Genomic DNA, 110,729 nt, shown 5'->3' with positions numbered 1-110,729 from the left:
AGCTAGACGCGCGGCGCGTTGCCGTATCCGGGTGCCGCGGGTCCATTCGCGACGACGTGGTCGTTACGCCGTTTCAGCCCAAGCAATCCGAGAAGACCGAGGAGGCCGGCCAGGCCCCACAGGCCGGTGTTGTCACCGTCATCTTTATGCTCTGCTTGGGCCACAGTGGTGGTCGTCGTAGGAGCGGGACCGGCGTAGGTCGTGGCCTGAGCGAGGCCTGCTCCACCGAACGTCAGGGCGCCGGTCATACCGAGAATTGCGAGTGCTTTACGCATTGTGTGTACTTCTCCATCATTGAGTTCGGTTCGCAACCGAATACAGACGGGACCAGTGGGCTGTAGTCCCCCTATCGCGCGACTTGTGAATCGTCCCCCGACGCCGTCCGTCATCGCGTGCAGTCTGTACCCGGCCGAAAAGTCATCAAACCGACATATTTGTGTTGGGACGGAGTTCGACCTTCGAACAAGAGCAGTCGAGGGACCGAACCACTGGTCACTGACGCAGGTACCCACTAAGCGTGATCCCCGTCTCGAACACTTTTCAGGAACTCACGGCGTCCTTTGGTCGTGACTTCGCGACGAGCAACCGTGTGAACGCGTTGGGCTCTAACCCGCGGGTCCGCCCAGCGGTGTCTCGCGAGATGCACACCGCCGGTGATGACCATGGCGCACAGGCGACTTCGGCGGGCGCCGCGTCGGTGTTGCTCACCAGACCAGGGTAGGCCTCACCCCGTGCCGGTCATCGCGGAACGGAGCACCGCGAGATCGTGATCGTCGATCTTGAACACGCCGAAGCGGAACTTATAGCCCCACCGGCTCGTGTCCTCGATGAAGTCCAGCTTCTCGAGCAGCGGCCGGATGGGCGTCTCGGCACAGTCCAGGAAGTCGACATTGCGGCGCCACGGCTGGAAATCGGGCGTCACCTCGGTTTGGTAGGGCTCGTCGTCGGCGATCTGCCCGATCGCGGTGAAGGCCTGCAGCGGCTCACCGTCGGGGTAGTCGGTCTTCGGCGAATAGAAGATGATCCAGTCGCCCCGTGCCATCTTGTGCAACATTTGCGGCTTGCCGTGGTTGGCCTGCGTGAAGCGTCCCCGCACCCCGCGCTCGACGTGGCCACGGCTGACCGTGTTTATCCAGTTCGTCATGACTTGCACGCTAAATGTGGACCCCGACAAAATCGGCAGACCAGCGGCGAGGCTGGGGATAACTTTTCACGGCTCGGTAGATATGGCGAAAACTGAGTTAAGCTGGAGGGTAGCGGCGGATTCAGAGTTGGTTGCATTCGTGGTCCACCGCTAGATGGCCGTTGGTGCAACTGTGGTGTTAAGCAGTCAGCGTCAGACTGGCCGCCGTCGACCTGACTGTGTGTAGAGACGCGGCAACCGCTCCGGCATCCCGAAATCGATCGGTTCTCCGACCTTCGATAACGATTCGAAACCTGTTGTGTTGCAACATGAGACCCTGGGTTTAGCGGCTCGACAGCAAACATTATCGTCACAAGGTGCATCGGAGAACCGCCCTCAAGCTCCCGTTGTACCTGGCAGCGGCAGCGGCACTGAGCAAAGTTCCCGCCGCCCGCGCTGAGGCGACCAGATGGTCGGCTGATCGCGCGCATGCCTGGTACGACGCGCAGGGCTGGCTGCTCGGTGCGAACTACGTCACCTCGACCGCCGTGAACCAGCTGGAGATGTTTCAGGCGGGTACCTACGACGCGCGTCGCATCGCCGGCGAGCTGAGCGTTGCCCGACGGATCGGAATGAACACCATGCGGGTGTTCCTGCACGATCAGTTGTGGGCGACCGACCGGGCGGGCTTCAGCAGTCGGCTGTCCGAGTTCGTCGCCATCGCGGCGAGCCACCAGATCAAACCGCTCTTCGTCCTGTTCGACTCGTGCTGGGATCCGATGCCGAGAGCGGGCCGTCAACGCCCGCCCATCAAGGGCGTGCACAACTCCGGCTGGGTACAGAGTCCTGGCGCCCATCGTCTGCAGGATCCGGGGTACACCCGCGTACTGCAGAGCTATGTCACCGGAGTGGTGGGCCAGTTCGCCAACGATCCGCGCGTCCTCGGTTGGGATGTGTGGAATGAGCCGGACAATCCGGCGCGCGATTACAGCAACGTCGAAAGCGCAGACAAGCTGCAGCTCGTCGAGGCGTTCCTCCCACACGTCTTCAGTTGGGTGCGCGCCGTCAATCCGGTTCAGCCGTTGACCAGCGGTGTGTGGCAGGGCCACTGGAAGGACCCCGGAAGCCGTAGTGCGATTGCCAGCCTGCAGCTGGAGCTCTCGGATGTGATCAGTTTTCACAGTTACGGCGATCCCTCCGAGTTCGACGCGCGCATCGACGAGCTCACTCCGCTGGGGCGGCCGATCATCTGCACCGAGTATCTGGCCCGGAGTTTGGGCAGCACCGTGGAAGGCATCCTCCCGGTCGCCAAGAGGCGCAATGTCGGCGCCTACAACTGGGGGTTCGTTGCGGGGCGGACGCAGACGTACCTGCCGTGGGACTCCTGGCAGCAGCCCTACGCCACGCTCCCGGACGAGTGGTTCAGCGATCTCATCCATCCCGACGGGCGTGCCCACAACGACGACGAGATTCGGTTCATCCAGAAGCTGACGGGAGTCGGCCGCCCCGCCTGAGATTAGCCAGGCCGCCGGCCAAGTGTCCGTGCTGAAATTTGACCCAACCGTCAAATAGCAAGTCCCCGTTGGGATCCTCACGGAATCGCCGATTCTCTCGCGTACCGGCGACGCGGCTGCGACTATTTGCCCTATGAATTCAAGAATGACAACGATGGCGGCCGCAGCAGCATTTGTCGGAACCGCGGCGATCGGTGCGATTGTGGGGGCGAACCCGGCAACCGCGCCGGCGCCTTCGATACAGGCCGATCCGGGCTGCGACGCATTCGGGTGGCGGCATCCGCTCTGCGGTGGCGGGGCGTGGGACCAATCGGCGAGCAGCGAATGGGGTCCGTCGGCGAGCACCGAGGCAGGCTTGGATGCGGCTCAGGAGCCGTCGATGGTGCCCAATATCGACGGCTCGATGAGCACCCCGGGGTCGCCCGGAGCGATCTAGCTCAAGCCATCGCGTAGCGGCTGACCTTCGTCGGGTGGATGACGAACCGCACCCAGTTCTCGGTCAGCATGCCGGCGAGGTCGTCGGCCCGGATTGGGTCGTCGAGATCCCAGTAACGAGCGGCGAGGCGCTTGCAAAGGTCGTGGGCCCCGTCGGGTACGACCGCGGCGTCACCGGCGACCGAGACCCAACGCTCGCGTTCTCCCACCGGAGCTGCGACGACGATCGACGCGCGGGGGTCGCTGCGCAACCGCCGCACCTTCAATGCGTCTGGGGCCGTGAACAATTGAATCGTTCCCTCAGGCGTCACCTCGAACCACACGGGCCGCGGCTGCGGCGGAATCGGTCCCGCGGCCACTGACAGGAATCCGTACAGCGGTCGCCGGAGAAATTCGAGATCCTGTGCGGTCAGGGTGTCGGCATCGGCCTTCGTCACGCCGGGATCACTCTTCGGAGGGCTTCTCGACTGCGTCGTCCGGCAGCGGAAGGGCCTCGGCGCCAGGTGTGGCGGGAGCCAGGACTTCTTCGTCCTCGGCAGGCTCGGATGTGGCGTCTTCATCGGGTGCAGTCATGTCGGGTCCGTACCCCGACTCGTGTTCTTGTAATCGGATCGGCAGTGGATGTCGAGAACGACGTGACGGCTCCGTCCCAGGGATGAGCGACCAACTAGGGTCGCCACACTGGAGGGAGAAATCATGGCCAAGTACCTGTTCCTCAAGCACTACCGGGGTGCGCCGGCGTCGGTCAACGACGTGCCGATGGACAAGTGGACGCCCGCCGAGATCGAGGCGCACATTCAGTACATGCAGGACTTCGCCGACCGGCTGCGCGACAGCGGTGAGTACGTCGACAGCCAGGCGTTGATGCCCGAGGGCGCTTGGGTTCGCTACGACGGTGAGGGTAAGCCGCCGGTCACCGACGGCCCGTTCGCCGAGACGAAGGACTTGATCGCGGGCTACATGATCATCGACGTCGACTCCTATGAACGCGCCGTCGAACTGGCCGGTGAGTTATCCGCGGCTCCCGGCGCGGATGGCAAGCCGATTCACGAATGGCTCGAGGTGCGTCCGTTCATGGGTGGCGCCCACCTTCCTGCTACCGAGTGATGTCGGCCGATGCGGTCGACGAGGCCGCGCTGCGGGATCTGATTCCCGCTGTGCTGATGGTCCTCGTCCACCGCGGGGCGGACTTCGCGACTGCCGAGGACGCCGTCCAGGAGGCCCTGATCCGGGCTTGGGAGACATGGGTAACCGGGTCCGGTCAAGCCCCCGACGATCCCAAAGGGTGGCTCATCACCGCCGCGTGGCGGCGGTTCGTCGACCTCGCGCGATCAGAGGCAGCGCGGCACCAGCGCGAACAACGGGCGTCCGACGAGCCAACGTCGGGACCGACGGAATCGGCGGACGACACACTGCAGCTCTACTTCCTTTGTGCACACCCGAGCCTCACGCCGTCGTCGGCCGTCGCACTGACGCTGCGGGCCGTCGGCGGTCTCACCACCCGCCAGATCGCGCAGGCTTATCTCGTGCCGGAAGCGACGATGGCGCAACGGATCAGCAGGGCCAAGCGCACCGTGAACGATGTCGGCCTCGACAGTCCCGGCGACCTTCGCACCGTGCTGAAGGTGCTGTACCTCGTGTTCAACGAGGGCTACGGCGGCGACGTCGACCTCGCCGCCGAAGCCATCCGGCTGGCCCGGCAGTTGGCCGCGATGACGGACGATCCCGAAGTGGCGGGCCTGCTCGCGTTGTTCCTGCTGCACCACGCACGACGCCCATCGCGCACCCGCGTCGATGGCAGTTTGGTTCCGCTGGCCGAGCAGGACCGCGGCCTGTGGCGACGCGACCTGATTGAAGAAGGCGTGATGGTTCTGCAGACCGCACTGGCCCGCGGCCGGCTCGGTGAGTATCAGGCCCAAGCCGCAATCGCCGCGCTGCACGCCGACGCCCAGAGCGCCGACGAGACCGACTGGGTGCAGATCGTCGAGTGGTACGACGAGCTCGTCGCGATCACCGAAAGCCCCGTCGCGCGGCTGAACCGCGCGGTCGCCGTCGGCGAGGCCGACGGGGCGCAGGCGGGGCTCACCGCCCTCGCCGGTCTCGATCCGGCGCTGCCGCGATACACCGCATCGGCGGCCTACCTCCACGAGCGGGCCGGCGAGCTCACCACGGCGGCAGACCTTTATGTGCGGGCCGCCGCGCAGGCGCAATCGGTCGCCGAGCGCAACCACCTCACACTGAAAGCCGCCACCCTGCACCAACACCTCTCCGGAAAAGGGGGCTGAGCCAATCGCCGCACGAATCGGCGCGCGCGAGATGCCCATTCGCGCCGTACATTCGAGACGCCATCACTCGAGTCGAGGAGCGCGCCGTGACAGTCCCCTATGTCCTCTTCGTCGCCACCAATGCCGCCGTGATCGGGCCGAACAATCGGGCGACGGGCTTCTTCTTCCCTGAGATCGCCCACCCGTTCGGGGTGCTCGACCGGGCGGGCATCGCCGTCGAGTTCGCATCGCCGTTGGGTGGCAAACCACCCGAAGACGGGTTCGACGCCGACGACGAAGGTGAGTCCAGCTTTCTGAAGAGCAAGGCCTATCGGCGCCTGTCTCGCAGTCGCAAGCTGTCCGAGGTCGACGTGCTGGACTACGACGCGGTTTTCTTTCCCGGGGGACTCGGGCCGATGGTCGACATCACCGGTAACCCCGAGGTCCAGGAGACCGTCATCCGCGCCTGGAACGAGGGACTGATCGTCTCCGCCGTCTGCCATGGCCCTTCGGCGTTTCTCGGTGTCACGCTGGACGACGGTGCGCCGCTGGTGCGTGGCCGTAAACTCACCGCCTTCTCGGACGCGGAGGAGAACGGATACGCCGAGAAGGACGTGCCCTTCGACTTGGAGGCCGCGCTGCGGGAGGAAGGCGCACTCTTCGAAGCGGCCGAACCGTGGCATCCCAAGGCCGTCGTCGACGGTCGCCTGATCACGGGCCAGAACCCCCAATCGGGGACTCTGGTCGGGGAGGCGCTGGCCGAGGCGCTCGGCCGATGAGCGCCTCCGACCCGGTGACCGTCGTCGCGCATTGGCAGACCACCGCCGAGAACCTCGACACGGTGCTGAGTCACCTCGCGGCACTTCGCCCGCAGTCCCTGGCTGAACCGGGATGTCTTGGATACGAAACACTTCAGAGTGCCGACGACGCCAACACCCTCGTGCTCATCGAGCGCTACCGCGACAAAGCCGCACTCGATTCGCACTTGGATTCGCCGCACTATCAGGACCTGGTGGTGAATCGCGTCCGCCCGTTGCTTGTGGACAGGCGGGTGGAGTTCCTGCGACCGGTGGGGCGCTAACCCAACACCGTCGCGCGGCCCACGGCGAGAGGGCGGACGATCGTCGGCATGCCGTGCCACACCTCGGCTTCGGCATCGACAGTGAAGCCGCAGGCGCGCATCAGGTCCACGGTCGAGCGGTTGCACTCACATCCGCCGGCGAAGCCTCGCCACGCGACGAGCATCTTGTCCTGAATTGCCGCGACCCATCGCGAACTCGCGCGGACGTGTTCGATGAACAGCAGTTGCCCACCGGGACGCAGCACGCGGGCGATTTCGCGCAGTGAGCGTTCGGGATCGTCGACGGTGCACAGCACGAGGGTCGACACGACGGTGTCGACAGACGCATCGGCCACCGGCAGGCGTTGCGCAGGCGCGTCGTAGATCTGCGCGGCGAGCCCATTGCGCTGCAGGCGGCGTTCCAGTTTGTGCCGCATCGCCGGCTCGGGTTCAGTGAGGACGAGTTCGTCGACCGCGTCCGTATACAGCGCGATGTTGAGCCCGGTGCCGGAACCGATCTCGACGACACGGCCGTATGCCTTGGCGAGCAATCTGCGTCGCCTGCGCCGCATTCCGACGATCTCGCCGAGCCACAGGAACGGGTCGTACAAGAGCGCGAAGATCCGTAACCACATCGCATACGAGGACGATGCTGTCAGTTCGGCGGGAGCTTGATCCCGGGCGATATCGGTCATGCAGTGAAACTAGGACCGCACCGCCGGTGGCCGCATCGCGCAGACCGGCCATCTTGCGACGATGGCCCGTTCCGGCCAGCTCACAGCAGCCCGAGACGGGCCGCCTCGGCGACAGCGGCAGTGCGGGAAGCGCTGCCGAGCTTATGGCGGATGTTCGCGACGTGGCGGTGCACGGTGTGCGGGCTGAGCGAGAGTTGTTCTGCTATCTCGCGATCGCCGAGACCGCGCGCAACGCATGCGAGGATCTCGCGCTCGCGATCGGAAAGCGGAACCGGACCGGCGTCGTCTGCTTCTGCCGTCGACAGCTCCTGCGATACCAGTGCCTGGCGGCACGCGCGCGCGACGGAGTCGACGTCGCCATGCCACGGGAAGTGCGAACTCCCTTGTAGCGGAACGAATGTCGCACCTGGAATCGCAGCGGCAACCTCGCGTCCGAGCGCGTATGGCACGGCGCTGTCGTCGCGGCGGTGCACGACTGTCGTCGGCACGCGGACGATCCCAAGATATTCGCGGATGTCGAGGCGATAGACGAGGCGCAGCACATCGGCGGCGACCTCCGCGGTGGCCGACTCACGCTGCAACCGTCCGAAGCGTTCCTGTTCCGCGGCGTCGGCGCCGCCGAGAAAGATGTCGCTGAGCAGCCGCGCGCCGAGCCCCCAGTGGGCGTGCACCGCCGCCACGATCGCGTCCGCCACTCCGGGAGGCGTGAGCACGTCACCGTGGGAATAGGCGCCGTAGAGCACCAGCTGTTCGACGCGCTCCGGGTACTGCGCGGCGAACGCGACGGCGGTGCAGCTCCCCGACGAACCGCCGATGAGTGACACTCGGTCCAGGCCGAGTTCGTCGAGCAGCGCACCCAGCGTCGCCACCTCGCCGTCGAGCGTCAGATCGGCGTCCTGCACCGTGCGATCCGACATGCCGACGCCGAGCCGGTCGTAACGGATCAGGGTATGGCCGTGCGCGACGACATCCCAGAACCGGCGCACACCCGGGTTCTGCCAGTCGAGTTCGAGGTGGCTCACCCACCACGCCGGAGCGACGAGCGGCGGACCGTCGCCCCTCACCTCGTACGCCAGTCGCCTGGCGCCGAGGGGGAGGAAACGAATCTCCGCCGCCATGGGGTAGCTCCTAGCGGAAGCGGACGTTCATGGTCGCCATGCCGAAGATCTTCTGGCCACTGGATTTCGCGGCGACGATGACGACACCGCTGCGGGTCTCTGCGTCCAGCGATTTGATTCGGCCACTGAACTCGATGTCAGCGCCCTCGGCGGCCGACACGATGGCGGGTGCGGACAGCCGCACCGTGTAGCGGGAAACCGCACCGGGGTCGCCCGACCAATCGGAGTGGAATCCGGCGCCCAGCCCCATGGTGAGCATTCCGTGGGCGATCACGTCGGGCAGGCCGGCCAACTTGGCGAGGTTCTCGTCCCAGTGAATCGGGTTGGCGTCACCGGCCACGCCGGCGTAGTTCACCAGATCGCCGCGCGACAGCCGGGTGTGGTGCACCGGTAGCTGGTCGCCGACGTTCACGTCGTTGAAGGACGGCGTCCCGGGCGTGCGGGTGGTACCGCCCTGCGCGATTCGAACCTCGCCCTCGGGGCGCACCGTCTTCTCGTAAGCGGCTTGACCGACGTCGAGGATGTTGACGTCGTGCATCATCGCCTTCTGCACAGCAACCTTGACCCCTTCATCGATGTCCTCGGACGTCAGACCGACGACAGTGGTGTGCAGGGTGTGCACCCGCTCCCCGGCCGTATCGGTGAAGGTGTTGGTGACGGTGATGAAATCTCTGCCGCCGGTCCTGCGCACCGACGCCAGTTCGACATCGACGAGCAGTTCGTCGCCGGCGACGATCGGGCGGTGCTGCTCGAAGACCTCCTCGGTCTGCAGGTACGTGTCATAACCGACGACGATCTGCTCGAACATGCGGCGATTGCAGGCCATGCCGGGGGTCGACGTGAACGTCACCGGCGCGATGACGTCCGAATAGCCCAGCTTCTGGGCGGCGGCGACGTCCCAGTGGGCGGGGTGGTAGTCCTGCACTGCGCGGGCGTATTCGCGGATCTTCTCGCGGCCGACCAGATAGGTGCCGTCCATCTGGTAGTAGTGGCCGACCCGCGCTTCAGCTGTTGACGCTTCTGTTGTTGCAGTCATCAAGTGCTCAACTTTTCTGCCGGCTTGTTGACTGGGGCCGACCAAAGGACAGTAACGCGCCAGCCCCCCAGCCCCACATCGCGGACGCCGAGGTGAGCGGCATGCGGCCTGGTGTCAACCCGAAAGTGCCGAGTCGAAGAACTGCACTTCGAGGTGCATCGCCCGCCGGTAGGCCCGCCTGATGGGCGGACTGTCCGTCCCGTGTCGGTCGAGCAGGCCTTCGAGTGTGGATGCCAAATCGTCGAAGCCGGGGTCGGCGTAGGTCTGCACCCATTCCGCGTAGGGTCCCGCCGCCCCCGTGTCCAACGATGCCCCGAGCCACGCGTACAGGCGCATGCACGGAGTCATCGCCGCGAGCACCACGTCCAGGCCGGACGTCGCGGCAGTGGCGAGGAGGAAGTCGGTGTAGGCCAGCGTTGCGGGCGACGGTTCGACGCCCGCCATGTCGATTCCCGAGCGCGCGGCATAGGAGTTGTGCAAACCCAACTCGTTCCCGACCCCGGCGATCAACTCGGCCAGTGCGACCAGCGTCGGTGTGTCGGAGCTGCGAACCAGCGCCAGCGCGTAGGCGCGTGCGAAGGATTCGAGGAAGAACGCGTCCTGCGCTACGTATCCCGCGAAGATCTCACGATCGAGTGAGCCGTCACCGAGTCCCCGGATGAACGGATGCGCCAGCGCTTCGGCGGCCAGGTCGGCATTGGCGGACCACAGTCGGGCGGACAGGCTCATGCCAGCGCCATATCCCAGAACGCGACCTCATGTGTCAGCACCTCGGCGATCAGGTCGCCATGCCCATCGGGGCTCGCCTGTGCACCGAGTCCGTCGACATAGGCCGCGAACCCCGGTGCTGTCCAGTGCTCGACGAACTCGCCGAACGGCGATGTAGTCGAGATCGCCGACGACCACGCGTCCAGGTAGACCTTCTCGATGACCCAGAGCGCCGTCACAGCCGCATCGGCCGGCATGCCGTCGAGCCGCTGCAACAGCTCGCGGTAGGCGATCGTCGCCCCCAGCGCCGGCTGGGCCGGCCCGATGCCACGCCGGGCGGCCTGGACCTCGAACCAGTCCAGCTCCTCGACCAGTGCGACGCATCCGCCGGCGAGTACCCCCTGAGCCGGGCGTGGGGCGCGCGCGAGCAGCCGCGCCTGGAACGTCAGCAGGTCGGCGACGAACAGCGCGTCCCGGCACAACCACCGGTCGAAGGCGTCGTCAGCGATCGTGCCGTCACGCACCGCATCGAGAAACGGATGCCGGGCCGCGGCGGTCCATAGGGCATCGACCACACCCGAAACACTAGTCACATCAACAAACCTCGAACGCGGCGGATCGTGACAGCGATGTGTGAACGTGCCGGCCTCCGGGTAGCCGGTGTACATGTGTTCACTGAATAAAACGTTTCCACTCACAGGAGGCCGTGACGAATGCCTCTAATAGGACGCGGGGTTGCGCGATGGGCGATCAAACCGGCGAAGAACGTCGAAACAGCGGTCACCCCGAAGGTCAATGTGCTGCGCGGTCTCGCCGCCCGCGCCACCACCCCGTTGCTACCGGACGACTACCTCAAGTTGCTGAATCCGCTGTGGACAGCTCGCGAGCTTCGAGGCGAGATCGTCGACGTGCGCAGAGAAACCGAGGACTCCGCAACCGTGACGATCAAGCCGGGGTGGGGGTTTTCCGGCGAGTACCAACCGGGGCAGTACGTGGGTATCGGCTTGCGCGTTGACGGGCGGTGGCACTGGCGCTCGTACTCGTTGACATCCGTTCCGCTGCGGGATTCCAAGCACATCACGATCACGGTGAAGGCCACCCCGGAGGGATTTCTGTCCTCGCACCTGGTCAACGGCGTCGAACCCGGCACGATCGTCCGGCTGGCGACACCCAAGGGTGACTTCGCACTCCCCGACCCCCCGCCGGACAAGGTCCTCTTCATCAGTGCAGGCAGCGGCATCACGCCGGTGATCGCGATGTTGCGAACCCTGACGGCGCGTGGCCAGTCACCGGACATCGTGCACGTGCACTCCGCACCCACGACGGGTGACGTGATCTTCCACGACGAGCTACGCGCGCTGGAGGACGACCATCCGAGCTACCGACTGCATCTACAGCTGACCGAATCCGACGGCCACCTCGACCTCGCGGATCTCGGTGGTGTGGTCCCTGACTGGGCGGATCGGCCGACCTGGGCCTGCGGGCCGACCCAGATGCTGGACGACGTCGAGAAGGTCTGGAACGAGGCCGACCGCGGTGAGCACCTCCACATCGAGCGATTCACGATCGCGCGGACCGACAAGGGGGGCGAGGGTGGCACCGTCACATTCGCTATCTCGGACAAGAGTCTCGAGATCGACGGCGCCACATCACTTCTGGAGGCCGGCGAAAAGGTGGGCATTCAAATGCCCTTCGGCTGCCGGATGGGCATCTGTCAAACCTGTGTCCTGCCTTTGGAATCCGGATATGTCCGCGATTTCCGCTCCGGCGATGAGCATGGCGCCGGCGACCGAATCAACACGTGCGTCTCCACCGCGTCCGGCGACTGCACGCTCAAGATCTAAAGACAGGGAGAGAGACGCATGGCTATCACTGACATCAAGGAATACGCCCACCTCACCCCCAATGACGTCGAGGCCCTCGCCGACGAACTCGACGCCATCCGGGCAGACATCGAGGACTCCAGGGGTGAGCGCGACGCCCGGTACATTCGGCGCGCTATCCAGCTGCAACGTGGCCTGGCGGCCGGCGGACGTGCCGCGCTGTTCGCAAGTCACAACAGGGTTGCCCGCACCGCCGGGATCGCGATGCTGGGGGCCGCGAAGATCATCGAGAACATGGAACTGGGGCACAACATCATCCACGGACAGTGGGACTGGATGAACGACCCCGAGATTCATTCAACCGAGTGGGAGTGGGACACCACCTCACCGAGTGTCCATTGGAAGAAGTCGCACAACTTCATCCACCACAAATACACGAACGTCGTCGGGTTGGATGACGACATCGGCTACGGGATCATGCGCCTCACTCGCGATCAACGGTGGGAGCGGTGGATGATCGGCAACCCGGTCTACAACCTGCTGCTGGGCACCCTGTTCGAGTGGGGCGTGGCCGCCCACGGGTTGGAAACCACGAAATATCGCAAGGGTGAGAAGTCGATCGCCGAGGTGCGAAAGGACCTGAAGGTGATCGGCAAGAAGGTCGGCAAGCAGGTCGGCAAGGACTACGTGGTCTTTCCCGCGTTGGCGGGCCGCAATTGGAAGTCGACGCTCAAGGCCAACGCAATTGCCAATCTGATCCGAAACTACTGGTCCTACATGGTCATCTTCTGCGGCCACTTCCCCGACGGCGCAGAGAAGTTCACTCAAGAGGAGTTCGACAACGAGACCCCAGGGGAGTGGTATCTGCGCCAGATGCTGGCGTCGGCGAACTTCCACGCCGGCCCCGTCATGGCGTTCATGAGCGGGAATCTCTGCTACCAGATCGAGCACCATCTGTTCCCCGACCTTCCGAGTAACCGGTACGCCGAGATCTCCGAACGGGTGCGGGCCCTCTGCGAGAAATACGACCTGCCCTACACCACGGGATCGCTTCCCCGCCAATACTTTCAGTCGTTCTGGACGATTCTGAAACTGGCGCTTCCCGACAAGTTGCTGAAGGCATCATCGGACAACGCACCCGAGACGAACTCCGAAGTCAAGTTCCGGATCCGCAAAGGGATGCGCGAGAGCTTCGGCGTGGACCCGGCCACCGGAAGGCGCCGTGGTCTGCGTACCGCGGTACGTGAGCTCGAGACCGGCGCGATGGCCACGGGCTAGCTCACTGCGGCGGGAGCGGTACGAACCTCTTGAGCTTGCCGCTGGCCTGGTTGCGGCCAAGGGTTTCGACAGCTTGTAGCCGAATCGACGGGTGAGCAATGCCGTAGCGCTGCATCGCCGAGACCAACGTAGGGGTCAGAGACTGCACATCGGCGGTGGCGACGACCAGCACGTCCGCGCCGCCCTCGGTCTGCACCACCTGGTATTCGACGATGCGTGGATCGGTGCCGAGTACATGCCGAAAAGCGCTGGCGGGCACCGAGTGCGATCCGTAGGCGAAGTCGTCGTCGCGACGGCCGCTGATGTCGACGACGCGAGCGAACGCGCTGCCGCACGGACACGGTTCGGACAGCATCGTGATCTCGTCGCCGAGGTCGTATCGCACGAAGGGGAACGTACGGTTCGACAGACCGGTGGCCAGTGTGCGTACCGCCGGTTCGTCGGGCGCCACGGGTGCGCCGGCGGCGTCGACGCGTTCGAGGATCACTTCGTCTTCGCAGATGTGCAGACCGGCGCCCTTACCGCAGCCCACGGCCTGTACGCCGATTTCGGTTGAGCCCCAAAGGTTGTACAGGCCGGGGTTCCAGGCGTTGACGATCGCGTCGCGATCCTCGGGCAACAGCGGCTCTGAATTCGTGCTCACCCGGGACGGGCGGATTTGCAGATCGCCCGCTAGCGAAGCGCGTGCAAGCCGGCCGATGACGCTGGCGTAGCCCACGAGGTGGGTGGGAGCGTATTCGTCGACTGCGGCGAGAACCTCGTCGAACGGGGCGCCGGCCTCGATGACGACGGTCTGCATACCGGCGACGGTGGGTACATCGAAAAGCGGTGTGCTGGCGTGCGGTGGCACACCTGCGGTCAGTACCGCGAGTCGCGGATGCGGCACCGATGGACCGCGACGTTCGTCATGCGCCTGCATGCGCCATGCGAGACACGCGGTGGTGATGAAGAACTGCCAATCCCAGACATACACTCCGCGCACGCCGCTGGATCCACCGGAACTGAACACCTGATCGTCGTGACGTGTGTAGGAGAACCAGGTCTGGTCGTTCAGAATCCGTTCTGCAGCTTCACGATCGAGATCGGGTGTCGTCACGATCGCATCCCATTCGCTCTGCGCTTCGGCTTTCGTCAGCATCGGGATCGACGCCAGACCGGCCGTCGTCGCGTTCTCGACGTCGAGACCGCGCAGCCGGTCGGCGTAGAACGGCGAACGTTCGCGGGCGTATGCGAGCAGTGCGCGCAAGCCGTGATCGCGGTGGAGCCGAATCTGTTCTGCCGACCAGCCCAGGCGGCCGACTTGATCGTCGAGCGTCGCCTGCACGGCATAGAGGTGGGCGGCGCGGAGCCGTTCGTATTCGCGCCGACCCATCGTCAGCGCCCCCTCCATTGGGGCTTCCGCTTCTCCTGCCACGCTCGGATTCCCTCGCCCACATCCTCTGTCGCCGAGACGACTTTGCGCATCGTCTCGCCGAAGCGGACGGACTCGATCCATCCCATGTTCGCGGTGCGCCACGCGACTTCCTTGGTCGCGCGTTGCGCCAGCGGAGCCGCCTTCGTCAGCGTCTGCGCCCATGACCGCGCCTGCGCTTGCAGATCATCGGGTTCGACGAGCTTCCACACCAAGCCGACTTCCTTGGCGCGCTGCGCCGTCATCGGGGCCCCGGTCAGCAGCAGTTCCATGGCGTCGGCCCAGCGCAGCCGCTCGGGCAGCCGGATCGCGCCGACGATCGTGGGTGTCCCGAGCGACACCTCCGGGAACGCGAAGCTGGCTTCCGTCGAGGCGATGACGAAGTCGCAGAACAGGATTCCGGTCACGCCGTATCCGATGCACGGCCCGTGCACGGCCGCGATCGTCGGCTTGAACAGCTCCATCCCGCTCTCGAACGAGTTGATGGTCGGCTTCTCCCAGAACGTGCCACCGAAGGTGCCCACCGAGCCCTCGCCGTCTTTGAGGTCTCCGCCGGCGCAGAACACGCTGCCGTTGGCGGTCAGGATCCCGACCCACGCGTCCTCGTCGTCACGGAACCGCTCCCAGGCCGCGTTCAGTTCCTGGCGCAGCGCGCCGTTGATGGCGTTGCGCGCTTCGGGGCGGTTGAGCGTGATCGTGGCGACGTGATCGTCGCGCTCGTAGGTGACGAGGCTCATGGCTGCACGATAGCCACGTCGAGCACATACGGTCAGGCAATGAACTTCGACGAGTACCGGACGTACGACGCCACCGGGCTGGCCAAACTGGTCGCGGACAAGGAGGTCTCCGCGGATGAACTGCTGACCCTGGCGCGGCAGCGCGCGGCCGTGGTGAATCCGCGAATCAACGCGATCGTGCGCGATATCCCAGCGGCGCCACCGGCCGAACTCAGCGGCCCCTTCGCAGGCGTCCCGTTCCTGATCAAGGATCTGGGTCAGGACTACGCAGGCCTGCCGACGTCGGCGGGATCACGCGCGCTGGCCTCGCTACCCGCGGCCGCGCACGCCACCATCGTCCAACGATGGATCGATGCGGGCCTGGTCATCTTCGGAAAGACCAATACACCCGAGTTCGGGGCGAAGGGCATCACCGAGCCCGTCCTGTGGGGGCCCGCACGCAACCCGTGGGACCTCTCCCGCACACCGGGCGGCTCGTCGGGCGGGTCCGCGTCCGCGGTCGCGGCGGGAATCGTGCCGTGTGCCGGTGCGAACGACGGTGGTGGATCGATACGCATCCCCGCGGCGACCTGCGGGCTGGTCGGCCTCAAACCCGGCCGCGGGCTGACGCCGATGGGGCCGGCGTCGGGCGAGGGTATGCACGGGGCCGGTGTACAGGGCGTTGTGTCGAGAACCGTGCGCGATACGGCCGCGATGCTCGACGTCATCAGCGGTGGCGAACCGTTCGGGCCATACGTGCCCGGCCTTCCGGATGCGCCGTTCGCAGCGTGCGTCGGAGCCGACCCGGGCACGCTGCGGATCGGCGTGCGGGTGCCGTCGGCGATCACACCGTCGCCGCATCCCGAGGCCGTTGCGGCCGTCGAGGCGGCCGTCGCGGCGCTCACGGAGCTCGGCCATCACGTCGAGGAACTGCCAGAGGCGCCGTTCGACGATGCCGCGCTCGCCCGTGAGTTCCTGCTCTGCTGGTTCGTCTACACCGCGTGGCAGGTCGCCGAGACCAAGCGGTTGACGGGCGCGGGCAACGAGTCCTTCGAGCGCGACACCCTTGTCCTCGCGGCGCTCGGCCGCGCGACGAACGCCGTCGACTATGTCGATGCCGTCCAGCGGCGCCATGAGCACACCCGCCGCTTGACCACGTTCTTCGAGTCCTACGACCTCCTGTTGACGCCCACACTGGCGACTCCACCACCGAAGATCGGCGAATTCGATCTGCCGGTCCCGCTACAGATCGGCGCTGACGTCTTGATCAAGACCCGCACGGCCCGTGCGCTGCGCTACACCAAGATCGTCGACGACATGGTGGACAAGAACCTCGGCTGGGTGCCCTACACGCAGCTGGCCAATCTCACCGGGCGACCCGCGATCACGCTGCCGCTGCACTGGACCGCCGCCGGGCTGCCGTTGGGAGTCCAGTTCGTCGCCCCGCTTGCAGGTGAGTCGCTGCTGCTGAAGCTGGCGGCCCAACTCGAGCAGGCACTCCCGTGGGTCGATCGCGTCGCGCCCGTGAGGTGACAGAGTTCACGCGGTTGCCGACGGAGACGGGTTTGATCGGCGCTGCAGGTGGAAATGAAATCGCTATGCAATCGCCCAGCAGGTGCCGGTTCGGGGCGTGCGCCTCGATCCTTGCGGTCGGCGTCGCTTTGACCGGATGTTCGGCCTTCGCAAACAAGGCTGCCACTGAATCCAGCACCGAGGCCACCAAGCCCTCGGTGACGGCGCCCCGAACCGAAGCGACCGCCACGCCCACCCCGATCCCCTCGACCAACGAGATTCCGCCCATCGGAGACGTCTCGTTGGCCACCGACGACCGCGGCGACCTGGGCGAAATAATCGTCGACGGGTCGGGCCGCACCGTGTACGTGTTCACGACGGATCCGCTGAACGACCCCACCTGCTACGACATCTGTGCCGACACGTGGCTGCCGCTGCTGGCCAAGGGCAACCCCGCGGGCGGAGTAGGCATCGATACGGCTGCGGGAGGGATCACTCCGCGTCGCGACGGCGGCAATCAGGTGACCTATAAGGGACACCCGCTGTACCGGTACGCCGGCGACAAGACCGACAAGGACTTCGGCGGGCAGGGGCTGGACCTCTTCGGCGGCGAGTGGCATGTGCTGACCAAAGACGGGCAGCCGCTCGCGTAGCCGGGCTCCTCGGATCGCATAGGTAACGTCGAATGCGATGACAGACACCCCGGCAGAGGTAGTGGAATCCGTCGACCCCCCTCGGCGGTCGCGGCGGCACTGGCGACGCATGGCCGTCGTGTTCGTCATTCTGCTGGTGCTGTTCGGAGTGCCGTGGTGGACGCTGCTGTTCGCGGGTGCGGCATGGCCGTCGGCCGTCGTCATCGTCGGCACCCTGCTCTTCGTCTGTGTCGCCGCCGCACTGCCGTTGCTGATGATGCTGGGCCACGGGCGCAGACACCTCGACTGGGCCGCGGCCGCAGGAGACGCACTTCTCGGCGCGGCCTGGGTGCTTTTCGTGTGGTCCGTGGTGGGCCAGGTGCTGGGGCTGGCGCTACTCGTTGCGGGGGTCGACGACCCCGTGCGGTCGCGCGTGGTCGCCGCAGCCGTCGTGGCCCTGGCCGCGGCGCTTCTTGCGTGGGGGCACTTCGAAGCGATGCGGGTGCCCCGCGTCAGGGCCTTCGATGTGACGCTCGCCCGGCTCGGACCCGCCCTGGACGGACTACGCGTCGCCATCATCACCGATACGCATTACGGGCCGATCAACCGCGCGCGGTGGTCGGCCGGCGTGGTGGCCCGGGTCAACGAACTCGACGCCGACGTCGTATGCCATGTCGGCGATATCGCCGACGGGACGGTCGACGTACGCCGCGAGCAGGCCAGCCCGCTGGCATCGGTGCGGGCCGGGTCGGTGCGTGCGTACGTCACGGGAAACCACGAGTACTTCAGCGAGGCCCAGGGCTGGCTGGACTACATGGAGGCCATCGGCTGGGACGCGCTGCACAATCGGCACGTCGTCGTCGAGCGTGGGGGTGACAAGCTCGTCGTCGCCGGGATCGACGACGCCACCGCCGCGTCGTCGGGCGCACGCGGGCACGGGGCGAATCTGGAGGCCGCGCTGGAGGGAGCCGACCGCACACTGCCGGTGCTGCTGCTTGCGCATCAGCCGAAACAGGTCGCGCATGCGGTGCGCGCCGGTGTTGATCTACAGATCTCCGGTCACACCCACGGTGGCCAGATCTGGCCGTTCAATTTTCTTGTCCGACTGGATCAGCCGGTGGTGCAGGGCCTCAGCCGACACGGTGATGCGACGCAGCTCTACACGAGTCGCGGCACCGGCTTCTGGGGACCGCCGTTTCGGGTGTTCGCGCCCAGCGAGATCACCCTGCTGACGCTTCGTCGCGGGTGAGACCGGCATGATGCCCACGTGACATATCGCTCGCCGACCCTCGCCGAGATTATCGCCACCCTTCAAGTCGAACGCGTCGACGAACACCAGTTCCACGCGACCCAACTCGACAATCCGGCGCACCACATCGTCGGCGGACACATCGCCGGCCAGGCGCTCATGGCGGCCAGCCTGACCGCGCCCGGCCGCACACCCCACAGCGTGCACGTGTACTACGTCCGGGCCGGCGACGCCCGCGAGCCCGTCGACATTCACGTCGATGTCGCGCGCGACGGCGGCACACTGTCGACCCGCCAGATCACGGCGCGCCAGAACGGCCAGATACTGCTCGAGGCGCTCGCGTCGTTCAGCGCGCCGATCGAATCGCTCGATTACTACCAGCCGATGCCCGATGTCGCCGGCCCGGAAACGCTCCCGCCGATCCAGGAACAGTTGGCGGACTACGCCGACGAGCTCGACGGCCATTGGGTTCGCCCGCAACCGTTCGATCTGCGCTACGTCGACGCGCCACCGCGTCTGGCCGTCGACCTGCCCGAGCCGACTGCGCGAATGCGAATGTGGTGGCGGCCCAACGGTTCCGTTGGCGCCGACGAGGTACTGCACAGCTGCCTGCTGACCTATCTGTCGGGCACGACGATGGTCGAGGTGGCACTCGCCCGGCGGCGACAGACACCTATGGGTTCCTTCAACGCACTGATCGACCATGCGCTGTGGTTCCACCGGCCCGTCGACCTGTCGGATTGGGTGTTGTCGGACCAGGTGTCGCCCAGTGGCACCGGGGGGCGAGGACTGACAACGTCGACGATGTACAACCGGGCAGGCCAAGTGGTCTGCATCGCAACGCAGGAGCTGTACTTCGGCCGCGGCCGCACAACTGGATGAGGAGAACAGTGTCTGATCTGATCGAGAACTTGATGCGGGCGAACCTGCTCGACGTCTTCAACGAACGCGACAACGCCAAGCGGCGTGCCGCGATCGAGCGCACCTACGCACCGGACGTCCGGTGGACCGATGCCGAGGGCGTGTCCACTGGCCATGATGCGCTCGAAGCGAAATGCATTGCGCTACAACAGCAACTGGGGAGTCTGCAATTCGTCGCAGCCGACGCTGTGCACCAGCTGCCGAACTTCGGTTATCTAGCCTGGCATCTCGCCGGTGCCGACGGGCAGCCCGTCACGTCCGGTTTTGATGTCGTGCTGATCAAGGACGGCGTGATCACCGAGCTCTACACGGTGCTGTTGCCGCCGCAGCAGTGAGTCCTTAGGAGTGGGATACCTGCGGCCGGGTACCCAAGCGTGACGCTTCTACGAGGAAGGCTCATATGACCGCACCACATCCGCGGCTTGACCAGCAGGATCTGGCCGAAGCCGAGCGCGTGGTGGCCGCGGTCTCCTCGGCCTTCTCGGCCAAAGTGGTCGGCCAGGATCAGCTACGCGAATCGCTGCTGGTCACCCTCCTCGCCGGCGGGCATCTGTTGATCGAGAGTGTTCCCGGGCTGGCGAAGACCACGGCCGCGCGCGTCGTCGCCGAGTCGATCCGGGGCGTGTTCCGCCGCATTCAGTGCACGCCTGACCTGTTGCCCAGCGACATCATCGGCACCCAGATCTATGAGGCCGCCTCCAACTCCTTCGCCACTCAGCTGGGGCCGGTACACGCCAACATCGTGCTGCTCGACGAAATCAACCGATCCAGCGCGAAGACCCAGAGTGCGATGCTCGAGGCGATGGAGGAACGCCAGACCACCATCGCCGGCGTGGAATACCCGATCCCCGAACCCTTCTTGGTCATCGCCACCCAGAACCCGGTCGAACAGGAGGGCACCTATCCGCTGTCGGAGGCCCAAACCGACCGCTTCATGCTCAAGGACCTCGTTCAGTACCCCACCGTCGACGACGAGGTCGAGGTCATCATGCGGATGGATGCCGGTCTCTACGAGAAGAACAACCGAACGCCGCCGGCGGTCGGGCTCGACGAGATCCGGCGTGTGCAGAATCTTGTCCAGACCGTGCACATGGACCGCCATCTGATCGAGTACGCGAGTCGATTGGTCAATGTGACGCGGGCACCGGAACGGCATCTGCCCGCGAACATCGCCCGCTTGATCGAATACGGCGCAAGTCCGCGAGCGACGATCGCGTTCTGCCGGACAGCGCGCGGGCTGGCGGTCATCCGCGGTCGAAACCACGTGGTGCCTGATGACATCGCCCGCCTCGCGCACCGCGTCTTGCGGCATCGGCTGATCCTCGGCTTCGAGGCAGCCAGTCTGCAGATCACGCCCGACGTGGTGATCGACGCGGTGCTTGACGCGGTGCGGGTGCCGTGAGGTCATGGGCAAGCATCTCGACAGCGCCAAGCAGTTTTTCGGCCGCGACACGACCGGGCTGCTTGACGGTGGCCGGTACGCGCTGGTGCACACCCGCAGCCTCGAGTTCGACGACCTGCGTCCGTACGTGCCAGGCGACGATGTCCGCGATATCGACTGGAAGGCCACTGCACGGTCAGGGCACGTCCTGATCAAACGCTTCACCTCGGAGAAGCACCACAAGATCCTCCTGATCGCCGATGCCGGCCGGAACACCATCGCGCAGGCGCCATCGGGTGAGCGCAAGCGCGACGTCGCATCGAACATCATGGGTGCGATCGGCCTGGTCACATTGCGCCGGTCCGACGAGATCGGCATGGTGTTCGGCGACGTGCGCGGCTGCGTCGACATCCGGCTGCGGCGGGGTGAGACGCATATCGAGAGTATGTTGCACCGGTTTCATCACCACACGACGACCGCGCCCGCGCCCAGCAGAGTGGTGACCCAACTGAATTGGGTGGCAAGGCATTACCGGCGCCCGTTGCTGATCTTCGTGGTATCCGACGAGCCAGAGGTCGACGAGGGGCTCAGCGAGGTGCTGACCCGGCTGACCGGCAAGCACGACGTGATGTGGGCGATGGTTGCAGACATGGCCGCAGTCGGAACCGTTGATGACGAAGACGACGGCTATGACGTCGCCGGAGGCCGTGTCGTGATGGGTGGCGCGAAGCTCGGCACGCGGGTGGTCGAGGCGTACCGCCGGGCTGAATTCGAACGGCGGGAACACCTTTCGACCTTCCTGACCACGCAGGGCGTGCCGCATGCGAGGTTCACCGGCAGCAGGCGCATCCGGGCGGGGCTGACTGCGATGACCGGAACGTACGCCCGTGTCCGATGAGCTGATTAGCTTCGTCAGTGGCCCCACCCCGTACTCGTCGTGGTGGCTGTGGCTCGCGGGCCTGCTGTCGATACTCCTGATCGCCTGGTATGCAGCGGTGTTCGTGTTCACGATGACCGGGCGAGGGATCCGGGGTCTGCCTGTCATCGGAGCCGCCCGCAGCGAGCTCGTCAAACGGCGGTCCGCCCGAACGGTGCGCGCCATAGGTGAGAGGTACCGCTCCGGAGAGCTGGCCGCAGGACCCGCTGCTGCGGCAGTCAGCCATGAGTTGCGGGTATTTCTGCACGCAGCCACCGGCGCTCGTGCCGAATACATGCAACTGGATGCCATCGCCGCGGGCGAGCTGGCGTCGGCCGCACCGGTGTTGACGGCACTGACCGACGCGCAGTTCAACGCCGACTCGATCGTCGACGTCGGGGCCGCCGCCGACTCCGCCGAGGAGCTGATCCACACGTGGAGCTGACATGGTGGATCGTGGCGATAGCGGGCTGTCTCGGTCTGGCGATATGTATCGGCGCGGCGCTGCTGCAGCCGAGGACGACCCAGCAGCGTCGAGTGCGTCTGCTGGCCAATGTCGAGCGGCTGACCAGGCTGCCCGAGTATCGCCGCGCCGCCCGGCTGCGCACGTTGTCGACCATGATCGCGATCGCCTTGTTGACCGTGACCTTCGGCGCTTCGGTGATCGCCGCCGCTCGCCCGACCGGTTTACCCACGACCGCAAGGCAATCCGAGGGCATCGAGCCTGAGGACATCATGCTGTGCATGGGCGGCCAACCCAGCGATCCGACCGTCCGTGCGACGCTGCGGTACTTCGCCGAGCAGGTGACCGGCTTCACCACCCAGCGCATCGGGATGACCTCCGCCAATCGGCGGATAGTTCCCCTGACGCGTGACTATCAATATGCCGCAGCCCGATTCAATGCGTATGCGGGCGGGTTGGGCAATGCCGCTGCATGGGCACCCGCGCTGGACTACGTCAACTACGCCGCCGGCGTCGAAGACGTCATGGCATTGTGCTTGACGGGATTTCCGTCCTTCGATCAGAAAGCGGCGCAGCGCCGTTCGCTCATCTACGTGGGCCCCGGATCCATTCGAGCCCCCGGTGACACCCGGCCGGCCCTGTTCACCCCCGGTGCGGTCTTCGACCTGGCGGAGGAGGCCGGTGTGCAGGTCAACCTACTGTTCACCGAAACGGACAACGGAGCACTGGACGCATTGGCCCGCGCGAGCGGAGGTCACGCGTTCCCGGTGAACTCCAATACGGCGGCCGACCTCTTCGAGATCAGGGACAACCCGCCACCACAGACAGCTTCTATAGAGACCGCGGTCAGAGCCGTCGAAACACCCGATTTACCACTGGCATTGGCTCTGGTGGCGCTGGCCGGTCTGGCGCTGTGGCCACTGGTGGTCCGGCGATGACGCTGCATCCGGTGTTGCCGCCGCTACTCCTTGCCGCGGCGGCCGTGCTCGTCGGGGCGCAGGTTCTCGCGCTGCGTCGCTGGCGAATGTCTGGACGCAGCCGGGCCGCGCTATGGCGCTGGCTCCTCGTGACGTGCGCGGCGCTGTTGCTCGTCGTCGCAGCCGCACGCGTGGTGATCACCGGCGACGATGAGTCCGCGCCGCGCAGCGCGGGCGACACCGAGCCGAACGTGTTCCTGGTCGTCGACCGCTCACCGGATATGGCGGTGAACGACATCGACGGCCGTACCCGGATGGAGGCGGCCCGCGACGACCTCCAGGCGCTGATCGACCGATATCCGCGCGCACGGTTTGCCGTCATCGGATTCGCGTCGGCCCCATCGCTGGAGTGGCCGCTGTCTGCGGATACCTGGAGCCTGCGACCGGTTCTGGACACCATCACCCCCTACGCCTACAGCCCTGACGCCGTTACGCAGACCAATGCCGGTGCCGCGAGCACGGTGCTGCGCTACCAGTTGATCAGTGCGGTACAGCAGTATCCGCGGGCCACCACGCTGGTCTTCTACCTCGGCGCGGGCGCGCCTGAGTCACGGCTGCCTGCAAGGGAATTCGTTCCGCCGGAGGGGTCGGTCGACGGTGGCGCGGTGCTCGGCTACGGCTCGGCGGTGGGAGGCCCGATTCCGGGCACCGACATCGAACGGTCTCCGGTCGAGGACACCACGCTGCGGGCGGTCGCCGATCAGTTGGGCGTGCCGTTCATCGCCCGGCCCGGCGGCGCACTTCCCACCGCAGAGCTGCCGGACGACGGCGGGGACAACGGACGCGGTACGGATGTTGCCTCGGCCCGCGGGCAGACCGAAACGTACTGGTTGCCGGCGCTGGGCGCGGCCGTGCTCATCCTGATTGAGCTCTACCTAGTGCTGCGCGACTTCCGGCGCAGCAGGTATGTGAGCGCGGAGATGGTGTCGTGAGCATCATGACGTGGTGGCGGAGCGGTCCCGCGCGGCTGCGGCTGCGCCGTCGCTTGCTGGTGTTCTCCGCGCCCGTCGCATTGGTGCTCATCGTGGTGATCGTCAAGTCGCTGTCGGTCGTCATCGCAGGAGATTCCGCCGTGTCGGCGTATGCCGAACGGGACAACGATGCTTTACGCCGGGCTGTCGACACGCTCACCGTGCTCAATGTGATCCAACCGGACAAAGCCGGTTTCGCCGCAGGAAGCCTCGCAGTGCTCGACAACCGTCTCGACGCCGCGGATCGCAGATTCAGCGAAAGCCTGGCACGCAGGGAATCCTGCGCGACACGCGTCAATCTCGAGCTCGTCCGGGAGACGTTGGGCGACCGCGCGGCGGCAGTGTTTGATGGGCCAACCGCGGTCGGCCATTACCTCGGAGCGCGCACTGTCGTCGAACAAGCCGGGCAGGGCTGCTTTGCGGGGAACACCGATCAGGACCCGCAGCGGCAGGTGCTTCGCAACGACGCGCTTGCTCGCCTCAACCAGAAGATCGCAGCCGCACAGGTTGCGCCTCCGCCGCCCCCGCCAGTGCCCGAGGCACCCGCCGCGCCACCACCGCCGGCGCAGGCCGGTGGCACATCGACGGATACGAATCTGCTAATTCTCGAACCCGGTACACCTATGGAGCGCTTGCAGCAGATACTTCGCGACGCCGCGGCGCGAGACGGCAGGTAGAAAGCGTTACCCGCGCGGCCGCCTCGTCGTGTCGACCCGTGGAACCCCCGGGGTTACAGCGCGAGACGTGGCTTAGCCGCCGCCGGTGTTGATGTTCGACGACAGCGTGAGCATCTGGCCGTTCTTGCACACGCCCCAGCGGCCGCCCCAGCCCGACGTCCACACCACGGGCTCTCCAAGCCAGAACTCGACCGTCTTCGGCGGTGCATTGGGGGGAGGCACTTCGCCCTGGGGAAGGGAACACGGTGGCGGCTGGGCGATGGCGACCTGTGTCCCCAGGCCGAGCGTTGCTGCAGCGAGACCGCCGGTGACCGCGAACGCGGCGAAAATGGTCTTGATCGAAGGCATCGGCATCACTCCAAGCGTCGGGACCCATCCGGCTACTTAGTCGGAATAACCACCCTACGTGATGGCGAAACGCAAGGACGACTCTGATACACCGGACCCACGAAATGTAACGTCGGCCCTCGCCGTATACCGTCCAGATATGAATCGAGTGGCGGTAATCACCGGCGGTGCCGGCGGCATGGGTCTGGCCACGGCGAAGGTCGTCGGGCAGGACCGCACGCTCGTCCTATGCGACGTCAGGCAGGACCGCCTCGATTCCGCCGCCGCGGCACTGAAGGACCTCGGAGTCGCGGCCACCGCGGTGAATTGCGACGTCACCGATCGGGAGGCGGTCTCCCGACTGTTCGAAACCGCATCTGGCCTCGGCACGCTCGCATCGGTGATCCACACGGCGGGGGTCAGCCCCAGCATGGGTGACGCCGACTACGTGATGAGGACCAATGCGCTGGGCACGCTCAACGTCAACGAGGTCTTCTTTGCCGCCGCCGCCGAGGGCTCGGCGATCGTCAACGTGGCATCGATGGCGGCCCACATCATGCCGGAGGAGCTGATCCCGACCGCGCAGTTCCCGACGGCACTGACCGACGAAGGCGCTTTCATGACGGCGATGCTGGCGGCCTGCGACATCGCCGGTGACGAGGCGCGATCCGGTATCGCCTACGCCGTGAGCAAGAGCTTCGTCCGGTGGTATTCCACCTCGCAGTGCGAGAGGTTCAACGGTCGAGGACTGCGGATCGTGTCGGTCTCGCCCGGGTCGATCGACACCGAGATGGGCAGGCTCGAGGAGCAGGCCGGCGCCGGTGCCATGGTCACCGACGCCGCGGTCCCGCGGTGGGGCAAGCCCGAAGAGATGGGTGATCTGCTCGCGTTCTGCGCCAGCGACAAGGCCGGCTATCTGACGGGCACCGACATCCTCAACGACGGCGGAGTGGTCGCCTCGATGAAGGAACGTGCCAGAACCGCAGCCCAGAATGCTTGAGCCGCAAGAGATTTAGCCGCGGTACTCGCTGACGTGCGCGGCGTACTCGTCGAGTATGCGCAGCGATTCGTCGAGCGGTTTGGTGGGCAGCAACAGAGCCACCTGCCCGAACCCCAGGTCTTCGACGGCGCGCCAGTAGTCGGGATCGTCGGGTGTGCCGAACTGAGCCAGCGGGACGTCATGGCCCGCGCCGTCGCGGAGCTGACCGATGCGTTTGGCCAGATGGTCCACGGGAAGCGGGTTGGAGATCCACCCCGCCTCATGCCGGATCACCCGTTTGACGGTGGCATTGGAATCGCCGCCGATGTAGATGGGCGGATGCGGTTTCCGGACCGGCTTCGGACGTAGGTAGGACGAATCGAAGTCGACGTACTTGCCGTGGTACTCGGCGGGCTCGGTGGTCCACAGTGTGCGAATCGCCTCGATGCGCTCGTCGAGCAGCGCACCGCGTGTCTTCGGGTCCGTGCCGTGGTGGCGCAACTCTTCGATGTTCCAGCCGGCGCCCACACCGAACACGAACCGGCCTCCGGAGATCAGGTCGATGCTCGCGGCTTCCTTCGCGGTGATGATCGGATCGCGCTGAATGAGCAGGGCGATTCCGGTGAACAATTCGATTCTGGAGGTCACGGCCGCGGCGGCGGCGAGGGTGACGAACGGGTCCAGCGTTCGGTAGTAGATCGACGGCAGCTCGCCGCCCATCGGGTATGCCGACTCGCGACTTGTCGGTATGTGCGTGTGTTCGGCGATGACGAGCGAGTCGAAACCACGCTCCTCGATCGCCCGTGCCAGCGATACGGGGTCGATGCCGTCGTCGGTCACGAATGTGGAGATCCCGAACTTCATGAGCCGCTCCCTATCGATTGGATACGTAGTGCTTAAGCCAGCGTCGGCGAGAAGTATTCCCCCGTCGAACACCGGGCAAGCGTTTTGTTCAAGACCGGATGCGATACGGCCGTTGACACTGTGACCATGAGTGAGCACGCCTTCACCCCGGCCGCCGGGCGATTTGCCCCGATGCGGTTCTACGATTCCGCGGTCGCGCTGACGCGTGAACGACTGTGGCGCTCGCTGGCCGTCATGTGGGTCGCGCCAAGGCCTGACGACGTGATCGCCGACGTAGGCTGCGGCACCGGATCGTTGGCCGTGCTCCTGGGTCGCGTGGAACCCCGCGCCACCATCGTCGGGTTGGACCCCGATCCCGAAGTGCTTGCCGTGGCGCGGCGTAAGGCCGACGCGGCCGAGGTCACCGTCGATTGGCGCGTGAGCATGGGCGATGCGCTGGTGGACGCGCTGGGTGCGAATTCGGTGGACACCGTCATGTCCAGCCTGGTGCTGCACCAGTGCCCGCTGCCGATGAAGAGAGCAATACTCGGCTCGATGCACGAGGTGCTGAAGCCCTGCGGGAAGGTGGTGATCGCCGACTTCGGGCTGCAGCGCACGGTGTTGATGCGTCTGGCGTTCCGCATCGTGCAGTTGGCCGACGGCAAGGCCGATACCCAACCCAACGCTGACGGAGTGCTACCAAAAATGTTGTCGGAGTGTGGATTCCACGAAGTGCGTGAGGCCGAGGTGGTGTCGACGGTGAACGGTTCGATATCCGTCTACGTCGCGCGCAAGGAGTGAGGCCGCACGATCGGCAGCAGTGCTGCGGGCGTGAGCCCCATCATCTCGCGCATCTGGCGGGTGAGGTGGGCCTGGTCGGCGAAGCCCGCCGCGATCGCCGCGTCGGCCAACGATCTACCGCCTTGGAGCGCCTCGGCGGCACGCCGCAGTCGCGTCCACACCCGCCAGCGTGCCAGCGGCATTCCCAACTGCTGCCGCGCCAGCGCTCGCAGACGCTGCGGTGAGAGCCCGACCTCAGCTGCCACACTCGGTAACGGAATGTCGCTGTCTCCCAAAGCATTCAGTGCGGACACCAATCGCGGATCGAGTGCTTCGGATCCGCGATCGCCCACCGGCCGCAGATCGTCCTCGCTCAGATCGCACAGGTCGGGCACCGCGGCGATGCCGTCGCCGCAGCGCTCACGGAGCCGGTCGGCGAATACGCAGTGTGGTTCGACGAAATAGGTGAGCACGTCCGCCGCGGGCAGCAGGCAGTGCCGCTGCATAGGCGGCACGACGAGCGCCTCGGCCCGGTGCGCGGTGTCCGTTGCGTCCACGACGCCGACGGTGTCGCCCATCCCGATCATGACCTGAAAGGCCGCATGACGGTGCAGCGTCCCGGGCGTCGTCGGACCGCGGTACACCGCGTAACCCTCGCCGATGGCGAATCGGGGCGTCCTACCAGACACGAACCCAGTCGACGAGCATGTCCGCGGGGTAGGTGCCGCCGCTTGGGTCGCCGCCGCCGGACCCGGCGACCGCGAGACCCAGGATCGGGAACAGCGTGAAGCCGGGGTTGCTGAATTGGTAGTTGGGCAGCATGTCGGGCGTGACGGTGAAGTACGGTGACGCACCCTCGGAGTGGTCCAGCCAGAAGCTGATGCCCGCGTCCGTCCACTGTGCGCGCCATCGGTGCCACGCACTATCCGGCGCGATGGTGTGGCTGACGTGTTCGCCGCCGTTGAGGTTGGCGTGGACGGTGGTTCCGGGAGCCCAACTGCCGTTGCCGTACCACTCGATGATGTCGACCTCGCCGCCATGGGCGGGATCGTTGTTGGCCAGATACCAGGCCGGCCACGCGCCCGGGGTGAGGCAGTTCAGCTTGATCCGGGCTTCCCACGTGGTGTTGATGGGTCCCCGGTACTTGCCGAAGAGTTTGCCGCTGTAGTAGGTGTCGCCGTCCTTCGCGGCTCGGATCACCAGGTTGGACTTGCCGTCGAGGAAGAGGTTGCGCCGGTCGTCGCGGTACTGGCCGACATTCTCGGGCAACTCCCAGAATGTCGGGTCCTCCATGCTCTCGCGCTCGTACGCGGGCTCCCATTTCGAGTAATCGGGGGCCGAACCGGCCGGTCCGTCGAAGTTGTCCTCGAAGAGGTAGTCGCTGGTCGAAGGCTCGGCGTGGGCGCTGGGCAGGGACACACTGGCCGCAAGCGCGCCGAGACCGGCAATCTGCATCACGCGGCGGCGATTCATTTCAGGCATCCACACAGGTAAGCGGTTCTGCCCGCCGATCGCAAACCCTTGCCGGCGCTCAGGCGTTGCGGCGACGCCTGTGGAACGGATCTGTCAGCGCCGGCGGCACGTAGCCGACGTCGCCTCGAGAAAGCGTCGATCCGGGCGGCACGATCTCGTCGATCTTGTCGAGGACGTCGACCGAAAGCTCGACCTCGGCGGCGCCGAGCTGGGATTTCAGGTGGTCGAGGGTGCGCGGGCCGATGATCGGCGCGGTGACCGCCGGATGCTGCATGACGAATGCCAGCGCCAGATGAATCAGCGACAGCCCGGCATCGTCGGCCAGCTGACCGAGCGCGTCCGCGGCGTCGAGCTTGCGCTGATTCTCCGGGCGCGTCATGTCGAAGCGGCCGGGCATCAGCTTGCTTCGCCTCGACTCGGGGAGATCCTTGTCCTTGCGGTAGCCGCCGCTGAGCCAGCCGCCGGCCAGCGGGCTCCACGGCAGCACGCCCATGCCGTATTCCTGCGCCACCGGCAGCACGTCGGCCTCGATCCCGCGGACCAGCAGTGAGTACGGCGGCTGTTCCGTCACGAACCGCCCGAGACCGCGCGTCTCGCTGACCCACTGCGCACGAACCATCTGGTGTGCGGGGAACGTCGACGAACCGAAGGCGCGGATCTTGCCGGCCCGCTGCAGATCGGTGAGCGCGCCGAGCGTTTCCTCGATGTCGGTGTCGGGATCGGGGCGGTGAATTTGATACAGGTCGATCCAGTCGGTGTTCAGACGGCGAAGGCTGTCCTCGACCTCGCGGACGATCCAGCGCCGGGAGTTTCCGCGCTTGTTGGGATCAGCTTTGGTGCCGGGTGGAGCCCCGAACGGGACACCCATCTGGATGTTGACCTTCGTCGCCAGCACCACATCGTCGCGCTTGCCGCCTGCGAGCGCCTTCCCGACGATGATCTCCGATTCGCCCTGCGAGTAGACGTCGGCGGTATCGATGAAATTGATGCCTGCATCGAGTGCGGCGTGGATCGTCGCGATCGATTTGTCGTGGTCGGGCTCGCCGAAACTGCCGAACATCATCGCGCCCAGACACAGCGGGCTCACTTGAATTCCGGTTCGTCCGAGGCTGCGGTACTCCATGCCTGCGACTGTACGCCCGCGTTAGGTGAGCTAATGATCGCCGTTGACGGGGCCCGAAAGTGCACTGCGACTATCCCGTTGGGGATGCGTGGTCCAAGCACCCCCGAATGAGGTGGCAGTCCGTTACCGTCGCGTGAATGAGTGATGGGACGCCGACGTCCAAACTGCCGTCCACCCAGTCCGGTCCGACCCGCGCGCCGACGAGTACCCAACGGGCGGTGCTCAACACCATCAAGGGCTCAGCGGGCAACCTCGTCGAGTGGTACGACGTCTACGTCTACACGGTGTTCGCGTCCTATTTCGAAGCGCAGTTCTTCGATAAGTCCGATACGAACTCGACGGTCTACATCTACGCGATCTTCGCGGTGACGTTCTTGATGCGACCGGTCGGATCGTGGTTCTTCGGTCGCTTCGCGGACCGGCGCGGGCGCAAGGCCGCCCTGATGTTCAGCATCACCGTCATGTCGACGTGCTCATTCGTCGTCGCCGTCATGCCCACGCGCGAGAGCATCGGATATTGGGCCGCGGTGATCCTGGTGATCGCCCGGCTCGTACAGGGATTCGCCACCGGCGGCGAGTACGGCACGTCGGCGACGTACATGTCGGAGGCGGCGACGGCGAATCGGCGCGGCTTCCTGTCGTCGTTCCAGTACGTCACCCTCGTCGGTGGCCACGTGCTGGCACAGGTGACCCTGCTCGTCGCGCTGCACTTCCTCGACGACGACGCGATGCACGAATGGGGTTGGCGGATTGGCTTCTTCATCGGCGGCATCGCCGCGCTTGTGGTGCTGTGGATCCGCCGCTCGATGGACGAGTCGCTCAGCGAGGCGCATCTGGAGGCGATTCGCGAGGGCAAGGACAACGAGGCAGGATCGCTGAAGACCTTGTTCACCGCACATTGGCGGCCGCTGCTGCTCGTCTTCCTGATCACGGCGGGCGGCACGGTGGCGTTCTACACCTACAGCGTCAATGCGCCCGCAATCGTCAAGTCGACCTTCGGGTCCGACCGTGCGCTGACGGCTACGTGGGTGAACCTTTTGGGTCTGATCTTCCTGATGCTGCTGCAGCCAGTGGGTGGACTCCTCAGCGACCGCATCGGACGCAAGCCGCTTCTCGTCTTCTTCGGGGTGGCCGGGGTTTTCTACACCTACGTCCTTCTGACATACCTCCCCAAGACGACGTCCGCGGTGATGGCGTTCCTCATCCTGGCCGGCGGCTACATCATCATCACCGGCTACACGTCCGTGAACGCCATTGTGAAGGCGGAGCTGTTCCCGGCTGAGATCCGTGCTCTGGGAGTGGGTTTGGGCTACGCGCTCGCGAACTCCGCGTTCGGGGGCACCGCCCCGTTGCTGTACCAGGCCTCCAAGCCCGATCACGTCACCCTGTTCATCGTCTACGTCACCGTGATCATCGGTGTCAGCCTGCTCGTCTACATCTTCGGGCTGAAGAACAAGGGAGAGACCGTGCTCGACCGAGAGCAGGGCAGCGCCTGGACTGTCCCCGTTTCCTCGACCACTAGATGATCCCGTCAAACGAAAGAGGAACAGCTATGGCCCGCAACGGATATGTTCTGGCACCCGCGCTGTTGGCCGTCGGGCTGCTCACTGCAGCCTGCGGCAGTTCCGATGATTCCGGCTCCAAGACTGTTACCGAGACCGTCTCGGCAAGCACGACCACAACATCGGCGGCGCCCGCGATGACAGGCCCCGCGATGACGGGCCCCGCGATGACGGGCGCCGCGACCGCGGATCTGCAGTCGCTGATACCCACGCCGGCGAGCAGTCAGCGCACCGACGGTCCGGAGGGGATTCAGGAGAACGGTATCCATAAGCACTTCTTGGTCACCGGATCCCCGACCGAGGTCATGGACGCGTACAAGACGGCGCTGGAGGGCTCGGGCTGGACGCTGGTCGTCGAGAATTCCGGTGGGGGTAATGGAGGCGGCGGCGCCACGTACACCGGGACCAACGGTGACGCCTACGGTGTTTTCGTCGGGGGTGGCTATGCAAACACGACCGATGTCAACTCCTGCGCCTGGCCTGCGAAACCGTCGAATACCAACTGCGGCAGCAATAACTGACGAATTAGCTACCGTCTGGGCTTAGTGTTCGGATCAATCCGGAAAGCATTTCCCCACGGAAATTGATTGTGTATCCCGTTGGGGCACAGGACAAGTAATTGGCCGACAGATCCGTCAATTTCGGTGGTCAGACCCTTGCGTCGGCGTACAGTCAGTCGGGCCAACAGAAGTCGTCGTTCCAGACGAAGGGGGTTCTGTCATGTTGCATCTCACCCGGAAAATCGTCCTCGCGTTTATGTTCGCCATAATCGTCACGACGACGTCGGGATGCGTGATTCCGGTAACGATCGACTGCACGCCATTCGCCTGCACGCCGTGACAACGCGCTGACCCGACGGGCCCGGCGCCACCGGGCGCGTAACCCGTTGCGCACCAACGCCGGAACTTGTCGGACCCGGGTGCTTTGATGGGGTATGTCGTCGATCGCACCCAAAGAGCGTGTTGACGTGTTGTTCGATGAGTTGGCGGAGTTGACCGGTCAGCGCAACGCCATCGACGGACGGATCGTGGAGATCGCCGCCGAGATGGAGCGCGACTCGCTGATCGGCATGACCGGAGCACGGTCGGTCGCGGCGTTGGTGGCGTGGAAGACCGGCTGCTCCCCGGCCAACGCTTCTGTCATCGCCGCCGTGGCACGCCGGCTGGAAGAGTTTCCGCGCTGCGCGGCCGGTCTGCGCGAAGGCCGACTGTCACTGGATCAGCTCGGCGTCCTCGCGACGCGGGCCAGCCACGGATCCGACGAGCACTACGTCGAATTGGCCACAGTCGCCACCGTCACCCAGCTGCGTACCGCGGTCAAACTCGAACCCCGCCCCGAACCCGAACCACGGTCTGAGCCGGCGCGGTCGATCACCAAACACTCTGACGAGGAATCCACCACGTGGAAGATCACCCTTCCGCACGTGGACGCCGCCGTATTCGACGCCGCACTGCAGTCCCATTTGGACGCGTTGGTCGCCGACTGGAAACACGACCACAACAACGATGCCCGCTCCGATCAGGCGCCGCCGCTTCCCGCCACGATCGATGCGTTCCTGCGTCTCGTGGAGTGCGGCTGGGATGCCGACGTGGCCCGCCGGCCCCACGGGCAGCGCACCACCGTCGTCGTGCACCTCGACGTCAAGGAGCACGCCGGTTCGCTGCATCTAGGGCCGCTGCTCACCGACGCCGAACGCCAATACCTGTCCTGTGATGCCACGTGCGAAGTGTGGTTTCACCGCGACGGCCAGCTCATCGGCTCCGGCCGCACCACCCGCACCATCAACCGCCGACTCCGCCGCGCACTCGAACACCGCCACCGCACCTGCGCAGTGCCCGGCTGCGACGCCACCCGCGGCCTGCACGCTCACCACATCCAGCACTGGGAAAACGGCGGACCCACCGAACTGGACAACCTGGTACTGCTCTGCGCCTACCACCACCGTTTGCATCACCGCGGTGTCATCACCATCACCGGACCCGCCACCGTTGTGAAGGTCACCGACAGCAGCGATCGACCACTCAGCGCGGCATCGTTGGCGCGCCCACCAACACGACCCCCACCCGCCGTAGCGCCCTGCCGCGGCCCGCTCGGCGAACGCGCCGACTGGTGGTGGTACCAGCCCTTCGAACCCCAACCACCACCAACCAACAACTAGCCCGCGCGTTTGGCTTCGCCACCCTTGGTGGGGCTGTCGTCGCCGTCGGACTCCGGTGGCCAGGGTCATCTGGATCCGAAGAACCCGAAGAGGTAGTCAGTCGGTCGCTAGCTTCCGTTGGCGATGCGCAGCAAGACGTCGGCCAACGCGGACGGTCGCGACAGGAACGGTGAGTGACTTCCGGGGAGTGCGACGATCTCGGCCCCGATATCGTGAGCTATCCGCCTGGACCAGACGGGATTGACCACCAGATCGTCATCGCACACCACGGAGGTGCAACTCACCGAAGGGTGCTCGGTCAGCGAGCACGGCAATGTCCACGCATTGCCCGACTGGACCCGAAGATGATCGACGGCCGTGGCAGCGGTGGCCTCGTCGCAGTCGGCGTAGAACACCTTGCGGGCGAAGTCGAGATCAACCCACTGCGTTCGGAATTGCTCGTCGGGCTCACTCAGGCCCTGGAGCCATCCCTCGGCGAACTCCGTACTGACCATGTCGGGCTGGGCCTGCCATTGGCCGACGAGGCTGCTTCCCGCCTCCGGAACCGACGCGCACAAATACACCAGATGACGCACTGGGCGACGGACCGGGACCAGCGCGCCGGTGGCACCGGCCAATGAGTGGGCCACCACGACCACGTCGTCGCCACACCCCTGAAGGGAGCCGGTCACCACATCCGCGTAGGCATCGAAGTCCGCAGAGCCGTCCTCAGTCGGTAGGTCAGGCGCCACCACGTCATGCCCGGCCTGTTCCAGAAGGGGCGTCACGCGTTCCCAGCACCATGCGTCGTGCCATGCGCCGTGTATCAACGCGAACGTCGTCATGCGCCGAGCGTATGGGCTCAGCGGCCGGACGGAGGCGGAATCAGTCGAGGCGTCCCACGTCAACGACGCGCAGGACCGCAATGCCCTCCTCGTCGGACTCCTCCAGATCCACCTCGACGTCGAAGCCCCAATCATGGTCTCCGGCGGGATCATCGAGGATCTGCCGCACCCGCCATATGCCGGGTTCCCGGTTGACGATCAGCAGCGCGGGACCGCGTGCATCGGCGCCCGTGAACACCTCGTCGTGCTCGGCGAAGTAGCCATCGCCGACCTCTTCCCAGCGCTCGGCGGTCCACCCCGACGCGGCGTCCAGATCGCCGAGTTCGAACCAGCGCCGCCGCGCGAACAGCTCCACCCGCCGGAACAACGCATTGCGGACCATCGCGGTAAACGCCCGCTCGTTCCCCGTCAGCGGGCGCGGCCGGGCGGGTACCGCTCGAATTTCTTGGAGGGGCGCACCCCCATGTTCGTCCGGGTTGGTGAGCTGCTCCCACTCGTCGAGCAGACTCGAATCGACCTGGCGGACAAGCTCACCGAGCCACTCGACGATGTCGGTGAGCTCCTCGGTCCGCGCCGCGGTGGGTACACCCGAGCGTAATGCCTTGAAGGCATCGGAGAGGTAGCGCAGCACCGCACCCTCCGACCGCGTGAGTCCGTAGACGCTGACGTATTCGCGGAATGTGAACGCCCGCTCCCACATCTCGCGCACGACCGACTTCGGCGACAGCGCCCCGTCCGCGGCCCAGGGATTGCTTTGTAAGTACACCTCAAAGGTGTGCGTCAGCAGCTCGTCGAGCGGCCGCGGATAGGTGACCTCGTCGAGAAGTTCCATCCGCTCGTCATATTCGATACCTTCGGCCTTCATCGCCGCGATCGCCTCGCCCCTGGCCTTCTTCAGCTGTGCGGCCATGATCTGGCGGGGATCCTCGAGCGTCGCCTCGATCACCGAAACAACGTCCAGCGCATAGGTTTCCGAGCCCGCGTCGAGTACATCGACGGCGGCAAGGGCAAACGTCGACAGCGGCTGATTCAGCGCGAAATCGGGTGGCAGGTCGACGGTGAGTCGGTAACGACGCCCGTCAGCCTCGGGTTGGTCGAGCCGCTCCAGCACGCCGGCCTGCAGTAGCGAGCGGGCGATACCTACCGCTTCGCGGATGTGCCGCAGTTGTCGTTTACGGGGCTCGTGGTTCTCGGTGAGGAGTCGGCGCATCGCGGCGAACGGGTCACCGGGCCGGTCGACGACGTCGAGAATCATCGCGGTCGACACCCGCATGTTGCTCGTCAACGGCTCGGGCGGCGCGGCGACCAGGCGAGTCTGCGTGGACTCGCTCCACGGAACCATGCCCTCGGGCACCTTGCGGCGCACCAGCTTTCGACGTTTCTTCGGATCGTCGGCGACCTTGGCGAACTGTTTGAGATTCTCCACCTCATGGTCGGGGGCCTCGACGACGACGGTGCCCGCGGTGTCGTAGCCCGCTCGCCCGGCCCGTCCTGCGATCTGGTGGAATTCGCGCGCGCTGAGCAGTCGGGTGCGCGTGCCGTCGTACTTCGACAGCGCCGAGAAGACGACGGTCCGGATCGGCACGTTGATGCCGACGCCGAGAGTGTCGGTGCCGCAGATGACCTTGAGCAGGCCCGCCTGGGACAGCTGTTCCACCAGTCGCCGGTATTTCGGCAGCATCCCGGCGTGGTGGACGCCGATCCCGTGCCGGACCAACCGCGACAGCGTCGTTCCGAACGCCGACGAGAACCGGAATCCGCCGATCAGGTCGGCGATCGCCTTCTTCTCCTCCTTGGTGCACACGTTGACGCTCATGAGCGCCTGTGCGCGCTCGAGCGCCGAGGCTTGGGTGAAGTGCACGACGTAGACCGGTGCCTGCTTCGTCTCCAGCAGGTCGGCGATCGTCTCGTGCATGGGCGTCGTCGCGTAGTAGTGGTGCAATGGGACCGGGCGTTCGGCGTTGGCGACCAGCGCCGTCGGCCTTCCGGTGCGGCGCGCCAGATCTTCCCGCAGGAAGGTGACATCGCCGAGAGTGGCTGACATCAACAGGAATTGGGCCTTCGGCAGCTCCAGCAACGGCACCTGCCACGCCCAGCCGCGGTCGGGGTCTCCGTAGAAGTGGAACTCGTCCATGACCACCACACCGATGTCCGCGGCGCTGCCCTCGCGCAGTGCGATGTTGGCCAGTACCTCTGCGGTGCAGGTGATGATCGGTGCGCTCGCGTTGACTGCGGCGTCGCCGGTGAGCATGCCGACGTTGGCCGCACCGAACACGTCGCACAGGTTGAAGAACTTCTCGCTGACCAACGCCTTGATCGGGGCGGTGTAGTAACTGCGCCGTCCCGCCGCCAGCGCGGCGTACAGCGCGCCGGTGGCCACCAGCGACTTACCCGAGCCCGTCGGCGTGGCCAGGACCACGTTCGCACCGCTGACCAACTCGATCAGCGCTTCCTCCTGGGCGGGGTAGAGCACGGTGCCTTGCGCCTCGGCCCACGCGGCGAACGAGGCGAACAGTTCATCGGGATCGGAGCCCTTTGCGCGCAGAGCGGATAGGTCGCTTGGGTCCTCGAGCAGAGCGGTCATGTTGGGGACCAGCGTGCCTGATGTCCGTCTTTGACTCAGCCGAATTCCAGCAGCGTGTAGGCGCCGCGGATCTGCTTGGTGAGCCGCCACTGCCAGAAAGCCGGGAACACCTTCTCGAAGATGAAGCCCCGTCCTGCAGGCATGGGCAGGTCGTGCACGGCACGGATGCCGGGGACCGTGTTGGCCAGGTCGGCCAGTTGATTCGCGGACAGGCTGAACGGCATCGGCGGAACGCGATACTGCTTGGAGGATTTGAGGCCCTTGGGAGCGAACTTCTTCACCAGCACCGGCGGCAGGTCGAAGATCATCTGACCACCCGGAAAGCGCTTGGCGCACTCGGTGATCAGTCCCGTCGCATCGTCGGGCTGCAGATACATCAGTAGGCCTTCGGCCGTGATGAAGACGCCGTTGCTCGCGTCCACGGCGTCCATCCAGGAATAGTCCAGTGCTGACTGCGCGAGGTTGGTGATCCGCGCAGATGAGGGCAGCAGCTGACGGCGCAGGTCGATGATGGGCTGGAAGTCGACGGTGAGCCAGCGGAATTCGGCGTCCGGCAGCGCGCTGCTGATGCGCCAGAAACTGGTCTGCAGGCCCTCGGCGAGTGCGACCACGGTGGCGGCCGGGTGTGCCGAGAGGTACTGAGTCGCGGCCCGATCAAAAGCGAGCGAACGCAGAGCCATCTCCTGACCCTTGCGGCGGCCGAACTTGTCGAAATCGAAGTGGATGGCATCGACGAGCCGGATGGCCATCGGGTCTTCGATGATGGCCTCTGGGTGGCGGGCCTGGTGCGCCCGGCCGTTGAGTGTCAGCAGCGCGGTCTCCGAGACCCCGGTGAGCATGCGGGCGTCGGCTCTTTCGCCGTTGGTGTGCGTCATCGGTGTCAGATCCTTGCAGGCAGCGGCCCGACCAGATTCGACGGTCGACACCACAGCGCCACGACGGCGGTCAGCACCGCGGCAACCCCGAACGCCGCTTGCACGCTGAACAGATCTGCGGTCCCGCCGAGCAGCACCGCGGCAATCGGCCGGGAGCCGACGAAGCCGACCAACCACAGCGCCATGATCCGGCCGCGCAACTCCTCCGGTGCGCGCTCCTGCACCACGGTGCTGAGCCCCGTCATGGCCCAGCCGAAACCCAGACCGGACAACACGAACCCGGCCATCGCGGCGGTCGCCGTCGTGCCGAGGGTCAGCAGTGCGCACCCCGCGGCCAGACCTGCCAAACCGATCGACGACACCCGATCGGAGGCCATCCGGCCGCCCATCACCGCGAGCACCGCCATACCGACCGCGGCGCCGATGCCGAAGCTCGCCGACAGCATGCCGACCAGATGGGTGCCGCCGCCGAGTGCATCGGCCATCGACGGGGTCAGCGTGATCGACGGGTCCGATGCGATACCCACCGTCGTCACCGCGACCAGTGCGAGAAACAGTGGGCGGTCCCGCCACACGTACCTGACGGCGGCGCGGACGCGGTAGTCGGTGCCGGAGCGACGTTCCGGGGGAGAGGGGAACCGCACCACGACGAGGAAGATCGCGAAGATGAGGTGCAGGACGGCGCTGGCTGCGAAGCCCGCGGCCGAACCGAGATGTGCGGCCAGGTAGGCGCCCGCGGCCGGGCCGACGATGCGACCGACCGTCATCGGCATGCTGTTGAGCGCCATCGCCGTCGAGAGTTCGCCGTCGCGAATCAGATTCGGCACGATCGACTGCATCGCGGGGCCGCCGACGACGAAACCGAACCCGACGAGCAGCGATCCGATGAGGATCGGAATCGCCACCGCCATCCCCTGCAGATCGTGGTCGGCGAACAGCCACACCGCCGCGAAACCCGAACCGGCGACACACAACACCCTGCCGAGCAGGATCTGCCGTGCGGGGTTGCCGGTGTCGGCCCACTTGCCGCTGGTCGGACTAAGCAGGAGCTGCGGTCCGAACTGCACGACGCCGACCATGCCGACCATCAGTGCGGACTGCGTCGCGTCGTACATCACGATCGCCGCGACGATTCCGTGCGTCCACACGGCCACGACGGCGAACATCTTGCCCCAGAACAACGCCCCGAAGACGGGGTCGAACATCAGCCCGAGCGCGCTGCGGGGCCGCGGCGGGGCGGTGGCCTCAGCGGTCATCGGCCCGCCGTGGATTCGAATCGTTGGGTCAGTCGCTCCAACAACGTGACCAATGTGTCGACGTCGGTGTCGGGCCAGTCGGCGATCGTCTCGGCGACCAGCTCGCGTCGCCGGTCCGTCACGGTCGCGAGCGCTTTTCGTCCGACGTCGGTCAGCACCAGCACGCACCGGCGTTGGTCGTCGGTGGCATTCGCCTTTGTCAAAAGACCCGCGGCGACGACGGAGGCCACGGTCCGGCTGGCGGTCGAGTGCTCGACGGCCAGGTAATCGGCGACGTCGCTGATGGATGCGCCACCGCCGGATTGCTCCACCGCGCGCAGCACGCGCAGGGTCGAGACGCTGGTGACGGGGTCCCCGCCATGGAGGAGCCGGCGCCGCCAACTCGGCCGCTGGCGCGCGACATGGAGGCGCGTCAGCAGTTCGTCGAGGTGGTCGTAGCGCGATTGCGGCACGTATATATGCATAGCACATACATATTTACGGCCGAGCGGAGGGTGTGCGCGCTGCTGCACGGTATCGCCTGCATATGGTCGAAACCGTGACGCTCACCTACGACGACGCGCTCCGTGACCGGATCCGCGGCCATCTCGCGGGTCATGATCGCCGTGCCGTGATCGACCCGACGAAACGGCACGCCGCCGTCGCGGTGGTCCTCGTCGATTCGGTACTCGGCGACGACCGGGTGGATCCCGCGCCCGTCGACGACTGGATCGACGGCCGGCCGATGCCGGAGGACCTCGACGGCCGCATGGTCGATGTCGCGGGAGGCGCGGCGTTTCTCCTGTGCCGCAGGGCATCGCGGCTGTCGTCGCATGCCGCCCAGTGGGCGTTGCCCGGTGGGCGGCTGGACCCCGGCGAAGACGCCGTCACCGCGGCGCTGCGCGAACTGGACGAGGAAGTGGGCGTCACGTTGAGCGACTCGGCCGTCCTCGGACTCCTCGACGACTACCCGACGCGATCGGGCTACGTGATCACGCCGGTCGTCATCTGGGGCGGCGGGCGGCTCGATCTGCGTCCCGCCCCCGACGAAGTGGTCGCCGTCTACCGGGTCGGGCTGCATCAACTACAGCGCGACGATTCGCCGCGATTCATCACCATCCCCGAGAGCCCGCGGCCCGTCGTTCAGATCCCGCTGGGCAACGACTTGATCCACGCCCCAACGGGTGCGGTGCTGCTGCAAACGCGATGGCTGTGCCTCGAGGGCCGGCACGATCCGGTCGACGAGCTCGAACAACCCGTCTTCGCCTGGAAATAGTCGTCTCAGGCGAGACCACTAAGCGCAGCGGGCAGCGGACCGCGGTGCAGAACGCCGAGCCGTTGAGTCGCGCGGGTCAACGCGACGTACAACTCCGCCGCGCCGCGCGGTCCGGCGGCGAGGATCCGGTCCGGGTCGACCACCAGAACGGCGTCGAACTCCAGGCCCTTCGTCTCCGCAGGCGGTACCGCGCCGGGTACGCCCGGTGGCCCGATCACCACACTCGTGCCCTCCCGCTGCGCTTCCTCGCGAGCGAATTCTTCGATGGCTTCGGGCAATTCGTCGTCGGTGACCTCGCGCGACCACGGCATCACCCCGCACGCGCGCACCGAGTCCGGCGGCCGGATATCGGGCGCGAACTCCGCGAGCAGTGCGGCGGCGACCGTCATGATCTCCGCGGGCGTGCGGTAGTTGACCGACAGTGAGCGGTACACCCAGCGGCCGGGCACATACGGTTCGAGCATCGGGTCCCATGAGGTCGCCCCCGCCGCCGATCGACGCTGGGCCAGATCGCCTACCACGGTGAAGGACCGGTTCGGACAGCGACGCATCAGCACCCGCCAGTCCATCTCGGACAATTCCTGGGCCTCGTCGACCACCACGTGCCGGTACGTCCAATCCCGGTCGGCGGCAGCGCGTTCGACGAGTTCACGGGTGTCGCGTTCGGTGAAGCGCTCGGCCAGATCCTCGGCGTAGAGCATGTCCTGGGCGAGCAGATGGTCTTCGTCGTCCATCAGATCTTCGCGGCTGATCAGGTTGTCCAGCACCCCGGCCGCGAAAGCGGCCTCCGCCTTACGTTCCCGCTCGGCGGTATCGTCTGCCGGCTTGTCGCGGCCCAGCAGGTCGACGAGTTCGTCGAGCAACGGCACATCCGAGACGGTCCATGCGTCGCCGTCGACGCGGTACAGCACCTGGTCGGCGTGCGCGGCGCGCAGCCGTTCGGGCGATGCGTACAACTCGCCCAGAAGCGTCTGCGGCGTCATGATCGGCCAGAGTTCGTCGAGCGCTGCGGTGAACGCGGAGTTGTCGGAGAGTTCGTCGATCAGGTTGGTCCGCAGTTGTTCCCATGCGGCGCGATCGTCGCGGGTCAACCAACCCTTGCCGATCCGCGCGATCGCCCGCTCGGTGAGGACATACGTGATGATCTCGGTAAAGACGGTGCGGGCATCGTTGTGCGGCTTGCCGCTCGAGCGCGCCTCCTCGCGGGCCCACTCCGCGGTCTCGGCGTCGATGCGCACCGTGACGTCAGCCAGCTCGATCGACACCGGATCCTTCGGCAGCCGTTGCCGGTCGGCGATCGCGGCCGCGAGCACGTCGAGCATTCGGAGCGAGCCCTTGACGCGCGCCGCCTCGTCGCCGTCCTCGTCGGTGACGCGCAGTCCGGGCACCAGGTCGCCGACGGTCATGAACACGACGTCGGATTCGCCGAGCGACGGGAGCACGCGCCCGATGTGATCCAGGAACGCCGGATTGGGGCCGACGACGAGGACACCGTGGCGTTCGATCTGCTTGCGCTGCGTGTAGAGCAGGTACGCGACGCGGTGCAGTGCCACCACCGTCTTGCCGGTGCCGGGGCCGCCCTCGATTACCAGCACCCCGGGATGGTCGAGCCGGATGATCTCGTCCTGCTCGGCCTGAATCGTGGCGACGATGTCGCGCATGCCCTCGCCGCGGGGCGCGTTGACGGCGGCCAGGAGCGCGTCATCCCCGCGTTCATCACCAGTGGGTCGGCCGAACACCTCGTCGGTGAAGTCGACGATCTGCCGTCCGCGGGTATGGAACTGGCGCCGGCGGCGCATGTTCTCCGGGGTCGCGGCGGTCGCGATGTAGAACGCGCGCGCCGCGGGCGCCCGCCAGTCGAGCAGCAGCGGCTCGTATTCGTTGTCCTTGTCGAGTATGCCGATGCGGCCGACATAGGAAGGCTGGCCGGTGATGCTGTCCAGCCGGCCGAAACAGAGTCCGCCGTCGGCGACGTCGAGGCGCGCGACCTGTTTGGCCAGCGCACGCACCTCGACGTCGCGCGCCACGAGTGTTCCGCCGTCCATCCGGTCGACGGGCGATCCGAGCGCGGCGCGGTATCGGTCCTTCACGCGCGCGCGTTCAGAGTCCAGACGCGCGTACAGCCCGTCCACATAGCTCTGTTCGGATTGAAGTTCGTCGTCGTAGTCCTGAGTTGACACATGCCCCCAAAATCGTCGTTTAAGACCTAGGCCTGGGATTGTGCGGCATGACCGGGGCCTTGCCGCAAGCCCCCATGTGCGTTATATGTTGTAGGTGGAAGGGATCCGAGGGCCCTTCCATTCTTGCTTTCCGGGCCGCGTCTGCGCCGTGCATAAGCTGGCGTGAGTGTTCATCGTCCTGCTGGCCGTGGCCCTGACGCTGATGAACGCCTACGTGTGGAAACGTCTGGTCAAGGACACCACCCGCCGGGGCATTGTGCGATGGATCCTCACGGCCGTGCTCGTCGCGCTCACGCTGTTGCTGGTCGCGGCCCTCGTGGTGCCCCGCTTCGTCGGTGTGTCCAAGGCGGGCTGGTACGCGTGGCCGGGCTATCTGTGGTTCGGCCTCATCGCCTATCTGTTCCTGACGCTGCTCGTCCTCGAACCGCTGCGGCTCGTGCTGCGCGGTTGGGTCAGGCGTCAGCCGGCAGCAGAACCTGTCGAGAACGAGCCGCTACCCGCGACGGCGTTGAATCGCCGACTGTTCATCGCGCGGGCGAGTGCGGTGGCAGCCGGGGCCGCGTCGGTCGGCTTCGTCGGCGTCGGCGCCGCCACCGCGCTCGGACCGCCCGACCTTCTTCAGGTTCCAGTGCGGCTGCGTCGGCTGGACCAGGCCTTTCGCGGGTTCCGCATCGCCGTGGTGTCCGATATCCATCTGGGTCCGCTGGCGGGCCGGGCGCATACCGAGCGCATCGTCGGGGTCATCAACGCGGCGGAGCCGGACCTGGTGGCGATCGTGGGCGACCTGGTGGACGGGACGGTCGAGGAACTCGGCGCCGCGGCCGAACCGCTGCAAGATCTGTCCGCACCCGAGGGAGCGTTCTTCGTCACCGGAAACCACGAGTACTTCGTCGAGGACACCGCGTCCTGGCTGACCGAACTCGAGCGGCTCGGCGTGCAGCCGCTGCGCAACGAGAACATCGCGATCCGGCGCGGGGGCGCCGCGTTCGACCTCGTCGGCGTCAACGACATCGGCGGTGAGAGGAGCGGCGACCCGGCCGACTTCGACCGGGCCCTTGCCGGCGTCGATCCCTCACGTCCGTCGATCCTGCTCGCGCACCAGCCGGTGATGGTGTCCCAAGCCGCCGAACGGGGACTGGACCTGCAGCTGTCGGGGCACACCCACGGCGGGCAGATGTGGCCGTTCCACTACGTCGTCCGCATGGTGCAGCCGTCGCTGGCAGGTCTGTCGACCGTGGACGGCACCCAGTTGTATGTGACAAGGGGTGCGGGGTTCTGGGGTCCACCGGTGCGCATCGGCGCGCAGCCGGACGTCACGGTGCTGACGTTGGAGTCGTGAGCGCCCGTCGATCGTTGACATGTTGACACAAATAGATAGTCTTTGTGTCAAGCCACACATCGGAGGGCCACATGGTCGCAACTGCCGAGACTTCGCCCACGCACGACGCCGAATTCGTACGACCGAGGGTTCTGGCCGAATTCCGCAAGCACAGCGGCAGCACCTTCGGCGGGTTCTTCGGCGCGGCGGCCTTCGACGAGGTCGCCCTCGTTCCGGTGGCGGCGGCGGTGGACAAGACCGGCCGCTTCGCCGCCAACTTCGCCGACCGCGGTGTGCGCAGCGGGTTTTCGGCCTTCCTGGCCATCTGGGGCGACCCGGCGGATCGGGCTGCAGAGGCTGAACGCCTGAAGATGATGCACCGAGAGGTCCGCGGCAAGGGGACCGGTGATTTCGCCGACGTGCGATACAGCGCACTCGATCCGCGGCTGTGGAACTGGATCGCGGTCAGCGGAATGTTCTTGGTGCTCAACTCCTTCACGCCGTGTACGGGTATCGAGCTGTCCGACGCCGAACGCGAACTCGCGTATGCGCAACTCCTCGACGCCTTCCGAGGGCTCGAACTGCCGGGGAAGAACGCGAAGTTACCCGCGACCTATGCCGAGGCGGCGGACTACTACGAGACGATGGTGCGGGATGAACTGCAGGCGAACACGTTCCTGCAACGCGTCACCGTCGACCTGACTCGGCTGCCACTGCCGACGATCGTGCTGCCCGAGCCGTTGCGCCGGCTCTTGACGCCGCCGTGGATGGTGCTGCGACCGGTGGCGGGCCATGTCGTCAAGGTGTGCTCCTTCGGCATCCTGCACCCAGGTATCCGGGAGCTGACCGGGTTCCGGTGGGAGTCGCGCCATGACCGCGAGTTCGCACTGTACTGCCGGGTGCTGCAGCTGGCCTGGCGCGTTCTTCCCGACAAGCTGTTGCTGATCCCGTTGGCGCGCAATCGGATCGAATACGAGAAGCTGGTGCGTGTGCACCGATCGGTTGCGCTCGATTCGTTCGCTCCTCCGCCCGGCTGCCCCGCGGGCTGACCCAGGCTGCCCGGATGCGACGCACCAACGCCAGCCCCACCCAACAGGAGGCGGCGATTCTCAAGGCCGCCGCCGAGGAGGTGGCGCTCGTCGGCGTCGGCCGGTTGAGCATGGAGGTCATCGCCCGGCAGGCCGGGGTCAGCCGAAGCACGCTGTACCGCCGCTTTCCCAGCCGCGATGCGCTGGTCACCGAACTGGGCAGGCAGACCTTCGATTTCGCGATGGCGCGGCTGCAGACGGTCGCGATCGACAACGGCCCGCAGGAGGCCGCCGTAGCCGCATTCCGCGAAGGCGTGCGGCTGCTCACCGGTGAGCCGGTGATGCGTAGATTTCTGCAGTTGGACGGCGACTTCACCGCGACGACGGGAATGTTCGACGAGGCCAGGATATTTCTGGTCAGCGCTTCCACGGCGATGGCCAAGGCGCTGCGCTCGGCGGGCGCGACGATGTCGGACGGCGACCTCCTCGCGGTGGCGGAGTTGCACATCCGCCTGGCCGCCTCACTGGTGCAGGTCAGCTCCCCGGTGCTGGATGTCACCGACGACAGCGCGGTGGCCGCCTACGCCCGGACCCATCTGGCACCTCTCGTGCGCTGATCGCCCGGCTGTCACAAAACCGCCGCCTGTCCGGTCCTACCTCATGAAGGAACGACCAACAGGAAGGCGCATCATGAGAATCGTCGTCATCGGGGGCACCGGGATGGTGGGCAGCAAGCTCGTGCACACATTGGACGAACACGGCCACGACGTGGTGGCCGCCGCACCGTCAACCGGTGTGAACACGTTCACCGGCGAGGGACTGGGAGAAGTCCTCGCGGGCGCCTCGGTTGTCGTCGACGTGTCCAACTCGCCGACGCTCGACGATGCGGCGGTGGACTTCTTCCGCACCGCGACCACCAACCTGCTCGCCGCCGAGAAAGAGGCCGGGGTGAGCCATCACGTTGCGCTGTCCGTCGTGGGCACCGACCAGCTCGCGCTACAGAGCGGCTATTTCCAGGGAAAGCTGTTGCAGGAGCAGCTCATCAGCGGGGGCCCCGTCCCGTTCACCATCGTGCACGCGACGCAGTTCTTCGAGTTCATCAACACCCTCGCCGACTCCGCCACAGAAGGAGACACGGTGCGGATGCCACCGGCGCTCTTCCAGCCGATGGCCGGCGTCGACGTCGCAGAGGGTGTCGCCATCGCCGCGGTCAACGCACCGGTGAACGGCATCGTCGAAATCGGCGGCCCGGAGACGTTCTCACTCCCCGACGCCATCAGGATCGCGCTGACCGCACGCGGGGACACCCGCACGGTGGTCGCCGATCCCGCAGCTCGGTACTGGGGCATCGAGCTCGACGAGCGCACCCTGGTCCCCGGTAGCGGTGCGAACCTGTTCGACACCCGCTTCGAGGAGTGGATCCTCGAGGCGGCCGCGAAGACCTAACGGGAAGGAACGACGAGGCGATGGACGTCCACGAGGCGGTCGCGTCACGACGGGCGGTACGCGGATTCACCGACGAACCCGTGCCACGGGAGGTGATCGAGCGCGTACTGTCGGCCGCGGCGAATTCGCCGTCCGGATCGAACCTGCAGCCCTGGAACATCTACGTGGTGACGGGCGAGCCACTGGCGCAGCTCAAGAAGGTCGCCACCGAACGCGTCGCCGCGGGCGATCCCTGGGACGAGCGGGAGTACGTCATGTACCCGCGCGATCTGAAGTCGCCGTACGGCGAACGCCGAGCGGCGTTCGGCAGGGACCGCTACACCGCACTGGGCGTCGCGCGGGAGGACTGGGAGGCGCGCACCAGGGCCGCCATCGCGAACTGGGACTGCTTCGGCGCGCCCGTCGCCCTGTTCTGCTACATCGACCGCGACCTCGGCATGCCGCAGTGGTCCGACCTCGGCATGTATCTGCAGACCGTGATGTTGCTGCTGCGCGCCGAAGGGCTGCACAGCTGTCCGCAGATGGCGTGGTCGCAGGTCCGCAAGTCGGTCGATGCGGTGACGTCGCCGCCGCCGGAACTGATGCTGTTCTGCGGGATGTCGATCGGGTACGAAGATCCGGACGTCGGTTTCGTCCGCAACGCAAGAGCGCCGCTCGATGAGACGGTGACGTTCATCGACGGCTGACACCGGAGGTTTCATTGCATGACTGAGCGAATCGACTACAACGAGGTCGCTTCCGTGGCATGAAAGTGCTTGCAGGCGTGCACGTTTACGTCAGCCAATCGGGAACGAGCATCTTCGATGCGCGCGAGAAGGCCGCCCTCGCGTGGGCGGAGACGGTGACCCGGGTATCGACCACGGGTGTCCCCGACAGCGCGTACGAAGCCGCGTCGGAGCACTTCGACGACAAGGAACTCGTGGACCTGACGATCGCGATCGGCCTGATGAACGCCTACAACCGGATGGCGATCAGCTTCCGTTCGGTGCCCGCCGCAACGGGCTGAACCCCGGGCTGCGCGCGCACTACGGACTACGGATTCTCGACTACGGATTTGCAAGGGTTCGGTTCGGACGCCAAGCCGCAAGGCTCAAGACAAGAGCGAACGCCGAGTACCTGGAGGTCCATCGTGAACGTTGTCACCAGCCCACCCGAGTCCGACGCGGATCTCGCCGCCCGCTTCACGTGCGAGGTAGAGCCCCTGCACGATCTGCTGTCGCGCGGCGCCCGGCGACTGACCCGTTCGGACGCCGACGCCGAAGACCTGTTGCAGGACGCCTTGATGCACGCATACACGGGATTCCACACCTTCACCGACGGCACCAACGTCAAGGCGTGGCTCTTCCGGATCCTCCACAACCGGTGGGTGAGTGGTTACCGGGCGAAGCAGCGCCGACCGGCGGAGGTCTCGCTCGACGAGATCGCCGACTGGGATCCGTCCCTACGGCTGTCCGAAGCCCCACGCTCCGCCGAGGCGGAGTTCCTGGATGCGTTGCCGAACAACGAGATCACGTCGGCCATGGCGACGCTGCCCGAAGGATTCCGGACGGCGATGTACTACGCCGACGTCCTGGAATACACATACGCCGAGACCGCGGCGCTGATGGACGTGCCGATGGGAACCGTGATGTCCAGGGTGGCCCGCGGCAGGAAGCGACTGCGCTTCGCGCTGGCTCACCTGGCCGAGCGCAGCGGCGACGTCGCGGCGCTCGAACCGGACATCGCCTAGGGCAATATGGCGCCATGACGTTCGACAAAGACATCACCGGACTCGTGGTGATCGATCCGTACAACGACTTCATCTCCGAAGGCGGCAAGGTCTGGGATCGGCTGAAAGATGTTGCAGAGCGCAACAACTGCATCCCGCATATGGCGGAGGTCCTCGACGCCGCGCGAGACGCCGGTATCCGCGTCTTCTACGCACTGCACCACCGGTTGCGGCCGGGCGACTACGAGACGTGGAAGTACATCGCCCCGATCCAGCGGGCGGCCTGGCAACGCAGAACGTTCGAATTCGGAACGTGGGGCGGTGCGTTGCGGACCGAATTCGAGCCGCGTGACGGCGACATCGTCGCCCAAGAGCATTGGTGTTCAAGCGGTTTCGCCAACACCGACCTGGATCTGCTGCTGAAGAAGCACGGCATCCACAGACTCATCATGGTCGGCCTGATCACCCATACCTGCGTGGAGGCGACGGTGCGCCATGGCGCCGAACTCGGTTACGACGTCACGGTGGTCAGGGATGCGACCGCAAGCTACTCGGACGCCGAGATGCACGCCGCCCTGGACGTGAACATGCCCAATTACGCCGCGGTGGTGACAACCCGGGAGGTCGTCGAGGCGATCAGGGCCTAGTCACGTTCCGCAGAAGGTCCGGTACTTGCCGAAGTCCTCGGGTGCCGGATCGGCGTACCGCTCAAGGCCAGGCCGTTCGTCGTACGGGGCGGTCACGGCTTCCAGCAGCCCACCCAGCGGATCCAGATCGCCTGCGGTAGCCGCCTCCAGCGCTTCCTCGACGAGATGGTTGCGCGGGATGTACACCGGATTGATCCGGTCCATGACCTCGGCGTCCGGACTCAGCGCGCGCCAGCGGGTGAGCCACTCGTCGAACCCCGCGAGGTCGATGAACATCCCGCGAGCCGGTTCGGTATCGCCTCGGGCGGCCCGGCCGAGGTGACGGAAGAACGACGTGAAGTCGACGTGGCTGGCGGCGAGCAGACCCAGCCCGTCGTTCATCAACGCCGTCGCCGCCTCCTCGTCGACGTCCCCGGCCAGCCCGAACTTGGCGCGCATCCCCGTCGCCAGCATCGACTGGACCTGCGTGCCGATTCCGGTGAGGCTCTCCTGGGCGAGGGCCACCGCGCGGTCCAGGTCGTCGTCGATCAGCGGCACCAGCGTCTCGGCGAAGCGGGCGAGATTCCATCCGGCGATCGACGGCTGGTTCGCGTACGCGTAGCGCCCCCACGAGTCGATCGAGCTGAAGACCGTCTCGGGGTCGTAGGCCTCCATGAAGGCGCACGGCCCGTAGTCGATCGTCTCGCCGGAGATCGTCATGTTGTCCGTGTTCATCACGCCGTGCACAAACCCGACGAGCATCCACTGCGCGATCAGCGCCGCCTGCGCGGAGCCAACGGCGTCGAACAACGCGAGGTAGCGATTGTCGGCGTCGGCCACATCCGGGTAGTGGCGCGCGATGGCGTGATCGGCCAGCCTCCGCAGCAGGTCGACGTCACCGCTGGCCGCCACGTATTGGAAAGTGCCGACCCGCAGGTGGCTGCTTGCGACGCGGGTGAGCACGGCCCCCGGCTGCGGCGTCTCGCGTTGTACTGGGCGCCCCGTGGCGACGACGGCCAGCGACCGCGTGGTCGGGATCCCGAGCGCGTGCATGGCCTCGCTGATGATGTACTCGCGAAGCATCGGCCCGATCGCGGCGAATCCGTCACCGCCGCGAGAGAACGGGGTGGCGCCCGACCCCTTGAGATGGAGGTCGCGAAGTTCGCCGTCGGTGGCGGCAAGTTCACCCAGCAACAGTGCCCGGCCATCGCCGAGGCGCGGAACATAGCCACCGAACTGGTGCCCGGAGTAGGCCTGCGCGACCGGGACCGCGCCGTCGGGGACGAGGTTGCCGATGAGGAAGCGCACCCCGTCCTGGCCGCGCAGCCAGCCGGAGTCGATGCCGAGTCGATTGGCCAGGGGCTCGTTGAGAACGAGCAGGCGCGGTGCGGGGGCGGGTTCGGCCTGCCAGCGGACCGCCAGCTCGGGTAACTCGCGTGCAAAGCGGTCGTCCAGGGCGACCCCGGTATCGGAGCCCGTATCGGGTGCAACGCTCACGCCACCCAGCCTACGGAGGGGTACAGGTCGGGTCTGTAAGGTGAGGCTCCCGGCAAATGCGTCAGCGGTCATCGTCGACCCGTCCATGCCGAGGTAAGTTTTGCCTGATCAGGAGCAGTAGGAGCAATCCGGTGACTCTCAACACCATCGCGCTTGAGCTCGTGGCGCCGAATGTGGAAAGAGGCCGTGAGCAGGCGCTCGAGGAAGCGCAAAAAGTGCTGCGCTGCTCCGCAGAAGCCGGTCTCGAGGGCCGGATCCGGCACGTGATGATCCCCGGAATGATCGAAGAGGACGACGACCGGCCGATCGAGATGAAGCCGAAGATGGACGTCCTGGAGTTCTGGACGACCATCAAACCCGAGCTGTCCGGCGTGCACGGGCTGTGCACCCAGGTGACGGCGTTCATGGACAAGCAAACGCTGCGGCAACGGTTGATCGACCTCAGTTCCGCCGGCTTCGACGGCATCGCCTTCGTCGGTGTGCCGCGCACCATGAGCGACGGCGAAGGTTCCGGCGTCGCCCCGACGGACGCCCTGTCCATCTACGACGACCTGGTGCCCAACCGCGGCGTGATCCTGATCCCCACCCGGGAAGGCGAACACGGACGGTTCAACTTCAAGTGCGATCAAGGCGCGACCTACGGCATGACGCAGCTGTTGTACTCGGACGCGATCGTCGGCTTCCTCCGCAATTTCGCCAAGGAAACCGACCACCGGCCCGAGGTCCTGCTGTCGTTCGGGTTCGTGCCGAAGATGGAGTCCAAGGTCGGCCTCGTCCACTGGCTCATCCAGGATCCGGGCAACGCCGCCGTCGCCGCCGAACAGGATTTCGTCAAACAGCTGGCCGCCGCCGAGCCCGCTGAGAAGCGCCAACTGATGGTCGATCTGTACAAGCGGGTGATCGACGGTGTCGGCGAGCTCGGCTTCCCGTTGAGCATCCACCTCGAGGCGACGTACGGGGTCTCCACACCGGCGTTTCTGACCTTCGCCGAGATGCTCGCCTACTGGTCGCCCGACAAGCCCTGACCGATCTCGACCCGGATGCCCGAGCTGTCAGTCGCTGAGCTTCGCAAGCGCCTAGACGGTCTGACGATCCGCGACGCGGCACGCCTGGGCCGTCGCGTCAAGAACCTCCGCGGCGCATCGCCCGACAAGCTGCGGCACGTCGCCGAGCAGATCACCGCGGCCGAGGGGCTGATCGCCACGCGACTGGCGGCCGTGCCGGCGATCACGTACCCCGATCTTCCGGTCAGCGCACGACGCGACGAGATCGCCAAGGCGATCACCGACCACCAGGTCGTCATCGTCGCCGGCGAGACGGGCTCGGGTAAGACCACGCAGCTGCCGAAGATCTGCCTCGAACTCGGCCGCGGTATCCGCGGCACAATCGGACACACCCAGCCGCGCCGCCTCGCCGCACGCACGGTCGGCCAGCGCATCGCCGACGAGTTGGGCACGCCGCTCGGTGAGGCCGTCGGCTACACGGTGCGGTTCACTGATCAGGCGAGCGACCGAACTCTGGTGAAGCTGATGACCGACGGCATCCTGCTCGCCGAGATCCAGCGCGACCGCCGCCTGCTGCGCTACGACACCCTGATCCTCGACGAGGCGCACGAGCGCAGCCTCAACATCGACTTCCTCCTCGGCTACCTCCGCGAGCTGTTGCCACGGCGGCCCGACCTCAAGGTGATCGTCACCTCCGCCACGATCGAGCCGGAGCGCTTCGCGGCCCACTTCGGCGGGGCGCCGATCGTCGAGGTGTCGGGGCGGACGTATCCGGTGGAGATCCGGTACCGGCCGCTGGAGGTCTCCGTACGTGCGCCGACCGCCGAATCGAACTCAGCTGACCCCGACGATCCCGATCACGAAGTGGTCCGCACGGAAGTGCGCGATCCGACCGACGCCATCGTCGACGCGGTGCAGGAACTGGAGGCCGAACCACCTGGCGACGTCCTGGTGTTCCTGTCCGGTGAGCGCGAGATCCGCGACACCGCAGAGGCCTTACGCCATCTGCCCAACACCGAGGTTCTACCGCTCTACGCCCGCCTGCCCACCGCCGAACAGCAGCGCGTCTTTCAGGCCAGCCGGAGTGGGAGGCGAATTGTGTTGGCCACCAACGTCGCCGAGACTTCGCTGACGGTGCCCGGAATACGCTACGTCGTCGACCCCGGCACCGCCCGCATCTCGCGCTACAGCCGCAGGACGAAGGTGCAGCGGTTGCCGATCGAGCCGATCTCGCAGGCGTCGGCAGCGCAACGGGCCGGCCGGTCGGGCCGCACTGCGCCCGGCGTCTGTATCCGCCTCTACGCCGAGGACGACTTCGAATCACGGCCGCGGTACACGGATCCGGAGATCCTGCGCACCAACCTGGCCGCGGTCATCCTGCAGATGGCGGCATTGAACCTCGGCGACATCGAGACGTTCGGATTTCTCGACCCACCCGAGCGGCGCAGCATTCGCGACGGCGTCGTGCTGCTGCAGGAACTCGGCGCATTCGACGCGCAGGGCGCCATCACCGATATCGGCCGACGGCTCGCGCAACTGCCCGTCGACCCACGACTGGGCCGGATGATTCTGCAGGCCGACGAAGAGGGTTGCGTACGGGAAATCCTGCTGCTCGCCGCCGTGCTGTCGATTCCCGATCCGCGGGAACGGCCGACGGACCGTGAGGAGGCCGCGCGCCAGAAACATGCCCGGTTCGCCGACGAGCACTCGGACTTCGTGTCCTACCTGAACCTGTGGCGCTACCTCGGGGAGCAACGAAAGGAACGCTCTGGCAGCGCTTTTCGACGGATGTGCCGCGAAGAGTTCCTGCACTACCTGCGCATCCGCGAGTGGCAGGACCTCACGGGTCAGCTGCGCAGCATCGCCCGCGACCTCGGCATCCGTGAGTCTGACGATCCCGAACCCGCCGACCCCGCGCGCGTGCATGCGGCACTGCTGGCCGGTCTGCTGTCTCACATCGGCCTGCGTGAGGGGGAATCCCGCGACTTTCAAGGTGCACGCAACGTCAAGTTCGTGCTCGCGCCCGGCTCGGTGCTCACCAAGCGGCCGCCGCGGTGGATCGTCGTCGCCGATCTCGTCGAGACGAGTCGGCTCTACGGTCGCATCGCGGCGCGCATCCAGCCGGAAGCCATCGAAAGGGTCGCAGGCGATCTGGTCGGACGCACCTACAGTGAGCCGCACTGGGATGCGCAGCGCGGCGCGGTGATGGCATACGAACGCGTCACACTCTTCGGCCTGCCGCTGGTGCCGCGCCGCCGGGTCGGCTACGCGACGGTGGAACCGGCGATCGCGCGCGAACTGTTCATCCGGCATGCGCTGGTCGAAGGTGACTGGCAGACCCGTCACCACTTCTTCCGCGACAACGCTGGGCTGCGTGAGGAACTCTCCGAACTCGAGGAGAAGGCCCGGCGCCGAGATCTTCTGGTCGGCGACGACGAGGTCTACGCCTTCTACGACGCCCGTGTTCCCGCAGAAGCGGTGTCGGCCAGGCACTTCGACGCGTGGTGGAAGAAGCAGCGGCACAAGACACCCGAGCTGCTCACGATGACGCGCGACGATCTGTTGCGCAAGGACGATCCGTCGGCCGATCAGCCGAACACCTGGCAGGCCGAGGAACTGTCACTGCCGCTGACCTACCGGTTCGAACCCGGTGCCGACGACGACGGCGTGACCGTACATGTACCCGTCGAGGTGCTGGCCCGCCTGGGCGGCGACGAATTCAGCTGGCAGGTACCGGCTCTGCGCGAGGAGCTCATCACCGTATTGATCAAATCGCTACCAAAGGACCTGCGCCGCAACTTCGTTCCCGCACCGGATACGGCGCGGGCCGTGCTGGCAGGCATCGCGCCCGACGGCCAACCGATACTGCAGGCCCTCCAGCGTGAACTGCACCGCCTCACCCGCATCCTGGTGCCGATCGACGCCTTCGACCTCGACAAGCTGCCACCGCACCTGCGGGTCACGTTCGCGGTGGAGTCCGACGGTAAGGAGGTGGCCCGCGGGAAGGATCTGGAGGTGCTGCAGTCGCAGCTCGCCGCGCCGATCCGCCGTGCTGTCGCCAACGCGGTGGCAGGTCAACTGGAACGAACGGGCCTGCGCGACTGGCCCGATGACCTCGACGAGTTGCCGCGCACCGTCGAACGGACCAGCGGTGGGCACGCGGTGCGGGGCTACCCGGCGCTGGTCGATGCCGGCTCCACCGTGGATGTGCGGGTGTTCCCAACCGAGGCTGAACAGGCGGCCGCCATGGCGCCGGGGATCCGCAGGCTGCTGCGCCTGGCGGTCCCCTCGACGATGAAGAGTCTTGAGCGACAACTGGATCCGCGCACCCGCCTGATGCTGGGCGCCAATCCGGACGGATCTCTGCAGGCGTTGCTCGACGACTGCGCGGACGCGGCGACCGACAGGCTCGCATCGGCACCGGCGTGGACCCGCACCGAATTCGCCGCATTGCGCGATCGGGTCGCCCAACAAGTCGTGCCGACGACGCAGGCGATCCTCGGCCAGGTCGAGAAGGTGCTCGCAGCGGCCCATGAGGTGGAGCTGGCGCTGCCCGCCAAACCTGCACCCGCGCAGGCCGACGCGATCGCCGACATCCGCGACCAGATCGGCCGCCTCCTGCCGCAGGGCTTCGTCACCGCTACCGGGGCCGGCCGGCTGACGGATCTGACCCGGTACCTGACCGCCATCAGCCGCCGGCTGGACCGTCTGCCGCACTCCGTCGGCGCGGACCGGGAGAGGATGCAGCGTGTGCACGACGTCGAGCACGCACTCGACGACCTCGTCGGCGCATTGTCACCTGCCCGCGCGGCCGCCGAGGACATCCGTGACATCGAGCGCCAGATCGAGGAACTGCGAGTCAGTCTGTGGGCACAGCAACTCGGCACTGCACGCCCCGTCAGCGAGCAGCGGATCTACCGCGCGATCGACGCCGTCCAACCGTGAGAGCCCGCGATCGGGTATCTATAGGTCCTATGCGCATAGTCGGCCCGCGGATCATCTGGGCCGCGGCGGCGATCGCTCTGGTCGCGGGCTGCGGCGGCGGTGAGCAGGCCGCCGCAACGCCCGACACGAGCACGCCGAACGGACCCGTCCCGGTCGTGAAGCCCGTGGTGATCTCCGAGATGCCGCACGACACCTCGGCGTGGATCGAGGGCCTGGAGTTCGACGGCCCCACCCTCTATGAAGGCACCGGTGTCGCAGGCCAGTCACAACTGCGTGAACTCGACCCGGAAACGGGCGCGGTCCGCCGAGCGGCCGCGGTGCCCAACAACTACTACGGCGAGGGGATCACCGTCGTCGGCGACCGGATCTGGGAGCTCACCTGGCAGAACGGCGTCGCCGTCGAGTGGGACAAGAACACCCTCACGCCCCTGCGGGAGGTGCCGGTGACCGGCGAGGGCTGGGGACTGTGCAACGACGGGGATCGGCTCATCCGCAGTGACGGCACCGACCGGCTGAGGTTCCACGACCCGGCAAGCTTCGCCGAGACGGGTTCTGTCAGCGTCACGCGCGACGGTAAACCGGTCGCCAACATCAACGAGCTGGACTGCGTGGACGGGCAGGTGTGGGCCAACGTCTGGATGTCCGACACGATCGTGCGGATCGACCCGGTGACCGGTCAGGTCAATGCCGTCGTGGATGCCACCGAGCTGGCCAACGAAGCGGGCCGGGACCGGCAGAAGGTGCTGAACGGCATCGCGCACATCGAGGGCGACGAGTTCCTGATCACCGGCAAGTACTGGCCGAAGATGTACCGGGTGCACATCGACGTCCCCTCGAACTAGCCCGAACTGACGCGGAATAGCCATCACGTCGTACCGGGTTGCCCCACACATGACCTTTGACCCGCGCACGCTCCTCGCCGAAAGCAGACTGGGTGTTCTCGGCACCATCAAGTCCAACGGACTCCCGCAGCTGTCCCCGGTGACACCGTTCTACGACCGCGATGCAGACGTCATCTACGTGTCGATGACCGAGGGCCGCGCCAAGACCGCCAACCTGCGCCGCGACCCACGGGCCGCGTTCGAGGTCACCAGTTCCGACGGCTGGGCATGGGCCACCGCCGAGGGATCGGCGACGCTCACCGGGCCGGGGTCGGACCCGAGCGGACCCGAGGTCGAGGCGCTGGTCGACTACTACCGCCGTGCTGCAGGCGAGCACCCGGACTGGGACGAGTACCGATCGGTGATGGTGTCCGATCGCAGGGTGTTGATGGCGCTGACGGTGGAGCGCGTCTACGGCGAAAAGCTGCGCTGACACCGCGGCGGGTTTACGAACCCGGCGCGCGGTGTATCGCTGAGTGATGCGACTCGCGGATATCTACCGCAGGACCGGCGCCGATCTGCCGTACAGCGATCCCCTCACCTCGCACGGGTGCGAGATGGAGGGCTGGTTCTGGCGCCTGACCGACGCGGCGTCCGGTCGTGCGGCCGTGGCGTTGTTCAGCATCAACCAACATCCCGAAGGCGACTGGTCGACGGTCGCCGTCGCGGCGCACCCCGGCGGGTTCGTGCGGGCGGCAGCGCTACAGGACGCGCGGTCTGACGATGCGCCGTTCGAGCTGCACGCAGGAACTCCGGGGAAGGACGAATTCAGTGCGACGTACGACGCGCTGCACGTCGAACTCGACGGCGCCACGATGGATCTGCGTTTCGACAAACCGTACGAGTGGCCCATGGCGTTGGCGGGCGGCGGAATCGCGTCGGCGATTCCGTTCCTCAACCAGTACTGGCACCCCTACCGGTTAGGCGGCACCGCGACGGGCGAGTTCCGATTCGGCACCGAGCGTTGGCGGTTCGACAACGCGAAGCTCTACACGGAGCGCAACTGGGGCGCGGGTTTTCCCGAGCGCTGGTGGTGGGGCCAGGCGCACGACTTCGGCGATGCCGACGTGTCAGTGGCATTCTCCGGAGGTCTGCTGGCGCTCGGGCCGCTGCGCAGTGACGCGGGTGGGGTCGTCGTTCGGCTCGACGACCGCGTGATCCGCCTTACGCCGCCGACGGCGTGGGTGCGTCCTGAACTCGACGACCGACGGTGGTCGGTGCGGGCGACATCGGTGCGCTATCAGGTCGAGCTCGAAGGCGATGGGACACACCTGGCCCCGCACGTGCTGCCCGTTCCGCTACCCGCGGAGCGACGCAACGTCAACACCGATTACGAGCATCTCGCGGGCCGGCTGCGATGCACCGTCAGGGAATTCGGCAGGGTCATCTTCGAAGGGAAGTCGGAGTTGGCGGGACTCGAAGTCGGACACCTGCCCGGCTGACCGTATGGTGTCGGGATGCGCGTGGTCATTGCCGGCCTGGGTGACAGTGGCGTCCTCACCGCGATCAAGCTCGCGAAGCACGCCGAAGTCGTCGGCATCTCTGCCAAGCCGGGCCTCGTCAGCGGGCAGGAGCTGGGCTGGCGGCTGTCCCGGCCGGGCGACTGGGCCCGGCACAACTGGATTTCGTTCGACAAGTTCCGTGGTCTCGATCGGGTGCGGACCGTCCAGGGGACGCTGACCGGAGTGGATCTGGCCGCACGCAAGGTCTTCCTCGACGGTCCCGACGGCGTCGCCGCTGTCGAACCCTATGACGCGCTGGTGATCTCGACGGGGGTCACGAACGGATTCTGGCGCAGGCCCGACCTGCAGTCCGCCGATGAGATCGAGGCCGGACTGCTCGCCGTCCATGACCGCCTGGCCAACGCCGAATCGGTAATGGTGATCGGCGGCGGTGCCGCAGCGGTGAGCAGCGCGGCCAACCTCGCCAGAATCTTTCCGGGCAAACGGGTCGATCTGTACTTCCCCGGCGAGCGCGCGCTGGAGCACCACCACACCCGGGTCTGGGAGCGGGTGCATCGTCAACTCGTCGAGTTCGGGGTCGAACTTCACCCCGGCCACCGCGCGGTCATTCCCGACGGCTTCGGTTGCGATGACATCACCAGCGCGCCGGTCGAATTCAGCACCGGGCAGCCGCCCGCGTCCGCGGACGCCGTGCTGTGGGCGATCGGTCGCGTGCGGCCCAACACGGAGTGGCTACCCGCAGAACTTCTGGACGAGCAAGGATTCGTGCGCGTCACACCTGAGCTGAGAGTGCCCGATCACCGCGGCGTCTTCGCGGTCGGCGACGTCGCGGCCACCGATCCGCTTCGCACGTCGGCCCGCAACCGCGCCGATGGGCTGCTCGCGAAAAACATCCTCGCCGAGTTCGCCGACAAGCCCCTCAGCTCTTTCCGTCCCGCGAGCCGGCGGTGGGGTTCGGTACTGGGGATCCAGCCGGACGGACTGGAGGTCTTCGCGCCGAACGGGAAACCGTTCCGATTCCCCGCCTGGTCGTTCGAACGGATCCTGATGTCGTTGATCGTGCGCCGTGGCTTCTACCGCGGAATTCGGGACAACCGCCCGCTGTCCTGATCAGCCGGCCCGGGGTAGCTCCGCGGTGATGAGGTCCATCAGCGCGGGATACCGCTTGGCCTCACGGTGTGGGCCGGGCTTGCCGCTGCTGATGAGACCCGCCGCGAGGCTGCGCTCGGGATCGGCCCACACGGCGATGTTCGTCAGGCCGGTATTGCCGAACGCGGCAGGTGCGTTGCGGCCGAACGGCCCGAACCTGTTGGAGCCCAGCATGTATCCGGTGCCCCAGCGCAACGGCATCAGGCCGCTCGCGACGTCGGGCCGCAGCCGCCTGCACTGTTTGACAGCACCGCGAAGCGTCTGCTCGCCGATCACCCGCACGCCGTCGAGTTCCCCTCCACGGCGCAGAATCTCGGCGAACCGCGACAGTTCGTCGGCGGTGGAGATGGTGTTCGACGACGGCAGCACCGTGGTCAGGTATTGGGGACTGTTGGAGTACGGGATGATCTTCTGCATCGATCCACCGGTCGCGAGGCTGAACACCTTCTCCAGCGGAGCGGGCGCGGGCTTGCCGGTCGCATGGCTCGGTGCGACAAGTGGAACATCTTGTGGCGCAACACCGTAGTTGGTCCAGCGGAAGCCGAGCGGGTCGAGGATCTCGGTGGCCAGGATCTCCCGGATGCTCTTGCCGGTGGCGGCCGAGACGATCTCACGGATCAGTGGGCCCCACGTGAGGCCGTGATAGATGTGCACGAGTCCGGGCCGGTGCAGCGGCTTGAGTTCGCCCAATTTCTCGCGGGTGTACTCGCTGTCGTTCATCCGGCTCAAGTCGGGACGGGGACCGGTGTAGATGGGAACGCCTGCGCTGTGGGTCATCACGTGCCGGATGGTCGTGCGATCCTTGCCGTGGCTCGTGTACGTCGGCAGGTAGTCACACACCCGGTCATCGAGTGCGAAGTGACCGCGCTCGACCAGCATGTGGATCACCGTCGTGGACATCGTCTTGGCTGCCGAGTATGCGCAGAACGGCGTATCCGTTGTGACAGGTATCTTTTCGGCGTCAGGAGGGTCCGTCGGCCCGTTTCCCCAGCCGTGGCCGATGGCGCGGTTGAGGACGACTTTCCCGTTGTGTCTCAGGCACAGCTGTATCGCGGGATGCATGCCGGCCTGATACCAGTACCGGGCCGCTTGCCAAATCCGCTCGATCGACGCCGGGTCGACCTCCGAATGGTCTTCCTCGCCGACCGCGGTCACTGCGTCGAGGTCGGCCGGCACACGGATCCGGCCGTCCCCGGTAGCGATGGTCAGGGGGTGGGTCCGGGCGCCTCGCCCGATGGCGCCAGGTGCTCCGTCGGGACGGGCGCCTCTTCTGCCGGAGCGTCGGATGCCGGAGCCGATGGGCCCGATACGGCGGGCGGCGGGCCCGACGGGTTCGTCAGGATGAGTTTGCCGAGCTGCGCAAGTATGTCCGTCGCGCTGCCTTGGGCCGGCACCGGAGCGTTGGTCAGCTGCCACGTTTGGCAGTCGTTGGTCGTGAACGCCGTATCGCCCTGCATGATCTGCACGACCTGGGGCTTCTTGGTCATCGCATTGTCGACGACCGAATCGCCGCTGGTGCGCTTCCAGTAGCAGGCTCCGTCGGGCACGGGACCCGCTGACGCGTAGGTCCCCGGCACGATGTCTTTTCCGACTGCGAAGGTTCCGTCGCCGTCGATCGTCGTTTTCGGGCCAGGTGGGGCTGCCTCGGCGGAGGGTTGGCCGCCCGGGCCGGGCGGTGCCGGCTCGTCGGTGGGCTGCGCATTGACTTGACCAGCAGAAACGCCGGCCGCGATGAGCAGCGCTGCGGTCAGCGCAGCAGTTCTCGTCGGCCTCATATCAAGTCAGTCTAAGCGCCGCCGGAAAGTGTTACTTCCGGGCGCGAGAACCCGCCGCCACAGCAGGGCTGTGACGGCGGGTTTTCGCTACGCGATTCGATCGGACTCAGCCGGCCATGAACTGGCTGTATGCCGATGCGAGGTCCGGCGGCAGCACCGCCACGTTGCACTGGCTCTGCTTGTCGCCGATGGGCGCCAGAATGCCGCGCAGGTCGTAGTACTCACCGGGATTGGCGGTGAAATAGTTGCGGAGAGTCACCGCAGCCTGCTCGCGGGGCTGGTTGGTGGCTGTCGTCACCGCTGCGTCCGCGCCTGGGTGGCTGGCGAGGTACGCGCGGGCCGACCCGGTGACCGTGCTGACGGTGCCCGACAGCTCGCTGGCGTCGCACGGACCGGCCATGGCCGACGGTGCGGTGATGGTCGCCAGTGCCAATCCCCCAAGGATCGAGCCGGTTGCACATGCGCCGACGATCCGTCGACGCGCCTGGATATCAAAAAACTTCATATGCCTTTCTTCCTTTGATTTGCGAATTTGTCGCTGCTTCCCCCATGCCCGGAATCCACGGTAGCGAAACGAAATACGTGCAAATCGGTCCGGCGACGGGCGCTCTGCCAGCGCCGACAGCGTTACACCCGGCGAGCGTGATTTATGCCGCAATTTCGACGGAATTCCATAAGCCAGCGACCAGATCGGTGCCGAGATCTTGAAAACCCTCATAATCGCCGGGGCGTCCTTAATTGATCGTGATGTCGATAGTGACCGAATCGTTACGGCTGCGGGCAGTAGGTTCGTGCGCGGACCGATGCCGGAAGGGAACGTGAATGACGGGAGCAAGCAGCGACGTCTGGGAAGTGCTGTCCACCGCCAGAACCATCCGCCGCTTCACCGACGAGCCGGTGGACGACGCCACCCTGGCCCGGTGCCTGCAGGCGGCCAGCTGGGCGCCCTCGGGTGCCAACGCACAGGCGTGGCGGTTCATCGTTCTGCGTTCGGACGAGCAGCGCGCAGTGGTGGCGACGGCCGCGGCGCGGGCTCTGGACGTGATCGAGCAGGCCTACGAGATGAGCCGGCCCGCCCCGGACGACGACAGCAGGCGCGGGCGCGACAACCGCGCGACCTACGAGCTGCACGATCGGGCCGCGGAGTTCACCTCGGTGCTGTTCACACAGAAACGGTTGCGTATGGCGTCGGACCTGCTGCTGGGCGGTTCGATCTTTCCGGCGATGCAGAACTTCCTGCTGGCCGCTCGCGCGCAGGGTCTGGGTGCCTGTCTGACGAGTTGGGCCTCCTACGGAGGCGAAGAGCTGCTGCGCGAGGCCGTCGGGGTGCCCGAGGACTGGATGATGGCGGGCCACATCGTGGTCGGATGGCCCAAGGGCAGGCACGGTCCTGTCCGGAGGCGGCCACTGGCCGGGGCCGTCAACGTGGATCATTGGGATCGACCGTCGGCAGACCTGCTGGGGGAGAGTACTTCTCGAGAATCGAGGCGCACGTGAAATTGGATCTGCTCTCGCCGGGCATCGAGGTCGGCCTGGTGACAACCAACCTCGAGGCGATGGTGGTCTTCTACGAGGGGTTCCTCGAGCTCGAGTTTCAGGGTGAGATCGAGTTTCCCGGCGGATCGCAGCGCCGCTACTCACTAGGTGGAAGCGTGCTCAAGCTCGTCACCTTCAAAACGCCGCCACCGTTGCCCGCAACCGCCGGCGGTGGCCGTGCCGCAGCCGGTGTCCGGTACTTCACGATCGGTGTCAAGGACCTGACGGGGATAGCGGAGACCTTCGCCGAATCGCCCTACGACGTGGTCGAGCCGCTCACCGAGTTCGAGCCGGTGCCCGGCATGGGCTGGATGTTCGTTGCCGATCCCGATGGCAATTGGATCGAATTGTTCGGCACGCTGTAGGCATGACCACTCCGCCGCAGACGCCGACCTGCTATCGGCACCCCGATCGCGCGACGTATGTGCGGTGTAACCGCTGCAACCGGTTCATCTGCCCTGAGTGCATGCGCGATGCCGCCGTCGGGCATCAGTGCGCGGAGTGCGCGAACGCAGGCGCCAAGAGCGTCCGGCAGCCCCGCACGCAGTTCGGCGGCCTGCCGCAGGCCACCCCGCTCGTCACGTATGCGCTCATCGGCATCAACGTGGTCATGTTCGCGCTGCAGACCATGTCGGCGGATCTGCAGCGTGAGCTCGTGCTGTTCTCGCCCGCGGTGGCCAACGGGGAGTGGTACCGACTGTTGACTTCGGCCTTCCTGCACTACGGGCTGACGCACATCCTGTTCAACATGTGGGCGCTCTATGTGGTGGGCCCTCCGCTGGAGGCCGCGCTGGGCCGGCTGCGTTTCACCTCGCTGTACGTGATGAGCGCACTCGGTGGATCGGTCCTGGTCTACCTGCTGTCGTCACTGGGCGCTCAGACCGCGGGGGCGTCTGGCGCGGTGTTCGGTCTGTTTGGGGCGACGTTCGTGATCGGCAAGCGGCTCAACCTCGATGTCCGCTGGGTGGTCGGACTCATCGCGCTGAACTTGGCATTCACGTTTGTGATCCCACTGATCAGTTCCCAGAACATCAGTTGGCAGGGGCATATCGGTGGTCTCGTCACCGGCGCGGGGATCGCCGCCGCGTATGTCTATGCACCGCAGAAGTCCCGCACCGCCGTGCAGGTCGTCGCCACCGTTGGGGCACTCGTGCTGTTCCTGGTCCTGATCTGGTGGCGCACAGCCGATCTGCTGGCCATGTTCGGGGTCACCTGACGGGCACGACACGCCTCCCGAAGTTTGCCCGCTGCTCAACCGCTGGTCACCCGTGCATGTCAGCGTGGTCATGTGACGGTCGAGTCGTCGACTCCTGCAAAGGCGGGAACGGTCGAGCGGTTCCACCGACTCTGCGTCCAGGTGGTTGGCCGGCTGCCGTTCGGGCTGAGTTCCATTGTCGCCCCGACGTTTCTCGGGTTCTGCATGATCAACAGCTTCACGTTCGGCATCGATCTGACGCTGCTCTACGTGATGCACGGACAGCTACAGCTGCCGGTGCCGATCGCCGTGTCGGCCGCCTACGCGTGTGCGTTCGCGGTGGCCTACATTCTCAACCGCATTTTCAACTTCCAGTCACATGCTCCGGTCGGTCCGCAGCTGACGATCTACGTGGTGGTCGTCGTCGTCAACTACCTGGCGTTCATACTCGGGCTGGTCAGCCTGCTCACGTATCTCGGTGTCGACTACCGACTCGCACGCCTGGCGGCGGGCGCGTGTGAAGCGGTGTACATGTACAGCATGATGCGCTGGGTGGTTTTCCGCGGCTGAGCCGCGAATCAGCTGGGGCGGCTGAGCGAGCCGTTCTCGTCGAATGTCGGGACCCTGTCGGCGGTATCGCCGTCGATGCCGTCGTACGTCGTGAGCAGGCGCTGAATCATCAGCGTGTAGGCGTGGGGAAAACTGTGGAACACCTCAGGCAGATTCGGCGGCGGCGTCGCTTCCCCGTCGTCGGCGATCTGCCAACCCTGGCTCTGCAACGAACCGACCATGTCCAGCAACGCCGTACGCGTCGAGCGGAGCTGTCCGCCGCCGGAGGCCAACACCCCTTGCAGTGTCTGCAGCTTGTCGCGCAGCGCTTCCTGGGTGGCGAGATTCTGTTCGCTGCGTGACACGGCGGCGTCGCCCGCTGTTCCTGACCACTCCTCGCGCAGCTTGTTGACCGCCTCGCGCTGCGTCGAGATCAAGCTGTCGAGTTGCGCGGTCTGTGCGCCGATATCCGCGGCGGCAGATATCAGGCGCTCCGGCTGGGACGCCTCAACGGCGGAGATGGAGCAGGCCACCTACCCATTATCGCGGTCGGCCGCGGGACCATTTGCAGATCTTTGAATGCAGACGCAAAGCCTGCCGATGGGGCGGCGATTGGCGTGCCTAAATGTCATGATCACGCCGTGTCGATCATCGCGTCAAGCGTCGCCGCTGTGTCCGCTTCTGTGATTCGCAAGCGCAGGTTGGATGACCAGCGGGAGATCGATGCGTACTGGGGCGGGCTGTCGAAGTGGACGTACTGGAACGAATCGGAACAATCTGACGAGCCCAACCAAACGCCGCCTCCGCCGCGGTAGCCAAGGCGTGCGAACGTTCTGATCAGACGGTGGCTTCGGATGCAATGGCGTCAGACATCAACACACTGAGGTGCTGCCAGTAGATCCAATCGGCGATGGCCGCACGTTGATCGGCGGGATCGACGGCAGTGTGGGCGCGATGCAGAGCCAATTCCTGTGCGTGGTCGGCATACATCACGAATGCGGCCAGTTGCACGGCAGCGCGGTCAGGATCGTTGCTCAGCAGCGGACGAAAAACCTCGAACCACAGCTGTGGCCGTCGGTCTTCAGGCGCGCTGGCGTCGGTTCCGGGTGGAGGCAGGAGCTCGGTTAGGCCGGACCAGCCGACGGCGGCCAACTTCATCGCGGTTTCGGGGGCGATCACCTGGAGGCGGTGCCGGCCGTTCATCGCGCCGTTGTCGGGAATGTCGTCAGGGCGCAGAACGATCTTGGGAGCGCCCGGGTCGAATCCCTTGAACTGGTCCTCAGTGGCGATGACCGCACGCAGATCGGTGTCGTGGTGTTGGGCCCAACCGTGAAGGGCGAGTATCGGATAAGTCGTCCAGCTGCCACGGATCGCGGCGGGGATGTTCTCGTCAGCGGTGGCCATCTTGACGTTCGCGGGCAGGTTGACGCCCTCGGGGATGTAGGCGAGGCCGTAGTTGTTGGCGACGACGATCGTTCCGTCCTTGGCCAGGCCGGTGACCCAGAAGAACCCGACGTCGGTGATGCCGGCGTTGAGGGCCGCCCCGATGCGCTGAGCCAGCATCGCGGGATCATTGCCGGCCGAACGACGGCGCAGAGCACCGGCTGTCGCAGCCGTGGCAGCTGCCTCACGGTGGGCTCGTGCTGCCGAAACTGGAACTGGCGCAGGGCCTCCGACGCCGCCGGCGGCCGCCGCGGGAGGAGCGACGTTCGGTCCGACGGGACCCGCAGGTGCGACGGGCGCCGCGGGTGCCGGCGTCGGCGGCGGGCCCAGCGGCATCGACGGTCCTGGTGCGGGTGCGCCAGCGCTGGGAGGCGGTGCCATCGGTGCTGCGGCGCCGGCGGTCGGGCCGGCGGCCGTCGGTGTCTGGGTGGGTGCCGCCGCGGCAGGGGCATCGAGGACGGGCGGGGGAGTAGGAGGCTGCGCGATCGGAGCGGAGCCCAGCGGGGCCGCGGATTGTGTTGGCTGGATTGATGTTTGGGCGGCTTTGGTCGCCGCCTCGGCCATCGATTTCTGGAACTCGGTCAACTGTTGTTGCGGTGTGCTGGGCGTAGCGCTGGCCGCTGGCGCACTGGGCGCGGAAGTCGAGGGCGTCGAGGGACTCGACAGCGGGCTTGGCGAACCGACACTGGGAGTCGATGGCGCACTGGGAGCGCTTGGGGCACTGGGTAATCCGGGAAGGCCAGGTACTCCAGGTCCAGCCGCTGGCGGGGGCGCTTCGACGGACGGGACGGCGGGCGATGGGGCTGCTGGCTCAGCTTGTCCTGGCAACCCGGGGTTGTTCGTTATGGGATCCGGATCTGCTGGATTTGGCGCAGGAGGAGGCGAAGCCGCCGGCTCGATTGCGCCGGGGCTGCCAGGGACACTGGGTGGAAGAGCAGGATCACCGGGGTTTGGGGCGGACGGCGGCGGCGTTTGCGGTTCAACGTCCCCGCGACCTCCGGGCAAATTTTGAGACAGTGCAGGCGCGAGCGGCTCCTCACTGGAAGCCAGTTGAATCTGGGGCTCATCGTCGCCAACCTGCGTTGCCTTCGGCGGGGCCTCCCCTGTGAGTTTGAAACGTTCATTGTCGATGGCATCGACGTTGTCCGATCGTGTCTCTTTTACTATCGAACGGATATCCGTCAGTTTTGAGTCCGCAGTCGCTTTGGTGTCGTTCTGGATATCGTCGATCTTTTGGCTGGCTTCGGCGACGTTATCGATGATGGTGTTCTTTGCGCCGATGACTGAATCGCGACTGTCGCGGAACAGTTTTGCCGATGCCTCCAACTTGTCCTTCAAAGCTTCAAGCTCTGCTATGCGCTGGTCAAGCTTCGCTGATGCAGCGCCCGCAGCTCCGCCTGCCCAGAGTCCCGCGCCGCCGAACATCAGAGATCGCTCGCTCTTCGCAGCCTCCCATTGTGCTTCAACGGATTTCGCAGCCGCATCGAAAGCCTTAGCGCTGTCATCAAGAGTGTCTTCGTTGACGTCAGGCCACGCTGGCGGATCTGTCATGCCGTAAGGATCAGGCGGTCTTCCGATTCCCATTCCCTACCCTTCGGCAGCCTTGCACGCTTCCCAGATAGTGGAAGTCATCGACGAGGCCGTGCCTGATAGATACGAATCGGCTTTGGTATAGCTGGGCAGCGCGAGGGCGTACGCGCGCCGATACTGAGCGGCGAAGGTTGCGAAGTCCCGAAATACAGAATTATCGCTGGCTTCGCCAAGCTCCTGAATATCGTCGGCAAGCTTGTTCATGACGGGTACGACGGCATCCACAACTGCCCGCTGTTCCGGTGTCCAATCGCTGGCGGGTATTGCGGGATCGAGGGCTTGCCAGGCTTTGGTTTCCGTAGCGAATTGGTCGAGCCGTCGAAGCCAATCCGCGCATTGGACATCTGGCGCTGCCATGAACTCCTTTGGTTCACTCGGATCTTCGAGAGAGTCTGTGGTCGCCGGCGCGGTCGGTGGAGGAACCAGTGGGCCACGAGCCTCAGCAGACCCGTACGTGATCGCTGAGCAGACGTATGCGATTGCACTACCAGCCGAGCTGAAGACGCGTGCCAGGTGGTCGTCAGCGGGTTTGTAGGTCGGAATCGCGTCGCTATAGGCCCTGGCGTATGCAATGTATTGCTCATACAGCTCCCGCATCACCCGGTGCGGCGTCAACTTCGCTATCGGCCCGGTCTGGTCCGCTGCGTCGCGCGCGCCTTTGGCGACCTTTTCGTACATCGAGCGCTGCTCTCGTGTCCATTGCGTGGCTCCAACGGACGGGTCTCGCTCATTCCAACCAGCGTCTCGTTCTTTGTCGATGAACGTTTGACTGATTGGCGTCCAGGCCGCGCAGCTGGGGTCTTCTGTGATGATGTTCGCGGGACCCTTATCGTCAGCGCTTGCCAGTCCAAACGTTTCGCCCGTCGGCGTGGAATCGCCCTCGCCATCGTCCGTGGTGACCGAAATCGTCACTGCCGCAGTCACTCCGATGACCACCAGCAGCGCCAGCGCGCCCAGTCCCCACTTCCAGCCGGTGCCCCGCTTCTTCGGCGGCGGTCCCCCGCCCCATGGCTCCTGTTGCGGCCACGGCTGCTGCGGACCCGGATAACTTTGCGGCGGATAGGGATTCCCGGGTGGCGGGCCGCCAGGCGGGGGTGGTGGTGGACCGCCCGGCGGCTGAAAGCTCACAGCTCGATCCCTGGGGTTGACTGCGCCGGCCGTGTCGGAGCCGGCTTCGGCGCGGCAGGCGCCTCGGGTCGGGGTTCTTGTGATTCGGGAACCGGCGCCCGCTCGCCACCGGTGTCGCCCGGCGCGGCTTCCTCGGGTCGCTGCTCTACTTCGTCCTCGGGCCGATCCTCGGCATCGTCCGTCGACGGCTCTTCCTTGCCGAGCTTGTCTTCATCCTCGCCGGACAACTTCGACATCTGACTCGCCTGCTGCACGGCGGTCTGGACACCTTGCATCATCGCTTGCGGAATCGCCGCCGCCATCCCCGCCAATTGCATCGGGATCTGCGCGGCCTGTTGCGCCAGCTGCATCGGCATCTGCATCAGCTGACCCATCTGGTCGGCCTGCCCTGCGCCAGCCGCCGCCGGTGACCCCGCCTGCTGAGCCGCTCCCGCTGCCGGCGCGCTCATGCCTGCGCCAGTCGAGCCACCACCGCCAGCACCAGCCGCGTCGTCGATCAAGCCCAGACGCTTCAGAATCTCCTCGGCGATCTGACGGTCGCCCGCATCGTATTGATCGGCGGCGGCCAGTACATTTTGGGCGAAGCGCGTCAGCTCGTCTTTGGCGATCGGCATCTGAGCGATCACCGGATCGACCACCTCGGAGACCTTGCCCGCGATCGCGGTCGACAGCGCATCGGTTCCCGCGGGGCTGAAGGTAGCCGACGGCTCCGGAATCAATCCCGCGATGGTCTGCAGCTTGCCGCCGGATTGACGGACAAGCGCGGTATCGACCCGCAAAGTCTCAGTCAACCGTCTCCCCGCTCAGCAATCATCACCGCGAAAAACGCGTGGCAATCCCCCTCAGGCGTCACGACGAAAATGCTACCGGACTTGGGATACCGCCAAACGCGCTAATTCCACCAAGCCCACGTCGGCGAATGCACCCCGCGGCACCGCCGTCTAACAGCCACGTCGCTGCGGATTGAGTTACCGAGTACCTCACCAGTCGTCCGTCACCGCCACTGGCCAAAGCGCCGTCATGAAATGTCGGAGCAAACATTGCGACGGCGCGGCACTTACGTAACCCGGCGTCGAGTGTTGGGTTGGGTCACGTAATTCGCCACAAACCGTGACACAACCCAACACTCGCGGACAAAAGGGCAGGGCGAATTCTGGGCGATTCATTTCCGTCGGACATGGGTAGGTTTGAAGTCTGTATGGAACTCATCGACCACGACCCCACAGAAGGCAGCCACGTCGAGGATGGCGTGGTCGAGCACCCGACCGCAGAAGACTTCGAACACGCGCGGGCGTTGCCCGAGGACCGGACCTGGTTCAAGCATGCGGTCTTCTACGAAGTTCTGGTGCGCGCCTTTCACGACTCCAACTCCGACGGCGCCGGCGACCTACGAGGCCTCACTGAACGCCTCGATTATCTGAAATGGCTTGGCGTCGACTGTCTTTGGCTGCCGCCCTTTTATGATTCGCCACTGCGCGACGGTGGCTACGACATCCGCGACTTCTATAAGGTGCTGCCTGAGTTCGGCACGGTGGAGGACTTCGTCGAGCTGCTCGACGCGGCGCACCGCCGCGGCATCCGCGTGATCACCGACCTGGTCATGAACCACACGTCGGATTCGCACGAGTGGTTCCAGGAATCGCGACACCACCCCGACGGCCCCTACGGCGACTACTACGTCTGGAGCGACTCCAGCGAGCGCTACCAGGACGCCCGCATCATCTTCGTCGACACCGAGGAGTCCAACTGGACGTACGACCCGGTGCGCCGGCAGTTCTACTGGCACCGGTTCTTCTCGCACCAGCCTGACCTGAACTACGACAACCCGGCTGTGCAGGAAGCCATGATCGATGTCCTGCGCTTCTGGCTGGACCTCGGCATCGACGGCTTCCGTCTGGACGCCGTTCCGTACCTCTTCGAGCGCGAGGGCACCAACTGCGAGAACCTGCCCGAGACGCACGCGTTCCTGCGGCACTGCCGGAAAGTCATCGACGACGAATTCCCAGGACGTGTCCTGCTGGCCGAGGCCAATCAGTGGCCCGCCGACGTGGTCGAGTACTTCGGCGATCCGAAGACCGGCGGCGACGAATGCCATATGGCGTTCCACTTCCCGCTGATGCCAAGGATTTTCATGGCGGTCCGGCGTGAGTCGCGATTCCCCATCTCCGAGATCTTGAGCCAGACGCCGCCAATTCCTGACATGGCGCAATGGGGCATCTTCCTGCGTAACCACGACGAGTTGACGCTCGAGATGGTGACTGACGAAGAGCGCGACTACATGTACTCCGAGTACGCCAAAGATCCGCGGATGAAGGCGAACGTCGGCATCCGGCGGCGCTTGGCGCCCCTTCTCGAGAACGACCGCAACCAGATGCAGTTGTTCACCGCGCTCCTGCTGTCACTGCCCGGCTCGCCGGTGCTCTATTACGGCGACGAGATCGGGATGGGTGACATCATCTGGCTCGGTGATCGCGACGGTGTGCGCACTCCGATGCAATGGACACCGGATCGCAACGCGGGTTTCTCCACCGCCAACCCCGGCCGGCTGTATCTGCCGCCCAACCAGGACCCGATCTACGGCTACCAGTCGGTGAATGTCGAAGCCCAGCGCGACAGCTCGACATCACTGTTGAACTGGACCCGCACCATGCTGGCCGTGCGCAGGCGCCACGACGCGTTCGCCGTCGGCACCTTCCGCGAGCTCGGCGGGTCGAATCCGTCGGTACTCACGTACGTGCGCGAGATGGAAGACGAGGAACAGGGCGGCACCGTGCTGTGCGTCAACAACCTGTCGCGCTTCCCGCAGCCCATCGAGCTGAACCTGCAGCACTGGAACGGATACACACCGGTTGAGATGACCGGCCACGTCGAGTTCCCGCGCATCGGCCAGCTGCCGTATCTGCTCACCTTGCCCGGCCATGGGTTCTACTGGTTCGCATTGCGCGAACCGGTGCCGGAAGCTGGGGTCGCGCCGTGACACTCCCCTTCGACGAATGGCTGCCCCTTCAGCGCTGGTACGCGGGGCGCAGCCGCGAACTCGCCTCGGCCGAGCCGGCCGTCACCGTCTCGCTTCGCGACGATCTGGACCTCGTGCTGCTCGACGTCTCGTACACCGACGGCACATCGGAGCGCTACCAGGTCATCGTGCAGTGGAACGACGCCGGGCCGATCGAGGAGTACGCCGAGGTCGCGATCATCGGCACCGACGGGGAGCGCACCGCCTACGACGCGCTCTACGACCCGGCGGCCGGCCAGTACCTGCTGTCGCTGATCGATACGTCGGCCACCGTCGGCTCACCCGATGCGGCAGTGCGCTTCGAAAAGGAGCCCGACGCCACGCTGCCGCTCGACATCGCGCCGCGGTTGATGGGCGCCGAGCAGAGCAACACCAGCGTGGTGTTCGAGCAGGAAGCCGTCCTCAAGATCTTCCGCCGCATCACCCCGGGCACCAACCCGGACATCGAGCTCAATCGGGTGTTGGCGCGGGCCGGCAACTCGCACGTGGCGCAGCTGCTGGGTTCTTTCGAGACGACGTGGGACGGCGAACCCTGTGCGCTCGGCATGGTGACGGCCTTCGCGGCCAACTCCGCCGAAGGGTGGGACATGGCGCTGGCCAGCACCCGCGACCTCTTCGCCGAGGGCGACCTGTACGCCGACGAGGTCGGTGGCGACTTCGCGGGCGAGTCCTTCCGGCTGGGTGAGGCAGTCGCAGCGGTGCACGCGACGCTGGCCGACCAGCTGGCGACGGACACCACGCACTTCCCGACCGACACCATGCTGGAGCGGCTGTCGGCGGTCGCGAGCGCGGTTCCGGAACTGGAGAAGTACGTCCCGCTCATCGAGGAGCGCTACCGCAAGCTCGCCGAGGAGCCGATCGTCGTTCAGCGCGTGCACGGCGACCTGCACCTCGGCCAGGTGCTGCGCACCCCGGAGGCGTGGTTGCTCATCGACTTCGAGGGCGAGCCGGGACAGCCGCTCGACGAGCGCAGGCGGCCCGATTCGCCGCTGCGCGACGTGGCCGGCATATTGCGGTCTTACGAATACGCGGCATTCCAGCGGCTGATGGACCAGTCCAGCGACTCTCGCGACGAGGATCGCGACCGCCAGCTCGGTGCGCGGGCCCGCGAATGGGTGGACCGCAACGCCGGCTCGTTCTGCGAAGGCTACGCAGAGGTATCCGGCGCCGACCCGCGCGAAGCCGGTCCGCTGCTCCTTGCCTACGAACTCGACAAGGCGGTGTACGAAGCCGGCTACGAAGCCCGGCACCGGCCCAGTTGGCTGCCGATCCCGCTGAAGTCGATCGCACGACTCATCAGCTGATTCGTCGGTCGGCGTAACGGGGGCGGCACGTCGCCGCACTACCGCTACATGAGCACTCAACAGATCGAAACCACGCAGAACAACGCCATCGAAACAACCGCGGGCCTCGTCGTGCGCTACGGCCTGGTCGTCGTGCTCCTGTGGTACGGCGGGCTGAAATTCATGACGTACGAGGCCGAGGGCATCGTGCCCCTGGTGTCCGAAAGCCCCCTCATGAGCTGGGTGTACGACGTCTTCTCGGTGTACACGTTCTCGGCCCTGCTCGGTGTTTTCGAGATTGCGGCCGCCGTACTGCTCGCGGTCAAGCCGTGGTGGCCCAGGGTGTCCGTCGGCGGCAGCCTGCTCGCCATCGCCTTGTTCCTATCGACGATAAGTTTCATGTTCACCACCCCCGGGGTATTCGAGGATTCGCAGGGCGGATTCCCGGCACTGTCGCTGACCGGTGGCTTTCTGATGAAAGACATTGCGCTACTGGGTATCTCCGTGTGGACCTTGGCCGACGCCGCGCGGACGCTGCGTCGCTAGCGTGAGGAGAGTGCCACCATGGCGAATTACTCGCTCAACAAGGCCGCGGTGGCCAAGGCTCGGGAGCTGATCGATGCCCGCCAGTACGTGCTCGACAGCGACTGGGGCGACGTGCAGCCCCGCGCCGACGCGCAGAACTCCTACCTCGAGTCGCATTCGTGGGAGGACTACGCGCAATGGCATCTCGGGCTCACCGAGGGCGCCTCAGACGAAACCAAGGCGCGCTATGCCTTCGTGTACGGCGACCTCCGCAGGCTGCACCGCACGGGGCTGATCGCGTGTGTCTACCGGGCGTCGGAGTGGCGGCACAAAGACGTCGAGGTCGCTGCGCACGACCTGTTGCAGTATCTCGATGAGAAGACCGGGCTGAAGCCGACGGTTTAGCCCGCTGCGGCGTCGGGCAACATGGCAGGCATGGCACGCGACGTATCCGACGACAATCCCCTCACCCCAGAAGAGCAACTCGACTCCGACGAGGTGCGCAACGATGACGGCGACGAGGTGGTCGACCCGCCGGAGAAGTGGATCGAGGGCAGGGAGGACGAGACGCTCGACGAGCGCATCGCCGACGAGGAGCCGGACGTCGGACCCGACGACATCGATCCCCGCGATGCCGACGACGCCGACGAGGAAACCGAGTCGATGTCCGACGACGAGCTCGACCGCATCGACCCCGAGCAGCACGGCACCGACCGCGGTCAGATCGACGGCACGCCCGAGGACGGCGACTCGTTCTTCGAAGTCGAGAAGTGACCCGTTAGAGCGAGGCCGCCTGCAGCACCACGACCGCCCGGCCGTCGACCTTCACCGTGTCCGCCGCCGCGACGGGCTTGGGTTCGCCCTCGGCGTGCGGGTCGGCGGCCGTGTCGATCACCGGTAGCCAGGCTTCGCCGAATTCACTTGCGGGCAGCGAGAAGTCGATCGGTTCGTAGTGGGCGTTGAAGCACAGCACGAACGAATCGTCGGTTACCCGCTGACCACGGTCGTCGAGGTCGGGTATGCCCTGTCCGTTGAGATACACCGCAATCGATTTGGCGAATCCGGAGTCCCAGTCCTCGTCGCTCATCTCTGAACCGTCCGGGGCGAACCACGCGATGTCGGGCAGTCCGTCGCCGCCACGCTTGCGCACCGGGCTGCCGGAGAAGAATCGCCGACGCCGGAACACCGGGTGTGCGGCACGCAAAGCCGACACGGTGCGGGTGAATTCGATCAGGTCGGCATCGGCGTTGGGCCAGTCGATCCAGGACAGCTCGTTGTCCTGGCAATAGACGTTGTTATTGCCCTGCTGCGTGCGGCCGAGCTCGTCGCCGTGCGCAATCATCGGCACGCCCTGCGACAGCAGCAGTGTGGTCAGGAAGTTGCGCTGCTGGCGCGACCGCAGCGCATTGATCTCCGCATCGTCGGTCGGACCCTCCACGCCGCAGTTCCACGACCGGTTGTGGCTCTCCCCGTCGTTGTTGTCCTCGCCGTTGGCCTCGTTGTGTTTCTCGTTGTAGGACACCAGATCCCGCAATGTGAACCCATCGTGGGCGACGACAAAGTTGATGGACGCGACGGGCCTACGGGCGGTGTTCTCGTAGAGATCGGCCGACCCGGTCAACCGGGAGGCGAACTCGTCGAGCGTGGCCGGCTCACCGCGCCAGTAGTCACGCACAGTGTCGCGGTACTTGCCGTTCCACTCCGTCCACTGCGGTGGGAAGTTGCCGACCTGGTATCCACCGGGCCCGACGTCCCACGGTTCGGCGATCAGCTTGACCTGGCTGACCGTCGGATCCTGTTGCACGAGTTCGAAGAACGCCGACAGGCGATCGACGTCGTAGAACTCCCGCGCCAACGTCGAGGCCAGGTCGAACCGGAACCCGTCCACGTGCATCTCGGTCACCCAGTACCGCAGCGAATCCATGATCAGCTGCAGCGAATGCGGGTTTCCGACATTGAGGCTGTTGCCCGTGCCGGTGTAGTCCATGTAGTAGCGCTTGTCGTCGTCGACGAGGCGGTAGTACGCAGCGTTGTCGATGCCACGCATGGACACCGTCGGGCCGAGGTGGTTGCCCTCCGCGGTGTGGTTGTAGACGACGTCGAGGATCACCTCGATGCCGGCTTCGTGCAGGGCGCGCACCATCGCCTTGAACTCCTGGACCTGCCCGCCCGGGTTCGGGCTGGAGCTGTACTTCGGGTCAGGAGCCAAAAATCCGATCGTGTTGTAGCCCCAGTAGTTGGACAGTCCCTTGTCAATGAGCGTGGAGTCGTTGACGAAGTGGTGCACCGGCATCAGCTCGATGGCGTTGACGCCCAGCGCTTTAAGGTGCTCGATGATCACCGGGTGGGCGACGGCGGCATAGGTCCCGCGCATCTGCTCTGGGATGTCCGGGTGCGTTTCGGTGAGGCCCTTGACGTGTGCCTCGTAGATGATGGTATCGGCGTATTCGTGGCCGGGCGGGTGGTCGACACCCCAGTCGAAGTACGGGTTGATGACGACGCACTTGGGCATGCTGGCCGCCGAGTCGTCGTCGTTGCGGCTGTCGGGATCGCCGAAGTTGTAGCCGAACAGGGACTGATTCCAGTCGAACGTGCCCGCGATGGCCTTGGCGTACGGATCCAGCAGCAGCTTGTTGGGGTTGAACCGCGCACCTGCGGCGGGATCGTAGGCACCGTGTACCCGGTAGCCGTAGCGCTGGCCGGGTTCGATGTTGGGCACGAACGCGTGCCAGACGAACGCATCGACCTCGGGCAGTGTGAGACGGGTCTCCTGGAGATTCCCGGAGCCGTCGTCATCGAACAGACACAGTTCGACACGTTCGGCGGCCTCGCTGAACAGCGCGAAGTTTGTGCCCGTGCCGTCGTAGGTCGCCCCCAGTGGGTAGGCCTTGCCTGGCCAGGTCTCAAACTGGGTGGTGACCTGCTGGTTGGCGGCTCGAGTCAAGGTTGCGGCTCCAAATACTGTGCGGATACGGACGAAGGCGACGATAGGGGATGCCCAATGGGACAGCATTGCAACCAATGAGTTCCTTGCCCGAGTACCGCACATTGTTGCTGGCCATCGACCGTGGTGTGGCAACCATCACCCTCAACCGACCCGAGCAGCGCAACGCCGTCGGTGACGGTATGCGTGAGGAGCTTGCCGACGCCTACCTGACCTGCGATCACGACGACGGCGTCCGCGCCATCGTGTTGACGGGCGCCCCGCCCGCGTTCTGCGCGGGCGCCGACCTCGTAGAGGGGGAGGACACGTTCGCCGCGCCCGGGCCTGGTTTCACGGCGGCCGGCATCGACGTGCCTGCCTGGACGTTGTCCAAGCCGGTGATCGCCGCGGTCAACGGTCACGCGATCGGGCTGGGTCTGACGCTGGCGTTGCAGTGCGACGTCCGCTTCTTCGCCGCCGACGCACGTTACGGAGTCGTCCAGGTGCGGCGCGGCGTCGTCGGCGATGCTTACTCACATTGGGTGCTGCCCCGCCTGGTCGGCATTGCCAACGCGGCCGAAATCCTCTTGACCGGAGCGACATTCGACGGGCACCGGGCCGTCGAGCTGGGCCTGGGCAGCCGTGTGCTCGATGCCGACGAGGTGTTGCCTGCCGCTCTTGAGGTGGCGCATGACATCGCGGACAACACCGCGCCGATGTCGGTGGCGGCGAGCAAGCGTCTGCTGTGGGATTCGTTCGACCTCGACCGTGCCGCGGTGGCCCGCCGCGAAACCGAGATCCACCTCGCGGTCATGGGCCACGACGATGCGAAAGAAGGCGTCCGCGCGTTCATGGCGGGCCGGGCTCCCCGCTGGTCGGGCAAGCCGGCGGACCCCACCGTCGGTTGATCCGGCCAGTGCAGCTGAGGCAGAGCCCGCGATGGTTCATACGGGTGGGCCGGACCTTCGTGACCGCCCTGTTCGGCAGCGTTGCGCGATGTGCTGCATCGACGCCATAGCCCCGGCCCACCCGTGCGCTCATATTAACACCTGAACACATGTTGAGTTGGACAGATGTACGCGCGTCTTTACCGGCCGGACGTGTCCACTCGCTCTTTTCGGAACGAAAAGGTCCATGCCGCTACTCGGGGTTGAACTAGCCGATCTCCACGCCGGCGTCGCGCATGCCTTCCACGGCCGTGGCCGTCGACTCCGGCGCGACGCCGGCCGTCAGGTCCAGCAGCACCCGCGTCCCGAAACCCTGCCGCACGGCGTCCGTGGCCGTCGCCTGCACGCAGTAGTCCGTCGCGATGCCGACGATGTCGAGCTCGTCGACGCCGCGGGTGCGCAGCCATTCGGCCAGCGGCGTGCCCTCTTCGTCGGTGCCTTCGAAACCGCTGTAGGCGGCCGCGTACTGGCCCTTGCGGAAGACGGCCTCGACCGCACCGGTGTCCAGTTGCGGGGGGAAGTCGGCGCCCGATGTCTGCACCACGCAGTGCCGCGGCCACGACACCGCGTAGTCCGGATGGTCGGAGAAATGGTCGCCGGGGTCGATGTGGAAGTCCTTGGTGGCCACCACGTGTGCGTAGCCGTGGTCACCCGCGAGCAGCGCACTGATGCCACTGGCGACCTCGACTCCGCGATCGACGGCCAGCGAACCGCCCTCGCAGAAGTCGTTCTGAACGTCGGTGATGATCAGCGCACGCATGATCAGAAACTACCCGCCGAACAATAAGTACAACCCGGTGAACGTGTAGCCGACCATCACGAGCATCATCGCGAGCTGGCCCGTCAGCTGATGCGCTTTGGGCAGCAGGCGCAGCGCCCGGTCGTGTGCGGCGATCACGCCCGCCACGTGACCGCCCACCACGCAGGCGACCTTGACGGTAGCCAGCACCGAAGGATGAAGTGACAGAAAGTAGTTCACGTTGGCGTCCATGCCGAACAGCAGGAAGACGGTCTGCTGACCGCGCTCGATCAGATAGGTCAGATAGTGGGCGAACACGTAGCCCACGACGATCGGGATGAGCGAATGCGCCATCTGGCCGGGCAGCGCGCGGCGTTGTTCGCGGTCGACTCCGCCGGTCGCCCTCGCGGCCAGCCAGAACGTGCCCGCGACCACCCCGGCGAAGACCAGCAGGCCCGCGGTGTTGATCAGCGTGGCGGTCGCCGCGGAACCCGCCGTCTCGTCGATGAAGGTGCGCCATTGCGGCCGTGCGGAGAAGCTGTCGAACGCCGTCGACCCCAGCAGCACCGAGAGCACCGCGACGATGCCCGGCCGTATCGGCAGGGAGGGCAGATGGTCGAACGGATTGCCGATCGCGATGCGGCCATCGCTGTTGCGCCGCAGTGCCGACAACCGCGACACGACCACGCCGTACACCTCGAACGGGTCGGCATTGGCACACCAGCGCGCACCGCACACCAGGGTTCCGGCGAGCGTGACGATCACATAGATCAGGAGCCAATTGCGGATCGCGCCAAGCGATCCCGGATCGGGAGAGGCCAGCTCCAGCCATACGAACGCGAACAGGCCCAGCGCCGCCGGCCAGAAGCCCAGCGCCGCCGGATAGCTGCGCATCGACTTGCCGCCGAGCAGCCGGTGCAGCGTACGTACGGGCGAAAGCACGCGCCACACCGGTCCGAGCAGCAGCGACATCGCCACCAGGCCGACCCACATCAGCACGTAGAACACCCCGGGCAGCGGATTGTCGGCATCCTGCGGGCCGAGGAACGCAAGGACCCCCACCCACACCGCGAGCAGCAGGCCGACGATGCCGAGCGCCCAGCGGCTGAGTTGCGCGTCGACGGCAGCGGTCACCCACAGAGGCAGCTCACGCCCGGGTTTGTCCGGATCGAATCGCGGCTTACGCCATGCCAGCGCGACGATGGCGAACGTGAATGTCAGCGCCCACGCCGCGCCGATCAGCGCGTACGTGAAGGGAATCGGAAGATCGGCCGAGCCACCCAGGCCGTGGGCGAGTACCGCTACCGAATGATCCGGGTTCACCGCACGGCGATGGTCGCGATGGTCTTGTTCAGATCGTGCAGCTCGACGTCGACCTTCCCGGGCACGCTGACGGTGAACTGGAAGACCTGGCCCACCTTGGGTTCGATCTTGAACGAGTGCTCGGGAGTGCTGTGCACGTGCAACTCGTCGGCGGCGTCGCTGTCGACGCGGAAGCGGATCGGTTGACCGACCGCAGCCTGGAGCTGCTCGTTGGTGGGTGTCACCGCGCCGTCCTTGATCGACACGCGCACGATCAAACGCTCGGGTGCACCCTGCTGATCAGGCAGTTCCGACGGGTTGACCGTCGTCTGGGACTGCGTGACCTCGGTGACGGTGTGGCTACTCCCGCAGCCGGCGACGAGCAGGGCGGCGGTCAGCAGTATCGACAGAGCGGTTCTTTTCGTCACGGTGCTCTATCTTCGCCTGCCGGACCTGAGCTTTCACTGTGAGGCTCGTCGCCCCGCCGACGGTCGCGCATGGCGATGTAGATGACCACTCCGGCGACGATGAACGCCGGTGCGAACGCCGGAATCGCCAGCAGCACCGAGTGGTCTGCCAGGTAGATGACGTCGGGCTGTGCGGTCATGCCTGCGCTGACGGCTCAAGCGTCGGCTTGCTTTCCGTCGGTTCGGCTCTGTTGATGCGGCCCGCGCCCCAGGCGATCGCGGCGATCATCAGCAATGTGCAGGCGAGCACCACGAGACAGCCGACCAGCCACAGCACCTGAGGGGTATCCGGGCTGCGCTCGCGCTGCAGAATGGTGATCTCCGGGACGAACGGCCGTGTCATGTTCGCCTCTGCGGGCACTTCCTTGGCGCCGATCCCCGGATCTCCGGCCAGGTAGATCGGGACGGCGGTGAAAGTCTTGCCGTCGTGCACCCGCAGAAGCGTCTTCCATTTACCCGAAACCGGTATCGGCTGAGTGGACCGGTAATGGCCGGGACCCACCTTCTCGAGGTGGTCGGTGAAGATGCCGCGTTCGTTCGCCAATCCGCCCTGCCAGCCGAGGACCGACACCCAGTTGGGGTCGTCGCTGATGAGGTTGGCGGGCGTGATCTGCACGTCCGCGGTCACGAAGTGCTGCCCCTCCTGGACGGGGACGTCGGTGAGAGTGATTGTGGCGTTGGCATTTTGGGGCACCTCGTACTGCAGCCCGTTCGCGGTGGCGCCGCCGAGTGCCAGGACTGTCAGCGCCACGATGCCAATGCCGATACCGCGGCGCGGCAGCCGCTGATCGGTCACCACCATGCCGGCCATCGCACCGCAGGCACCGGTGAGGACCGCCACCGGGACGGCCATCATCAGCGCTTCGGGCCAGATGCTCGTCGGCCATGGATAGGTGTAGACGGCGTTGATCCACAACGACTCGAGCCACAGTCCGACGGTGGCGACCCCCAGCCCACTGACAAGCCCGAAGATGATGGGCCGCTTGAGGAGTGGCGTCAACGCGATCAACTCGACGACGACGGCGGCGCCGAGGTACAGCGCGAACCAGTTGATGGGGGCACCTAGAATCGGGCCGACCAGCAGGGCCATGGCACCGCGCAACGCGAGCGCAAGCAACGCGGCGATGATGGCGCCGCCGCGGCCCATCATCATGCGGGCAGCGACCAGACCGAACGCGCCTGCGGCGGCGATCAGCATCGGCTCGAAGACCTGGCGGAATTGCGGTACGCCGAAATCGAACTCGATCTGGAACACCGACATACCGATGACCACACCGCCGAATGCCAGGTACTGCACGAACTTCAGGCCGGGACCGTCCTTGGGTTTGTCGTCCCCGACGGCCTTGCGTCCCTCGTGTTCGAGGAACAGCGCTGACAACGTCGAGAAGCCCGCACCGCCGATCATCATCAAGTGGGTCGGACCCCACAACGTGACGTCCTGGCCGAAGATGCGGTGCCAGATGTCATCCAGCGGGAAGCCGGTCAGCGCGTACAGACCGCAGACCGCCATCAGGATGCCGCCGACGGGGGCATACCAGTTGCGCGTGATCCGCACGGCGTACGGGCCGGGCTTGTCGTACGGCAGGATGCACGCGAGGCAGCCGGCGATGAAGAGGATGAACAGTCCGAACAGGATGAAGTAGTGCGCGGGGTTGGCCAGCGGACCGGGGTCGCGTCCCTTGCCGATGTGCAGGCTGACGTCCCAGATGAAGCCGAACAGCGCGCTGATGATGGTGGTGATGAACAGTGCGATCGGGAGCGCCACCCACGCCGGTCGTTTGAACTTGCGCTCCGACCATTCCCCGAGACTGTTCAGCCAGGTGATCTTGCGGGCTCGGTGTAGATAGCCGATCCACAGCAGGATCACACCGACGATCAGACCAACGACCGACATCCCGATGACCTCGCCGATCGCGGCGCCGCCACCCTCGCTGCCCTGAGCAAGAAACTCCATTGTCATCCCACCCCTTGAGTGCCAATTGAACTGAACTTACCCGCCGGTAATGTTGCCAGAACGTGTCGACCTGAAACCAGGGGTATCGGGTAATTGGTGTCAGGGCGTGAGAACAACCTTCACCATGCCGTCCTCCTTCTTCTGGAACGTCTCGTACGCCTCGGGTGCGGCGCTCAGCGGCAGCCGGTGCGTGGCGAACTGCTCGACGCCGAGCGGGTCCTCGTCGGTGAGCAGCGGCAGGATGTCGGGGATCCACTTCTTGACGTTGGCCTGACCCATCCGAAGTCGAATCTGCTTGTCGAACAGCGTCATCAGGTTGATCGGGTCCGCGGCGCCGCCGTACACGCCGGACAGTGAGATCGTGCCACCCCGCCGCACGAGCTCGATCGCCATATTGAAGGCTGCGAGCCGGTCCACCCCGGCGTGCTTCATTACTGCACGCCCGACCGGTGACGGCAGCAGGTTGCTGGCGTTCTGCGCGACAGTCGCGACCGGGGATCCGTGCGCCTCCATCCCGACGGCATCGATGACCGCGTCGGCGCCGCGGCCCTCCGTGTAGCTCTTCACCACTTCCTCGACGTCGCTGCTTCGAAGGTCGACGACCTCGGAGCAGTATGGCCGCGCGCGATCCAACCGCTCGGTGACCAGGTCGACGCCGATCACGGTGGCGTTCTTGCGGTGCGATGCGATGCGGCAGGCCATCGACCCGATGGGCCCGAGCCCGAGCACCACGAGCGTGCCGCCGTCGGGCACCTCGGCATACTCAACCCCTTGCCACGCGGTGGGCAGCACGTCGGAGAGATAGACGTAGCGCTCGTCGGGCGCGTCATCGGGCACCTTGATGTGGGTGTACTGGGCCTGAGGCACCCTCAGGTACTCGGCTTGCCCGCCCGCGACCTCGCCGTAGAGCTTCGAGAAGCCAAAGAGGGCGGCACCCGTGCCCTGGTCGCGATTCTGGGTCGTCTCACATTGGCTTTGCAGGCCGTGGTCACACATGAAACAGCTTCCACAGCTGATGTTGAACGGGATCACGATCCGATCACCGACTTTCAACGAGCCGACCTCGCTACCGACCTCTTCGACCACGCCCATCGCCTCGTGCCCGAGGATGTCGCCTGGGCTCATGAAAGCGCCGAGGACCTCGTAGAGGTGAAGATCGGACCCGCAGATGTTGGTGCTCGTCACGCGGATGATCGCGTCGTTGGGCTCTTTGATCGCCGGATCGGGCACATTGTCGACGGAAACCTTCCGTCGTCCTTGCCATGTGACTGCTCGCATCGGATCCTCCTGGAGTTGATGGGCTATGTGTCACGTGCCCGCTAGTGCACCGCCCAAACCTGGCGCCGTCACTTACGTGGAGGCTGCAGCACTTTCATCGCGAGACGCATGATCGGCGCGGGCACCCGGTCCTTCGCCGAGAGCGCGGCACTGCCAGCCCGTGTCCGCGCAGGTGTTCCGCGGCCGAACATGCGGTTGAGCGGTCCGCCGGTGGGTTCGAGGTCGACGTGCAGCGGCGGCTTACCGTCGGCGGCGCCGAGCGCGTTGGAGATGACGATGCGCTGGATCTCGCTGGTGCCCTCGAAGATGGTGTACAGCTTGGCATCTCGATACCACTTCTCGACCGGATGATCCTTGATGTAGCCCCAGCCACCCATCGTCTGGATGGCGCGTTCGGTGGTCTTCACCGCGACCTCGCTGGCCGCCAGCTTCGACATCGACCCCTCGCCGCGCTCGAACGGGACACCGCTGGCCGCCATCCACGACGCCCGCCAGGTGAGCAGGCGCGCGGCGTCGATCGCGGTGGCGAGATCGGCGAGCGGAAACGCGATGCCCTGGTGGTCGATGATCGGCGCACCGAACGCCTCGCGCCGGTTGGCGTACTCGGTGGCGTATTCCATTGCCGCCCTGGCGATCCCGAGGGCCTGCGCGGCGACCATCGGTCGCGTCTGTTCGAACGTGCCCAGGGTGGCGGAACCGGAGTGTTTGCCCCCTTCGATGGCCTCGCGGGCCTTCGCGAGTTTGTGGTCGAGCTTCTCCTGGCCGCCGAGCAGGTTGGCCGCGGGCACCCGGACATCGTTGAATTTCAACTCGGCGGTGTGCGACGCGCGGCATCCGAGCTTGTCGAGCTTGCGGACCATCTCCAGGCCGGGGGTTCCGCCGGGCACGATGAACAGCGCCTGCCCCTTATGACCGAGTTCCTGGTCGACGACGGCGTTGACCACGTGGACGTTGGCGATACCGCCGTTGCCGATCCACATCTTGTGGCCGTTGATGATCCAGTCTGCGTCGGGCCCCGAGCCGTCGCGGTGGGCTGTGGTGCGCAGGTTGCGCACGTCGCTACCGCCCTCGGGCTCGGAGATCGCCAGCGCGGCGAGTTTGAGATCGCCTGGTGTTCCGAAACATTCGGGCGCCCACTGCAGCATCTGCTCCGGCGAGGCCGCCTGGCCGATGGCCGAGAGCGCGAGCGCGGGCATCACGACGGCCAGCCCGATGCCTGCGCACCCCCAGAACAGCTCCTCCATGAACATCGGCAGGGAAAGACCGGTCGGATCGCCGATGAGATCGCGGTAGAACAGTGGACTGTAGAAACCCTGGCTCGCCGCTTCCTCCAGGACGGGCCAGGGGAACTCCTGGCGCTCGTCATAGTCGGCCGCCACCGGACGGACGACGTTCTCGGCGAATTCGTGGGTGCGGCGGGCCAGGTCGTGCTGGGCGGCCGTCGGCGTGATGTTGAAGGTCATCAGGGGTTCGATTAACCGCGCACGGTCAATTCGAAACACTTGTTCACCGAAACTGTCGTCGGCAAGGACAAGCCCCCGGACGCCCGGGGGGAGGCATCGCGGGGGCTTGTCGGGGTGAGGGCTTACCTCACACCTGCTACTTCACGTCGACGTAGACCGTCTCGCTGAGCATCGTGGTGCTGAGGTCGTCCCCTGGACCACTGTGGTCGGTGCGGCTGAAGCTCTGCCCCGGACGCACAGCGACAACGCGGGCTTGTTCCAGTGGCGCGTTACCGATGCGGTTGACGATGACCGTGTAGCCGTGTGCCTGGAGATCGCTGATCGTGTCTTGAGCGTTCCCGGGTCCAGACGGTGCGGCCAGAGCCGGCGCGGCCAGCCCTAGGAACGCGGCGGTAAGTGCACTCGCGGCGACGGTGGCGAATCCAAACTTCTTCATCTTTTTTCGAGCCCTCTTCTTTCATACTTTTCGAATTTCGAGCCGTGGCAAATGTCGCGGTTCGCGCTGCAGCTGATCTTGTAAACCGGGAGGTCAGCGATTTAATTCCGTTGGCAGCAATTGGTTGTCTATTGGCAGGAATTGCGCTGGGGGAACACACAATGGCCCACGTTCGCCGAAGGCGATTGGACCAGCCGCAGTCATATCCGCACACTGATATCCGATGAAACTCGCCGGTCTGCGGCTGCGGCAACGCGACGGGGTGACGTGCGGCCCGTCGGTCGCGGTGATGGCGGGCGCACTGCTGGATCCCCACCGCCACGCGGCGTTGGCCGAACCCGAATCAGGCGCGGCACTGTTCGCCGCCGAACAGCTGCGAGTGCACGCCGACGTCAATCGGATCTGGCCGCGTCGGCTGGGCACAACGCCATGGGGGATGGCCCGGGCGCTCACGGCGCAGGGCGCCACGACGGGCATCTGCTACCGCTGGAGACTCTTCCGGGGCCGTCGCGACAACCTGGTGGACGTCGTGACGGCGGCGGGTGGCGGCAGGCCGGTCGCGATGCTCATCGGGCAGCCGATCCCGAGGCACTGGGTGCTGATCGTCGACGCCGCCGCCGATGTGCTGACCTGTTATGAACCGTCGTCGGGAGAGCTGAGGTGGGTCGACGTCGCCGCCGTGCGGGAGTCGCGGCTGACGGGCCTGGGCTTCTCGCGGCCTTTGGCGTTCGTCCTTCCCCGTTCGAACGTATGATCGAACAGTGGGCGAGCTGCAGTCGATCGGGTACAACGGGCAGCCCGTAGCGCAGGCGTTTCGCCGGGTCGACCCGCCGGTCGCGGTGCTCATTGACCTTGCGGCCGTGTTTCCCCGGGAGCCCCATCGCACCAGCGGCTACAACCCCGCCGGTTTGCAGATGCATTCGATCGTCGAAGGCCGACTGACGTGCTGGGGCACCTGCGAGCAGGGCTACTGGTGGGGGCTGGTCACCTACGAGATCGCCTACGGCGCGCGCCGCAAGGCGGTGACGCACTGGATCCCGGCGTGGACGCTCAAGCGCAAGACCGGCTAGGTGCCGCCGCGGCGATGTCTAGCGCTCCTGCGGCTCTTCGACATCTGACATGAGCACCCTGACCCCGCCCGTCGACAACCTTCCCAAGGCCTCGAAGAACGCGCCGGCCTCCGGCGTTGTCACCGCGAGGCAGGCGGCGTCGTAGTCGGGGTAGTAGAGGTCGATCATCCGGTACGCGGGAGTCGGCGAGCCGTCCTCCTTTGGGAACACCTTCGAAGCCTCGAAGCGAATGTGCCCTGGGATCGCGCGGGCGGCTGTCAGTTGCTCTGCCCCATAGGCTGATTCGAACGCGTCCGGATCGGTCGGGTTGTCGTAGATGACTGTGATCTTCGTTTCGGACATGCCGGCTCCTCGACTTGGTTGAGTGGGTCTTCGGCAATTAGAACGCTAGACCCACACAAACCATGCCGTGGTCACTGTCCTACGCCGAGCGGCGAGCCGTCATGATCAGTCGCCCGTTCAGGCTCCGCTTCAGGGAGACAATCTTCTGGTCCAGCTTGTCCAGTCGCGCGAGCAGTGCCTGACCGTCGGTACGCGACAACGTCTCCAACGGGAACACGCCCACGGCTCTGCAACCGGCTTCGATGGCTTCGAGCGCTTCGATGAGCATGTCTCTATTCGAACTCATATTCGAATAGTATCTCCACCTTCCGACACGTGACGAAAGTTATCCACAAGCTCAGGCCTCGTGCCCGGGGTCGAGGTCATGGACGTCGTCGAAGGTCACCAGCTGCTCGAATTTTTCGGGAGCATCGCCCGCGACCGGCTCCAGCAGATGCCCGATGTGGTCCCCGAGTTCGTAGCGGTTGAGTACCTCGCCGATGAACCAGCCTGCTGCGTCTTCGAGGATCGGCATCCCGTGCGGGCCTGTGCGCCACTCGCAGCGGCTGAACTTGTCCATGCTGTCGCCGGTCTCGCTACCGAACAGCCGCGCCAAATCGCGGTGTGTCCGGGGGAGCAGATGCACGGCAAGGTGCGTCGCATCCCGGGCGACGCGGTACGTGTGGTTCTTGTTGGACAGGCCGACCAGAAATCGCGGTGGCCCGATGCTGACCTGGCTGGTGAACCCGACCAGACAGCCCGCCCGATGGTCGCCGGCGCTGGTAGTGACGACGTACATCGGATAGTCCAGCATTGAGACGAGTTTTTCGAAGGCTTCCATCGCTATCCCGTCACTAGGGTTGTGTCATGTCCAGAAAGTACGCAACCTCCGACGCTGTCGATCTGCCTGCGCTGCTCGAGTTCGTCAGGCCGCGACATCATATGGTGCTCACCACGTTTCGAGCCGATGGATCGTTGCAGAGTTCGCCGGTGACAGGCGGCGTGGACGGCGACGGCCGGATCGTGATCTCGAGCTACCCGAAGAGGGCCAAGTCCACCAACATCCGGCGCACGCCCCGCGCGAGCATCACCGTCCTGTCCGACGAGTTCAACGGCGCCTACGTGCAAGTCGATGGAGATGCCGAAGTCATCGACCTGCCCGATGCCGTCGAGCCGCTCGTCGACTACTTCCGCGCCATCGCCGGGGAGCATCCCGACTGGGACGAGTACCGGCAGGCGATGGTCGACCAGGGCAAGTGCCTGATCCGCGTCACGCCGACCCGGTGGGGGCCAGTGGCCACCGGCGGCTTCCCACCGGAACAGCGGTAGCAAAAGCGGCTCAGACGCCGTCGAGATCGAGCGACACCGAGCCGGCCGGGTCGGCGCGGAACTTCCCGACACCCGTCGCGCCGATCAGCTCGCCGGTCCCCGACACGATGCGCATGACCGCCGTCGCGACGCCATCGGCGAACTCGCCGTCGTGCATGAGGACCAGACCCCCACGCCGGCCGTCGACGGTTCCCGTGATGTGTTCGATCCCGACGTACGTCGCAGTCTTATCGGGCGCGTAGGCCATCAGCCACTTGGTGGTCGAGGTGCCGTCGATGTCGCCTGAGTATGTTTTCTTGACCAGCGCCTCGGTGAGCTTGGTCTCCCCGTCACCGTCTGGGTCGCCGTCATCGAACGGCGTCTCGTCCCAGCTGGCGATCTCGAATGCCGCCTTGATTTCCGTGCTCATCACCGCTGATTACCCCCAGCGGGCGGTTGGGAACCGATCTGCAAGAGACAGGCCGGAGAGCGCGCACCGCGGCGTATGTGGTAGTCAGAGCAGTACGGACGCGTTGCGGCCGATAGCTAGTCAAACTATAGTCTGGACACATGTCCAGAGAGGTTCGGAGTCTTTGAGTGACACAATTTGTCCTGCTCACCGGACCTGGACGTGTCCGCCTGCGCGCATCGGCGTGAGCTGAACATGCGCATCGCACTGTTGTCGTACCGGAGCAAAACCCATTGCGGTGGGCAAGGGGTCTACGTCCGCCACCTGTCCCGCGGCCTCGTCGAACTCGGCCATGACGTCGAGGTGTTCTCAGGGCAGCCGTACCCGGCCGGGCTCGACCCGCGGGTGCGCCTGACCAAGGTGCCCAGCCTCGACCTCTACCGCGAACCGGACCCGTTCCGCATTCCGTGGCCCAACGAGATCAAGACCAGCATCGACCTTCGCGAACTGCTGGCGACCTGGACCGCCGGGTTCCCCGAGCCCAAGACGTTCAGCCTGCGCGCCGCGCGCGCGCTGGCCGAGCGCCTCGACGATTTCGACGTGGTCCACGACAATCAGTGCCTGGGCACCGGCCTGCTGAAGATCGCCGACCTCGGCATGCCTGTCGTGGCGACCGTGCACCATCCGATCACCCGGGACCGCGTGCTCGACGTGTCGGCGGCACGGTGGTGGCGCAAGCCGTTGGTGCGGCGCTGGTACGGCTTCGCGGAGATGCAGAAGGACGTCGCGCGGCGGATACCCGAGCTGCTGACCGTCTCGTCGACGTCGGCCGCCGATATCGCCGAGGATTTCGGAGTGTCGCCCGAGCAGCTGCACGTCGTGCCGCTGGGGGTGGACACCGAACTGTTCAAGCCCGCGCAGCGACGGGTGCGAAACCGCATCATCGCAATCGCGAGTGCCGACGTGCCGCTGAAGGGCGTCGCTCATCTGCTGAACGCCGTGGCGCGGCTGCGCGTCGAACGCGACCTCGAATTGCAGCTCGTCGCCAAGCTCGAACCGAACGGGCCGACTGAGAAGCTGATCGCCGAGCTGGGCATCTCCGACATCGTGCACAGCTCGAGCGGACTGACCGACGCCGATCTCGCCGAATTGCTGGCGTCGGCGGAAGTCGCGTGTATCCCTTCGCTTTACGAGGGTTTCTCGCTGCCTGCGGTGGAGGCGATGGCCAGTGGCACCCCGATCGTGGCGAGCCGCGCCGGGGCGCTGCCCGAGGTGGTCGGCGCCGACGGCGAATGCGCCCGGCTGGTCACGCCGGCCGACGTCGACGAGCTGACCAGGGTGCTCGGCGAAATACTCGACTCGCCGATCGAACGGGGTCGCCTCGGCGCGAACGGCCGTCAGCGCGCACTCGATGTGTTCAGCTGGGAATCCGTTGCCGCGCAGACGGTTGCGGTGTACGAACAAGCGCGTGAGCGGGTCGCGAAATGCTGACCGTCGACTACGACCGGCTCGGTGTCGGTGTAGGCACCAAGGTGATCGACGTCGGCTGCGGCGCGGGCAGGCACACCTTCGAGGCGTACCGGCGCGGCGCCGATGTCATCGGCTTCGATCAGAGCGTCACCGACCTCAACGACGTCGACGAGATCCTGCAGGCCATGAAGGAGAAGGGCGAGGCGCCCGCTTCGGCGACGGCCCAGGCGGTCAAGGGCGATGCGCTGGAACTGCCTTATGCCGACGGCACTTTCGACTGCGTCATCGCATCGGAGATCCTCGAGCATGTGCCCGAGGACGACAAGGCGATCTCAGAACTCGTCCGCGTGCTCAAACCGGGTGGCTCACTGGCGATCACGGTGCCGCGCTGGCTGCCCGAAAAGGTGTGCTGGATGCTGTCTGACGAGTACCACGCCAACGAGGGCGGCCATATCCGGATCTACAAGGCCGATGCGTTGCGTGACAAAGTCCTTGCCCACGGTCTCCGGCTCACCGACACCCATCACGCGCATGCGTTGCACGCTCCGTATTGGTGGCTGAAATGCGCTGTCGGAACTGAGAAGTCGGATCACCCCGCCGTGACGGCGTATCACAAGCTGCTGGTATGGGACATGATGAGCCAACCATGGCTCACACGGGCGGCGGAGTCGGTGTTGAACCCGCTGATCGGCAAGAGCGTCGCGTTGTACTTCGAGAAGTCGGTGGTTCCTGTTGCTGGCTCCTAATGTTCCCGGAGTGCGGGGCGTACTGACACCGGCGCAGTGCCACCAGACCGCCGAATCGATCGCCGCCACGCAGGAGTCCTCTGGTGCGATTCCGTGGTTCGACGGTGGGCACACCGACCCGTGGGATCACGTCGAGAACGCGATGGCGCTGACGGCGGCCGGACTTCTGGAGCCCGCGCGCGCCGCGTTCGAATGGTGCCGCAGGACGCAGCGGCCCGACGGCTCGTGGCCGATCCAGTTCCGCAACGGCGTCATCGAGGATTCCAACAGCGACAGCAACTTCTGTGCCTACATCGCGACCGGTGTCTGGCACCACGTGCTGATCACCCGTGACCGACGGTTCGCCGAGACGATGTGGCCGGTCGTCACGAAGGCCGTCGACTTCGTGCTCGACATGCAACTGGGTGGCGGCGAAATCTCCTGGGCCAGAAGTCCGTCCGGGCTTGAGCCCGAGGCACTGCTTACCGGATGCGCGAGTATTTACCACAGCCTCCGATGCGCTCTCGCGCTCGCGGACTACTTCCGTGATCCACAGCCGGAGTGGGAGCTTGCGGTCGGTCGCCTCGGCCACGTGATCGCCGAGCACCCGGACGCCTTCGTGACGAAGGACCGATGGTCGATGGAGTGGTACTACCCGGTGCTGGGCGGAGCGTTGCGTGGAGCAGCCGCACGGTCCCGCATCGACGAGCGGTGGGACGACTTCGTCGTACCCGGCCTCGGCATCCATTGCGTCGACGATCGGCCGTGGGTCACCGGAGCCGAAACCTGCGAGCTGGTAATGGCGTTGGACGCGATCGGCGACTCGGCCCGCGCGCATGAGCAATTCGCGTCCATGCACCACCTGCGCGAGAAGGACGGCTCCTACTGGACCGGCCTTGTCTACGCCGATGGCAAACGATGGCCGGTGGAGCGGACGACGTGGACCGGTGGTGCGATGATCCTCGCGGCCGATGCCTTGTCGCGCACGACGGCGGCCAACGGTATCTTCCGGGGCGTGGACTTGCCGCGCGGCCTCGAGGGCGAGTACGACTGCGAGTGTGCGACAAGCGATCGCTAGCGTTTTCGTACGGTGCCTCCGCCTGACCACCCGATCACGACGACGACTGCACCTCCAATTCGGTCCAGTACCTCTGGGCGTCGCCATGCCATTCGTCGTGGCGGCGATGAAACAAGGCCGCTGCCTCAGGGCCGGGCCAGTCGTGATCGAGCAGTTCACGCGGAAGGCCGGGATCCAGGAAGGGAAACCGTCGCCACGCATGAACCAACCGCACCTGCGCTCGGAATGCCTCGACCGGGGTGGCGGCCCGCAGCTTGCCGAAGGTGGTGAGGAAGTCCGCGTAACGCTCTTCGACTTCGCCCAGATTCCACGCGTCGCCGATGAGTGACTCGGTTTTGCCGATAGAGGCGAGCTTGCCCGTCCAGGCGAACGCCCGTCCCTCAAGGCCGAGCTCGTGGATGATCGTTTTGACTTCGCCGACCTTGCTCACGTCGGGAAGAATCCAGATCGCTGGGCTGGGTGAACCCATCCCCAGCCACGTGAGCCGCGTGCGCAGTCGATGACGAAGTTGCCGCTGCGTCTCCGGGATGCCGACAGAAAGGACGAGCCACTCTCCATCCCACGGCGACGTGTCCGTCCCGAAGCCGTAGATGCGCCGGGCGCCCTCCGTCAGAAGCCGACTTCCGGGCTGCGTGATATGCCACGACACCCGGCGACCCGACTTCTCTGACTCCACCACTCCGTGGGCTGCCGACCGTGCGATCGCTTGACGGGCGGCCTTCTCCTCGACTCCGAGAACTCCGAGGCTCGACACCAACGTCGCCGTCCAGACAGAGACACCGCGCGGGCGCACAAACTCGCCCAGGATCGTCAGCAGGAGGCTGCGCGCACTCGACCCCACCTCCCGGCGCTCCGACCCCGCGAGTGCAGCGTCGTCCTCGGCGAGGTGCTCGGCGGCCATCATGGGCCCATCCTTTCGTACTCGCCGCACTGCAACCCGTAAGGGGTGCGCCCCGACACCGACTGACCGATGCGCAACATAACCCGTGACAGTTCAATAACGGAGCGCCGACCCCATGTAGATGCCCATCCGTCGTCAACCGGCCGCTTGCCGCACGAAGGGTCCTCCGGTGCCGTCGAGAATGTCGCCGCCGGTTGGATCGACGTCATTGACCATCCCCGCGAGCGCGTCGGTCTGCCCCTCGAAATACTACACATCTATTACGATCACTCGCTATGGTGTAGAACATTAACGACGAGAACTTGGAGGGCAGTGTGACGGTCGACGGGACACGAACAGGCATGGCGCCGGCCCCCACGGGGCCGCTGAGCAAGATCGACTACAGCGAACGCATCCCGAACAACGTGAACTTGTCGCAAGACCGTCGGCTGCAGCGGGCTCTCGAGGGATGGCAACCGAAGTTTCTGGAATGGTGGCGGTCGCTCGGGCCTGAGCTTCCGACCAAAGACGTCTATCTGCGCACCGCGGTCGCCGTGGGCCGAGATGGCTGGGCACATTTCGACCATGTCCCAATGAACGAGTATCGCTGGGGCATCTTCCTCGCCGAACGCGAAGGCGATCGGACGATCGGATTCGGGAAGCACAAGGGCGAGTCGGTGTGGCAGGAGGTGCCCGGTGAGTACCGTGCCGAGCTGATGCGACTGATCATCGTTCAGGGAGATACCGAGCCGGCATCCGTCGAACAGCAGCGCATCCTCGGCCGCAGTGCACCCAGCCTCTACGACCTCCGAAACCTGTTCCAGGTCAACGTCGAAGAGGGGCGCCACCTCTGGGCGATGGTGTATCTGCTGCATGCCTACTTCGGTCGGGACGGCAGAGAAGAGGCCGAACAGCTGCTGAAGCGAAACTCCGGCGATGTCAACACGCCGCGAATCCTCGGCGCGTTCAACGAGAAGACGACCGACTGGCTGCAGTTCTTCATGTTCACCTATTTCACCGACCGTGACGGCAAGTATCAGCTCGGAACGCTGAAGGAGTCGGCGTTCGATCCCTTGGCGCGGACCTGCGAGTTCATGCTCAAGGAAGAGGCCCACCACATGTTCGTCGGAACCACCGGCGTGCAGCGGACCGTCGAGCGCACTGCGGAGTTGATGGGGGTGCACAGCACGGACGAGGTCTTCGAGCACGGTGGAATTCCGCTCTCAGTCATTCAGAAGTATCTGAACGCTCAGTTCTCCGTGTCGATGGACCTGTTCGGGTCGGAGCAGTCGTCCAATGCCGCTGCGTACTACACCGGCGGACTGAAGGGGCGTTGGCAGGAGACCCGCCGCAAAGACGACCACGTCCTGGCGGACGCCGCCTACCCAGTCCGCACGGTGACAGATGGCCGTATCACCGAGGAATCGGTGCCGTATCTCAATGCTCTCAATTCCGACTTACGCGACGAATACGTCGCAGACTGCCGAAACGGTGTCCGCCGATGGAACCAGGCGCTCGAAAACGCGGGCCTACAAGAGCGACTGGCCCTCCCGCACGAGGGTTTCAATCGAAGCATCGGCAACTATGCCGGGCATTTCATCTCACCGGAGGGCGACGTACTGACTGCGGAGGAGTGGCATCACCGCGAGGACGACTGGCTGCCGACCGATGAGGACCGGTCCCGTGTTGCGGACCTGATGGTGGCGCACTACACGCCGGGTGAATTCGCTGGTTGGATCGCACCGCCGAAGACCGGAATAAACGACCAGCCAGTCGAATTCGATTACGTGCACCTACGTGACGAAGCATTGGCCTGAGGGGACAGAGTCATGACCGCCGTTACGACTGCAGCCGCCATGCGGGGCGATGCACCCGCCGTCGCGTTTGCGACCGAACCCTCCGGATATCGACACTGGCGGTTGCAGACCGACGGGTCGATCGCGACGCTTACGCTCACCGTGGACCCGCACGCCGGTCTCGTCCCCGGGTACAAGCTCAAGATGAACTCGTACGACCTGGGTGTCGATATCGAGCTCTACGACGCCGTCCAGCGACTGCGATTCGAGCATCCGGAAGTGAAGGCCGTCGTGGTGACCGGCGGAATGGAACGGATGTTCTGCGCAGGGGCCAACATTGGGATGCTGGCGCAGTCACCACACACATGGAAGGTGAACTTCTGCAAGTTCACCAACGAAACCCGCAACGGCATCGAGGACGCGACGGCTTACTCCGGCCAGACGTACATCGCTGCGCTCAATGGCACGGCGGCAGGTGGTGGATACGAACTGGCGCTGGCGTGCGACCAGATCGTCCTGGTCGACGACGGCTCGTCTGCAGTATCCCTCCCCGAGGTTCCGTTGCTAGGCGTCCTGCCCGGCACCGGAGGGTTGACGCGGGTGGTCGACAAACGCAAGGTGCGAAAGGACCTTGCGGATGCGTTTGCTACGAAATCAGAAGGGGTGCGAGGGGATACCGCCGTCGAGTGGGGTCTCATAGACGAGACGGTGCCCCCGGCGCGCTTTGATTCACGAGTTCGAGCGATCGCTGAGAAGGCCGCCGACAACTCCTCACGGCCTAACGATCCGGAGGGCGTCGCCCTGACGCCACTCTCAAGATCGACCGAGGACGATGCGATCGTCTACCGCTACGTTCGCGCGACGTTGCACCGCGCGGAGCGACGTGTCGACATCGTGGTGTCGGCACCTCGTTCGGCGCCACCGCCCGACGCCGGCGGAGTCATCACTCAAGGTGCGGACTACTGGCCGCTGGCGCTCACTCGCGAGCTGGATGACTTGATCCTGCACCTGCGAACAAACGAAATCGAGCTGGGCACTTGGGTGTTCCGCGTCGTCGGCGAGCGCGATCGGGTACGAGCATATGACCGGCAACTTCGCGAGCTCGCGGATGACTGGTTCGTCAACGAGGTCATCCACTACTACAAGCGGACACTCAAGCGGCTGGATGTGACGAGCCGCAGCCTTTTCGCTGTAATCGAGCCGGGCAGCGCATACGTCGGCCTCCTGTTGGAGCTGGCGCTGGCCAGCGATCGCCAATACATGCTCGAGGGGATATATGAAGATGCCGGACCGGACGCATCTCCCGCCGCTCTCGAAGTGACGGAATCGAACTTCGGCGCGTTTCCGATGGGCAACGGGCTGACGCGGCTGGAGTCCCGCTTCTATGGCCACCCCGCGCTCCTCGCCGCGGTGGCCGACCGAATCGATGAACCCCTGTCTGCGGATGTCGCCGGTCGGCTCGGGTTGGTCACATCTGTTCTCGACGACATCGATTTCGGCGAGGAACTTCGCATCATCCTCGAAGAGCGGGCGGCGTTGTCGCCAGACGCGTTGACCGGCATGGAAGCCAACCATCGGTTCGTCGGGCCGGAGACCCAGGAGTCGAAGATCTTTGGCCGACTGACCGCCTGGCAGAACTGGATCTTCGTGCGGCCCAACGCAGCCGGCGCTGACGGCGCGTTGAGGCGATACGGTACGGGTGCACGCGCAAGCTTCGACACCCAGCGGGCGTGAGCGCGATGGACTTTTTCAACGCCGCCGACTTCCTGGTACACCGGCAGGTACGGGAGGGAATCGGCGACAAGGCCGCGCTGATCGGCTCTCACACGCTGACCTACCGAGAGCTCTCCAACGATGTGGCACGGCTCGCCGGTGGACTCCGCGCGCTTGGGTTGCGACGCAACGACCGGGTCGTGATGGTGATGAGCGACGACGTCGAGATGGCTACCACAGTATTGGCCGCCTTCCACGCCGGTCTGGTTGCGGTGCCGGCGTCGACGATGCTGACCAGCGGAGAACTCGGGCAGATACTGCGAGACGCAGGTGCACGGGCGGTCATCGCCACAAGGGACTATGTCGACGCGGTGCTTCCCGAAGCCGAATCCTGCAGTGACATAAAGAACTTCATAGTCGTCGACGCCGACGACGACCTGATGTCCCGGCCATTCCGTGCTGATCTGAGAATCCATTTGTGGGCAGACCTGCTCGGCGATCCGGAGGTCCCCGCCCTGACGCAACCTGACACCGGTGCGTTGTGGCTCTACACCTCCGGCACCACGGGTAAACCGAAAGCGGCCATGCATCGCCATGCAAACATCCGCCATGTATACGAATCCTTCGGCCGCCGAACCCTGAACATCCGACAGGAGGACCGGTGTCTGTCGGTGGCGAAGATGTTCTTCGCATACGGCATCGGCAACAGCTTGTTCTTTCCCCTGGCGGCGGGCGGTACCGCAGTCCTGCAACCTCTGCGGCCTACGCCCGACTCGATGGGCGAGCGGTTGGCGTCAACCGCGCCGAGCCTGTTCTTCGCGGTGCCGACCTTCTACTCGAGTCTGGTGCAGTCCGAGTTGCCCGAGGATTCTTTCGCGTCTGTACGTCTGTGCGTTTCGGCCGGTGAGGTGCTGCCGGTCGCGGTCCACAGTCAGTTCAAGGATCGGTTCGGTGTCGACATCCTCGACGGAATCGGCTCAACCGAGGCGCTGCACATCTTCCTGTCCAATCGTCCAGATGACATTCGTCCCGGCACCACCGGAAAGCCGGTTCCGGGCTACCAGATCGAGGTCCGAGACGACGAAGGATGTACCGTCGCGCCGGGAGTACCCGGGGACCTGTACGTCTGCGGAGAGTCGATCGCCGCCGGCTACTGGCAACGACCAGAGGCGAACCATGCTGTCTTCCAAGGAGGATGGCTTCGAACCGGCGATACCTATGTCATCGACGAGTCCGGCTACTACAAGTGTCTTGGACGGTCCAACGACCTCCTCAAGGCCGGCGGCATCTGGGTTTCGCCCGCCGAAGTCGAGGGTCGCCTACTCGAACACCCGTCGGTCGCCGAAGCCGCAGTCGTCGGCGCTGCCGGCAGGGACGGAATCGACAAGCCGGTAGCGCTCGTTGTCCGCGTCCCCGGCCACGAAGACGTCGGCGCTGTCGAACTGATCGAATGGTGTCGCAGGGGTCTGGCCGCCTTCAAACTGCCGCGCGCTGTTGAATTCTCCGCCGAGTTGCCCAGGACCGCGACCGGGAAACTGCAGCGCTATCGCGTGAGAGAGATGCTGGCCCACGTCATGTCGCCGCAGGTTGCACAGTGACGACGTACGACGTCGACTTGCTCGTCGTCGGAGCCGGCCCGGTGGGTCTGTACGGGACCTACTACGCCGGCGTCCGTGGGCTTCACACGGCGGTCATCGACTCGTCGACCGAACCCGGCGGGCAAGTCACCGCGATGTACCCGGAAAAGCAGATCTATGACGTCGCAGGCTTTCCCGCAGTCAAGGGACGCGACCTCGTCGATGCACTGAGTGAGCAAGCCGCATCCGCGAACGCCACCTACCTGCTGGGCCAAGAGGCCCGACGACTCAGGACGGGCGCTGACCACCGACACCTCATCACGACCAGCACCGGTGACGAGATCCGCTGCGGGGCTGTGGTCATCACAGCTGGTATAGGGGCATTCGAGCCGCGCAGACTCGCCGTCGGTGAGGACTACCTCGGCAACGGACTTGAGTACTTCGTTCCTGATCCGGAACCGTACGACGACCTTGACGTGGTCATCGTCGGTGGCGGTGACTCCGCGCTCGACTGGGCGCTGATGCTCGAAGACATCGCGGCATCCGTCACCGTCGTGCACCGGCGCACTTCGTTCCGCGCACACGCGTCTACCGTGATGCAGGTCGAAAGATCATCGGTGAGTGTCCTGACAGATGCCGAGGTGCGCTCGATCGGCGGCAACGGCACGATCACCCATGCGGACGTTGCTATCAAGGGATACAACGAGATTCGCCGGCTGCACTGCCAGCGCGTGATTGCGGCGCTCGGTTTCATAGCGAGTATGGGTCCGCTGCGGGACTGGGGGTTGACGCTGCGTGACAACCGGCACATCGTCGTCGACTCGGCGATGCGGACCGCGCGGGCCGGCATCTTCGCCGCTGGGGATGTCGTGGAGTACGACGGCAAAGTCCGGCTGATCTCCACCGGCTTCGGTGAGGTGGCGACGGCGGTGAACAACGCTGCCGTACACATTCACCCGGACGCGCAGCTTTTCCCCGGACATTCCACCGACGACGCGGGCGGTCAGCGATGCCGTACGTGATCGCCAGTCCGTGCATCGATGTCATGGACCGGTCGTGCATCGAGGAGTGCCCGGTCGACTGCATCTACGAAGGGGAGCGGAAGCTCTACATCAATCCAACCGAATGCATCGATTGCGGTGCGTGCGAACCGGTTTGCCCGGTCGAGGCCATCAGTCAGGACCGGCGGGTGCCCGATGAGGACTCCGACTTTGTCGAGGACAACCGGCAGTTCTTCGCCACTGTGCTGCCCGGGCGCGACGAACCCATCGGGTCGCCTGGCGGCGCCGGCGGGATCGGACCCGTCGGTGTCGACACCATTCTCGTGGCTCGCGACGACAGGCGTGGCCGCTAGCTCGCTACAGCGCCTCGCCGGGTACGCCGGACACGCGTTCCAGCACCCGCATCGACCCGGTCGCGGACACCTCGCGGAAGTCGCCTGTGTCGAGCGCCCTGCGGTACACGTGGAACGGCGCCTGACCGCCTTCGTCCGGATTCGGGAACACGTCGTGAATGATCAGCCCGCCGCCGACCTGCACCCACGGGACCCAGCCGTCGAAGTCGCGCTGCGCGGCCTCCTCGGTGTGGCCGCCGTCGATGAACAAGAGCCGCAACGGTGTTCGCCAACCACGCGCGACCGTTGTCGATCGCCCGACCACCGCGACGACGTGGTCGTCGACACCGGCGGCGTCCAGGGTGTGGCGCAGCGTCGGCAGCGTGTCGAACAATCCGGTTACCGGATCCACCTTCGACTCGTCGTGGTACTCCCAGCCCGGCTGATGTTCTTCGGAACCGTGGTGATGGTCGATCGTGTAGACGACGCCGCCGCACTGCTGGGCCGCCGCGCCGAGCAACAACGTCGACTTGCCGCAGTACGTACCGATTTCGACGGCTGCTCCGTCTCCCAGATACCGGACTGCGGTGTCGTACAGCGTGCGTCCCTCGTCTGCGGGCATGAAACCGGTCACCTGATCGGCGAGTGTGAACAGCCGCGCGGCGGCGTCGGGCAGGGCGTTGTCAGCGCCCTTGGAGAGGGCAGTGTCTGTAGTGCTCATGGAGGTCAACCTACCGTTGCTGGTCAATGGCAGTTGTAGTAGCGTCCGGACATGTGTCCGACACGGCCCTAGAGTCGACTCGGCGCCGTCTGACCGCCAAACAGGCCGACACCGTCGATCGTCTGGGCAGGGCCGCGGTCGAACTCCTTTGCCGCGATGGTTTCACCGGTCTGACCGTCCGCAGAGCGGCCGCCGAGGCCGGCGTGGGGGCCGCCACCGCCTACACCTATTTCTCGTCGAAGGAGCACCTGGTCGCCGAGGTGTTCTGGCGCAGGCTCGTCGCATCCCCGCCCGCGTCTCATGAATCCGGTGACCCGGCCGCACGCGTCATCGAGGTGCTGCGGCACATCGCCCTGCTGGTCGCCGACGAACCCGAGTTCGCGGGCGCGGTGACCAACGCGCTGCTGGGTCGGGACCCCGACGTCGAGGTGCTGCGGGTGCGCATCGGACGCGACATCCGTGACCGGCTCGCCGCGGCGCTGGGAGCCGACATCGATCCCGACGTCATCGACTCGCTGGAGATGCTGTACTCCGGCGCACTCGTGCGTGCGGGGATGGGCTACGCGTCGTATACCGAGATCGCCCAGCGACTGGAGAAGTCGGCGCGGCTGATCCTGAGCTAGGCCACGTTGGACGGGCCGAGGATGGCCGTCGACGCCTTGATGGCGGGTTCGACGATGCCCTGCACATCGCGTCCGTCCTCAACGAACAGCGCGGTCAGTTCGCGTAGACCGCCGAGCACGATCAGAGCCAGCGGCCGCGACAGCGGTGAGATCTGCGCGCGCCGGAAGCCGGGGCTGTCGCTGAGCTCGACCAACATGTCGGTCAGATGTTCCATGGCCACCCGATGCAGCGGCTGGGCAACCACGCCCAGAGCGGGAAGTTCGCGGATCCAGCTCAGCGTGATCGCGGGCCGCGCCTCGATGTGGCCGACGTACGCGCCGACGGCCTGGCGGATCTGCTCCTGCCAATCCGCCTGCGGGTCGACCGCCCTGCGGATGTTCGTGATCAGGATGTCGTTGTTCCGGCGCAGCAGCTCGATGAGGCAGTCTTCCTTGCTGCCGAACTGCTCGTAGAAGGTGCGCTTCGAGGTGCGGGCGTGCCGGACGATGTCGGCAACGGTGGTGTCGCGAAAGCCGCGTTCGACGATCGATGCGGCCATGCCGTCGAGCAACCGGTCCCGGAACGGATCGGCGAGCTCACCAGACTGCGAATCGTGCGCACCCGCGTTGACCGCAGTCGTCATCTCACCTCCCTGGGAGCCTTGCGAAGGCCTGGTACCAACCGGTACCGTACTACACGAACCCGCGGTACCGCGTAGTACCACGTAGACGGCTGGGAGCGAGTCATGAGCGAAGGGCCCACGCACGATGGGCAGGGGACGGCGATCCTCGACGAGCCGGCCACCACCCCCCACGCCGCGAAGCTGCCGCCCGGCCCGAGGCTGCCCAAGCTGGTGCAGGGCATCGGCTATGCGGTCTCGCGGACCCGGATGTACGAGCAGATCGCGCGCCGCCACGGCGACGTCTTCACGCTGAACCTGCCGGTGTTCGGCCCCACGGTGATCGTGGCCGACCCGCAGTTGGCCAAGCAACTTTTCATGGCCAGCACCGACGACGTCGGCAATGTGCAGCCCAACCTGTCCAGAATGCTCGGTGACGGATCGGTGTTCGCCCTCGACGGTGTCGACCATCGGCTGCGACGCAAGCTGCTCACTCCGCCGTTCCACGGCAAGAGCATCAAGAACTACGAGAAGATCTTCGAAGAGGAGACCCTCCGCGAATCGGCGAATTGGCCTCAGGGGCAGGCATTCTCGATTCTCGAACCGATGATGCGTATCACGCTCAACGTCATACTGCGCGCGGTGTTCGGCGCCGACGGCCAACAGCTCGACGATCTGCGGCGCATCATTCCGCCGTGGGTCACGCTCGCCTCACGGTTGGTGGTGTTGCCCGCGCCGGACCGCACTTTTGGCCGCTACACGCCGTGGGGCAGACTCGCCGAGTACCGCCGCCAGTACGACGGGGTCGTCGAGCGGCTGATCGATCGCGTCAGCGCCGACCCGGACATCGACCGCCGCGACGACGTGCTCGCGCTGCTCCTGCGCAGCTCCTACGAGGACGGTTCGAAGATGTCGCGCAGCGACATCGGTGACGAGCTGCTGACGCTGCTTGCGGCCGGGCACGAAACAACCGCCTCCACCCTCGGCTGGGCGTTCGAACGCATCAGCCGCCATCCCCAGGTGCTGGCAGAGCTGGTCGGCGAGGCGGCCACCGAGGACAACGAATACCGGCAGGCCACCATCCTCGAGGTGCAGCGCGCCCGCACGGTCATCGACTTCGCGGGCAGGCACGTCTACGCGTCCACCTTCGAGCTCGGCGACTGGGTCATCCCGCGCGGATATTCCATCGTCGTCGCCATAGGGCAGCTGCATGGCCGCGCCGACGACTTTCCCGACCCGGAGCGGTTCGACCCGACACGTTACATCGGTACGCGTCCGCCGACCTTCGCGTTCGTCCCGTTCGGTGGCGGCACCCGTCGGTGCGTCGGCGCGGCGTTCGCCAACGTCGAGATGGATGTGGTGTTGCGAACGGTGTTGCGGCACTTCGTGATCGACACGACCGAAGCTCCCGGCGAAAAGGCACACTCACGCGGTGTGGCCTTCACCCCGAAGGACGGCGGTCGCATCATCGTGCACCGCCGCGAAACCCCGCTGGCCCAGGAGAAGTGATGACCGACGCCGCGATCGTCGACACCCAAGCCCGCGCGACGTCAGCCAAGCCGCTGCCCGCGGTGCGCCTGCCGAAGCCGGTCCAGATGGCCCTGCTCGCGGGCTTCCGCCGCCGGTTCATTCAGAGCGCGGCACACAGATACGGTCCGGTCTTCGAGATCAACGTCCCGTTCTTCGGCCGGAGCGTGGTGGTTTCCGACCACGCACTGGCGCGGCAGGTATTCCTGGCCAGCACCGACGACCTGATCAACGTGAAGCCGAACCTCAGCAGGATCTTCGGGCCGGGATCAGTCTTCGCGCTCGACGGTACGGAGCATCGCGCGCGCCGCAAGCTTCTCGCGCCGCCGTTCCACGGGCAGAGCATCAAGAACTACGAGAAGGTCATAGAAGAGGAGACGCTGCGCGAGACGGCGGCCTGGCCCGAGGGCCGCGAGTTCGCGACGCTCGAGCCGATGAACCGGATCACCCTGAATGTCATCCTGCGCACCGTATTCGGCGCCGACGGTTCCGAACTGGACTACCTGCGCGAGATCATCCCGCCGTGGACCAAGCTGGGTTCGCGGATGGCCACCCTGCCGGAGCCGAAGTTCAACACCGGCAAGCGCAGTCCGTGGGGCCGGCTGAAGGAGTTTCGCCGCAACTTCGATAGGACGGTGTTCGCGCTGATCGAAAAGGCCGAGGCCGATCCGCGGCTCGAGGAGCGCACCGACATCCTGGCGCTACTGATCGGCAGCCGGTACGAGGACGGCACGCCGATGTCTCATCAGGACATCTCCGACGAACTTCTCACCCTGCTCGGCGCCGGCCATGAAACGACCGCCTCGACGTTGGGCTGGGCGTTCGAACGGTTGCGCCGCCATCCCGGCGTTCTCGCCAAGCTCGTCGAGGAGAACGACGAAGGCGGCAACGAGTTCCGCCAGGCCACAATCGTTGAGCTGCAACGCAACCGGACCATCATCGACTTCGCTGGCCGTCACGTCCAGGCTCCGCATTTCGACCTCGGCGACTGGCGGATCCCACGCGGCACCACGGTGTTGATCTCGATCGCCAACGTGCACGCCGATCCCGGGGCCTTCGCGAATCCCGAGACCTTCGACCCGAACCGGTTCGTCGGCACGAGGGCCCCGACCGCGTGGATACCGTTCGGCGGCGGCACCCGCCGGTGCATCGGCGCCGCGTTCGCCAACGTCGAGATGGACGTCGTGCTGCGAACAATCCTGCGGCACTTCGTGATCGAGACCGATCACGCCCCCGACGAGAAGATTCACTTCCGGGGTGTCGCCTTCACGCCGAAGGACGGCGGCCTCGTCACTGTGCACCGGCGCTGACGCTCTCGGCTAGGTTCGTCGTATGAGTCTTGCCGACATGATGAACGGCGCGATGGAGACCACCATCCCCGCGGCACACAAGATGGGCATCAAGGCGGTCGAGGCGCGCCGCGGTTACGCCGCGGCCACCGTGCCTGCCGAGGGCAACGGCAACCACTTCGGTGTCGTGTACGCAGGTGTCGAGTTCACCGTCGCCGAGATCCTCGGTGGGATCATCGCGATCGCGAGCTTCGACGCCGCCGAGTACTACCCACTGGTGAAGAAGCTGGACATCGAGTTCACCGCCGCCGCGCGCAGTGATCTACGCGCCGAAGCGTCGCTGAGCGAGGACGAACTCGCTCGCATCGAAACCGAGGCAGCCGAAAAAGGTAAGGCCGACTTCGTGCTGGACGCTGTGGTCCGCGACGAAGCCGGCCAAACCGTTGCCGTCACCCATGGGCTCTACCAACTGCGAGCCCACGGGAAGTAGTTCTCTAGACCTCTGCGCGTTTGGGCAGCTTCCAGCCGGCCCGCGGGAAGTGGCAGGTGTATCCGCTCGGATAGCGCTCCAGGTAATCCTGGTGCTCCGGCTCTGCCTCCCAGAAGTCGCTGGCCGGAGTCACTTCCGTGACCACCTTGCCCGGCCACAGGCCCGACGCATCGACATCGGCGATGGTGTCCAGCGCGACGGCCTTCTGGTCTTCGTCGGTGTAGAAGATCGCCGACCGGTAACTCGTGCCGACGTCGTTGCCCTGCCGATTCTTGGTGGACGGATCGTGGATCTGGAAGAAGAACTCCAGCAGTGCGCGGTAGTCGGTCTGCGCGGGGTCGTAGATGATCTCGATGGCCTCGGCATGGCCGGGGTGGTTCCGGTACGTCGCGTTGGCGTTCTCCCCCCCGGTGTAGCCCACGCGGGTGTCGACGACGCCGGGCTGCTTGCGGATCAGGTCCTCCATACCCCAGAAGCAGCCGCCGGCCAGAATCGCCTTCTTGGTCTCACTCATGCCTGTGCCTCCTGGTTCTTAAAAAGCTTCTTGTAGTCCCCGTACCCCGCGGCGTCCAGGTCGTCGAGATGGACGAACTTCAGCGAAGCGGAGTTGATGCAGTAGCGCAACCCGCCCTCGGATCGTGGGCCGTCGTTGAATACGTGCCCGAGGTGGCTGTCGCCGTTCGCCGACCGCACCTCGGTGCGCACCATGAACAGCGTGCGGTCGCGCTTCTCCACCACGTTGGCGGCATCGACCGGTTTGGTGAAGCTGGGCCAGCCAGTGCCGCTCTCGAATTTGTCGACCGATGCGAACAACGGCTCGCCGGACACGACGTCGACATAGATGCCGGGTTCGTGGTTGTCCCAGTACTCGCCGGTGAACGGCCGCTCGGTGCCGTTCTCCTGAGTGACGTGGTACTGCTCAGGCGACAACGCGTCGACCGCGGCGGGATTCTTGTTGTATTGCTGCGTCATAGTGCCTGTATAACTACCGGCGCCAAGCTGGTGTTCCTCGCGGAGATTACGGATCTGTGATGCGTGCGGCGTCGCAGGCAGGCGCTCGACAAACATCAGTAGAACGTGTTCTAGTTCTGGGTGTGACTGGCAGCACTTTCAGCCGCGACGAGCTGGCCGCGGCGTTCCAACAATTCGAGGCGACGGTCGATCGCGCGGCACAGACCCGCGACTGGGATCCGTGGGTTGAGCAGTACACACCCGGCGTCACCTATGTGGAGCACGCAGCGGGAACCATGCGGGGGCGCGAGGAGGTGCGGCCCTGGATCTGGCGGACGATGGAGAGCTTCCCCGGCAGCTACATGACGTCGTTTCCGTCCCTGTGGTCGGTGATCGACGAGCCGACGGGACGGATCATCTGCGAGCTGGACAACCCGATGCGCGACCCCGGCGACGGGACCATCATCACCGCCACCAACATCTCGATCCTCACGTACGCAGGCGACGGGCTGTGGCGCCGCCAGGAGGACGTCTACAACCCGCTGCGCTTCGTGAAGGCCACCGTGAAGTGGTGCCGCAAAGCGTCCGAACTCGGCACGCTGCCCGACGAAGCGGCCGAGTGGATGAAGCAGTTCGGCGGACAGAAGTGACCTCACTGGTCATCGGCGCGAACGGCTATCTCGGCTCGCACGTCACCCGCCAGCTCGTCGGCAAGGGCGACGACGTGCGGGTGATGGTGCGCGACGGCGCCAAGACGATCGGGATCGACGACCTCGATGTCACGCGGTTCGTCGGCGACATCTGGGACAACGAGACTCTGCGCGCCGCGATGGCCGGTGTCGAGGACGTGTACTACTGCGTCGTCGACACCCGCGGCTGGCTTCGTGACCCCGCGCCGCTGTTCCACACGAACGTCGATGGCACGCGCAATGTGCTGGAGATCGCGAAAGATGCTGGGCTGCACCGGTTCATCTTCACCAGCAGTTACGTCACCGTCGGTCGCAAACGCGGGCGCATCGCCACCGAGAACGACGCCATCGTCGACAGGGGTTTGACGCCGTACGTGCGTTCCCGGGTGCAGGCCGAAGAGCTCGTGTTGTCCTACACACGGGAGCACGGACTGCCCGCCGTCGCGATGTGCGTGTCCACCACGTACGGCGCGGGTGACTGGGGCGGGACCCCGCACGGGGCGATCATCGCGGGCACCGCCTTCGGCAAGTTGCCGTTCGTGATGGACAAGATCGAGCTCGAGGCGGTCGGTGTCGACGACGCGGCACGAGCGATGATCCTGGCGGCCGAGCATGGCCGGGTCGGCGAGCGCTACCTGATCTCGGAGAAAATGATCAGCAACGCCGACGTTGTGCGCATCGCGGCCGAGGCGGCCGGCGTGCCGGCGCCCACCAGGTCGATTCCGCTGCCGATGTCCTATGCGATGGCTGCGCTCGGCAGCGCGAAGGCCAAGCTGCGGGGCACCGACGAGCAGCTGTCGATGGGGTCGCTGCGGCTCATGCGGGCCGAGGCGCCGGTGGACTGCACCAAGGCCAGGACGGAACTGGCTTGGGAGCCAAGGCCCGTCGAGGAGTCGATCGCCGAGGCCGCGCAGTTCTGGGCGGGGCTGCGCGCGGCCAGACGGAAGAGCAAGCCATCCCCCGAGGGGGCCACCGGCTAGCCTGAAAGCCGGAATTCAAGATCAACCACGGCGGTGTGAATGGCGGGCAACGATCAGCGCCTGCTCGGACGAAACGACGAGTGCGAGGCGCTGGACGGTTTGATCGGGGCTGCCCGCGTAGGGCAGAGCCAGGTGCTCGTTCTGCGCGGGGAGGCCGGGGTCGGCAAGACCGCGCTGCTCGACTATGTGGCGCAGCGCGCGGCCGGGTTCCGCACGGCGCAGGCCACCGGCGTCGAAGCCGATGTCGACCTCGCGTTCGCCGGTCTGCATCAGTTGTGCTCACCGCTGCTGGACCGCCTCGACCGCCTGCCGGGGCCCCAGCGTGACGCATTGGCGACGGCGTTCGGACAGAGCGCAGGCCCTGCCCCCGACCGGTTCCTCGTCGGCCTTGCCGTGCTGAGCCTGATGTCGGAGGCCACGCACGACCAGCCGCTGATGTGCGTCATCGACGACGCGCAATGGCTCGACCGGGTGTCGGCGCAGACGCTCTCGTTCGTCGCACGGCGCCTGCTGGCCGAGCCGGTGGCGCTGGTGTTCGCCGTCCGCGACGGTCACGACGATGAATTGAAGGGATTGCCCGAGTTGACGATTCGCGGCCTGTCCGACGGTGATGCGCGCGCGCTGCTCGCCACGGTGATCCGCAGCCGCCTCGATGAACGGGTGCGCGAGCGGATCATCGCAGAGGCGCGGGGCAATCCGCTGGCGCTGCTGGAGCTGCCCCGCGATCCCGCAACGGGCGAAGGCGGTTTCGGCCGTCCCGGCGCACGCGCGCCGTCGGGCCAGATCGAGCAGAGCTTCGTGCGGCGGGTGCAGTCGCTTCCCATGCCCACCCAGAAGTTGCTTCTCACCGCGGCGGCAGAACCGGTCGGCGACAAGGCACTGCTGATCCGGGCGGCCCGGCGGCTGGGGATCTCGCCGGAGGTCGCCGCGCACGCCGAGGCGGAGGGGCTGATCGAAATCGGTACCCGCGTGCGCTTCCGCCACCCGCTGATGCGCTCGGCGGCCTACCTCGCAGCAGGCGGCGACGATCGCAGGGCGGCCCACCGCGCACTCGCCGAGGAGACCGATCCGCAGGCCGATCCCGAGCGTCGCGCATGGCACGGCGCAAACGCCACCTTCGGCACCGACGACGCCGTGGCCGACGACCTGGAGCAGTCGGCCGACCGGGCCGTGGCCCGGGGTGGCGTCGCCGCCGCCGCGGCGTTTCTGGAACGGGCGACGGAGCTGACGGCCGATCCGGTGCGACGCGGTGCCAGGGCACTCGCCGCCGCCGAGGCGAAGTACGCCGCCACCTCGCCGGACGCGGCGTATGCCCTCCTGGCGATCGCGGAGATGAGCCCGCTCGACGATCTGCAGCGTGCGCAGGTGGCTCGCCTGCGCGCCCAGATCGCCTTCATGCGCAGCCGTGGCGGAGGCGGCGATGCACCGAAGGTCGCCGACGCGGCCCTCGGACTGCTCGCGGCCGCCCGCGGCCTGGAAGGACTCGACGACGCCCTGGCCAGGGAGACGTATCTCGATGCGCTCGGCGCTGCGATGTACGCGGGCCGGCTGTGTCCGTACGGCGGGCCGATCGTCGTCGCCGAACCGGCCCGTCATGCCCCGCCGGGACCACAACCGCCGCGCCCCAACGATCTGCTGCTGGACGGGCTCGCGATGCGATTCACCGACGGCCACACGGCGAGCCTGCCGACCCTGCGCGCCGCGATGACGCAGGTGCTCGAGGCGGGACGGCACGCCGACGGCGATGTCATTCGTTCGTTCTGGCAAGGCTTTCCGATAGCGCAGGAGTGCGCCGCGGGTGAATTGTGGGACGACGATCTGTGGCATGAGGTCGGAACGACCGCGGCCCGCCTCGCGCGCGAATCGGGCGCGCTCGCCATGCTTCCGCTCGCCCTGGCGACGCGGGCGGGCAGCCACGTGTTCGCGGGTGAATTCGATGCGGCGGCGGCGTTGATCGAGGAGGCGAACACGATCGCGGCCGCGACGGGATACGCGCCGGTGAGGTACCACCAGATATCACTCACCGTGTGGCGTGGTGCCGAGGCCGAGTCGTTGCGGCTGCTCGAGGGCACCACGGAGCTGGCGGGGTCTCGCGGCGAGGGCAGAGTCACCGGCTTGATCGGCTGCTTCACCGCAATCCTCAACAACGGTCTGGGTCGTTACGAGGAGGCGCTGCGCGCCGCACAACAGGCGTGCGAACACGAAGACCTCGGCCCCTACCGGATGTCGCTCGCCGAGCTCATCGAGGCAGGCGTCCGGTGCGGTGAGAGAGATGCGGCGATCGACGCGGTCAAGAGCATGGAGACGCAGGCGGCCGCAGGAACCGAATGGGCGCTCGGCACATTGGCGCGCTGCCGTGCCCTGGTCGCCGACTCCGATACCGCCGAGGATTTCTACCGGGAGGCCGTCGATCGGCTCGGGCGCACCAGAATGCGCGTCTACCTCGCACGGTCGCATCTGGTGTACGGCGAGTGGCTGCGGCGTGAGCACCGCAGGGTGGACGCACGCGAGCAGCTGAGCATCGCGCACGAGATGTTCGTCCGGATGGGGGCGGAAGGGTTCGCCGAGCGTGCCCGGCGCGAACTGCTCGTCACCGGGGAGAAGACCCGCAAGAGCACCGGCGGATCGGGCGAAGGGCTGACGGCGCAGGAGGCGCAGATCGCCCAGTTGGCAGGCACCGGGCTGACCAACCAGGAGATCGGCGCGCAGCTGTTCATCAGCGCGCACACCGTCGAGTGGCACCTGCGGAAGGTGTTCGCCAAGCTCGGCATCAAATCGCGTCGACAACTCCGCGGCCGCCCCGAGGTCACTTGAGCCCACGCACTACGGGATGACTACGGACTTTCAAGGGTCCGCATCGCGGTCGCGGTCGACATGCTGAATGTGTGGAGTTAGCCGAGCACGTCGCCCTGATCACCGGTGGTACAGCGGGAATCGGCTGGGAGTCCGCGCGGCTGATGGCCTGTGAAGGCGCCCAGGTCATCATCTCCGGGCGAGACCGCGAACGCGGTGAGCAGGCCGCCGCCCGCATCGGCGCGAATGCGCGCTTCGTGCAGGCCGACCTGTCCGACCTGGAGTCGGTGAGGTCACTCGTGCAACAGGTTGGCGACGTCGACATCGTCGTGAACAACGCCGCCGACTTCACCGGCGCGGCCACCGTCGACGCGGACGTCGCCGTCTTCGAAGCGATCTTCGACACCAACGTGCGCGGTGCGTACTTCCTGATCGCCGGCCTAGTCCCGGGAATGTTGGCACGTGGGCGGGGCAGCATCGTCAACGTCACGTCCATGGTCGCCTCCAAAGGCGTTCCCGGCTCATCCGGATACAGCGCTTCCAAGGCTGCACTCGAGTCGCTGACCCGCACCTGGGCCGCCGAGTTCGGAAAACACGGGGTGCGCGTCAACAGCGTGGCGCCGGGGCCGACCCGCACAGAGGGGGTGGCCGCGGTGTGGGGCGAGACCAATGAGGAACTCGGCAGGGCACTGCCGCTGGGCCGGACCGCCCACGCCGCCGAAATCGCCGAGGCCGTCCTGTTTCTTGCCTCCCCACGCGCGAGCTTCGTCACGGGTTCGACCCTGCACGCCGACGGCGGCGGCTCGGCAGTCTGATGGCCAACGAAACGCTCGAAGAAGCCGCGATGACGTTCCACGTCTTCCGGGATCGTCTGTTCACCATCGCGTTTCGGATCCTCAATGACTGCGCCGAGGCCGAGGACATCGTGCAGGACGCCTGGCTGAGGTGGCAGACGTGCGATCGGAGCGTCGTCCTGGACCCGCTCGCCTTCTTGATCACCACCACCAGGAGACTGTGCATCAACGCTCTGCAGTCCGCTCGCGCGCGTCACGAAACGCACACAGGCTCATGGGTTCCCGAACCCGTGGACCAGACCGCCGATCCGCTGCGGAGCATCGAGCAGTACGAGGCGCTCGAGCTCGCGGCACTGACGCTGCTCGAACGGCTGTCACCGCCCGAACGCGCCGCATACGTGCTGCGGGAAGCCTTTGACTATTCGTACGGCGAGATCGCGGCGATCGTCGAGGTGACGCAGGCGAACGCGCGTCAGCTCGTCAGCCGTGCACGCAAACGCCTTGTCGCAGAACGCCGCGAGACGCCCACCGGCGCCGAGCAGAAGCGGATGGTGGTGGCGCTGACGGCGGCCGCACAGTCGGGGGATCTGGCGACACTGGAAACGATGTTCGCCGAAGACCTCGCGATGGCGGCCTAGTTGATGCGCAACAGCGCCATGGCGTTGGCGTCGAGGATCGCGTGCGCTTCACCGGGGTCCGCGACATCCATCACGTAGTCGACGGCGCGCACGAACGTGTCGCCGTCCTCGTACGGGAAGTCGGTGCCTAGCAGGATCCGGTCGGCACCGAAAGAATCGATGGCACAACGCAATGCGGGCTCATGGCAATGGCTGACCGTGTCGAACCACAGCCTGTGCACCGCCAGACTCGGCGGCTCAGG

Annotated in this window: 120 protein-coding genes (1 of these 120 only partly in view); 70 read left to right on the top strand and 50 right to left on the bottom strand. The window is 66.0% G+C overall.

Annotated elements, in window-relative coordinates; translation table 11 throughout:
• Positions 1–2: 2 nt before the first annotated feature.
• From AB4Z42_RS14660 to AB4Z42_RS14650, 3 genes are all read right to left on the bottom strand, one after another.
• Entirely contained in the window at positions 3–275 is a 273-nt protein-coding gene (locus AB4Z42_RS14660) for a WGxxGxxG family protein (protein ID WP_442009912.1), read from the bottom strand.
• 265 nt (positions 276–540) lie between these two features.
• On the bottom strand, positions 541–708 hold the full coding sequence (locus tag AB4Z42_RS14655) for a hypothetical protein (RefSeq protein WP_442009911.1): 168 nt from the start codon (positions 706–708) through the stop codon (positions 541–543).
• Between the two features lie 16 nt (positions 709–724).
• Positions 725–1,144, bottom strand: a complete 420-nt coding sequence (locus tag AB4Z42_RS14650; protein ID WP_442009910.1) for an EVE domain-containing protein — start codon at positions 1,142–1,144, stop codon at positions 725–727.
• Positions 1,145–1,500: 356 nt separating this feature from the next.
• Between AB4Z42_RS14650 and AB4Z42_RS14645 the strand changes: the two genes are divergently transcribed.
• Positions 1,501–2,637, top strand: a complete 1,137-nt coding sequence (locus AB4Z42_RS14645) for a 1,4-beta-xylanase (protein WP_442009909.1) — start codon at positions 1,501–1,503, stop codon at positions 2,635–2,637.
• A gap of 145 nt (positions 2,638–2,782) precedes the next feature.
• A complete protein-coding gene (locus AB4Z42_RS14640) occupies positions 2,783–3,073 on the top strand; it encodes a hypothetical protein (protein WP_442009908.1) in 291 nt (96 codons plus the stop codon).
• Position 3,074: 1 nt separating this feature from the next.
• On the opposite strand, the gene AB4Z42_RS14635 is transcribed toward AB4Z42_RS14640, so the two are convergent.
• Positions 3,075–3,509 carry a pyridoxamine 5'-phosphate oxidase family protein gene (locus tag AB4Z42_RS14635; protein WP_442009907.1) on the bottom strand — a complete coding sequence of 145 codons (435 nt, stop codon included), beginning with the start codon at positions 3,507–3,509 and terminating at the stop codon, positions 3,075–3,077.
• A 7-nt stretch (positions 3,510–3,516) separates the two neighbouring features.
• Positions 3,517–3,645 (bottom strand): hypothetical protein, encoded by a 129-nt coding sequence (locus tag AB4Z42_RS14630; RefSeq protein WP_442009906.1) that lies wholly within the window; start codon positions 3,643–3,645, stop codon positions 3,517–3,519.
• 123 nt (positions 3,646–3,768) lie between these two features.
• Between AB4Z42_RS14630 and AB4Z42_RS14625 the strand changes: the two genes are divergently transcribed.
• The 4 genes from AB4Z42_RS14625 (at position 3,769) to AB4Z42_RS14610 (ending at position 6,417) form a co-directional block, all read left to right on the top strand.
• Positions 3,769–4,179: a YciI family protein gene (locus AB4Z42_RS14625; RefSeq protein WP_442009905.1), complete on the top strand. Its 411-nt coding sequence runs from the start codon at positions 3,769–3,771 to the stop codon at positions 4,177–4,179.
• Positions 4,179–5,357: an RNA polymerase sigma factor gene (locus AB4Z42_RS14620; protein ID WP_442009904.1), complete on the top strand. Its 1,179-nt coding sequence runs from the start codon at positions 4,179–4,181 to the stop codon at positions 5,355–5,357. Before AB4Z42_RS14625 ends, AB4Z42_RS14620 begins: the two co-directional genes overlap by 1 nt.
• Positions 5,358–5,443: 86 nt before the next feature.
• Positions 5,444–6,115, top strand: a complete 672-nt coding sequence (locus AB4Z42_RS14615; protein WP_442009903.1) for a type 1 glutamine amidotransferase domain-containing protein — start codon at positions 5,444–5,446, stop codon at positions 6,113–6,115.
• Positions 6,112–6,417 (top strand): putative quinol monooxygenase, encoded by a 306-nt coding sequence (locus tag AB4Z42_RS14610; RefSeq protein WP_442009902.1) that lies wholly within the window; start codon positions 6,112–6,114, stop codon positions 6,415–6,417. The genes AB4Z42_RS14615 and AB4Z42_RS14610 overlap by 4 nt, the downstream gene beginning before the upstream one ends.
• Here the strand turns inward: AB4Z42_RS14610 and AB4Z42_RS14605 are convergent.
• From AB4Z42_RS14605 to AB4Z42_RS14585, 5 genes are all read right to left on the bottom strand, one after another.
• Positions 6,414–7,091, bottom strand: a complete 678-nt coding sequence (locus tag AB4Z42_RS14605; protein WP_442009901.1) for a class I SAM-dependent methyltransferase — start codon at positions 7,089–7,091, stop codon at positions 6,414–6,416. The genes AB4Z42_RS14610 and AB4Z42_RS14605 overlap by 4 nt on opposite strands.
• A gap of 80 nt (positions 7,092–7,171) precedes the next feature.
• Positions 7,172–8,209 (bottom strand): alpha/beta fold hydrolase, encoded by a 1,038-nt coding sequence (locus AB4Z42_RS14600; RefSeq protein ID WP_442009900.1) that lies wholly within the window; start codon positions 8,207–8,209, stop codon positions 7,172–7,174.
• A 10-nt stretch (positions 8,210–8,219) separates the two neighbouring features.
• Positions 8,220–9,245, bottom strand: a complete 1,026-nt coding sequence (locus tag AB4Z42_RS14595) for a fused (3R)-hydroxyacyl-ACP dehydratase subunits HadA/HadB (RefSeq protein WP_442009899.1) — start codon at positions 9,243–9,245, stop codon at positions 8,220–8,222.
• A gap of 114 nt (positions 9,246–9,359) precedes the next feature.
• Positions 9,360–9,974 carry a TenA family protein gene (locus AB4Z42_RS14590; protein ID WP_442009898.1) on the bottom strand — a complete coding sequence of 205 codons (615 nt, stop codon included), beginning with the start codon at positions 9,972–9,974 and terminating at the stop codon, positions 9,360–9,362.
• The gene (locus AB4Z42_RS14585) at positions 9,971–10,528 is read right to left on the bottom strand and encodes a TenA family transcriptional regulator (protein WP_442009897.1); all 558 of its coding nucleotides are present in this window, start codon (positions 10,526–10,528) and stop codon (positions 9,971–9,973) included. Before AB4Z42_RS14585 ends, AB4Z42_RS14590 begins: the two co-directional genes overlap by 4 nt.
• Positions 10,529–10,666: 138 nt before the next feature.
• Here AB4Z42_RS14585 and AB4Z42_RS14580 point away from each other — a divergent pair, with 138 nt between their 5' ends.
• Together AB4Z42_RS14580 and AB4Z42_RS14575 are read left to right on the top strand one after the other, a co-directional pair.
• Positions 10,667–11,797 (top strand): ferredoxin reductase, encoded by a 1,131-nt coding sequence (locus tag AB4Z42_RS14580; protein WP_442009896.1) that lies wholly within the window; start codon positions 10,667–10,669, stop codon positions 11,795–11,797.
• An 18-nt stretch (positions 11,798–11,815) separates the two neighbouring features.
• A complete protein-coding gene (locus AB4Z42_RS14575; protein ID WP_442009895.1) occupies positions 11,816–13,054 on the top strand; it encodes a fatty acid desaturase family protein in 1,239 nt (412 codons plus the stop codon).
• A gap of 1 nt (position 13,055) precedes the next feature.
• On the opposite strand, the gene AB4Z42_RS14570 is transcribed toward AB4Z42_RS14575, so the two are convergent.
• Together AB4Z42_RS14570 and AB4Z42_RS14565 are read right to left on the bottom strand one after the other, a co-directional pair.
• Complete coding sequence (locus AB4Z42_RS14570; protein WP_442010049.1) at positions 13,056–14,444, bottom strand: phenylacetate--CoA ligase family protein; 1,389 nt, start codon at positions 14,442–14,444, stop codon at positions 13,056–13,058.
• Positions 14,429–15,202 (bottom strand): enoyl-CoA hydratase/isomerase family protein, encoded by a 774-nt coding sequence (locus AB4Z42_RS14565; RefSeq protein WP_442009894.1) that lies wholly within the window; start codon positions 15,200–15,202, stop codon positions 14,429–14,431. The genes AB4Z42_RS14570 and AB4Z42_RS14565 overlap by 16 nt, the downstream gene beginning before the upstream one ends.
• A 39-nt stretch (positions 15,203–15,241) precedes the next feature.
• On the opposite strand from AB4Z42_RS14565, the gene AB4Z42_RS14560 reads away from it, so the two are divergent.
• From AB4Z42_RS14560 to AB4Z42_RS14510, 11 genes are all read left to right on the top strand, one after another.
• Positions 15,242–16,714: an amidase gene (locus AB4Z42_RS14560; protein ID WP_442009893.1), complete on the top strand. Its 1,473-nt coding sequence runs from the start codon at positions 15,242–15,244 to the stop codon at positions 16,712–16,714.
• Positions 16,715–16,779: 65 nt separating this feature from the next.
• The gene (locus tag AB4Z42_RS14555; RefSeq protein ID WP_442009892.1) at positions 16,780–17,346 is read left to right on the top strand and encodes a COG4315 family predicted lipoprotein; all 567 of its coding nucleotides are present in this window, start codon (positions 16,780–16,782) and stop codon (positions 17,344–17,346) included.
• A 37-nt stretch (positions 17,347–17,383) separates the two neighbouring features.
• Entirely contained in the window at positions 17,384–18,574 is a 1,191-nt protein-coding gene (locus tag AB4Z42_RS14550) for a metallophosphoesterase (RefSeq protein WP_442009891.1), read from the top strand.
• A gap of 18 nt (positions 18,575–18,592) precedes the next feature.
• The gene (locus tag AB4Z42_RS14545; protein ID WP_442009890.1) at positions 18,593–19,456 is read left to right on the top strand and encodes an acyl-CoA thioesterase; all 864 of its coding nucleotides are present in this window, start codon (positions 18,593–18,595) and stop codon (positions 19,454–19,456) included.
• Between the two features lie 8 nt (positions 19,457–19,464).
• On the top strand, positions 19,465–19,830 hold the full coding sequence (locus AB4Z42_RS14540; protein ID WP_442009889.1) for a nuclear transport factor 2 family protein: 366 nt from the start codon (positions 19,465–19,467) through the stop codon (positions 19,828–19,830).
• Between the two features lie 65 nt (positions 19,831–19,895).
• On the top strand, positions 19,896–20,897 hold the full coding sequence (locus AB4Z42_RS14535) for an AAA family ATPase (protein WP_442009888.1): 1,002 nt from the start codon (positions 19,896–19,898) through the stop codon (positions 20,895–20,897).
• 4 nt (positions 20,898–20,901) lie between these two features.
• Complete coding sequence (locus AB4Z42_RS14530) at positions 20,902–21,774, top strand: DUF58 domain-containing protein (protein WP_442009887.1); 873 nt, start codon at positions 20,902–20,904, stop codon at positions 21,772–21,774.
• Positions 21,764–22,237, top strand: coding sequence for a hypothetical protein (locus AB4Z42_RS14525; protein WP_442009886.1), 474 nt, complete (start codon positions 21,764–21,766; stop codon positions 22,235–22,237). The genes AB4Z42_RS14530 and AB4Z42_RS14525 overlap by 11 nt, the downstream gene beginning before the upstream one ends.
• Positions 22,228–23,193, top strand: a complete 966-nt coding sequence (locus AB4Z42_RS14520; RefSeq protein ID WP_442009885.1) for a hypothetical protein — start codon at positions 22,228–22,230, stop codon at positions 23,191–23,193. The genes AB4Z42_RS14525 and AB4Z42_RS14520 overlap by 10 nt, the downstream gene beginning before the upstream one ends.
• On the top strand, positions 23,190–24,164 hold the full coding sequence (locus AB4Z42_RS14515; RefSeq protein ID WP_442009884.1) for a VWA domain-containing protein: 975 nt from the start codon (positions 23,190–23,192) through the stop codon (positions 24,162–24,164). Before AB4Z42_RS14520 ends, AB4Z42_RS14515 begins: the two co-directional genes overlap by 4 nt.
• Before the next feature lie 5 nt (positions 24,165–24,169).
• A complete protein-coding gene (locus AB4Z42_RS14510; RefSeq protein ID WP_442010048.1) occupies positions 24,170–24,880 on the top strand; it encodes a hypothetical protein in 711 nt (236 codons plus the stop codon).
• A gap of 72 nt (positions 24,881–24,952) precedes the next feature.
• Here the strand turns inward: AB4Z42_RS14510 and AB4Z42_RS14505 are convergent, their stop codons facing one another.
• Complete coding sequence (locus AB4Z42_RS14505) at positions 24,953–25,228, bottom strand: hypothetical protein (protein WP_442009883.1); 276 nt, start codon at positions 25,226–25,228, stop codon at positions 24,953–24,955.
• A 139-nt stretch (positions 25,229–25,367) separates the two neighbouring features.
• Here AB4Z42_RS14505 and AB4Z42_RS14500 point away from each other — a divergent pair, with 139 nt between their 5' ends.
• On the top strand, positions 25,368–26,207 hold the full coding sequence (locus AB4Z42_RS14500; RefSeq protein WP_442009882.1) for an SDR family oxidoreductase: 840 nt from the start codon (positions 25,368–25,370) through the stop codon (positions 26,205–26,207).
• Between the two features lie 12 nt (positions 26,208–26,219).
• On the opposite strand, the gene AB4Z42_RS14495 is transcribed toward AB4Z42_RS14500, so the two are convergent.
• On the bottom strand, positions 26,220–27,050 hold the full coding sequence (locus AB4Z42_RS14495; RefSeq protein WP_442009881.1) for an LLM class F420-dependent oxidoreductase: 831 nt from the start codon (positions 27,048–27,050) through the stop codon (positions 26,220–26,222).
• A 126-nt stretch (positions 27,051–27,176) separates the two neighbouring features.
• Between AB4Z42_RS14495 and AB4Z42_RS14490 the strand changes: the two genes are divergently transcribed.
• Positions 27,177–27,830, top strand: coding sequence for a class I SAM-dependent methyltransferase (locus AB4Z42_RS14490; RefSeq protein ID WP_442009880.1), 654 nt, complete (start codon positions 27,177–27,179; stop codon positions 27,828–27,830).
• Here the strand turns inward: AB4Z42_RS14490 and AB4Z42_RS14485 are convergent.
• Genes AB4Z42_RS14485 through AB4Z42_RS14475 form a run of 3 tightly spaced genes read right to left on the bottom strand, consistent with a single transcriptional unit; the run spans position 27,809 to position 30,405 of the window.
• Positions 27,809–28,498 carry a helix-turn-helix domain-containing protein gene (locus AB4Z42_RS14485; RefSeq protein ID WP_442009879.1) on the bottom strand — a complete coding sequence of 230 codons (690 nt, stop codon included), beginning with the start codon at positions 28,496–28,498 and terminating at the stop codon, positions 27,809–27,811. The genes AB4Z42_RS14490 and AB4Z42_RS14485 overlap by 22 nt on opposite strands.
• Positions 28,488–29,291, bottom strand: coding sequence for a glycoside hydrolase family 16 protein (locus AB4Z42_RS14480; RefSeq protein ID WP_442009878.1), 804 nt, complete (start codon positions 29,289–29,291; stop codon positions 28,488–28,490). Before AB4Z42_RS14480 ends, AB4Z42_RS14485 begins: the two co-directional genes overlap by 11 nt.
• Before the next feature lie 49 nt (positions 29,292–29,340).
• A complete protein-coding gene (locus AB4Z42_RS14475) occupies positions 29,341–30,405 on the bottom strand; it encodes an aldo/keto reductase (protein ID WP_442009877.1) in 1,065 nt (354 codons plus the stop codon).
• A gap of 137 nt (positions 30,406–30,542) precedes the next feature.
• Here AB4Z42_RS14475 and AB4Z42_RS14470 point away from each other — a divergent pair, with 137 nt between their 5' ends.
• The 3 genes from AB4Z42_RS14470 (at position 30,543) to AB4Z42_RS14460 (ending at position 34,125) form a co-directional block, all read left to right on the top strand.
• Positions 30,543–31,931, top strand: a complete 1,389-nt coding sequence (locus AB4Z42_RS14470; protein ID WP_442009876.1) for an MFS transporter — start codon at positions 30,543–30,545, stop codon at positions 31,929–31,931.
• Positions 31,932–31,957: 26 nt separating this feature from the next.
• Positions 31,958–32,488, top strand: coding sequence for a hypothetical protein (locus AB4Z42_RS14465; protein ID WP_442009875.1), 531 nt, complete (start codon positions 31,958–31,960; stop codon positions 32,486–32,488).
• Positions 32,489–32,901: 413 nt separating this feature from the next.
• Positions 32,902–34,125 (top strand): HNH endonuclease signature motif containing protein, encoded by a 1,224-nt coding sequence (locus tag AB4Z42_RS14460; protein WP_442009874.1) that lies wholly within the window; start codon positions 32,902–32,904, stop codon positions 34,123–34,125.
• A gap of 107 nt (positions 34,126–34,232) precedes the next feature.
• Here AB4Z42_RS14460 and AB4Z42_RS14455 read toward each other — a convergent pair whose 3' ends face one another.
• The 5 genes from AB4Z42_RS14455 to AB4Z42_RS14435 are packed head-to-tail and all read right to left on the bottom strand — an operon-like array spanning position 34,233 to position 40,128.
• On the bottom strand, positions 34,233–34,949 hold the full coding sequence (locus AB4Z42_RS14455; protein ID WP_442009873.1) for an alpha/beta fold hydrolase: 717 nt from the start codon (positions 34,947–34,949) through the stop codon (positions 34,233–34,235).
• Between the two features lie 40 nt (positions 34,950–34,989).
• A complete protein-coding gene (locus AB4Z42_RS14450; RefSeq protein WP_442009872.1) occupies positions 34,990–37,533 on the bottom strand; it encodes a DEAD/DEAH box helicase in 2,544 nt (847 codons plus the stop codon).
• 35 nt (positions 37,534–37,568) lie between these two features.
• Positions 37,569–38,408, bottom strand: coding sequence for a class I SAM-dependent methyltransferase (locus AB4Z42_RS14445; RefSeq protein ID WP_442009871.1), 840 nt, complete (start codon positions 38,406–38,408; stop codon positions 37,569–37,571).
• Positions 38,409–38,413: 5 nt separating this feature from the next.
• Complete coding sequence (locus tag AB4Z42_RS14440; protein WP_442009870.1) at positions 38,414–39,664, bottom strand: MFS transporter; 1,251 nt, start codon at positions 39,662–39,664, stop codon at positions 38,414–38,416.
• Complete coding sequence (locus AB4Z42_RS14435) at positions 39,661–40,128, bottom strand: MarR family winged helix-turn-helix transcriptional regulator (protein WP_442009869.1); 468 nt, start codon at positions 40,126–40,128, stop codon at positions 39,661–39,663. Before AB4Z42_RS14435 ends, AB4Z42_RS14440 begins: the two co-directional genes overlap by 4 nt.
• Positions 40,129–40,202: 74 nt before the next feature.
• Here AB4Z42_RS14435 and AB4Z42_RS14430 point away from each other — a divergent pair, with 74 nt between their 5' ends.
• Positions 40,203–40,919: an NUDIX hydrolase gene (locus AB4Z42_RS14430; RefSeq protein ID WP_442009868.1), complete on the top strand. Its 717-nt coding sequence runs from the start codon at positions 40,203–40,205 to the stop codon at positions 40,917–40,919.
• A gap of 5 nt (positions 40,920–40,924) precedes the next feature.
• On the opposite strand, the gene helR is transcribed toward AB4Z42_RS14430, so the two are convergent.
• Positions 40,925–43,099 carry an RNA polymerase recycling motor ATPase HelR gene (helR, locus tag AB4Z42_RS14425; protein ID WP_442009867.1) on the bottom strand — a complete coding sequence of 725 codons (2,175 nt, stop codon included), beginning with the start codon at positions 43,097–43,099 and terminating at the stop codon, positions 40,925–40,927.
• A gap of 166 nt (positions 43,100–43,265) precedes the next feature.
• Between helR and AB4Z42_RS14420 the strand changes: the two genes are divergently transcribed.
• The 8 genes from AB4Z42_RS14420 to AB4Z42_RS14385 all read left to right on the top strand — a co-directional run bounded on the left by AB4Z42_RS14420 (position 43,266) and on the right by AB4Z42_RS14385 (position 49,246).
• The gene (locus AB4Z42_RS14420) at positions 43,266–44,438 is read left to right on the top strand and encodes a metallophosphoesterase (protein WP_442009866.1); all 1,173 of its coding nucleotides are present in this window, start codon (positions 43,266–43,268) and stop codon (positions 44,436–44,438) included.
• A 71-nt stretch (positions 44,439–44,509) separates the two neighbouring features.
• Positions 44,510–45,466, top strand: a complete 957-nt coding sequence (locus AB4Z42_RS14415; protein WP_442009865.1) for an oxygenase MpaB family protein — start codon at positions 44,510–44,512, stop codon at positions 45,464–45,466.
• Positions 45,467–45,480: 14 nt separating this feature from the next.
• Positions 45,481–46,062 carry a TetR/AcrR family transcriptional regulator gene (locus tag AB4Z42_RS14410; protein ID WP_442009864.1) on the top strand — a complete coding sequence of 194 codons (582 nt, stop codon included), beginning with the start codon at positions 45,481–45,483 and terminating at the stop codon, positions 46,060–46,062.
• Between the two features lie 73 nt (positions 46,063–46,135).
• Positions 46,136–46,891 carry an SDR family oxidoreductase gene (locus AB4Z42_RS14405; protein ID WP_442009863.1) on the top strand — a complete coding sequence of 252 codons (756 nt, stop codon included), beginning with the start codon at positions 46,136–46,138 and terminating at the stop codon, positions 46,889–46,891.
• 20 nt (positions 46,892–46,911) lie between these two features.
• Positions 46,912–47,577: a nitroreductase gene (locus AB4Z42_RS14400; protein WP_442009862.1), complete on the top strand. Its 666-nt coding sequence runs from the start codon at positions 46,912–46,914 to the stop codon at positions 47,575–47,577.
• A 59-nt stretch (positions 47,578–47,636) separates the two neighbouring features.
• Complete coding sequence (locus tag AB4Z42_RS14395; RefSeq protein WP_442009861.1) at positions 47,637–47,897, top strand: carboxymuconolactone decarboxylase family protein; 261 nt, start codon at positions 47,637–47,639, stop codon at positions 47,895–47,897.
• A gap of 123 nt (positions 47,898–48,020) precedes the next feature.
• Positions 48,021–48,620: a sigma-70 family RNA polymerase sigma factor gene (locus AB4Z42_RS14390; RefSeq protein WP_442009860.1), complete on the top strand. Its 600-nt coding sequence runs from the start codon at positions 48,021–48,023 to the stop codon at positions 48,618–48,620.
• A gap of 14 nt (positions 48,621–48,634) precedes the next feature.
• Complete coding sequence (locus AB4Z42_RS14385; RefSeq protein WP_442009859.1) at positions 48,635–49,246, top strand: cysteine hydrolase family protein; 612 nt, start codon at positions 48,635–48,637, stop codon at positions 49,244–49,246.
• Here the strand turns inward: AB4Z42_RS14385 and AB4Z42_RS14380 are convergent, their stop codons facing one another.
• Positions 49,247–50,722, bottom strand: a complete 1,476-nt coding sequence (locus tag AB4Z42_RS14380; protein ID WP_442009858.1) for a protein adenylyltransferase SelO — start codon at positions 50,720–50,722, stop codon at positions 49,247–49,249.
• A gap of 131 nt (positions 50,723–50,853) precedes the next feature.
• On the opposite strand from AB4Z42_RS14380, the gene AB4Z42_RS14375 reads away from it, so the two are divergent.
• From AB4Z42_RS14375 to AB4Z42_RS14350, 6 genes are read left to right on the top strand one after another with little or no spacing between them, the layout of a single operon-like run.
• Positions 50,854–51,747, top strand: coding sequence for a mycobacterial-type methylenetetrahydrofolate reductase (locus tag AB4Z42_RS14375; protein WP_442009857.1), 894 nt, complete (start codon positions 50,854–50,856; stop codon positions 51,745–51,747).
• A gap of 15 nt (positions 51,748–51,762) precedes the next feature.
• The gene (gene hrpA / locus AB4Z42_RS14370; protein ID WP_442009856.1) at positions 51,763–55,671 is read left to right on the top strand and encodes an ATP-dependent RNA helicase HrpA; all 3,909 of its coding nucleotides are present in this window, start codon (positions 51,763–51,765) and stop codon (positions 55,669–55,671) included.
• A 29-nt stretch (positions 55,672–55,700) separates the two neighbouring features.
• The gene (locus AB4Z42_RS14365) at positions 55,701–56,513 is read left to right on the top strand and encodes a glutaminyl-peptide cyclotransferase (RefSeq protein ID WP_442009855.1); all 813 of its coding nucleotides are present in this window, start codon (positions 55,701–55,703) and stop codon (positions 56,511–56,513) included.
• 49 nt (positions 56,514–56,562) lie between these two features.
• Positions 56,563–56,985, top strand: coding sequence for a PPOX class F420-dependent oxidoreductase (locus AB4Z42_RS14360; protein WP_442009854.1), 423 nt, complete (start codon positions 56,563–56,565; stop codon positions 56,983–56,985).
• Positions 56,986–57,031: 46 nt separating this feature from the next.
• Entirely contained in the window at positions 57,032–57,994 is a 963-nt protein-coding gene (locus tag AB4Z42_RS14355; RefSeq protein WP_442009853.1) for a tocopherol cyclase family protein, read from the top strand.
• Positions 57,995–58,009: 15 nt separating this feature from the next.
• Positions 58,010–59,125, top strand: a complete 1,116-nt coding sequence (locus AB4Z42_RS14350; RefSeq protein WP_442009852.1) for an FAD-dependent oxidoreductase — start codon at positions 58,010–58,012, stop codon at positions 59,123–59,125.
• On the opposite strand, the gene lipE is transcribed toward AB4Z42_RS14350, so the two are convergent.
• The 3 genes from lipE to AB4Z42_RS14335 all read right to left on the bottom strand — a co-directional run bounded on the left by lipE (position 59,126) and on the right by AB4Z42_RS14335 (position 61,444).
• A complete protein-coding gene (gene lipE / locus AB4Z42_RS14345; protein ID WP_442010047.1) occupies positions 59,126–60,367 on the bottom strand; it encodes a lipase LipE in 1,242 nt (413 codons plus the stop codon).
• 2 nt (positions 60,368–60,369) lie between these two features.
• Positions 60,370–60,939, bottom strand: a complete 570-nt coding sequence (locus AB4Z42_RS14340; protein ID WP_442009851.1) for a hypothetical protein — start codon at positions 60,937–60,939, stop codon at positions 60,370–60,372.
• Between the two features lie 106 nt (positions 60,940–61,045).
• A complete protein-coding gene (locus AB4Z42_RS14335) occupies positions 61,046–61,444 on the bottom strand; it encodes a heme-binding protein (protein ID WP_442009850.1) in 399 nt (132 codons plus the stop codon).
• 317 nt (positions 61,445–61,761) lie between these two features.
• On the opposite strand from AB4Z42_RS14335, the gene AB4Z42_RS14330 reads away from it, so the two are divergent.
• The 4 genes from AB4Z42_RS14330 to AB4Z42_RS14315 all read left to right on the top strand — a co-directional run bounded on the left by AB4Z42_RS14330 (position 61,762) and on the right by AB4Z42_RS14315 (position 64,240).
• Entirely contained in the window at positions 61,762–62,436 is a 675-nt protein-coding gene (locus AB4Z42_RS14330) for a nitroreductase family protein (protein ID WP_442009849.1), read from the top strand.
• A complete protein-coding gene (locus AB4Z42_RS14325; protein WP_442009848.1) occupies positions 62,433–62,840 on the top strand; it encodes a VOC family protein in 408 nt (135 codons plus the stop codon). The genes AB4Z42_RS14330 and AB4Z42_RS14325 overlap by 4 nt, the downstream gene beginning before the upstream one ends.
• A 2-nt stretch (positions 62,841–62,842) precedes the next feature.
• A complete protein-coding gene (locus AB4Z42_RS14320; RefSeq protein ID WP_442009847.1) occupies positions 62,843–63,691 on the top strand; it encodes a rhomboid family intramembrane serine protease in 849 nt (282 codons plus the stop codon).
• A 72-nt stretch (positions 63,692–63,763) separates the two neighbouring features.
• Positions 63,764–64,240, top strand: a complete 477-nt coding sequence (locus AB4Z42_RS14315) for a GtrA family protein (RefSeq protein ID WP_442009846.1) — start codon at positions 63,764–63,766, stop codon at positions 64,238–64,240.
• 8 nt (positions 64,241–64,248) lie between these two features.
• Here the strand turns inward: AB4Z42_RS14315 and AB4Z42_RS14310 are convergent, their stop codons facing one another.
• Positions 64,249–64,752, bottom strand: coding sequence for a WXG100 family type VII secretion target (locus AB4Z42_RS14310; protein ID WP_442009845.1), 504 nt, complete (start codon positions 64,750–64,752; stop codon positions 64,249–64,251).
• Positions 64,753–64,860: 108 nt separating this feature from the next.
• Between AB4Z42_RS14310 and AB4Z42_RS14305 the strand changes: the two genes are divergently transcribed.
• The gene (locus AB4Z42_RS14305) at positions 64,861–65,034 is read left to right on the top strand and encodes a hypothetical protein (RefSeq protein ID WP_442009844.1); all 174 of its coding nucleotides are present in this window, start codon (positions 64,861–64,863) and stop codon (positions 65,032–65,034) included.
• A 22-nt stretch (positions 65,035–65,056) separates the two neighbouring features.
• Here the strand turns inward: AB4Z42_RS14305 and AB4Z42_RS14300 are convergent, their stop codons facing one another.
• From AB4Z42_RS14300 to AB4Z42_RS14290, 3 genes are all read right to left on the bottom strand, one after another.
• Positions 65,057–66,247, bottom strand: coding sequence for a secretion protein EccK (locus AB4Z42_RS14300; RefSeq protein ID WP_442009843.1), 1,191 nt, complete (start codon positions 66,245–66,247; stop codon positions 65,057–65,059).
• Positions 66,248–67,249: 1,002 nt separating this feature from the next.
• The gene (locus tag AB4Z42_RS14295) at positions 67,250–68,176 is read right to left on the bottom strand and encodes a hypothetical protein (RefSeq protein ID WP_442009842.1); all 927 of its coding nucleotides are present in this window, start codon (positions 68,174–68,176) and stop codon (positions 67,250–67,252) included.
• A 200-nt stretch (positions 68,177–68,376) separates the two neighbouring features.
• Positions 68,377–69,171 (bottom strand): hypothetical protein, encoded by a 795-nt coding sequence (locus tag AB4Z42_RS14290; RefSeq protein ID WP_442009841.1) that lies wholly within the window; start codon positions 69,169–69,171, stop codon positions 68,377–68,379.
• A gap of 407 nt (positions 69,172–69,578) precedes the next feature.
• On the opposite strand from AB4Z42_RS14290, the gene treS reads away from it, so the two are divergent.
• The 5 genes from treS to AB4Z42_RS14265 are packed head-to-tail and all read left to right on the top strand — an operon-like array spanning position 69,579 to position 73,978.
• Entirely contained in the window at positions 69,579–71,357 is a 1,779-nt protein-coding gene (gene treS, locus AB4Z42_RS14285) for a maltose alpha-D-glucosyltransferase (RefSeq protein WP_442009840.1), read from the top strand.
• On the top strand, positions 71,354–72,700 hold the full coding sequence (locus AB4Z42_RS14280; RefSeq protein WP_442009839.1) for a maltokinase N-terminal cap-like domain-containing protein: 1,347 nt from the start codon (positions 71,354–71,356) through the stop codon (positions 72,698–72,700). Before treS ends, AB4Z42_RS14280 begins: the two co-directional genes overlap by 4 nt.
• 48 nt (positions 72,701–72,748) lie before the next feature.
• Complete coding sequence (locus AB4Z42_RS14275; RefSeq protein WP_442009838.1) at positions 72,749–73,225, top strand: YkgB family protein; 477 nt, start codon at positions 72,749–72,751, stop codon at positions 73,223–73,225.
• An 18-nt stretch (positions 73,226–73,243) separates the two neighbouring features.
• On the top strand, positions 73,244–73,609 hold the full coding sequence (locus AB4Z42_RS14270; protein ID WP_442009837.1) for a hypothetical protein: 366 nt from the start codon (positions 73,244–73,246) through the stop codon (positions 73,607–73,609).
• A 21-nt stretch (positions 73,610–73,630) separates the two neighbouring features.
• On the top strand, positions 73,631–73,978 hold the full coding sequence (locus tag AB4Z42_RS14265) for a hypothetical protein (protein ID WP_442009836.1): 348 nt from the start codon (positions 73,631–73,633) through the stop codon (positions 73,976–73,978).
• A 4-nt stretch (positions 73,979–73,982) separates the two neighbouring features.
• Here AB4Z42_RS14265 and glgX read toward each other — a convergent pair whose 3' ends face one another.
• The gene (gene glgX, locus AB4Z42_RS14260) at positions 73,983–76,148 is read right to left on the bottom strand and encodes a glycogen debranching protein GlgX (protein ID WP_442009835.1); all 2,166 of its coding nucleotides are present in this window, start codon (positions 76,146–76,148) and stop codon (positions 73,983–73,985) included.
• A 50-nt stretch (positions 76,149–76,198) separates the two neighbouring features.
• Between glgX and AB4Z42_RS14255 the strand changes: the two genes are divergently transcribed.
• Positions 76,199–77,035, top strand: a complete 837-nt coding sequence (locus tag AB4Z42_RS14255; protein ID WP_442009834.1) for an enoyl-CoA hydratase/isomerase family protein — start codon at positions 76,199–76,201, stop codon at positions 77,033–77,035.
• 247 nt (positions 77,036–77,282) lie between these two features.
• On the opposite strand, the gene AB4Z42_RS14250 is transcribed toward AB4Z42_RS14255, so the two are convergent.
• From AB4Z42_RS14250 to AB4Z42_RS14215, 8 genes are all read right to left on the bottom strand, one after another.
• Complete coding sequence (locus tag AB4Z42_RS14250) at positions 77,283–77,834, bottom strand: nicotinamidase (protein ID WP_442009833.1); 552 nt, start codon at positions 77,832–77,834, stop codon at positions 77,283–77,285.
• A gap of 9 nt (positions 77,835–77,843) precedes the next feature.
• Positions 77,844–79,136, bottom strand: a complete 1,293-nt coding sequence (locus tag AB4Z42_RS14245; RefSeq protein WP_442009832.1) for a hypothetical protein — start codon at positions 79,134–79,136, stop codon at positions 77,844–77,846.
• On the bottom strand, positions 79,133–79,543 hold the full coding sequence (locus AB4Z42_RS14240) for a hypothetical protein (RefSeq protein WP_442009831.1): 411 nt from the start codon (positions 79,541–79,543) through the stop codon (positions 79,133–79,135). The genes AB4Z42_RS14245 and AB4Z42_RS14240 overlap by 4 nt, the downstream gene beginning before the upstream one ends.
• Complete coding sequence (locus tag AB4Z42_RS14235) at positions 79,540–79,722, bottom strand: hypothetical protein (protein ID WP_442009830.1); 183 nt, start codon at positions 79,720–79,722, stop codon at positions 79,540–79,542. The genes AB4Z42_RS14240 and AB4Z42_RS14235 overlap by 4 nt, the downstream gene beginning before the upstream one ends.
• A complete protein-coding gene (locus AB4Z42_RS14230) occupies positions 79,719–81,542 on the bottom strand; it encodes a hypothetical protein (protein WP_442009829.1) in 1,824 nt (607 codons plus the stop codon). Before AB4Z42_RS14230 ends, AB4Z42_RS14235 begins: the two co-directional genes overlap by 4 nt.
• Positions 81,543–81,635: 93 nt before the next feature.
• Positions 81,636–82,814 (bottom strand): zinc-dependent alcohol dehydrogenase, encoded by a 1,179-nt coding sequence (locus tag AB4Z42_RS14225; protein WP_442009828.1) that lies wholly within the window; start codon positions 82,812–82,814, stop codon positions 81,636–81,638.
• 68 nt (positions 82,815–82,882) lie between these two features.
• The gene (locus AB4Z42_RS14220; RefSeq protein ID WP_442009827.1) at positions 82,883–84,277 is read right to left on the bottom strand and encodes an acyl-CoA dehydrogenase family protein; all 1,395 of its coding nucleotides are present in this window, start codon (positions 84,275–84,277) and stop codon (positions 82,883–82,885) included.
• Positions 84,278–84,413: 136 nt separating this feature from the next.
• On the bottom strand, positions 84,414–84,713 hold the full coding sequence (locus tag AB4Z42_RS14215; protein ID WP_442009826.1) for a hypothetical protein: 300 nt from the start codon (positions 84,711–84,713) through the stop codon (positions 84,414–84,416).
• Between the two features lie 223 nt (positions 84,714–84,936).
• On the opposite strand from AB4Z42_RS14215, the gene AB4Z42_RS14210 reads away from it, so the two are divergent.
• Together AB4Z42_RS14210 and AB4Z42_RS14205 are read left to right on the top strand one after the other, a co-directional pair.
• Positions 84,937–85,467, top strand: a complete 531-nt coding sequence (locus AB4Z42_RS14210; protein WP_442009825.1) for a hypothetical protein — start codon at positions 84,937–84,939, stop codon at positions 85,465–85,467.
• A 7-nt stretch (positions 85,468–85,474) separates the two neighbouring features.
• Positions 85,475–85,783, top strand: coding sequence for a hypothetical protein (locus AB4Z42_RS14205; RefSeq protein WP_442009824.1), 309 nt, complete (start codon positions 85,475–85,477; stop codon positions 85,781–85,783).
• An 18-nt stretch (positions 85,784–85,801) separates the two neighbouring features.
• Here the strand turns inward: AB4Z42_RS14205 and AB4Z42_RS14200 are convergent, their stop codons facing one another.
• From AB4Z42_RS14200 to AB4Z42_RS14190, 3 genes are all read right to left on the bottom strand, one after another.
• On the bottom strand, positions 85,802–86,125 hold the full coding sequence (locus AB4Z42_RS14200) for an EthD family reductase (RefSeq protein WP_442009823.1): 324 nt from the start codon (positions 86,123–86,125) through the stop codon (positions 85,802–85,804).
• A 79-nt stretch (positions 86,126–86,204) separates the two neighbouring features.
• Positions 86,205–86,411, bottom strand: coding sequence for a hypothetical protein (locus AB4Z42_RS14195; protein ID WP_442009822.1), 207 nt, complete (start codon positions 86,409–86,411; stop codon positions 86,205–86,207).
• A gap of 51 nt (positions 86,412–86,462) precedes the next feature.
• Entirely contained in the window at positions 86,463–86,945 is a 483-nt protein-coding gene (locus AB4Z42_RS14190) for a flavin reductase family protein (RefSeq protein ID WP_442009821.1), read from the bottom strand.
• A 26-nt stretch (positions 86,946–86,971) separates the two neighbouring features.
• On the opposite strand from AB4Z42_RS14190, the gene AB4Z42_RS14185 reads away from it, so the two are divergent.
• Positions 86,972–87,433 carry a PPOX class F420-dependent oxidoreductase gene (locus AB4Z42_RS14185; RefSeq protein ID WP_442009820.1) on the top strand — a complete coding sequence of 154 codons (462 nt, stop codon included), beginning with the start codon at positions 86,972–86,974 and terminating at the stop codon, positions 87,431–87,433.
• A 10-nt stretch (positions 87,434–87,443) separates the two neighbouring features.
• Here the strand turns inward: AB4Z42_RS14185 and AB4Z42_RS14180 are convergent, their stop codons facing one another.
• Complete coding sequence (locus AB4Z42_RS14180) at positions 87,444–87,842, bottom strand: DUF3224 domain-containing protein (RefSeq protein WP_442009819.1); 399 nt, start codon at positions 87,840–87,842, stop codon at positions 87,444–87,446.
• A 234-nt stretch (positions 87,843–88,076) separates the two neighbouring features.
• Between AB4Z42_RS14180 and AB4Z42_RS14175 the strand changes: the two genes are divergently transcribed.
• From AB4Z42_RS14175 to AB4Z42_RS14165, 3 genes are read left to right on the top strand one after another with little or no spacing between them, the layout of a single operon-like run.
• A complete protein-coding gene (locus tag AB4Z42_RS14175) occupies positions 88,077–89,312 on the top strand; it encodes a glycosyltransferase family 4 protein (protein WP_442009818.1) in 1,236 nt (411 codons plus the stop codon).
• Positions 89,306–90,037: a class I SAM-dependent methyltransferase gene (locus AB4Z42_RS14170; RefSeq protein WP_442009817.1), complete on the top strand. Its 732-nt coding sequence runs from the start codon at positions 89,306–89,308 to the stop codon at positions 90,035–90,037. Before AB4Z42_RS14175 ends, AB4Z42_RS14170 begins: the two co-directional genes overlap by 7 nt.
• Before the next feature lie 10 nt (positions 90,038–90,047).
• Positions 90,048–91,094, top strand: a complete 1,047-nt coding sequence (locus tag AB4Z42_RS14165) for a prenyltransferase (RefSeq protein ID WP_442009816.1) — start codon at positions 90,048–90,050, stop codon at positions 91,092–91,094.
• A 34-nt stretch (positions 91,095–91,128) separates the two neighbouring features.
• On the opposite strand, the gene AB4Z42_RS14160 is transcribed toward AB4Z42_RS14165, so the two are convergent.
• Positions 91,129–91,995, bottom strand: coding sequence for a PaaX family transcriptional regulator (locus AB4Z42_RS14160; RefSeq protein ID WP_442009815.1), 867 nt, complete (start codon positions 91,993–91,995; stop codon positions 91,129–91,131).
• Positions 91,996–92,309: 314 nt separating this feature from the next.
• Between AB4Z42_RS14160 and boxB the strand changes: the two genes are divergently transcribed.
• From boxB to fdxA, 5 genes are read left to right on the top strand one after another with little or no spacing between them, the layout of a single operon-like run.
• Entirely contained in the window at positions 92,310–93,791 is a 1,482-nt protein-coding gene (gene boxB, locus AB4Z42_RS14155; protein ID WP_442009814.1) for a benzoyl-CoA 2,3-epoxidase subunit BoxB, read from the top strand.
• Between the two features lie 12 nt (positions 93,792–93,803).
• Positions 93,804–95,504, top strand: a complete 1,701-nt coding sequence (gene boxC / locus AB4Z42_RS14150; protein ID WP_442009813.1) for a 2,3-epoxybenzoyl-CoA dihydrolase — start codon at positions 93,804–93,806, stop codon at positions 95,502–95,504.
• Between the two features lie 5 nt (positions 95,505–95,509).
• Positions 95,510–97,081: a benzoate-CoA ligase family protein gene (locus AB4Z42_RS14145; protein WP_442010046.1), complete on the top strand. Its 1,572-nt coding sequence runs from the start codon at positions 95,510–95,512 to the stop codon at positions 97,079–97,081.
• Positions 97,078–98,082 carry an NAD(P)/FAD-dependent oxidoreductase gene (locus AB4Z42_RS14140; protein ID WP_442009812.1) on the top strand — a complete coding sequence of 335 codons (1,005 nt, stop codon included), beginning with the start codon at positions 97,078–97,080 and terminating at the stop codon, positions 98,080–98,082. The genes AB4Z42_RS14145 and AB4Z42_RS14140 overlap by 4 nt, the downstream gene beginning before the upstream one ends.
• A complete protein-coding gene (gene fdxA / locus AB4Z42_RS14135; RefSeq protein ID WP_442009811.1) occupies positions 98,070–98,414 on the top strand; it encodes a ferredoxin in 345 nt (114 codons plus the stop codon). Before AB4Z42_RS14140 ends, fdxA begins: the two co-directional genes overlap by 13 nt.
• 4 nt (positions 98,415–98,418) lie before the next feature.
• On the opposite strand, the gene AB4Z42_RS14130 is transcribed toward fdxA, so the two are convergent.
• Complete coding sequence (locus tag AB4Z42_RS14130) at positions 98,419–99,114, bottom strand: class I SAM-dependent methyltransferase (protein ID WP_442009810.1); 696 nt, start codon at positions 99,112–99,114, stop codon at positions 98,419–98,421.
• 53 nt (positions 99,115–99,167) lie between these two features.
• On the opposite strand from AB4Z42_RS14130, the gene AB4Z42_RS14125 reads away from it, so the two are divergent.
• Complete coding sequence (locus AB4Z42_RS14125; protein WP_442009809.1) at positions 99,168–99,737, top strand: TetR/AcrR family transcriptional regulator; 570 nt, start codon at positions 99,168–99,170, stop codon at positions 99,735–99,737.
• On the opposite strand, the gene AB4Z42_RS14120 is transcribed toward AB4Z42_RS14125, so the two are convergent.
• Positions 99,734–100,360: a TetR/AcrR family transcriptional regulator gene (locus tag AB4Z42_RS14120; protein WP_442009808.1), complete on the bottom strand. Its 627-nt coding sequence runs from the start codon at positions 100,358–100,360 to the stop codon at positions 99,734–99,736. The two genes, AB4Z42_RS14125 and AB4Z42_RS14120, sit on opposite strands and share 4 nt — an antisense overlap.
• Before the next feature lie 102 nt (positions 100,361–100,462).
• On the opposite strand from AB4Z42_RS14120, the gene AB4Z42_RS14115 reads away from it, so the two are divergent.
• The 3 genes from AB4Z42_RS14115 to AB4Z42_RS14105 are packed head-to-tail and all read left to right on the top strand — an operon-like array spanning position 100,463 to position 103,642.
• Positions 100,463–101,845 carry a cytochrome P450 gene (locus AB4Z42_RS14115; RefSeq protein WP_442009807.1) on the top strand — a complete coding sequence of 461 codons (1,383 nt, stop codon included), beginning with the start codon at positions 100,463–100,465 and terminating at the stop codon, positions 101,843–101,845.
• A complete protein-coding gene (locus AB4Z42_RS14110) occupies positions 101,845–103,173 on the top strand; it encodes a cytochrome P450 (RefSeq protein ID WP_442009806.1) in 1,329 nt (442 codons plus the stop codon). The genes AB4Z42_RS14115 and AB4Z42_RS14110 overlap by 1 nt, the downstream gene beginning before the upstream one ends.
• Before the next feature lie 22 nt (positions 103,174–103,195).
• A complete protein-coding gene (locus AB4Z42_RS14105) occupies positions 103,196–103,642 on the top strand; it encodes a YiiD C-terminal domain-containing protein (RefSeq protein ID WP_442009805.1) in 447 nt (148 codons plus the stop codon).
• A gap of 4 nt (positions 103,643–103,646) precedes the next feature.
• Here the strand turns inward: AB4Z42_RS14105 and msrA are convergent, their stop codons facing one another.
• Together msrA and msrB are read right to left on the bottom strand one after the other, a co-directional pair.
• Positions 103,647–104,156, bottom strand: a complete 510-nt coding sequence (gene msrA / locus AB4Z42_RS14100) for a peptide-methionine (S)-S-oxide reductase MsrA (RefSeq protein ID WP_442009804.1) — start codon at positions 104,154–104,156, stop codon at positions 103,647–103,649.
• Complete coding sequence (gene msrB / locus AB4Z42_RS14095) at positions 104,153–104,614, bottom strand: peptide-methionine (R)-S-oxide reductase MsrB (protein ID WP_442009803.1); 462 nt, start codon at positions 104,612–104,614, stop codon at positions 104,153–104,155. The genes msrA and msrB overlap by 4 nt, the downstream gene beginning before the upstream one ends.
• 122 nt (positions 104,615–104,736) lie before the next feature.
• On the opposite strand from msrB, the gene AB4Z42_RS14090 reads away from it, so the two are divergent.
• From AB4Z42_RS14090 to AB4Z42_RS14070, 5 genes are all read left to right on the top strand, one after another.
• Entirely contained in the window at positions 104,737–105,243 is a 507-nt protein-coding gene (locus AB4Z42_RS14090) for a nuclear transport factor 2 family protein (RefSeq protein WP_442009802.1), read from the top strand.
• Complete coding sequence (locus AB4Z42_RS14085) at positions 105,240–106,262, top strand: NAD-dependent epimerase/dehydratase family protein (RefSeq protein ID WP_442009801.1); 1,023 nt, start codon at positions 105,240–105,242, stop codon at positions 106,260–106,262. Before AB4Z42_RS14090 ends, AB4Z42_RS14085 begins: the two co-directional genes overlap by 4 nt.
• A gap of 39 nt (positions 106,263–106,301) precedes the next feature.
• A complete protein-coding gene (locus AB4Z42_RS14080) occupies positions 106,302–109,076 on the top strand; it encodes an ATP-binding protein (protein WP_442009800.1) in 2,775 nt (924 codons plus the stop codon).
• A gap of 71 nt (positions 109,077–109,147) precedes the next feature.
• A complete protein-coding gene (locus tag AB4Z42_RS14075; RefSeq protein ID WP_442009799.1) occupies positions 109,148–109,870 on the top strand; it encodes an SDR family NAD(P)-dependent oxidoreductase in 723 nt (240 codons plus the stop codon).
• Positions 109,870–110,487, top strand: a complete 618-nt coding sequence (locus AB4Z42_RS14070; RefSeq protein ID WP_442009798.1) for a sigma-70 family RNA polymerase sigma factor — start codon at positions 109,870–109,872, stop codon at positions 110,485–110,487. Before AB4Z42_RS14075 ends, AB4Z42_RS14070 begins: the two co-directional genes overlap by 1 nt.
• On the opposite strand, the gene AB4Z42_RS14065 is transcribed toward AB4Z42_RS14070, so the two are convergent.
• A protein-coding gene (locus AB4Z42_RS14065) for an amidohydrolase family protein (protein WP_442009797.1) crosses the window boundary here: on the bottom strand, positions 110,484–110,729 show its final stretch. Its footprint extends 756 nt past the window's final position; only the last 246 of its 1,002 coding nucleotides appear in the window; its start codon lies off the right edge, out of view; its stop codon occupies positions 110,484–110,486. The two genes, AB4Z42_RS14070 and AB4Z42_RS14065, sit on opposite strands and share 4 nt — an antisense overlap.

This window comes from Mycobacterium sp. 2YAF39, assembly GCF_052114565.1.
Lineage (GTDB): Bacteria > Actinomycetota > Actinomycetes > Mycobacteriales > Mycobacteriaceae > Mycobacterium.
Note: the sequence above shows the minus strand (reverse complement) of the source record. Positions and strands in the feature narration are given on the sequence as shown.

What these genes read in the sequence shown, in the direction of transcription:
- AB4Z42_RS14555 (WP_442009892.1), top strand. Translation starts at nt 16,780, where the DNA reads ATGCAATCGCCCAGCAGGTGCCGGTTCGGGGCGTGCGCCTCGATCCTT.
- AB4Z42_RS14415 (WP_442009865.1), top strand. Translation starts at nt 44,510, where the DNA reads ATGGTCGCAACTGCCGAGACTTCGCCCACGCACGACGCCGAATTCGTA.
- AB4Z42_RS14275 (WP_442009838.1), top strand. Translation starts at nt 72,749, where the DNA reads ATGAGCACTCAACAGATCGAAACCACGCAGAACAACGCCATCGAAACA.
- AB4Z42_RS14265 (WP_442009836.1), top strand. Translation starts at nt 73,631, where the DNA reads ATGGCAGGCATGGCACGCGACGTATCCGACGACAATCCCCTCACCCCA.
- AB4Z42_RS14270 (WP_442009837.1), top strand. Translation starts at nt 73,244, where the DNA reads ATGGCGAATTACTCGCTCAACAAGGCCGCGGTGGCCAAGGCTCGGGAG.
- AB4Z42_RS14445 (WP_442009871.1), bottom strand. Translation starts at nt 38,408, where the DNA reads ATGACGCACACCAACGGCGAAAGAGCCGACGCCCGCATGCTCACCGGG.
- AB4Z42_RS14115 (WP_442009807.1), top strand. Translation starts at nt 100,463, where the DNA reads ATGAGCGAAGGGCCCACGCACGATGGGCAGGGGACGGCGATCCTCGAC.
- AB4Z42_RS14410 (WP_442009864.1), top strand. Translation starts at nt 45,481, where the DNA reads ATGCGACGCACCAACGCCAGCCCCACCCAACAGGAGGCGGCGATTCTC.
- AB4Z42_RS14130 (WP_442009810.1), bottom strand. Translation starts at nt 99,114, where the DNA reads ATGAGCACTACAGACACTGCCCTCTCCAAGGGCGCTGACAACGCCCTG.
- AB4Z42_RS14190 (WP_442009821.1), bottom strand. Translation starts at nt 86,945, where the DNA reads ATGGAAGCCTTCGAAAAACTCGTCTCAATGCTGGACTATCCGATGTAC.
- AB4Z42_RS14580 (WP_442009896.1), top strand. Translation starts at nt 10,667, where the DNA reads ATGCCTCTAATAGGACGCGGGGTTGCGCGATGGGCGATCAAACCGGCG.
- AB4Z42_RS14330 (WP_442009849.1), top strand. Translation starts at nt 61,762, where the DNA reads ATGACGGGAGCAAGCAGCGACGTCTGGGAAGTGCTGTCCACCGCCAGA.
- AB4Z42_RS14510 (WP_442010048.1), top strand. Translation starts at nt 24,170, where the DNA reads ATGACGTGGTGGCGGAGCGGTCCCGCGCGGCTGCGGCTGCGCCGTCGC.
- AB4Z42_RS14625 (WP_442009905.1), top strand. Translation starts at nt 3,769, where the DNA reads ATGGCCAAGTACCTGTTCCTCAAGCACTACCGGGGTGCGCCGGCGTCG.
- AB4Z42_RS14640 (WP_442009908.1), top strand. Translation starts at nt 2,783, where the DNA reads ATGACAACGATGGCGGCCGCAGCAGCATTTGTCGGAACCGCGGCGATC.
- AB4Z42_RS14605 (WP_442009901.1), bottom strand. Translation starts at nt 7,091, where the DNA reads ATGACCGATATCGCCCGGGATCAAGCTCCCGCCGAACTGACAGCATCG.
- AB4Z42_RS14440 (WP_442009870.1), bottom strand. Translation starts at nt 39,664, where the DNA reads ATGACCGCTGAGGCCACCGCCCCGCCGCGGCCCCGCAGCGCGCTCGGG.
- AB4Z42_RS14535 (WP_442009888.1), top strand. Translation starts at nt 19,896, where the DNA reads ATGACCGCACCACATCCGCGGCTTGACCAGCAGGATCTGGCCGAAGCC.
- AB4Z42_RS14620 (WP_442009904.1), top strand. Translation starts at nt 4,179, where the DNA reads ATGTCGGCCGATGCGGTCGACGAGGCCGCGCTGCGGGATCTGATTCCC.
- AB4Z42_RS14220 (WP_442009827.1), bottom strand. Translation starts at nt 84,277, where the DNA reads ATGACCTTCAACATCACGCCGACGGCCGCCCAGCACGACCTGGCCCGC.
- AB4Z42_RS14235 (WP_442009830.1), bottom strand. Translation starts at nt 79,722, where the DNA reads ATGACCGCACAGCCCGACGTCATCTACCTGGCAGACCACTCGGTGCTG.
- AB4Z42_RS14170 (WP_442009817.1), top strand. Translation starts at nt 89,306, where the DNA reads ATGCTGACCGTCGACTACGACCGGCTCGGTGTCGGTGTAGGCACCAAG.
- AB4Z42_RS14160 (WP_442009815.1), bottom strand. Translation starts at nt 91,995, where the DNA reads ATGGCCGCCGAGCACCTCGCCGAGGACGACGCTGCACTCGCGGGGTCG.
- AB4Z42_RS14105 (WP_442009805.1), top strand. Translation starts at nt 103,196, where the DNA reads ATGAGTCTTGCCGACATGATGAACGGCGCGATGGAGACCACCATCCCC.
- AB4Z42_RS14335 (WP_442009850.1), bottom strand. Translation starts at nt 61,444, where the DNA reads ATGAAGTTTTTTGATATCCAGGCGCGTCGACGGATCGTCGGCGCATGT.
- AB4Z42_RS14350 (WP_442009852.1), top strand. Translation starts at nt 58,010, where the DNA reads ATGCGCGTGGTCATTGCCGGCCTGGGTGACAGTGGCGTCCTCACCGCG.
- AB4Z42_RS14565 (WP_442009894.1), bottom strand. Translation starts at nt 15,202, where the DNA reads ATGAGCCTCGTCACCTACGAGCGCGACGATCACGTCGCCACGATCACG.
- AB4Z42_RS14255 (WP_442009834.1), top strand. Translation starts at nt 76,199, where the DNA reads ATGCCCAATGGGACAGCATTGCAACCAATGAGTTCCTTGCCCGAGTAC.
- AB4Z42_RS14650 (WP_442009910.1), bottom strand. Translation starts at nt 1,144, where the DNA reads ATGACGAACTGGATAAACACGGTCAGCCGTGGCCACGTCGAGCGCGGG.
- AB4Z42_RS14660 (WP_442009912.1), bottom strand. Translation starts at nt 275, where the DNA reads ATGCGTAAAGCACTCGCAATTCTCGGTATGACCGGCGCCCTGACGTTC.
- boxC (WP_442009813.1), top strand. Translation starts at nt 93,804, where the DNA reads ATGACCGCCGTTACGACTGCAGCCGCCATGCGGGGCGATGCACCCGCC.
- AB4Z42_RS14110 (WP_442009806.1), top strand. Translation starts at nt 101,845, where the DNA reads ATGACCGACGCCGCGATCGTCGACACCCAAGCCCGCGCGACGTCAGCC.
- AB4Z42_RS14405 (WP_442009863.1), top strand. Translation starts at nt 46,136, where the DNA reads ATGAGAATCGTCGTCATCGGGGGCACCGGGATGGTGGGCAGCAAGCTC.
- AB4Z42_RS14595 (WP_442009899.1), bottom strand. Translation starts at nt 9,245, where the DNA reads ATGACTGCAACAACAGAAGCGTCAACAGCTGAAGCGCGGGTCGGCCAC.
- AB4Z42_RS14070 (WP_442009798.1), top strand. Translation starts at nt 109,870, where the DNA reads ATGGCCAACGAAACGCTCGAAGAAGCCGCGATGACGTTCCACGTCTTC.
- msrB (WP_442009803.1), bottom strand. Translation starts at nt 104,614, where the DNA reads ATGACGCAGCAATACAACAAGAATCCCGCCGCGGTCGACGCGTTGTCG.
- AB4Z42_RS14175 (WP_442009818.1), top strand. Translation starts at nt 88,077, where the DNA reads ATGCGCATCGCACTGTTGTCGTACCGGAGCAAAACCCATTGCGGTGGG.
- AB4Z42_RS14435 (WP_442009869.1), bottom strand. Translation starts at nt 40,128, where the DNA reads ATGCATATATACGTGCCGCAATCGCGCTACGACCACCTCGACGAACTG.
- AB4Z42_RS14470 (WP_442009876.1), top strand. Translation starts at nt 30,543, where the DNA reads ATGAGTGATGGGACGCCGACGTCCAAACTGCCGTCCACCCAGTCCGGT.
- AB4Z42_RS14550 (WP_442009891.1), top strand. Translation starts at nt 17,384, where the DNA reads ATGACAGACACCCCGGCAGAGGTAGTGGAATCCGTCGACCCCCCTCGG.
- AB4Z42_RS14185 (WP_442009820.1), top strand. Translation starts at nt 86,972, where the DNA reads ATGTCCAGAAAGTACGCAACCTCCGACGCTGTCGATCTGCCTGCGCTG.
- AB4Z42_RS14395 (WP_442009861.1), top strand. Translation starts at nt 47,637, where the DNA reads ATGAAAGTGCTTGCAGGCGTGCACGTTTACGTCAGCCAATCGGGAACG.
- AB4Z42_RS14145 (WP_442010046.1), top strand. Translation starts at nt 95,510, where the DNA reads ATGGACTTTTTCAACGCCGCCGACTTCCTGGTACACCGGCAGGTACGG.
- AB4Z42_RS14180 (WP_442009819.1), bottom strand. Translation starts at nt 87,842, where the DNA reads ATGAGCACGGAAATCAAGGCGGCATTCGAGATCGCCAGCTGGGACGAG.
- AB4Z42_RS14460 (WP_442009874.1), top strand. Translation starts at nt 32,902, where the DNA reads ATGTCGTCGATCGCACCCAAAGAGCGTGTTGACGTGTTGTTCGATGAG.
- AB4Z42_RS14505 (WP_442009883.1), bottom strand. Translation starts at nt 25,228, where the DNA reads ATGCCTTCGATCAAGACCATTTTCGCCGCGTTCGCGGTCACCGGCGGT.
- AB4Z42_RS14465 (WP_442009875.1), top strand. Translation starts at nt 31,958, where the DNA reads ATGGCCCGCAACGGATATGTTCTGGCACCCGCGCTGTTGGCCGTCGGG.
- AB4Z42_RS14230 (WP_442009829.1), bottom strand. Translation starts at nt 81,542, where the DNA reads ATGACAATGGAGTTTCTTGCTCAGGGCAGCGAGGGTGGCGGCGCCGCG.
- AB4Z42_RS14590 (WP_442009898.1), bottom strand. Translation starts at nt 9,974, where the DNA reads ATGAGCCTGTCCGCCCGACTGTGGTCCGCCAATGCCGACCTGGCCGCC.
- AB4Z42_RS14575 (WP_442009895.1), top strand. Translation starts at nt 11,816, where the DNA reads ATGGCTATCACTGACATCAAGGAATACGCCCACCTCACCCCCAATGAC.
- AB4Z42_RS14195 (WP_442009822.1), bottom strand. Translation starts at nt 86,411, where the DNA reads ATGAGTTCGAATAGAGACATGCTCATCGAAGCGCTCGAAGCCATCGAA.
- AB4Z42_RS14360 (WP_442009854.1), top strand. Translation starts at nt 56,563, where the DNA reads ATGACCTTTGACCCGCGCACGCTCCTCGCCGAAAGCAGACTGGGTGTT.
- treS (WP_442009840.1), top strand. Translation starts at nt 69,579, where the DNA reads ATGGAACTCATCGACCACGACCCCACAGAAGGCAGCCACGTCGAGGAT.
- AB4Z42_RS14570 (WP_442010049.1), bottom strand. Translation starts at nt 14,444, where the DNA reads ATGGAGGGGGCGCTGACGATGGGTCGGCGCGAATACGAACGGCTCCGC.
- AB4Z42_RS14320 (WP_442009847.1), top strand. Translation starts at nt 62,843, where the DNA reads ATGACCACTCCGCCGCAGACGCCGACCTGCTATCGGCACCCCGATCGC.
- fdxA (WP_442009811.1), top strand. Translation starts at nt 98,070, where the DNA reads ATGCCGTACGTGATCGCCAGTCCGTGCATCGATGTCATGGACCGGTCG.
- AB4Z42_RS14450 (WP_442009872.1), bottom strand. Translation starts at nt 37,533, where the DNA reads ATGACCGCTCTGCTCGAGGACCCAAGCGACCTATCCGCTCTGCGCGCA.
- AB4Z42_RS14455 (WP_442009873.1), bottom strand. Translation starts at nt 34,949, where the DNA reads ATGACGACGTTCGCGTTGATACACGGCGCATGGCACGACGCATGGTGC.
- AB4Z42_RS14365 (WP_442009855.1), top strand. Translation starts at nt 55,701, where the DNA reads ATGCGCATAGTCGGCCCGCGGATCATCTGGGCCGCGGCGGCGATCGCT.
- AB4Z42_RS14630 (WP_442009906.1), bottom strand. Translation starts at nt 3,645, where the DNA reads ATGACTGCACCCGATGAAGACGCCACATCCGAGCCTGCCGAGGACGAA.
- AB4Z42_RS14400 (WP_442009862.1), top strand. Translation starts at nt 46,912, where the DNA reads ATGGACGTCCACGAGGCGGTCGCGTCACGACGGGCGGTACGCGGATTC.
- AB4Z42_RS14500 (WP_442009882.1), top strand. Translation starts at nt 25,368, where the DNA reads ATGAATCGAGTGGCGGTAATCACCGGCGGTGCCGGCGGCATGGGTCTG.
- AB4Z42_RS14340 (WP_442009851.1), bottom strand. Translation starts at nt 60,939, where the DNA reads ATGAGGCCGACGAGAACTGCTGCGCTGACCGCAGCGCTGCTCATCGCG.
- AB4Z42_RS14355 (WP_442009853.1), top strand. Translation starts at nt 57,032, where the DNA reads ATGCGACTCGCGGATATCTACCGCAGGACCGGCGCCGATCTGCCGTAC.
- AB4Z42_RS14200 (WP_442009823.1), bottom strand. Translation starts at nt 86,125, where the DNA reads ATGTCCGAAACGAAGATCACAGTCATCTACGACAACCCGACCGATCCG.
- AB4Z42_RS14385 (WP_442009859.1), top strand. Translation starts at nt 48,635, where the DNA reads ATGACGTTCGACAAAGACATCACCGGACTCGTGGTGATCGATCCGTAC.
- AB4Z42_RS14515 (WP_442009884.1), top strand. Translation starts at nt 23,190, where the DNA reads ATGACGCTGCATCCGGTGTTGCCGCCGCTACTCCTTGCCGCGGCGGCC.
- AB4Z42_RS14530 (WP_442009887.1), top strand. Translation starts at nt 20,902, where the DNA reads ATGGGCAAGCATCTCGACAGCGCCAAGCAGTTTTTCGGCCGCGACACG.
- AB4Z42_RS14480 (WP_442009878.1), bottom strand. Translation starts at nt 29,291, where the DNA reads ATGCCTGAAATGAATCGCCGCCGCGTGATGCAGATTGCCGGTCTCGGC.
- AB4Z42_RS14475 (WP_442009877.1), bottom strand. Translation starts at nt 30,405, where the DNA reads ATGGAGTACCGCAGCCTCGGACGAACCGGAATTCAAGTGAGCCCGCTG.
- msrA (WP_442009804.1), bottom strand. Translation starts at nt 104,156, where the DNA reads ATGAGTGAGACCAAGAAGGCGATTCTGGCCGGCGGCTGCTTCTGGGGT.
- AB4Z42_RS14560 (WP_442009893.1), top strand. Translation starts at nt 15,242, where the DNA reads ATGAACTTCGACGAGTACCGGACGTACGACGCCACCGGGCTGGCCAAA.
- AB4Z42_RS14215 (WP_442009826.1), bottom strand. Translation starts at nt 84,713, where the DNA reads ATGAAGAAGTTTGGATTCGCCACCGTCGCCGCGAGTGCACTTACCGCC.
- AB4Z42_RS14210 (WP_442009825.1), top strand. Translation starts at nt 84,937, where the DNA reads ATGAAACTCGCCGGTCTGCGGCTGCGGCAACGCGACGGGGTGACGTGC.
- hrpA (WP_442009856.1), top strand. Translation starts at nt 51,763, where the DNA reads ATGCCCGAGCTGTCAGTCGCTGAGCTTCGCAAGCGCCTAGACGGTCTG.
- AB4Z42_RS14490 (WP_442009880.1), top strand. Translation starts at nt 27,177, where the DNA reads ATGAGTGAGCACGCCTTCACCCCGGCCGCCGGGCGATTTGCCCCGATG.
- AB4Z42_RS14120 (WP_442009808.1), bottom strand. Translation starts at nt 100,360, where the DNA reads ATGACGACTGCGGTCAACGCGGGTGCGCACGATTCGCAGTCTGGTGAG.
- AB4Z42_RS14225 (WP_442009828.1), bottom strand. Translation starts at nt 82,814, where the DNA reads ATGCGAGCAGTCACATGGCAAGGACGACGGAAGGTTTCCGTCGACAAT.
- AB4Z42_RS14600 (WP_442009900.1), bottom strand. Translation starts at nt 8,209, where the DNA reads ATGGCGGCGGAGATTCGTTTCCTCCCCCTCGGCGCCAGGCGACTGGCG.
- AB4Z42_RS14250 (WP_442009833.1), bottom strand. Translation starts at nt 77,834, where the DNA reads ATGCGTGCGCTGATCATCACCGACGTTCAGAACGACTTCTGCGAGGGC.
- AB4Z42_RS14610 (WP_442009902.1), top strand. Translation starts at nt 6,112, where the DNA reads ATGAGCGCCTCCGACCCGGTGACCGTCGTCGCGCATTGGCAGACCACC.
- AB4Z42_RS14080 (WP_442009800.1), top strand. Translation starts at nt 106,302, where the DNA reads ATGGCGGGCAACGATCAGCGCCTGCTCGGACGAAACGACGAGTGCGAG.
- AB4Z42_RS14495 (WP_442009881.1), bottom strand. Translation starts at nt 27,050, where the DNA reads ATGAAGTTCGGGATCTCCACATTCGTGACCGACGACGGCATCGACCCC.